The 115,343-nt window shown below is 73.9% G+C and carries 72 protein-coding genes and 2 pseudogenes (2 of these 74 cut by a window edge); 43 read left to right on the top strand and 31 right to left on the bottom strand.

Annotated features, from left to right (window positions below):
• On the top strand, positions 1-2,625 hold the 3' portion of the coding sequence (locus ACH4J0_RS02155) for an HAD-IC family P-type ATPase (RefSeq protein WP_396235761.1). The gene continues 1,878 nt to the left of window position 1, outside the view; the window shows 2,625 of its 4,503 coding nt (coding positions 1,879-4,503); its start codon lies off the left edge, out of view; the stop codon is at positions 2,623-2,625.
• 52 nt (positions 2,626-2,677) lie between these two features.
• Here the strand turns inward: ACH4J0_RS02155 and ACH4J0_RS02150 are convergent, their stop codons facing one another.
• The 4 genes from ACH4J0_RS02150 to ACH4J0_RS02135 all read right to left on the bottom strand — a co-directional run bounded on the left by ACH4J0_RS02150 (position 2,678) and on the right by ACH4J0_RS02135 (position 6,679).
• Positions 2,678-3,145, bottom strand: a complete 468-nt coding sequence (locus ACH4J0_RS02150; protein ID WP_396235760.1) for a hypothetical protein — start codon at positions 3,143-3,145, stop codon at positions 2,678-2,680.
• A gap of 130 nt (positions 3,146-3,275) precedes the next feature.
• Positions 3,276-5,819, bottom strand: coding sequence for a class IV lanthionine synthetase LanL (gene lanL / locus ACH4J0_RS02145; RefSeq protein ID WP_396235759.1), 2,544 nt, complete (start codon positions 5,817-5,819; stop codon positions 3,276-3,278).
• Between the two features lie 2 nt (positions 5,820-5,821).
• Entirely contained in the window at positions 5,822-5,989 is a 168-nt protein-coding gene (locus ACH4J0_RS02140; protein ID WP_396235758.1) for an SflA family class IV lanthipeptide, read from the bottom strand.
• A 198-nt stretch (positions 5,990-6,187) separates the two neighbouring features.
• Entirely contained in the window at positions 6,188-6,679 is a 492-nt protein-coding gene (locus ACH4J0_RS02135) for an Lrp/AsnC family transcriptional regulator (RefSeq protein ID WP_396235757.1), read from the bottom strand.
• Positions 6,680-6,879: 200 nt separating this feature from the next.
• Here ACH4J0_RS02135 and ACH4J0_RS02130 point away from each other — a divergent pair, with 200 nt between their 5' ends.
• Positions 6,880-8,541: a histidine decarboxylase gene (locus tag ACH4J0_RS02130; protein WP_396235756.1), complete on the top strand. Its 1,662-nt coding sequence runs from the start codon at positions 6,880-6,882 to the stop codon at positions 8,539-8,541.
• A gap of 7 nt (positions 8,542-8,548) precedes the next feature.
• Here ACH4J0_RS02130 and ACH4J0_RS02125 read toward each other — a convergent pair whose 3' ends face one another.
• The 3 genes from ACH4J0_RS02125 to ACH4J0_RS02115 all read right to left on the bottom strand — a co-directional run bounded on the left by ACH4J0_RS02125 (position 8,549) and on the right by ACH4J0_RS02115 (position 10,206).
• Positions 8,549-9,052, bottom strand: coding sequence for an LURP-one-related/scramblase family protein (locus ACH4J0_RS02125; RefSeq protein ID WP_396235755.1), 504 nt, complete (start codon positions 9,050-9,052; stop codon positions 8,549-8,551).
• A gap of 192 nt (positions 9,053-9,244) precedes the next feature.
• Positions 9,245-9,460, bottom strand: coding sequence for a hypothetical protein (locus ACH4J0_RS02120; RefSeq protein WP_396235754.1), 216 nt, complete (start codon positions 9,458-9,460; stop codon positions 9,245-9,247).
• Positions 9,461-9,528: 68 nt separating this feature from the next.
• Positions 9,529-10,206 carry a PAS domain-containing protein gene (locus ACH4J0_RS02115; RefSeq protein ID WP_396235753.1) on the bottom strand — a complete coding sequence of 226 codons (678 nt, stop codon included), beginning with the start codon at positions 10,204-10,206 and terminating at the stop codon, positions 9,529-9,531.
• A gap of 165 nt (positions 10,207-10,371) precedes the next feature.
• Between ACH4J0_RS02115 and ACH4J0_RS02110 the strand changes: the two genes are divergently transcribed.
• Positions 10,372-13,599, top strand: a complete 3,228-nt coding sequence (locus ACH4J0_RS02110) for a bifunctional cytochrome P450/NADPH--P450 reductase (protein ID WP_396235752.1) — start codon at positions 10,372-10,374, stop codon at positions 13,597-13,599.
• Between the two features lie 280 nt (positions 13,600-13,879).
• Here the strand turns inward: ACH4J0_RS02110 and ACH4J0_RS02105 are convergent, their stop codons facing one another.
• The 4 genes from ACH4J0_RS02105 to ACH4J0_RS02090 form a co-directional block, all read right to left on the bottom strand.
• Positions 13,880-15,238: an amidase family protein gene (locus ACH4J0_RS02105; protein ID WP_396235751.1), complete on the bottom strand. Its 1,359-nt coding sequence runs from the start codon at positions 15,236-15,238 to the stop codon at positions 13,880-13,882.
• Between the two features lie 206 nt (positions 15,239-15,444).
• Positions 15,445-15,903, bottom strand: a complete 459-nt coding sequence (locus ACH4J0_RS02100) for a hypothetical protein (RefSeq protein ID WP_396235750.1) — start codon at positions 15,901-15,903, stop codon at positions 15,445-15,447.
• A 353-nt stretch (positions 15,904-16,256) separates the two neighbouring features.
• Entirely contained in the window at positions 16,257-16,799 is a 543-nt protein-coding gene (locus tag ACH4J0_RS02095; protein WP_396235749.1) for a GNAT family N-acetyltransferase, read from the bottom strand.
• A 16-nt stretch (positions 16,800-16,815) separates the two neighbouring features.
• On the bottom strand, positions 16,816-17,514 hold the full coding sequence (locus ACH4J0_RS02090; RefSeq protein ID WP_396235748.1) for a hypothetical protein: 699 nt from the start codon (positions 17,512-17,514) through the stop codon (positions 16,816-16,818).
• A 284-nt stretch (positions 17,515-17,798) separates the two neighbouring features.
• On the opposite strand from ACH4J0_RS02090, the gene ACH4J0_RS02085 reads away from it, so the two are divergent.
• From ACH4J0_RS02085 to ACH4J0_RS02055, 7 genes are all read left to right on the top strand, one after another.
• Positions 17,799-18,845, top strand: coding sequence for an NAD(P)-dependent oxidoreductase (locus ACH4J0_RS02085; RefSeq protein ID WP_396235937.1), 1,047 nt, complete (start codon positions 17,799-17,801; stop codon positions 18,843-18,845).
• A gap of 158 nt (positions 18,846-19,003) precedes the next feature.
• Entirely contained in the window at positions 19,004-19,909 is a 906-nt protein-coding gene (locus tag ACH4J0_RS02080) for an oxidoreductase (RefSeq protein ID WP_396235747.1), read from the top strand.
• Positions 19,910-20,158: 249 nt separating this feature from the next.
• On the top strand, positions 20,159-21,337 hold the full coding sequence (locus tag ACH4J0_RS02075) for a macrolide family glycosyltransferase (protein WP_396235746.1): 1,179 nt from the start codon (positions 20,159-20,161) through the stop codon (positions 21,335-21,337).
• 282 nt (positions 21,338-21,619) lie between these two features.
• Complete coding sequence (locus ACH4J0_RS02070; protein ID WP_396235936.1) at positions 21,620-22,528, top strand: MGH1-like glycoside hydrolase domain-containing protein; 909 nt, start codon at positions 21,620-21,622, stop codon at positions 22,526-22,528.
• A gap of 41 nt (positions 22,529-22,569) precedes the next feature.
• Positions 22,570-23,268 (top strand): ribonuclease H, encoded by a 699-nt coding sequence (locus ACH4J0_RS02065; RefSeq protein WP_396235745.1) that lies wholly within the window; start codon positions 22,570-22,572, stop codon positions 23,266-23,268.
• 368 nt (positions 23,269-23,636) lie between these two features.
• Positions 23,637-24,425: a hypothetical protein gene (locus ACH4J0_RS02060; RefSeq protein WP_396235744.1), complete on the top strand. Its 789-nt coding sequence runs from the start codon at positions 23,637-23,639 to the stop codon at positions 24,423-24,425.
• Between the two features lie 171 nt (positions 24,426-24,596).
• A complete protein-coding gene (locus ACH4J0_RS02055) occupies positions 24,597-25,307 on the top strand; it encodes a hypothetical protein (protein WP_396235743.1) in 711 nt (236 codons plus the stop codon).
• Between the two features lie 153 nt (positions 25,308-25,460).
• Here ACH4J0_RS02055 and ACH4J0_RS02050 read toward each other — a convergent pair whose 3' ends face one another.
• Positions 25,461-26,735 (bottom strand): MFS transporter, encoded by a 1,275-nt coding sequence (locus ACH4J0_RS02050; protein ID WP_396235742.1) that lies wholly within the window; start codon positions 26,733-26,735, stop codon positions 25,461-25,463.
• A 70-nt stretch (positions 26,736-26,805) separates the two neighbouring features.
• Here ACH4J0_RS02050 and ACH4J0_RS02045 point away from each other — a divergent pair, with 70 nt between their 5' ends.
• Entirely contained in the window at positions 26,806-27,690 is an 885-nt protein-coding gene (locus ACH4J0_RS02045; protein WP_396235741.1) for a winged helix-turn-helix transcriptional regulator, read from the top strand.
• Between the two features lie 182 nt (positions 27,691-27,872).
• On the opposite strand, the gene ACH4J0_RS02040 is transcribed toward ACH4J0_RS02045, so the two are convergent.
• A complete protein-coding gene (locus ACH4J0_RS02040; RefSeq protein ID WP_396235740.1) occupies positions 27,873-28,562 on the bottom strand; it encodes a hypothetical protein in 690 nt (229 codons plus the stop codon).
• Positions 28,563-28,698: 136 nt separating this feature from the next.
• On the opposite strand from ACH4J0_RS02040, the gene ACH4J0_RS02035 reads away from it, so the two are divergent.
• Together ACH4J0_RS02035 and ACH4J0_RS02030 are read left to right on the top strand one after the other, a co-directional pair.
• Positions 28,699-29,133 carry a DUF3592 domain-containing protein gene (locus tag ACH4J0_RS02035; protein WP_396235739.1) on the top strand — a complete coding sequence of 145 codons (435 nt, stop codon included), beginning with the start codon at positions 28,699-28,701 and terminating at the stop codon, positions 29,131-29,133.
• A gap of 170 nt (positions 29,134-29,303) precedes the next feature.
• Positions 29,304-30,107, top strand: a complete 804-nt coding sequence (locus ACH4J0_RS02030) for a thioesterase family protein (RefSeq protein ID WP_396235738.1) — start codon at positions 29,304-29,306, stop codon at positions 30,105-30,107.
• Between the two features lie 76 nt (positions 30,108-30,183).
• On the opposite strand, the gene ACH4J0_RS02025 is transcribed toward ACH4J0_RS02030, so the two are convergent.
• The gene (locus tag ACH4J0_RS02025; RefSeq protein WP_396235737.1) at positions 30,184-31,509 is read right to left on the bottom strand and encodes a radical SAM protein; all 1,326 of its coding nucleotides are present in this window, start codon (positions 31,507-31,509) and stop codon (positions 30,184-30,186) included.
• Positions 31,510-32,040: 531 nt separating this feature from the next.
• Here ACH4J0_RS02025 and ACH4J0_RS02020 point away from each other — a divergent pair.
• Together ACH4J0_RS02020 and ACH4J0_RS02015 are read left to right on the top strand one after the other, a co-directional pair.
• Positions 32,041-33,384 carry a family 2 encapsulin nanocompartment cargo protein terpene cyclase gene (locus tag ACH4J0_RS02020; protein ID WP_396235736.1) on the top strand — a complete coding sequence of 448 codons (1,344 nt, stop codon included), beginning with the start codon at positions 32,041-32,043 and terminating at the stop codon, positions 33,382-33,384.
• Positions 33,385-33,448: 64 nt separating this feature from the next.
• Entirely contained in the window at positions 33,449-34,327 is an 879-nt protein-coding gene (locus tag ACH4J0_RS02015; protein WP_396235735.1) for a geranyl diphosphate 2-C-methyltransferase, read from the top strand.
• A 100-nt stretch (positions 34,328-34,427) separates the two neighbouring features.
• Here the strand turns inward: ACH4J0_RS02015 and ACH4J0_RS02010 are convergent, their stop codons facing one another.
• Positions 34,428-35,081 (bottom strand): dihydrofolate reductase family protein, encoded by a 654-nt coding sequence (locus ACH4J0_RS02010; protein WP_396235734.1) that lies wholly within the window; start codon positions 35,079-35,081, stop codon positions 34,428-34,430.
• Positions 35,082-35,369: 288 nt separating this feature from the next.
• Here ACH4J0_RS02010 and ACH4J0_RS02005 point away from each other — a divergent pair, with 288 nt between their 5' ends.
• From ACH4J0_RS02005 to ACH4J0_RS01975, 7 genes are all read left to right on the top strand, one after another.
• On the top strand, positions 35,370-36,455 hold the full coding sequence (locus ACH4J0_RS02005) for a phosphatidylinositol-specific phospholipase C domain-containing protein (RefSeq protein ID WP_396235733.1): 1,086 nt from the start codon (positions 35,370-35,372) through the stop codon (positions 36,453-36,455).
• A 198-nt stretch (positions 36,456-36,653) separates the two neighbouring features.
• Positions 36,654-37,052: a ribonuclease domain-containing protein gene (locus ACH4J0_RS02000; protein ID WP_396235732.1), complete on the top strand. Its 399-nt coding sequence runs from the start codon at positions 36,654-36,656 to the stop codon at positions 37,050-37,052.
• A 165-nt stretch (positions 37,053-37,217) separates the two neighbouring features.
• Complete coding sequence (locus ACH4J0_RS01995) at positions 37,218-37,568, top strand: 5-carboxymethyl-2-hydroxymuconate Delta-isomerase (RefSeq protein WP_396235731.1); 351 nt, start codon at positions 37,218-37,220, stop codon at positions 37,566-37,568.
• A gap of 554 nt (positions 37,569-38,122) precedes the next feature.
• Complete coding sequence (locus ACH4J0_RS01990; protein ID WP_396235935.1) at positions 38,123-38,932, top strand: SDR family oxidoreductase; 810 nt, start codon at positions 38,123-38,125, stop codon at positions 38,930-38,932.
• Positions 38,933-40,279 carry an NAD(P)/FAD-dependent oxidoreductase gene (locus ACH4J0_RS01985; protein WP_396235730.1) on the top strand — a complete coding sequence of 449 codons (1,347 nt, stop codon included), beginning with the start codon at positions 38,933-38,935 and terminating at the stop codon, positions 40,277-40,279.
• 83 nt (positions 40,280-40,362) lie between these two features.
• The gene (locus ACH4J0_RS01980) at positions 40,363-41,844 is read left to right on the top strand and encodes a cytochrome ubiquinol oxidase subunit I (protein WP_396235729.1); all 1,482 of its coding nucleotides are present in this window, start codon (positions 40,363-40,365) and stop codon (positions 41,842-41,844) included.
• Entirely contained in the window at positions 41,844-42,884 is a 1,041-nt protein-coding gene (locus tag ACH4J0_RS01975; protein ID WP_396235728.1) for a cytochrome d ubiquinol oxidase subunit II, read from the top strand. The genes ACH4J0_RS01980 and ACH4J0_RS01975 overlap by 1 nt, the downstream gene beginning before the upstream one ends.
• Positions 42,885-42,921: 37 nt before the next feature.
• Here ACH4J0_RS01975 and ACH4J0_RS01970 read toward each other — a convergent pair.
• Positions 42,922-43,317 (bottom strand): annotated as a pseudogene (locus ACH4J0_RS01970) (dehydrogenase); the annotation flags it as partial.
• Positions 43,318-43,708: 391 nt separating this feature from the next.
• Between ACH4J0_RS01970 and ACH4J0_RS01965 the strand changes: the two are divergent.
• A complete protein-coding gene (locus ACH4J0_RS01965) occupies positions 43,709-45,529 on the top strand; it encodes a glycoside hydrolase family 15 protein (RefSeq protein WP_396235727.1) in 1,821 nt (606 codons plus the stop codon).
• Between the two features lie 686 nt (positions 45,530-46,215).
• Here the strand turns inward: ACH4J0_RS01965 and ACH4J0_RS01960 are convergent.
• Complete coding sequence (locus tag ACH4J0_RS01960; protein ID WP_396235726.1) at positions 46,216-48,003, bottom strand: cation:proton antiporter; 1,788 nt, start codon at positions 48,001-48,003, stop codon at positions 46,216-46,218.
• A gap of 694 nt (positions 48,004-48,697) precedes the next feature.
• On the opposite strand from ACH4J0_RS01960, the gene ACH4J0_RS01955 reads away from it, so the two are divergent.
• Entirely contained in the window at positions 48,698-50,821 is a 2,124-nt protein-coding gene (locus ACH4J0_RS01955) for a SpoIIE family protein phosphatase (protein ID WP_396235725.1), read from the top strand.
• 43 nt (positions 50,822-50,864) lie between these two features.
• Here ACH4J0_RS01955 and ACH4J0_RS01950 read toward each other — a convergent pair.
• The 3 genes and pseudogenes from ACH4J0_RS01950 to ACH4J0_RS01940 all read right to left on the bottom strand — a co-directional run.
• Positions 50,865-51,092: pseudogene (locus ACH4J0_RS01950) on the bottom strand (FAD-dependent monooxygenase); the annotation flags it as partial.
• 153 nt (positions 51,093-51,245) lie between these two features.
• Complete coding sequence (locus ACH4J0_RS01945; protein WP_396235724.1) at positions 51,246-51,998, bottom strand: DUF72 domain-containing protein; 753 nt, start codon at positions 51,996-51,998, stop codon at positions 51,246-51,248.
• Between the two features lie 180 nt (positions 51,999-52,178).
• A complete protein-coding gene (locus ACH4J0_RS01940; RefSeq protein ID WP_396235723.1) occupies positions 52,179-54,176 on the bottom strand; it encodes an aldehyde dehydrogenase family protein in 1,998 nt (665 codons plus the stop codon).
• Between the two features lie 112 nt (positions 54,177-54,288).
• On the opposite strand from ACH4J0_RS01940, the gene ACH4J0_RS01935 reads away from it, so the two are divergent.
• Entirely contained in the window at positions 54,289-54,756 is a 468-nt protein-coding gene (locus ACH4J0_RS01935; RefSeq protein WP_396235722.1) for a MarR family winged helix-turn-helix transcriptional regulator, read from the top strand.
• A 129-nt stretch (positions 54,757-54,885) separates the two neighbouring features.
• The gene (locus tag ACH4J0_RS01930; RefSeq protein ID WP_396235721.1) at positions 54,886-55,962 is read left to right on the top strand and encodes an alpha/beta fold hydrolase; all 1,077 of its coding nucleotides are present in this window, start codon (positions 54,886-54,888) and stop codon (positions 55,960-55,962) included.
• Here ACH4J0_RS01930 and ACH4J0_RS01925 read toward each other — a convergent pair.
• From ACH4J0_RS01925 to ACH4J0_RS01905, 5 genes are read right to left on the bottom strand one after another with little or no spacing between them, the layout of a single operon-like run.
• Positions 55,952-57,244 (bottom strand): NAD(P)/FAD-dependent oxidoreductase, encoded by a 1,293-nt coding sequence (locus ACH4J0_RS01925; RefSeq protein WP_396235720.1) that lies wholly within the window; start codon positions 57,242-57,244, stop codon positions 55,952-55,954. The genes ACH4J0_RS01930 and ACH4J0_RS01925 overlap by 11 nt on opposite strands.
• Positions 57,241-58,032: an ABC transporter ATP-binding protein gene (locus tag ACH4J0_RS01920; protein WP_396235719.1), complete on the bottom strand. Its 792-nt coding sequence runs from the start codon at positions 58,030-58,032 to the stop codon at positions 57,241-57,243. The genes ACH4J0_RS01925 and ACH4J0_RS01920 overlap by 4 nt, the downstream gene beginning before the upstream one ends.
• Entirely contained in the window at positions 58,029-59,885 is a 1,857-nt protein-coding gene (locus tag ACH4J0_RS01915; RefSeq protein ID WP_396235718.1) for a dipeptide/oligopeptide/nickel ABC transporter permease/ATP-binding protein, read from the bottom strand. Before ACH4J0_RS01915 ends, ACH4J0_RS01920 begins: the two co-directional genes overlap by 4 nt.
• Position 59,886: 1 nt before the next feature.
• Positions 59,887-60,855 carry an ABC transporter permease gene (locus ACH4J0_RS01910; protein WP_396235717.1) on the bottom strand — a complete coding sequence of 323 codons (969 nt, stop codon included), beginning with the start codon at positions 60,853-60,855 and terminating at the stop codon, positions 59,887-59,889.
• A gap of 14 nt (positions 60,856-60,869) precedes the next feature.
• Complete coding sequence (locus ACH4J0_RS01905; RefSeq protein WP_396235716.1) at positions 60,870-62,453, bottom strand: ABC transporter substrate-binding protein; 1,584 nt, start codon at positions 62,451-62,453, stop codon at positions 60,870-60,872.
• 209 nt (positions 62,454-62,662) lie between these two features.
• On the opposite strand from ACH4J0_RS01905, the gene ACH4J0_RS01900 reads away from it, so the two are divergent.
• The 8 genes from ACH4J0_RS01900 (at position 62,663) to ACH4J0_RS01865 (ending at position 94,056) form a co-directional block, all read left to right on the top strand.
• On the top strand, positions 62,663-64,354 hold the full coding sequence (locus ACH4J0_RS01900; protein ID WP_396235715.1) for a DUF885 domain-containing protein: 1,692 nt from the start codon (positions 62,663-62,665) through the stop codon (positions 64,352-64,354).
• Positions 64,355-64,655: 301 nt separating this feature from the next.
• Entirely contained in the window at positions 64,656-65,012 is a 357-nt protein-coding gene (locus ACH4J0_RS01895) for a DUF5132 domain-containing protein (protein WP_396235714.1), read from the top strand.
• 230 nt (positions 65,013-65,242) lie between these two features.
• Positions 65,243-67,501 carry an ABC transporter ATP-binding protein gene (locus ACH4J0_RS01890; RefSeq protein ID WP_396235713.1) on the top strand — a complete coding sequence of 753 codons (2,259 nt, stop codon included), beginning with the start codon at positions 65,243-65,245 and terminating at the stop codon, positions 67,499-67,501.
• Positions 67,502-67,607: 106 nt separating this feature from the next.
• A complete protein-coding gene (locus ACH4J0_RS01885) occupies positions 67,608-91,595 on the top strand; it encodes a non-ribosomal peptide synthase/polyketide synthase (protein ID WP_396235712.1) in 23,988 nt (7,995 codons plus the stop codon).
• 3 nt (positions 91,596-91,598) lie between these two features.
• Positions 91,599-91,814 (top strand): MbtH family protein, encoded by a 216-nt coding sequence (locus tag ACH4J0_RS01880; RefSeq protein ID WP_396235711.1) that lies wholly within the window; start codon positions 91,599-91,601, stop codon positions 91,812-91,814.
• A gap of 5 nt (positions 91,815-91,819) precedes the next feature.
• Positions 91,820-93,067 (top strand): cytochrome P450, encoded by a 1,248-nt coding sequence (locus tag ACH4J0_RS01875; protein ID WP_396235710.1) that lies wholly within the window; start codon positions 91,820-91,822, stop codon positions 93,065-93,067.
• Positions 93,068-93,097: 30 nt separating this feature from the next.
• Positions 93,098-93,847, top strand: coding sequence for an SRPBCC domain-containing protein (locus tag ACH4J0_RS01870; protein WP_396235709.1), 750 nt, complete (start codon positions 93,098-93,100; stop codon positions 93,845-93,847).
• Between the two features lie 8 nt (positions 93,848-93,855).
• Positions 93,856-94,056, top strand: a complete 201-nt coding sequence (locus ACH4J0_RS01865; RefSeq protein WP_396235708.1) for a hypothetical protein — start codon at positions 93,856-93,858, stop codon at positions 94,054-94,056.
• Positions 94,057-94,151: 95 nt separating this feature from the next.
• On the opposite strand, the gene ACH4J0_RS01860 is transcribed toward ACH4J0_RS01865, so the two are convergent.
• Together ACH4J0_RS01860 and ACH4J0_RS01855 are read right to left on the bottom strand one after the other, a co-directional pair.
• Positions 94,152-94,706: a TauD/TfdA family dioxygenase gene (locus tag ACH4J0_RS01860; RefSeq protein ID WP_396235707.1), complete on the bottom strand. Its 555-nt coding sequence runs from the start codon at positions 94,704-94,706 to the stop codon at positions 94,152-94,154.
• A gap of 39 nt (positions 94,707-94,745) precedes the next feature.
• Positions 94,746-96,248, bottom strand: a complete 1,503-nt coding sequence (locus tag ACH4J0_RS01855) for an IucA/IucC family protein (RefSeq protein WP_396235706.1) — start codon at positions 96,246-96,248, stop codon at positions 94,746-94,748.
• A 48-nt stretch (positions 96,249-96,296) separates the two neighbouring features.
• Here ACH4J0_RS01855 and ACH4J0_RS01850 point away from each other — a divergent pair, with 48 nt between their 5' ends.
• Both ACH4J0_RS01850 and ACH4J0_RS01845 read left to right on the top strand, forming a co-directional pair.
• Positions 96,297-97,880, top strand: a complete 1,584-nt coding sequence (locus ACH4J0_RS01850; protein WP_396235705.1) for an IucA/IucC family protein — start codon at positions 96,297-96,299, stop codon at positions 97,878-97,880.
• A 293-nt stretch (positions 97,881-98,173) separates the two neighbouring features.
• Positions 98,174-100,714, top strand: coding sequence for a collagenase (locus ACH4J0_RS01845; RefSeq protein ID WP_396235704.1), 2,541 nt, complete (start codon positions 98,174-98,176; stop codon positions 100,712-100,714).
• A gap of 68 nt (positions 100,715-100,782) precedes the next feature.
• Here ACH4J0_RS01845 and ACH4J0_RS01840 read toward each other — a convergent pair whose 3' ends face one another.
• The 3 genes from ACH4J0_RS01840 to ACH4J0_RS01830 all read right to left on the bottom strand — a co-directional run bounded on the left by ACH4J0_RS01840 (position 100,783) and on the right by ACH4J0_RS01830 (position 106,757).
• Entirely contained in the window at positions 100,783-105,258 is a 4,476-nt protein-coding gene (locus ACH4J0_RS01840; RefSeq protein WP_396235703.1) for a hypothetical protein, read from the bottom strand.
• A 119-nt stretch (positions 105,259-105,377) separates the two neighbouring features.
• Positions 105,378-105,797: a hypothetical protein gene (locus tag ACH4J0_RS01835; protein WP_396235702.1), complete on the bottom strand. Its 420-nt coding sequence runs from the start codon at positions 105,795-105,797 to the stop codon at positions 105,378-105,380.
• A gap of 132 nt (positions 105,798-105,929) precedes the next feature.
• Complete coding sequence (locus ACH4J0_RS01830; protein ID WP_396235701.1) at positions 105,930-106,757, bottom strand: alpha/beta fold hydrolase; 828 nt, start codon at positions 106,755-106,757, stop codon at positions 105,930-105,932.
• Positions 106,758-106,944: 187 nt separating this feature from the next.
• On the opposite strand from ACH4J0_RS01830, the gene ACH4J0_RS01825 reads away from it, so the two are divergent.
• Positions 106,945-107,550 (top strand): YbaK/EbsC family protein, encoded by a 606-nt coding sequence (locus ACH4J0_RS01825; protein WP_396235700.1) that lies wholly within the window; start codon positions 106,945-106,947, stop codon positions 107,548-107,550.
• Between the two features lie 7 nt (positions 107,551-107,557).
• Here the strand turns inward: ACH4J0_RS01825 and ACH4J0_RS01820 are convergent, their stop codons facing one another.
• Entirely contained in the window at positions 107,558-108,412 is an 855-nt protein-coding gene (locus ACH4J0_RS01820; protein ID WP_396235699.1) for an erythropoiesis-stimulating protein, read from the bottom strand.
• A gap of 508 nt (positions 108,413-108,920) precedes the next feature.
• On the opposite strand from ACH4J0_RS01820, the gene ACH4J0_RS01815 reads away from it, so the two are divergent.
• From ACH4J0_RS01815 to ACH4J0_RS01790, 6 genes are all read left to right on the top strand, one after another.
• A complete protein-coding gene (locus ACH4J0_RS01815; RefSeq protein ID WP_396235698.1) occupies positions 108,921-110,462 on the top strand; it encodes a nitroreductase family protein in 1,542 nt (513 codons plus the stop codon).
• 77 nt (positions 110,463-110,539) lie between these two features.
• Complete coding sequence (locus ACH4J0_RS01810; protein ID WP_396235934.1) at positions 110,540-111,721, top strand: acyl-CoA dehydrogenase family protein; 1,182 nt, start codon at positions 110,540-110,542, stop codon at positions 111,719-111,721.
• Complete coding sequence (locus ACH4J0_RS01805; protein ID WP_396235697.1) at positions 111,714-113,180, top strand: class I adenylate-forming enzyme family protein; 1,467 nt, start codon at positions 111,714-111,716, stop codon at positions 113,178-113,180. Before ACH4J0_RS01810 ends, ACH4J0_RS01805 begins: the two co-directional genes overlap by 8 nt.
• Before the next feature lie 93 nt (positions 113,181-113,273).
• Entirely contained in the window at positions 113,274-113,564 is a 291-nt protein-coding gene (locus tag ACH4J0_RS01800; protein ID WP_396235696.1) for a hypothetical protein, read from the top strand.
• Positions 113,561-114,574, top strand: coding sequence for a hypothetical protein (locus ACH4J0_RS01795; protein WP_396235695.1), 1,014 nt, complete (start codon positions 113,561-113,563; stop codon positions 114,572-114,574). Before ACH4J0_RS01800 ends, ACH4J0_RS01795 begins: the two co-directional genes overlap by 4 nt.
• On the top strand, positions 114,571-115,343 hold the 5' portion of the coding sequence (locus ACH4J0_RS01790) for a 4-hydroxy-tetrahydrodipicolinate reductase (protein WP_396235694.1). The gene runs 10 nt beyond the window's last position; the window shows 773 of its 783 coding nt (coding positions 1-773); the start codon lies at positions 114,571-114,573; its stop codon lies beyond the right edge, outside the window. The genes ACH4J0_RS01795 and ACH4J0_RS01790 overlap by 4 nt, the downstream gene beginning before the upstream one ends.

The raw sequence follows: 115,343 nt of genomic DNA, 5'->3' as shown, positions 1-115,343 counted from the left end.
GTGAACGTGGCGACCGTCGCGGCCCTGGTCTCGGCCTGGCGGGCCGCCCTGCGGGTCGGCATCCGCAGCGCGCCCCATCCGCCGCCGCGCGTCCCCTGGCACGCGCTCGCGCCCAAGGAGGCTGTGGCCCGGCTCAAGGCCGTCCGCCGCCCGGCGCGTCCCGACGGGCCGTGGGTCCGGCAACTGTTCACCGCCTACCCGTCGCTGCGCCGGGCGGGCCGGCTGGTCGGCGCGGTGCGTGCGGAACTCGACGATCCCCTGACGCCGGTCCTGCTCGTCGGGGCGACCGCCTCCGCCCTGCTGGGATCGACCGTGGACGCGGCGTTGGTCGCCGGAGCCCTGACGATGAACGCGCTGATCGGTGCCTTCCAGCGGCTGCGGTCCGAACGTGCGCTGTCGGCACTCGAAGTGACGCAGCACCAGCAGGCCACCGTGGTCGACGGCGAGCGGACCCGGAGGATCGGCGCCGCCCAGCTGAGGCCCGGTCAGGTGATCGAGCTGAGCACCGGCGAGGTGGTGCCCGCCGACGCCCGGCTGATCGAACTGGACGAGCTCGAAGTGGACGAGTCCGCGCTGACCGGTGAGTCCCTCCCGGTCACGAAGCAGCTGGCCGCCACCCCCGAGGCGACGGTCGCCGACCGCCGCTGCATGGTCTTCGAGGGCACCACCGTGGTGGCCGGGCACGCCCGGGCCGCCGTCGTCGGCACCGGGGAGGACACCGAGGCCGGACGGGCCGCGCACCTCGCCGCCCGCACCCCACCCGCCGGGGGAGTCCAGGCCCGGCTGCGCGAACTGACCGACCGCAGCCTGCCGTTCACCCTGCTCGGCGGGGCCGCCGTCGCGGGTCTGGCGGTACTGCGCGGGCACCCGGTGCGCGAGGCCGTCCGGGGCGGGCTGGCCGTCGCGGTGGCCGCCGTGCCGGAGGGCCTGCCGCTGGTGGCCACGGTCGCCCAGCTGGCCGCCGCCCGCAGGCTCAGCAGCCAGGGCGTGCTGGTCCGCACCCCGCGCGCCCTGGAGGCGCTCGGCCGGATGGACACCGTCTGCTTCGACAAGACCGGCACCCTGACCGAGAACCGGCTGCGGGTGACCCGCGTCGCCATGGCCGACGGCGCCCGCTACCCGGCCGACGATCCCGCGGCCGTCACCGTCCTGCGGACGGCGGCCCGCGCCTGCCCGCCGGCCGACGACGGCAGGACCGTGCACGCCCACTCCACCGACGAGGCGGTGCTCGCCGCCGCGCCGGACGACTTCGGCTGGACCCCCGCCCAGACGCTGCCCTTCGAGGCCAGCCGCGGCTACGCCGCCGCCACCGGGACGGAGGAGGACGGCCGGGCCCTGCTGGTGGTGAAGGGCGCGCCCGAAGCCGTGCTGCCGGCCTGCGGTGGCGCCGGGGAGGACGGGGACGCGACCGTGGCGGCCCTGGGCGCGGACGGCCTGCGAGTCCTCGCCGTCGCGCTGCGACCGCTCGCCGACGGTGACGAGGAGGCGCTCGACCGGCCGTTGGAGGGCCTGGAGCTGGCGGGCTTCGTCGCGCTGGCCGACACCCCGCGCCCCGGATCCGCGGCGCTCATCGAGGGTCTGCGCCGGACCGGCGTGCGGCCCGTCATGCTCACCGGCGACCACCCGGCCACGGCCCGCGCGGTCGCCCTCGCCCTCGGCTGGCCCGAGGACCTGCCCCTGGCCACCGGCGACGAGCTGGCCGGCCTCGACCGCACCGGCCGCGTCCGAGTGCTCGGCGACTGCGACGTGGTCGCCCGGGTCGCCCCCGAGCAGAAGGTGCTGGTGGTCGAGGCACTTCGGGAATCGGGACGGGTGGTGGCGATGGTCGGGGACGGCGCCAACGACGCCGCCGCCATCCGCACCGCCGACATCGGGATCGGGATCGCCGCCCGCGGCTCGGCGGCCGCCCGCAACGCGGCCGACCTGGTGATCACCGACGACGAACTGACCGTGCTGACCGACGCGGTGGACGAGGGCCGGGCGCTGTGGCGCAGCGTCGCGGACGCGATCACCATCTTGATCGGCGGCAACGCCGGCGAGATCGGCTTCTCCCTGCTCGGCACCCTGCTGTCCGGACGCGCCCCGATGTCCACCCGGCAGATCCTGCTGGTCAACCTGCTCACCGACATGTTCCCGGCGATGGCCGTCGCGGTCACCCCGCGGGACGACCCGCCGGACGGGGAGACCACCCGGCGGGTGGGCACGGCCGCGCTGGACGCCCCGCTCGCCCGGCAGATCCGGCACCGCGGCCTGGTGACCGCCCTCGGCGCGACGACCGCCTGGCTCATCGGCAGCGCCACCCCCGGCTCGGCCCGGCGCACCAGCACGATGGCCCTGTGCGGCGTGGTCGGCGCCCAGCTGGCCCAGACCCTGACCGGGCGGGCCCGCAGCCCGCTGGTGCTGGCGACGGTGCTGGGCTCCGCGGCCGCGCTCGCGGTGATCGTGCAGACGCCGGGCGTCAGCCGGTTCTTCGGCTGCACCCCGCTCGGCCCGGTGGCCTGGGCGGGCGTGGCGGCCTCGGTCGTCGTGGCCGTGGCCGCGCCACCGCTGATCCCGCAGGTCGAGCGCCTCCTGGTGGTGGCGCTGGCCCGGGCGGTGGCGGCCGCCCGGGGCAAGAGGTCCTGACGGGCCCGAACGACCGGGTCGGACCGAGCGCGTCCGCGCCCGGTCGTGGCGCCTACCCGACCCCGGCGTCGGCGCACCCGAGCCGCAGTCGGACCGCCAGCTGCGGGCCCTGCTCCTCCCGGCCCTGCTCCTCCACCCGGCAGAGCGCGGCGAGCGCCCGCAGCATCGTCCCGACGTGCTCGGGCGCGCCGAGCAGTTCCGCCGTGGCCTCGCCGGTCAGGGCGGGCCGTCGCGGCGGCGGCGCAGCGGCGCTCTCAACGTCGAAGGACTGCGAGGCGCTCACCGCCGGGCCCGGTACGGGGATCGCCTCGGTGCCCTCGGGCCCGGCTTCGGCGACCGTCCAGGTGCCCTCCGGGGTCAGGGTGGGCGGTACGTCCCACACGTTGCCGATGCGCGTCCGGCCACGGCCGGTGTGCGTGGGGAAGGCCGCCTCCAGGGCGTCGAGGACGGCCTCCGAGACCTCCGGTGCGCCGTCCGTCAGGCGCACGAGGACATGGCCGGCGAGCAGGGGCAGGCCCATGGCTACCTCGCTTCCTCCGTGGGTCGCGTCCGATGACCGGGGACGCACGGCACGCCGCCGGGTCTTCCCATGACCCGAACATAGCGCCGCTGCCCGACGGCCGCCGCCAGGGGCGGCCTGGCCCCGTCCGTCAGCCGATCAGGCCGAGGCGCGGCCCACCCCGGTCGTGCAGCCGCCGCAGGAAGCCGAGTACCCCGGCGGACCCGCCGGCCCAGGTGGCGCTCGGCCGGGTGAGACCCGGGTCCGGAAACACCGGGCGGGCCGGGGAGCCGCCGCTGCGGCTGAGGATGACGGCCGCGACGGTGCCGGCGGCGTCCCAGAACTCCTCGGCGCCGGAGGAGCCGGGGGAGACCGAGGAGCCGTACGCGACGGCGGTGTCCACCAGGAAGTCGCCGACGCCGGCCAGCCCGCAGCACTGGCCGACCAGCGGCATCCGCGGCGCGAGCACGGCGCAGGTGCGGGCGGCCCGGCCGGCGAGGGCCAGGTACCCGGGTTCGCCCAGCCGGTCCGCGGCCCGGACGAGCACCGCGCCGACCCCGGCCAGTCCCCGGCACCAGGAGCCGTAGCGGCGGGTGGCCCCCCGGGCGGTGGCCCGGGTGAGGAGCTCCGGGGTGACGGCGGCGAGCCGCGCGCAGGCCTGCTCGGCCCGGCGCAGGTCGGCCGGATCGCCGGTCGAACTCCCGTACTCCAGCAGGAAGTAGGCGACCCCGGCGTCGCCGTGCGCCAGCCCCTCGCGCAGGGCGGCCCTGCCGACCGTGTCGGCGCCGGCGGGCGAGAGCCGGGCCCGGCCGGTGGCCAGCATCCGGGCGCACTCGGCGGCGACGGCGAGGTGCCGGTCACGGTCCGCCGGGGAGTGCCGGGCGAGCAACAGACGGCCGACGCCGATTCCGGCGACGCCCTCGATCAGGTCCGCCTCCGGCGGTCCGCCGTCGGGCCCCCGCGTCGGCAGGGCGTCGACCCCGCTGGGAGCCGCCCCGCCCGTGCCGATGCCGGCCTCGGCGAGGAACAGTTGGACGCCGGTACGGCCCGAGTAGAAGCCCGGTGACAGGCTGCGGGACTGGTCCGCCGTCCACCGAGCCAGCGCGTCGACGGCCTCGGACACCCCGGGCCGGTGGCGGTGGTGGAGGAGCTCCAGGCCCAGGCCCGCGCTCCCGCCGTAGACGTCGACCGGTGCCGGGACGGCCGCGCGTGCGGCGAGCACCGGGTCGGCGATCCGCCGGGCCTCGGCGGCGCAGTACGCGGTGGTGTGCTCGATGATCTCCCCGAGCAGGTCGGCGTCGACCCGCGGCCGCACGGGCTCCCGGGACTGCGCCGAGGGTTTCCCGGTGCGCAGCCGGTTCGCCCCGGCGGTCCGGACGGCCGGATCGGTGCTCGTCAACTCGGCTATCAGCTGGCGGAGTTGCCGGTTCTCCTCGCCGGGAAGCGCCCAGGCCAGCCCGGCCAGGGTGCGGTCCCGGTTGACGGCGGCGTCGGCGTCGACGACGACCGGGTCCAGGCCGGTGGCGGCGAAGCCGAGGGTCGCGCCCAGCGCGTAGTAGTCGTCGGCGGGCTCGGCCGGCTGCCCGACCGGGCGCCGCACCGGCTCGCTGTAGCCGGGCGTCGCGCCGTCCGGGGCGGCGCCGTCCAGTGCGCTGATCCCGAAGTCGACCAGCCGGCACCGGCCGTCGGCGTCGAGCGCCACGTTGTCGGGCTTCAGGTCGCGGACGACCACGTCCCGGCGGTGGATGCCGTCCAGGAGCCGGAGAAGCCGGGCGGCCAGCCCGGCGAGCCGGCCGGCGTCGTAGGGGCCGTGCTCCTGCACTTCCCGCCGCAGGTCGCGGTCGCCGCAGCTGCTCATCACCAGGTACTCGTCCGAGCGGTGCCGGAAGGAGTCGAGCGCCCGGGGCACCCCGGGGAGGCCGTCGAGCGCGGCGAGGACCGCCCGCTCGTTGCGCAGCCGGTCCCGGGCGTCCGCCCCGGACTCGTCCTCGGCCACGAAGGCCCGCGCCTGCTTGACCACCACCGGCAGCCCGGTGCTCAGGTCGACCGCCCGGTAGACGTTGCCCTGCGGCTTGCGCGCGATGCCGGTGGTGACCCGGTAGCGTCCGCCGCCGAGTCCGGGGGAGGCCCGTGCCCGGGCAGCCCGCGCCGTCCCGGCCGCCCGCTGCTCGAACGGGTCCTCGGCCCACGGCGGACAGCGGTAGGAACCGGCCGCCAGTCCGTCGAAGACCCGGCCGTCCGGGCCGACCATGACGGATTCCAGCCGCCCGCCGCGGCCGGTCCGGTAGTCGCCGGTGAAGGGCCCGTAGCGGTAGTGGACCGGCGCGTCCGGATCGACCCGCCGATCGCTCACCACCGGCGGCCCCTCGCGCCCGCGTAGCACCTCGACCAGCTCCTCCGCGAGCGCGACCACCGTGCCGGGCGCCGGATACACCGTGATCGCCTTCCCGACCAGAGCCGCGCCGCGCACCCCGGAATTGAGCTCCCGCAGGACCTCCGGACCGGTCGCCCACTTGGCGTGGCAGACGTACCGCAGCAGGACCGGCCGGACGAGCCCGGTCACGGCGGCCAACTCACCGGGCCGTGCCGAGACGTGCAGCTTCCAACCGTGTTCCACCGCCGGCATCCGCGGATCGTTCAGGTACGACCAGGTGTCATCGGACCACCCGTGGCGGCCGGCGGCGGAACCGGTCAACGTCAGGAGTTGAAGTCGCAGGCGAGCCGGGTGGTCGCCGTCACCCACGGGTCGGCCAGGCACGCCGTGGCCTCGCGGTCGGCGCGGTCGTCGTCCTCGAACACGATGGTCTCGTCATCGACCAGCAGCGGACCCGCGTCGCGGATCTCTTCGATCATGGTTCCGGGCATGGGAAACCTCCAGATCTCGTGGTGCCTCCGGCGATGGTGCGGGCCGCGCGCCCTGCAACTGACGAAGTGGGCCGGGATCCCGAACCACGAAGGTAGGGAGGAACGTTCCGCCTGACAAGGGGTCAGGACGCATCAACTCCACTTCGCGAGCACATTCGTGGAGGAACCGTAAACGCGCGGCTCCGACGCGGACCGCCCTCAGCCCCCCGGGGCGAGGTAACGACGGCCCGGTATCTGTTCGAAGATCAGGTTGGTGCGGGTCTGGGCCACCGCGGGGTGGGTGGTGAGGTGGTCCACGACGAAGTCGCGCAGTGCCTCGGGGCCGGCGACGCCGACGTGCAGCAGGTAGTCGTCCGATCCGGCCATGTGGAAGACGGCCAGCACGCCGGGCAGGTCGGGGGCGGTGCTGCGGAAGCTCTCGTTCTGCTCGCGGGTGTGGGCGCGCAGCCGTACCGAGATCATCGCCTGGAGCGGCAGCCCGATCGCGGCCGGGTCGAGTTCGGCCCGGAAACCGCGGATGATGCCGCGCTCCTGGAGCGCCCGGACGCGGGCCAGGCAGGTGGAGGGGGCGATGCCGACGGCGGCCGCGAGGGCGTTGTTCGGGAGGCGGGCGTTGTCGGCCAGGGCGCGGACGATCGCCCGGTCCACGTCGTCGAGCGGCGCCCGCCGGGCCTGCGGATTGTTCGGCATGCCTGCCAGGATTCCAGCCCGTTCCGCAGATCCGCAAACCTGGTGGGGTCTCGACCGAATGTTCTTCGGAGAGGCTTCCCCGGAGCGCCCGAAAGTTCCATCCTTACCGACGGTCCTCACCGACGGTTCTCGTCGACGTCGACGTCGACGAGAACCGTCGTCTCCCTCAGCACCCCTCAGCACCCCGGAGCGCCCCGCCCATGAGCCCGACCGCCTTCACCCTCACCGAGACCGCGACCGCCGTCGACCCCGGTCCGGAGCTGGACGGCGGTGACTTCACCCTCCCCGAGGGCGGCCTGGACGACGACCGGCGGCTGCGCGCCCTCGACGCCGTGGACGAGTACCTGACCCGCAAGCGCAAGCACCTGGTCGGCTACCAGGCCACCCAGGACATGCAGGGCACCGCGCTGGACCTCGCCCGGTTCATGCCGAACAACATCAACAACCTCGGCGACCCGTTCCAGAGCGGCGGCTACAAGCCCAACACCAAGGTCGTCGAGCGGGCCGTGCTCGACTACTACGCCAGGCTCTGGCACGCCGAGCGCCCGCACGACCCGGCCGACCCGGAGTCGTACTGGGGCTACATGCTGTCCATGGGCTCGACCGAGGGCAACATGTACGCCCTCTGGAACGCCCGGGACTACCTGAGCGGCAAGGCGCTGATCCAGCCGCCGGCCGCGCCCTTCGACGGGGTGCGCTACGTCAAGGCCGACCCCGACCGGCGGAACCCGAACGCCCACCACCCGGTGGCCTTCTACTCCGAGGACACCCACTACTCCTTCGCCAAGGCCGTCGCCGTCCTCGGCGTGGAGACCTTCCACGCCGTCGGCCTGGAGAAGTACGCCGACGAGTGCCCGCTGGTCGACCCGGTGACCGGCCTGCGCACCTGGCCCACCGAGGTGCCCTCCCGCCCGGGCCCGTCCGGCCTGTCCTGGGACGGCCCCGGCGAGATAGACGTCGACGCCCTCGCCGTGCTGGTCGAGTTCTTCGCCGCCAAGGGCCACCCGGTCTTCGTCAACCTCAACCTCGGCAGCACCTTCAAGGGCGCCCACGACGACGTCCGCGCGGTCTGCGAGCGCCTCCTGCCGATCTTCGAGCGGCACGGGCTGGTGCGGCGCGAGGTGGTCTACGGCAGCTGCCCGCAGACCGGCCGCCCGCTGGTGGACGTGCGCCGCGGCTTCTGGATCCACGTGGACGGCGCACTCGGCGCCGGCTACGCCCCGTTCCTGCGGCTGGCCGCCCAGGACCCCGACGCGTACGGCTGGACACCCGAGGCGGAGCTGCCCGAGTTCGACTTCGGCCTGCGGCTGCCCACCGCCGGCCACGGCGAGGTCGACATGGTCTCCTCGATCGCGATGAGCGGCCACAAGTGGGCCGGCGCGCCGTGGCCGTGCGGCATCTACATGACCAAGGTGAAGTACCAGATCTCCCCGCCGTCCCAGCCGGACTACATCGGAGCCCCGGACACCACCTTCGCCGGCTCGCGCAACGGCTTCTCCCCGCTGATCCTCTGGGACCACCTGTCCCGGTACTCCTACCGGGACCAGGTGGAGCGGATCCGCGAGGCCCAGGAGCTCGCCGCCTACCTGGAGCGGCGGCTGACCGCCATGGAGCGCGAACTCGGCGTCGAGCTCTGGCCGGCCCGGACCCCGGGCGCCGTCACCGTACGGTTCCGCAAGCCGAGCCCGGAGCTGGTCGCCAAGTGGTCGCTGTCCTCCCAGGACGTGCTGATGGTGCCCGGCGACGAGGCCACCCGGCGCAGCTACGTGCACGTCTTCGTGATGCCCTCGGTCGACCGGGCCAAGCTGGACGCCCTGCTGGCCGACCTCGCCGAGGACCCGGCGATCCTGGGCGCTTCCTAGGGGCGGGTCAGAGGTTGGTCAGCTGGTCGCCCTCGGCGTCCTGGAGCACGTGGTCGACGCAGACCGCGAGGATGACCAGGACCAGGGCGTCCTGCTGGCTCATCACGTCCACGGCGTAGGTGTCGCGGACGGTGAACCAGCGGCGGGACACGTGCGCCAGGGTGGTGCCCTCGTGGCGGATGTCGAACTCGCGGTCCCACAGGTTGCCGTTGATCCTCAGCTTGCGGCCGTCGCCGAGGCGGACCTTGAAGCGGTCGCCGAAGAGCTTGAACAGCTTCTTGCTGACCTTCGCGGTCGGCTGCCCCTCCTGCTTGATCAGCAGGGTGTGGTGGAACGTGAAGGCCATGCGGACGATGCTCGCGACATGCTCGCCGCGGGTGTCGACCAGGGCGAAGGTGCGGCGCAGCCGGAAGAACTTCCGGTTCACGCGGTAGAGCTTCTCCCGCTGCTCGGTCTCGATCCAGGCCTCCTCGTGGAAGGCGAACATGCGGTCGCGGACCAGGTAACGCACAGTGGTTCCCCCGTGGTGGACCCGCCGGCCCCCGTGGCGCGGCGCGGCCCAGAGCGTAGCGGCTGGTCAGCGCGGGGGAGGGGCGGGGGGCGGTGCTTTTACCGGTCCGCGACATTCCGACGGCCCGGCGGTGACACCGGGCCGTCTTCCGTGGGTCTCCTCGGGGCGCCTTCCCGGGGAGCCCCGGGGGTCCTAGGCGATGCCCTGCCCGTCGATGTCGGCCCCCCACTCGTCCTCGCCGGTGGCGCCGACGCAGTAGCCGCCACCCTGGACGGTGCCGCCGTTCTCCTGGCACTGCTCGGTGGTGACGTCGCTCGGCAGGGCCCGGGCCGGGGCGGAGCCGGCGAGGACGAGCACGGCGGTGATGGCGAAGGGGACGGCCAGACGGGCCAGCGATGAAATGATCATGTGCCTTACGACAGCACGTGTCCGGGACGGTGGCGAGCCGGACGCGTCCGTTCGCGGGCAACGGAGCGTCAGCGCGGGCCGACGGCCTCCGGGGGCCAGGTGCCGGCGGCGAGGACGCCGAGGGCGTAGGCGCGGGCGACCAGGGCGGTGCGGTTGGGCAGCTGCCAGCGGCGGGAGAGACGGGTGAGGTGGTAGTTGACGCCGTCCGTGGTGAGGCCGACCTCCTTGGCGATCCGGGCGGTGGTGGCGCCACGGGCGGCCGCGGTGAGGATGCGGGCCTCGATCGGGCTGACCTCGGCGCCCGGGCCGGGTGACGGCGGGACGGGCGGGGCGGCGGGCTCGGCGAGGGTACGCAGTGAGATCAGCAGGTTCGGGGTCTCCTCCGGGGAGTCGCTGATCAGCTCGACGGTCATCTCGCCCTGCCGCTCGCGGCCGTCGGCGGGCGTCCAGGAGACCCGGGCCGGGTACTGCGAGCGGCGGTGCAGGCGGACGGCCTCGGTGAGCGCCTGGAGGGTGGCGCGGTCATGGAGGGTGAAGAACTCCAGGATCCGCTGGTGGCGCAACTGCCCCGGCAGCCGGCCGAACTCGGCGGCCATCGCGCGGTTGACGATCAGGATCCGCCCGCCGTACTCGCAGACGGCGATGGGCAGGGGCACGTGGTCCATGAGCCGCAGGACACGGTTGCGCCAGATCACCGCCGGGTCCTGCCTGGTCACGGGTGCGGGGCGGCCCTCGATCGGTCGCATGCGTCGTTCTCCTCCTGCCGCACCGGGCCAAAACTGATGGGGCGTAGACAAGTCTCCGGACGGTGCGAGTACTACACAATCATGTAGTGATCACTGTCGGGCGGCGGTCCGGGGGGCCCAGAGTGGAGGAACCGAGAAGTTTTCCGCCGTGGGAGGGACCCACCGATGACCGACACCACGACCGAAGCCGTAGCCGGGGCCAGCACCAGGACCGCCACCGAGGGCCCGACCGTCCCCGCGGTGGACATCTCCGCGCTGCCGCCGGTCAGCGTTCCGGTGCTGCGGACCATGGAGCTGGCCAGAGAGCACGGCCCGGTCTTCGTCCAGCGCCTGCACGGCCGGGAGATCCTGGTGGTCAGCAGCCTGGAGCTGGTCGAGGAACTGGCCGACGAGGAGCGCTTCACCAAGGCGGTCGGCCCGGCGCTGGAGAACGTCCGCGAGTTCACCGGGGACGGCCTGTTCACCGCCTACAACGACGAGCCGAACTGGGCCAGGGCGCACGACATCCTGATGCCCGCCTTCGCGCTCGGCTCGATGCGCACCTACCACCCGGTGATGCTGAAGGTGGCCCGCCGGGTGATCGAGGCCTGGGACCGCCGCGCGGCCGCCGGGCTGACGGTGGACGTGCCCGGCGACATGACCCGGATGACCCTGGACACCATCGGACTGGCCGGATTCGGCTTCGACTTCGGCTCCTTCGAGCGGGACGAGCCCCACCCCTTCGTCGAGGCGATGGTGCGCTGCCTGGACTGGGCGATGACCCGGCTGACCCGCAACCCGGAAGTCGACCACAGCGAGCGCGACGCCGCCTTCCGCCGGGACGCCGACTACCTGGCCGGCGTGGTGGACGAGGTGATCGCCGCCCGGGCGGAGAACGGCGCCGAGGCCGGACCGGCCGAGGACCTGCTCGGCCTGATGCTCGGCGCGGTGCACCCGGTCGACGGCACCCGGCTGGACATCGAGAACATCCGCAACCAGGTGATCACCTTCCTGATCGCCGGCCACGAGACCACCTCGGGCGCGCTGTCCTTCGCGCTGCACTACCTGGCCAAGCACCCCTCCGAACTCCGCCGGGTCCAGGAGGAGGTGGATGCGCTCTGGGGCGACCAGGCCGACCCGGAGCCCTCGTACGAGGACGTCGGTCGGCTGCGCCACACCCGCCAGGTGCTCAACGAGGCGCTGCGGCTGTGGCCGACGGCACCGCAGTTCAGCCGGGAGGCGCGCGCGGAGACCCTGCTCGGCGGCCGGATCCCGGTCCGTCCGGGCACGCCGATCTTCGTCCTGACCCCGATGCTGCACCGCGACCCGGCCTGGGGCGACAACCCGGAGCTGTTCGACTCCTCCCGGTTCGACCCCGAGTGCGAGGCGGCCCGCTCGCCGCACGCCTTCAAGCCCTTCGGCACCGGCGAACGCGCTTGCATCGGGCGGCAGTTCGCGCTGCACGAGGCGACCATGCTGCTGGGCATGCTGGTCCACCGCTACCGGCTGATCGACCACGCCGACTACCGGCTGACCCTCAAGCAGACGCTCACCATCAAGCCCGACGGGTTCACCCTCGCCCTCGCCCCGCGCACCCCCGCACCGCTGGCCCGGCCCGTCCTGCCGGCCCAGTCGGTCCGGCCGGTGCGGGCCGAGGGCGCGGCCGAGCGCTCGGAGCGCCCCGGCCGGGTCCGCCAGGGCACCGGCCTGCTGCTCCTGCACGGCTCCAACTACGGAGCCTGCCGCGACTTCAGCCGCCAACTCGCCGAAGCCGCAGCCGAACTGGGCTGCGGCACCGAGACCGCCCCGCTGGACGCGTACGCCGACGGCCTGCCCACCGACCGCCCGGTGGTGATCACCGCCGCCTCGTACAACGGCCAACCGACCGACGACGCGGCCGAGTTCTTCCGCCGCCTGGCCGAGGCCCCGGACGGCGCGGCCGACGGGGTCGAGTACGCGGTGCTCGGCATCGGCGACCGCACCTACGCCGCCACCTACCAGCGCATCCCCACCCTGGTCGACGACCGGCTCGCCGCCCTCGGCGGTACCCGGCTGCTCGCCCGCGCCGAGGCCGACGCCTCCGGCGATCTGGCCGGCACGGTACGGGAGTTCACCGAGGCCCTCGGCGACCTCCTGCTGGCGCGCTACGGCGACGCCGAGGCCGCGGCCGTCCAGCGGGAGGAGGCCGGGTACACCGTGACCGAGCTGACCGGCGGACCGCTGCACGCGCTCGCCGCCCGGCACGGCATGAGCGAGCTGACCGTCACCGCCGTCGGCAGCCTGACCGATCCCGACTACCACCGGGTGAAGCGGCTCGTCCGCCTCGCGCTGCCCGCGGGCGCCGACTACCGGACCGCCGACCACCTGACCGTGCTCCCGGCCAACGACCCGGCCCTGGTCGAGCGAGCCGCCAAGCTGCTCGGCGCGGACCTCGACACGGTGCTCAGCATCGTCGCCCACCGCCGCACCGGCCTCGCCGTCGACCGCCCGCTGACCGTACGGGAACTGCTCACCCACCACGTCGAGTTGCAGGACCGCCCCACCGCCGAGCAGCGCGCCGCGCTGGCTGCGCTCAACCCCTGCCCGCCCGAGCAGGCCGCGCTGCGGGCGCTGCCCGCGGACGACCCGCGCACCCTGTTCGACCTGGTCGAGGACCACCCGGCCCTGCGGGAGTCGCTCAGCTGGCCGGTGCTGCTGGAACTGCTGCCGCCGATCCGGCCCCGGCACTACTCGATCTCCTCCTCGCCGGCCGGCGCCGCGCTCCCGGCCGGGGGCGTACGGGAGGTCGACCTGATGGTCTCCGTGCTCAGCGCCCCGGCCCGTTCGGGCCGGGGCACCTTCCGGGGCACCGGCTCCGGCTACCTCGCCCGGGTGGGCGTCGGCGACACCGTGCTGGCCCGGGTCCAGCCCTGCCGGGAGGCGTTCCGGATCGGCCACCGCACCCCGGTGATCATGATCGCGGCGGGGACCGGCCTGGCGCCCTTCCGCGGTGCCGTCGCCGACCGCCGGGCGCTGCTCGCCCCGACCACCGAGGGTGAGGGGCTCGCTCCTGCGCTGTTGTACTTCGGCTGCGACGCCCCGGAGGCGGACTACCTGCACCGGGCCGAGCTGGAGGAGGCCGAGCGGGCCGGCGCCGTCTCGATGCGGCCCGCCTTCAGCGAGCGGCCCCAGGACGGGCGGCGGTTCGTCCAGGACCGGATCGCGGCCGAGGCCTCGGAGGTCTGGGCGCTGCTGGAGGCCGGGGCCGAGGTGTACGTGTGCGGCGACGGTGCCCGGATGGCGCCCGGCGTGCGGGAGGCCTTCCGGGCGCTCTACCGGGAGCGCACGCCGGGGGCTGACGAGCAGCGGGCCCAGGACTGGCTGCAGGGACTGATCGAGGCCGGCCGCTACGTCGAGGACGTGTACGCGGGCTGAGGGCCGTCCACCGAAGCGCGGCCACCGAAGTGCGGCCGTTGAGGTGCGGCCGCTGAGGTGTGGCGACTGGAGAACGGCCGCCCGCCCGCTGCTCGACCGGGGCAGCGGGCGGGCGGTCGGCGCGTCAGTGGATGGTGACGTCGTACCTGTTGAGCGCCGGCTTCACCGGTTGGTAGAAGGCCGTGCCGCCCTCGGTGCCTATTCGGGACGAGCGTCCTGACCCGGTGTCGGTGGGGCGGCGAGGTTCGGATGACCGGGTGGGCCGTGCGGCTGATCCGCCTCAACCCGCCACGGCGGGTCGCAGCACGGCGTCGATCCGCGCGCCCACGGCCAGCAGCTCCCGGTCGGCCGTCCGGGGGCCGGTGAGCTGGAGGCCGACGGGGGCGGAGGCGGTGACGGGGAGGGGAAGCGTCAGCGAGGGCAGTCCCGCGGTGGCCGCGGGTGAGGTGTTGCGGATCAGGGTGTGGAAGGTCGGCACGTCCCGGCCGTTGAGGGGCAGCGAGTCCTCGTGCCGGTGGAGCGGCCGGGCGCACACCGGGACGCTGGGGCTCAGGATCGCGTCCAGGCCGTTCGCCGTGAACAGCCCGGTGTAGGCCGCCTGGAGGGCGCGGCGCTCCGCGAGGGCCCGGTGCAGGGCGGCGGGCCCCGGGTACCCGGGGCCGGTGGGCAGCGCGGTGGCCTTCAGGATCTCCCCGATGGCCGGGTCCCCGGCCGCGTCGAGGACCTCGGCGGGGGTGAGCCCGGTGCGGTGCTCGTCCAGGTAGCGGCCGAGGGCGGCGGCGAACTCGCCGAAGACGAGCGGGAACCCGATCCGGGCGTCGCACTCCGCCAGGTGGGCGGTGTCCACCGCGACCCACTGGGCCCCGGCCGCGGTGAGGCGGTCGACGGCCGCCTCCCAGGCGGTGCGGACCGGGCCCTCCAGGTCCTCGGTGAACACGTGCCGCGGCAGGCCCAGCCGGAGCGGGCGGCCCCGGTCCCCGGGCCGTGCGGTCTCCCCGGTGACGACGGCGTCCAGTGCCGTGAGACGGCCCAGGGTGCGGGCCATCAGCCCGGGGGTGTCCCGGGTGGCGGACAGCGGGGTGATCCCCGCCGAGGGGTAGCGCCCGGAGGTGGGACGCAGGCCGTAGACCCCGTTGAGCGCGGCCGGGATGGTGACGGAACCGCCGGTGTCGGTGCCGAGCCCGGCCTCCGCGACCCCCGCCGCCACCGCGGCGGCCGTACCGCCGCTGCTGCCTCCCGCGAACAGGGCCGGGTCGGCGGCGTTGCCGACGGCGCCGAAGGTGTGGTTGCACGAGGTCGCGCCCATGGAGAGCTCGTGCATGTTCGCCTTGCCGAGGACCACCGCTCCCGCCGGACGCAGCGCCGCGACGACGGGCGCGTCGGCGTCGGGGACGAAGCCGGTGAGCGCGGGAGTGCCCGCGGTGTTGGGCAGGCCCGCGACATGGATGTTGTCCTTGACGACGAGGCACCACGGCGCCGGCCCGCCGCCCCGGGCGTCACGGCGGGCCGCCTCCGCGAGTGCCCCCTCGGCGTCCAGCGTGATGAACGCGTTGAGGTGCTCGGCGGCCGCGGCCCGCTCCAGTGCCGCCGACACGACCTCGTGGGCGAGGCCCCGGCCCGTGGTCTCCGGCTCGGCCATGGGGGGCTCCTTCGTGCTGGTTCCGGTCCTGGGCCGGGACTCGTACGGTTGAGTCCGACCGGCCGCAGTGCCTTGCACGGTCGAGCGTGTGCCGACGAGCGCAGGGCCGGTCAAGCAGCCTATCCGGTCGAGACGTTGTGAGGCAGCACGTGTCGGATGCTCAACTGCCGTTCGCCGGTTACCGGCCCGTGCCGGACCGCCGCCCGCTACCCGTCACGGCGGAGCTCGGCGAAGCGTCCGCCGCCGAGGTCGGCAGGCTGGCCGCCCTCCATGCGCGGGTGCGGGGCGGAGGGGCCGCGCAGTGGGCCGAGCGGATCGGCCGGACGATCGCCAGGCGCCGGGCCGGGCCGGAAGTACCCGGTGGCCTCGAGTAGTCGACGGTAGAAGTAGCTCTCCGCCCACAGGAACGGCGCCTCGCCCCAGGGCCTGCCCCACACGCGGCCGCCCCGCTCCCGCCACCGGGCGGCGTCCGGGGTGTCCTCGCCCGGCGGCTCCAGCAGGCCGGTGGTCCTCTCCACGAGCAGCCGCTCGGCCGCGGCCCGCTCGGCCGGGCCGTACGGCAGCGCGTCGAGGACCCGCCGGATGAGCTCGGGGTGGCGCTCGTGGAAGACGGCCCAGGGGAAGGAACCGGGGACGTCACTGCGGATCACGGGTGCGTTCGGCACGGTGGCGCCTCTCACCGGGAGCTGGCGGCGGGCCGAGGTCCCGGTCGCCGCCGGCCGCAGCCGAGACTAGACGATCACCGGGGCAGGAGCGGGCGGAGGGAGGACGGAAGGAAAAAGTGTTATCCGCCCGCCCGCCGGGCGGTCTCCTGGGCGTGGGAGCGAACGCGTGAGGCCGCGCCAAGAGGGTGTGCGGCCGGCACGCGGGGTTCGAGATGGGGCGCTCCGCGCGGGGACGGTAGTCTCCGGTCGCGTTCGTTCCCACGGCGTCCGGCCGGATCGTCCCGTTCGTCCGGCGTCGCCCGGCGGTCCGCACGCATTCCCCCACGGCGGCGGACCGTCGGGCCCACGGCCCGTCAGCCGCGTCGGAGACGCCAGATCTGCTCCTCGCCGGTCTCGGCGGGGGCGAGCGCCTCGGCGGGGCGGCGTCGGTACTCGGTGAAGCCGAGCCGGGCCGGGACGGCGGCGCTGGCGAGGTTGGCCGGGTCGTGCACGATCTCGACGAAGTCCACGCCGGGGAGCCGGAAGGCCTGTTCGGCCAGCGCCCGGGCCGTGCGGGTGGCGATGCCGCGGCCGGTGGCGGCGGGATGCAGCCAGTAGCCGATCTCCCGGCCGTTCTCCTCGGTGTCCTCACGGCGGAACAGCCCGCAGGCGCCGACGATCGCACCGTCCAGCAGGATCGCGTAGGTGAAGTCCTTCCCGCTCTCCCACAGCTCCGCCCGTTCCGCCAGGAACGCGGCGGTCTTGGCCTCGCTGTGCTCGGCGACCCACGGCATCCACGGCCGCAGGTGCTCCAGCGACTCCTCGATGACCCGGAAGAACTCGGGGAAGTCCGCTTCGCCGCGGAAACGGCGCAGCGTCACCTCACCCAGGGCGATTTCCTGCTCTGCTGGCTCCATCCAGGGAGGATCTCCGCTACCCCGCCGCCTGCGCAACGGGATTGCGGCGCTTCCGCAGCAGGTGGACCAGGGCGCCGAGGCCGGCCGTGGCACCGGAGAGGACGAGCAGCGAGGCGTCGGCGGAGCCGACCATCGCGAGGTCGAACCGCGGGTTCTCGGCCTCCGCGGTGAACTCCGGGTCCACCAGGCCGTCCGGGTCCTCGGTGACGCTGACCTGCTCGCCCGCCGAGTCGCCGGAGCCGCAGCGGACGGACCGGATGCGGCCCGGGGCTTCGTCGTACCGTACGGAGCAGGTGTAGCTCGTGCCCTTGCCGTGGGTCACTTTGACGTCGGTGACGGTGCCCGGGTGGATCGTGCCGCGCATGGAGAGCACGGTGGACTGGGCGGTGTTCAGGCTCAGCAGCGGGACGGCGATCATCGGGGCGATCGTCAGGAGCAGTGCCACGACCCGCAGCGCCCCCGACTGGCACAGGCACGCCAGGGCGTAGATCAGCCCGATCGCCCCGGTGAGGACCATGGCCAGCGACGGGAGCAAGAACCACGCGCCGAACGCGCCGAGCGCCCCGCCGACCGGGAGCAGCACGGCGGCGGCCGGGATCCACAGGGCCGTCAGCAGCGGCCGTCGCGGCCACGGCGTGTCGTTCTTCCCGGCCTTCCCGGCGCGGCGTTCCCGGTGGCGCTGCTGCCCCGGCCGGGACGTCTCGTAGTGCGTCATGGCGGCAGATCCTGCCAGCTCGGACCGGGGACGGACGGGGCGGGGGCGGATCCTTTGCCGTGCCGGACGGCTTGTGGAGGCCGGCGGTAGGAGCGGTGGAAGTTTCCGATGTCGCCCGTCGCCGACGGCTGCGCCTTCTCCGCGCGCCCGACGCCCGACGGCGACGACGGGGTGCGTCGGCCGCAGCTGGGGATCGACCCGACCGGCGCCCACGAACTCCTCGATCCGGTCTCCGCGTTCCATGCCATGCTGATCCCGGCGGAGTGGAAGGGGGCGTGGAGCGGATGCGGGTCCTGCTGCTGGACGCGGCGCCGGGGGAGCTGCTCGATCGTGAGCTGGAACGCCTGGTCTCGCACGGGCTGGCCGTCACGCTGAACCTGCGGCGGGTGGAGGACCGGGCGGGGGTGGCGCACCGATGGGCGGACCGGGTCGAGTTCACCGACGTCGACCTGTTCGACGAGGAGGCGCTGATCGAGGAGGTGGGACGGGGCGGGCAGGGGTACCAAGCGCTCAAGTCCCGTGCCGGCGTCCCGCTGCGGGCCGCACTCCTCGCGGCGGCGACCGACCGTGCGCTGGCCCACCGCCTGCGCGTGATCGGACGGGCCGGGGCGGGCACCGACCACGTCGACCTGGCCGCCGCCGCCCGGCACGGGGTCGCCGTCACCCACACCCCGGGCTCCAACGCGAACGCCGTCGCGGAATTCGCCCTCGCCCAGCTGCTCGCCCTGACCCGCACCATCGCCCCGTACAACGATGCCGCGCACCAAGGCCGTTGGAGTGCGCCGACGGCCCCTGCGGTCGAACTGTCCGACCTCACCCTGGGCATCGTCGGGCTGGGGCGCATCGGTCTGGCGCTGGCGGAACGGGCCACGGCGCTGGGCATGACCGTCCAGGGCTACGCGCGGCGCCCCACCTACGCGCCGGTGCGCCGGGTCGGATCCCTCGACGCCCTGCTCGCCACCAGCGACGTGGTGTCGCTGCACCTCCCGCTCACCCCGGACACCGCAGGGCTGATCGGCCGGGCGGAACTCGCGCGGATGCGGCCCGGGGCGGTCCTGCTGAACACCTCCCGGGGCGGCATCGTCGACGAACAGGCCCTCGCCGACGCCCTGCGCGACCCGGCCCGGCCACCGGCCGCCGCGGCCGTCGACACCTTCGCCCACGAGCACGCCGCCTTCGCCTCACCGCTCCTCGGCCTGCCCAACGCCCTACTCACCCCGCACGTCGCCGGGATGACAAGGAGTGCCATGGCCGAGGCGGCACTGCGCTGCGCGGACCACGTCGCGGCCCTGCTCGCCGGCCGTCCGGACGGCATTCCGGTGGTGACCTGAGGACGCAGGAGCGCATCCACGGTAGGTCCAACGGCCGGGCGGACGAGGATCGTTCCCGCTGGGGATGTGACGTTCGGCCCAGCCCGTCGGCCTGTCGCCGGCACCCCTGACCGGCCCATACTCCAGAACCTCACGAACCAACGAGGCGGAGGAGCACGATGAGCGCAGCGGCGGCGGCAGGAACCTGGAAGCTCGGCGACCTGGAGGTGAACCGCATCGGGTACGGGGCGATGCGGCTGACCGGCAACGGCATGATGGGCAACTCCGACGGCACGCCGATCGACCGCGCCGCCGCAGTGCGGTTGCTGCACAGCGCGTTCGAGCAGGGCGTCAACCACGTCGACACGGCTTCGTTCTACTTCTCGCCCCGGCGCTCCGCGAACGAGCTGATCAACCGGGCCCTGGCGTCCTGGAACGACGACGTCGTCGTGGTGACCAAGGTCGGTCCATGGCGTGACCCCTCCGGTGAGTGGTACACGATGGCCCGTCCCGACCAGCTGCGCGGTCAGGTCGAGGAGAACCTGCGCCAGCTCGGCCGGGACCACCTGGACGTCGTGAACCTGCGCCGCAACGGCGTCGACATGGCGTCGATCGCCGAGCACTTCGGCGCCCTCGCCGAGCTGCGAGAGGCGGGCCTGGTCCGGCACCTCGGGCTCTCCAACGTCAGGCCGGAGCACGTCGCCGAGGCCCGGGCGATCGCGCCCGTCGTCTGCGTGCAGAACTCCTACGGCCTGGACTGGCGCCGCGCCGACGGGAGCGGAATCGTGGACCTGTGCCGGGAGCAGGGCACCGCCTTCGTCCCGTACTTCGCCATCGCCGGTCTGCGGCGGGAGGCGGCCGCCGTCCGGGAACGGGACGCGCGGGTCCACACGGTCGCCCGGGCCCACGGCGCGACACCCGCCCAGGTGCGGCTCGCCTGGACCCTCCACCGCGGCCCGCACGTGCTGGCCATCCCCGGCACCACCGATCCCGCCCACCTCGCCGAGAACATCGCCGCCGGCGCCCTCCGCCTCACCCAGGAGGAGCTGACCCTCCTCGACGGGCCGGGCGCCGCGGGCAGCTGAACGCCCGTCCAGCGCACCGGATCCTGCTCCGTGGGCCGTCAGGGCGGGGCCGCCCCGGCCTGACGCAACCGCGCGGCGACCTGACGCCCCGTCGCGCGTCGAGCGCGAATCGGTACGCCTGCGTCACGATCGGTCGGCTGTCCCCCATGTGGGCCGTCATGGTCGTGGCTCGCCGAAGTCCTTGATTGGCAAGAGCAGTTGGGCGGAATGTGATGGCGCTACGTCCGTGTTCCGGGCAGGGTGCCGGCTATGCCGAGGAAGAATCTGCTCTTCGTGACCCTGACCGGACACGGGCACATCAACCCGATGCTGCCGCTGGTCGAGGAACTCGTACGGCGCGGGCACCAGGTGGTGTACGCCACCGGCGCAGCGCATGCCGCCGCCGTCTCCGGTGCCGGTGCGCGCTGGTTGGAACTGCCGTCGCCGCCGCCGTTCACCCCGCCGGCGACGATCGGCCCGGCGGCCGTGGCCGGCTGGTTGCGTCACTACTTCGCGGCGCTGAGCGCGACGTACCCGGTGCTGCGGAAGCACTGTGCGTCGGAGGGGGCGGACGCGATCTGTTACGACACGACGAACTGGCCGGGCCGGATCGCCGCCCGGAGCCTCGGCATTCCAGGGGTGCAGTGCTTCCCCGACCTCGCCTCCAACGAGACGTACTCGCTGGACCGGCAGTTGACTGAGGGGATCGACGCCGACGATCCGGCGCTCGCCTCGCTCGCCGACGACTGCGCGGCCTTCGCCGCCGAGTACGGCGTCCCGCTCGGTCCCGACGACACCATGACGGTGACTGACGGGCTCAACCTGGTGTTCGTGCCCCGGGAGTTCCAGCCGGCCGTCGACAGCTTCGACGCCCGGTTCCACTTCCTCGGCCCGTCGATGGGATCGCGCGAGCAGGCCGAGCAGTGGTCGCCGCGCGATCCGGACGCGCCGCTGCTGTACGTGTCATCGGGCACCGTGGTCGACGGTCACCCGGACTTCTACCGTGCCTGCGTGGCGGCCGTGGCCGACCGGCCGTGGCAGGTGGCGCTGAGCACGGGCGGTGCGGCCCGCGCCGGGCTGGGCGCCGCCCCCGACCGGGTGGAGGTGCGGTCGCGGTTCCCGCAGCTGGCGGTGCTCCGCCGGGCCACCGCGTTCGTGTCCCACGCCGGGATGAACTCGGTGATGGAGGCGCTGACCTACGGGGTCGGCATCGTCGCCGTCCCCCGGACACCCGAGCAGGACGCCAATGCCGGGCGTCTGGTGGAACTCGGGCTGGGCGAGCGCCTGGACGACGCCGACACGGCGAACCCCGAGGCACTGAGGGTGGCGATCGACCGGGTCACCTCGGATCCGGCGGTGCGCGCCGATCTGGCGGAGATGCGCCGGGCCGTCCGGCGGGGTGGGGGAGCGGCCCGGGGCGCCGACCTGATCGAGGGTCACCTCCGGTAGCCGCCCACCGGGCGTCGACCGGAGGGCGACGTGCACGCGGGGGCAGCCGTTCGAGGATGCGTTCCACCCCGCTGGTGGCCGTGAGGTCGGGGAACTCCTGTTTGCCGGTGGGCGCGAAGCGGGCAGACCTGCTCGGCGGCGTGCTGAAGGGATGCCCACGAATGGACCGACCCACCCGCCTGCCCGCCACCGAGGAGCCCGCATGAACCCGCTGACCCGCCGCCACTTCCTCGCCGCCTCCGCGCTCGCCACGGCCGGCCCCCTGGCAGCCCCGGCGGGCGGATCCGGCACGACGCCGTCACCCCCTCGCTCAGCAACAAGTGGTTCAACGGCGCCTGGGCCTGGGACACGTGGAAACAGGCCGTCGGCACCGCCCTGTTCGCCCCCGGCCTCGCCGCCGACCAGATCCGGGCCATGTTCGACCACCAGATCCCCACCGACTCCCCGGACCGCCCGCAGGACGCCGGGATGATCCCCGACTGCGTCTTCTACAACGACCCGAGCACCGGGGGCGGCAACTGGAACGAACGCAACTCCAAACCCCCGCTGGCCGCCTGGGCGGTCTGGGAGGTCTACCGGCACAGCGGCGACCGCGCCTTCCTGCGCGAACTGCTCCCCAAGCTCACCGCCTACCAGGGCTGGTGGTACCGGACCCGGGACCACCTCGGTGAGGGCCTGTGCGAGTACGGCGCCACCGTCGACCCGGCCAACGCCGCCCCCGAGGACTGCCGCCAGGCGGCCGCCTGGGAGTCCGGCATGGACAACGCCCCGCGCTTCGACACCGCCGGCGTGGTCCCCAACCGGGACGCCCGGGGAACGCTGCTCGGCTGGTCGCTCACCCAGCGCTCCGTCGACCGCCGGTACGTACGCGCCCTGCTGCTCGACCCGGCGGAGTTCGGCACCTCGATGCCCTTCCTGACCGTCGCCCGCAGCTCGGCCTCCTTCGATCCGGCCGGCTACTGGCGCGGTCCGGCCTGGCTCGACCAGACCTACTTCGCGATCGAGGGCCTGCGCCGCCACGGCTGGACCCAGGACGCCCGCCAGGCCGTGGAGCGCCTGCTCGCCACCGCCGAGGGGCTCGGCTCCGACGGGCCGGTGCGGGAGAACTACGACCCGCTGACCGGCCGGGGCCGCAACTCCACCAACTTCAGCTGGGCCGCCGCGCTGCTGCTCCCGCTGCTGCGCCTGTGACCACTTTGGCGACCGGCCGCCTGACCAGGCATGATCGGGGCATGGTCGAACGAGTCATTGCAGCGTGTGACGGAGCAGCCAAGGGCAACCCGGGTCCGGCGGCCTGGGCCTACGTGGTGGCGGACGGCGCCGGGGTGCCCCAGCGCTGGGAGGCCGGGCCGCTCGGGCACAGCACCAACAACATCGGCGAGCTGACGGCGCTTCAGCAACTGCTGTCCGCCACCGACCCCGCCGTTCCGCTGGAGGTGCGGCTCGACAGCACCTACACCCGCGACTCGGTCACCAAGTGGCTCAAGGGCTGGAAGCGCAACGGCTGGAAGACGGCCGCGGGCAAGCCGGTGGCCAACCGTGAACTGATCCAGCGGATCGACGAACTCCTGGAGGGCCGGGACGTCACCTTCGTGTACGTCCCCGCCCACCAGGTCGACGGCGACCCGCTGAACGCCGTCGCCGACAAGGCCGCCAGCGACGCCGCCCGCACCCAGCAGGCCGCTGCCGGCACGGCCGCCGACCTGCCGGTGCCCGACCCGGCCGCGGCCGCGAAGGCGCCGAAGGCCCCCAGGGCGCGCAGCGCCGGTTCCGCCACCACGAGCACCGCCAAGCGCGGCGGTGGCTCCCGCACCCTGAACGCCCGCTTCTCAGGCACCTGCCCGTGCAGCCGCCCGTACGCCAAGGGCGACAAGATCACCAAGGTGGGCAGCAGCTGGGGCCACCCGGAGTGCGCCGCCGCCCACGCCTGAGCCACACGGTTTTTTGACCCCTCCTTTAGTCGATCGGGCCGAGAACACGACCCCCGCGGCCGGTTCTCGCCCCCGATCCGTCAACCGGCCCTGGCCGGCCACCCCTTGGACGACCCGGAGTCGGCCCCGCGTGCCGAGGGCCGCACCGACGGCGGCCGCGGGGAGGGTGGGGGAGGGGGTAGCGCCGGCTTCCCAAGCCGCCCCTGGACGCTCCGTGTGCCGACTCGGCCCCGCCGGGCCGCGACCCGGCGGGGCGCCGAGGACCACGGGGACGGGGGTGCTCGAAGTGTCATCACCACCTGCTAACCTCAGCCGATTTCCCGCCGCACCGAGTCGGCGGACACGACGGGGTAAGAGGTACAGAAGACATGGCATTCCTCCGGGCCAAGCAGAAGGCCCAGGTCATCGAGAAGCTCTCGCAGGTGGCGCCTCCGGGCGAGACCTTCATCGCCTGCGTGCACGCGGAGAGCGGGCCCAGCCCGTGGCTCGCCGCCGCGCTCGGTGAGATTCCGCTCGTCGGCCTGATCATCGTGCTGACCCGCAGGTACTACTTCCTGACGCTCACCAACAGCCACGTGGTGATCAACTCGGCCAACCGCTGGAACAACCGCCCCGGCGACGTCGTCGCGGCCTTCCCGCGGCACGCCTTCCCGGTCAACCGGGTCAAGCGGGCGAGCATCTGGAGCTCGATGTACATCCAGCTGCCGGGCAACAGCAGCCCGACGCGCCTGAACATCCACCGCATCTGGCGTGCCGAGATGGACCAGCTGAGCGCCGCCTTCCCGCCCGGGTCGATCGACCCGAGCTCGCAGCCGTTCGACACCCCGCAGGGCCAGGGCTACCCCATGCCGGGCCAGCCGATGCCGGGGCAGCCCATGCCGGGCCAGCCGATGCCCGGGCAGCCCGGGATCCCGCAGCAGCAGGGCTTCGGTGCGCCGCAGGGCCAGCCGTACCCGCCGCAGCAGCCCTACCCCGCCCCGCACGCTGCCCCGCAGGGTCAGCCGTACCCGGCGCCGCAGGCCTACCCGCCGGCCCAGCCGTACCCGCCGCAGCCGGGCGCCCAGGTGCCGCCGCAGGCCCAGCCGTACCCGCCGCAGGTCCCGAACGTGCCCTATCCGGGCCAGCCGGGCCAGCAGGGATACCCGGGCCAGCGCTGACCACGGTCCCGGCCCCGGCTCCCCAACCGGGGGGCCGGGGCCGACGCCTTCTCGATCACCTGCGGTGACCGTGCGGTGGTCGTACGTGGCCCCATCGGGCTCGGCGCGCTGGGAGCTGCGGACTCTGCCAGGCTGAGAGGGAAGCTACCTCGACCGAGGAGGCCCGCACCCATGTCAGCGCAGAAACCCGGGCCGTCCGGGAGGCGGGCCCGCGTTGCCGCGCTCCGGGCCGCGGAGGTCCGCCACGCGCGGGCCCGGAGGTGGCTGGTGGGCGGCCTGATCGGCCTGCTCGTGCTCGTCGTGATCGGCGGGATCGCCGTCGTGATCGCCACCAACCAGGACTCCACCGCGCCCAGCGGCGTACCGGCGCACCCGCGGACCACCGCCGAGGGCCGGACCACCCCGCCGCCCTGGGACGCACCCGCAGACGTCGCCGCGGCCGTGAAGGCCGCCGGCCTGCCGATGCTCGGCGCCGAGGGCACGGCCCTGCACATCCACACCCACCTCGACGTGTACGCCGACGGGCGGGCCGTGACGGTGCCCGCGCTGGTCGGCATCGACGAGAGCGCCCAGAAGATCAGCCCGCTGCACACCCACGACACCACCGGCGTCATCCACGTCGAGTCGCCGGTGAGCGCCGACTTCAGCCTGGGCCAGTTCCTGACCGAATGGCAGGTCTCCACCTCCGCCGACCACCTCGGCGGACTGCACACCGACGCCACCCACACCCTGACGACGTACGTCAACGGCAAGGCGGTGGCGGGAGACCCGGCGGCGATCCCGCTCAACGCCCACGACGAGATCGCCCTGGTCTACGGCACGGCCGCCGAGAACGCCGCCGTCACGGTGCCGAGCGGCTACAACTGGCCGGCCGGACTGTAGCGCGGCGCCGACGGTCCCCGTCGGACGGGCGCGTGGCGTCGGGTGATCCACCTCGCCGCTCGTCGGCGGTCGCCGACGGCGCCGCCGTCCTCGCACTCCCCGGTCCCCAGCCGCTCGGTCCGTCGCCGCGCCCGCCCGCGAACGCCTCGGGGTTCAGGCCAGCTCGCGCATCCGGCGGACCGGGCTGGCCAGCAGGATCGCCGGGCTCGCCACGCTGACGGTCGCGACCAGCAGCAGCGCGGTTCGCGGTCCCCAGGCCGCCGCGGCGGCGCCAGCGGCGAGGGCGCCGACCGGGATGGCGCCCCAGGAGACGAAACGGACCGTGGCCATCACCCGGGAGAGCAGTTCCGGCGGGGTCTGGGTCTGCCGGTGGGTGCGGGTCACGATGCTGGTGACCACGACCCCGGCCGAGAACCCGGCGTTGCCGAGGGCGAAGACCAGGGCGCCCCAGCCCGATCCGGCCGCCGGGAGCAGCAGGGCGAAGAGGGTGGAGACCACGGCCGCCCAGCGCAGCGCGGGGCCGCCGCCGAAGCGGGACACCAGGCGGGGCGTGGCGGCCGCGCCCAGCAGGCTGCCGAGGCCGCCGGTGGCCATCAGGGCGCCCACGGCGGCGGCCGGGGCGTCGAGGGTGCGGACCAGGAAGACCGGGGTGAGCGTCATCAGGCCGCCGCAGACGAAGTTCACGGCAGTGGCGTCGGCGACGCAGGGCCGGATCACCGGGTGCCGGGCGACGAACCGCCAGCCCTCGCGGATCTGCTCGCGCATCCCGGCGCCGCCGGTCGGCCGGGCGGCCGACTGCCCGGCCGGCGGGAGACTGCCGAGCAGCGCCGCCGAGGCCAGGTAGCTGACCGAGTCCAGCAGCATGGAGGCCGCGCCGCCGAAGAGCTGCACCAGCACGCCGCCCAGGGAGGGTCCGGCCAGGTCGGTGGCCGCGATGCTGCCGGAGACCAGGCTGTTGCGGGCGGTCAGCTGCTCCTTGGGTACGACGGTGGGCAGGAAGGTGGAGTTGCCGACGTCGAAGAGCACGCCGGCGAATCCGACCAGCAGCGCCACCACGACGAGTTGCGCCAGCCCCAGCACCCCGAGGGCGGCCGCCAGCGGGACGGAGGCGACGGCGCCCGCGCGGACCAGGTCCATCGCGACCTGGGTGCCGCGCAGCGGGAGGCGCTGGACCAGGACGCCGGCCGGCAGTCCGATCAGCAACCAGGCGACGTAGGCGGCGCCGGTGATCAGGCCGACCTCGAAGGCCGAGGCGTGCAGGGTGACGACCGCGATCAGCGGCAGCGCCACCGTGGTCACCTGGTCGCCGAGCCGACTCACCGTCGAGGCCGTCCAGTAGCGCCAGAAGGCCGCCGCCGCCCCGCCGCCTCGGCGTCGGCGGGGCCTTACCGCGTAAGTCGTTCCCGTCGTGCCCACCGTCTCCGTCACGTCCACCCCTTCGTCACCGGTCCGGGCGACCGAGTAAGTTCCCTTTGGGAACTCACTATAATGGTTGATCATGCGGCACACGGAAGCGGCTGACCCCGACTGCGCGATCTCCCAGGCCCTGGCGGTGGTCGGGGACACCTGGACCCTGCTCCTGATCAGGGACGTCGCCGGTGGCACCCACCAGTTCGACGCCCTGCAGAACGGACTCGGCATCAGTCGCAAGGTGCTCACCGAACGCCTCAAGGCGCTGGTCGCCGACGGCGTGCTGGAGAAGCGGCTCTACCACCCCCACCCGCCGCGCTACGAGTACCACCTGACGGACCGGGGCCGCGGCCTGCTGCCCGTACTGGTCGCCCTGCAGGACTGGGGCGGACGCTACGTCCTGGGCGACGGCACGCTCACCGGTACCAGCGCCCCCGACTCCGCCGAGACCCGCCGGGTGCTGGCACTCACCGGTCACCGGCTGCCCGTCCTCGAACTCGACGCCGCCTCCGGCGGACGCGCCGACCCGGTCGCCGCGGACCGCGCCTGGACGGTGCTCTACTGCTACCCGGGCGCCTACGCCCCGGGCGGCCTGGACTACCCGCCCGGCTGGGGAGAGGTCCCCGGCGCGCCCGGCTGCACCCTGGAGTCCTGCACCTACCGCGACCGGATGGGCGAGTTCGCCGCCCGCGACACCGCCGTCCACGGCGTCAGCACCCAACGCCCGGACCAGCTGGCGGCGTTCGGCGAACACGCGCGGATCCCGTTCCCGCTGCTCTCCGACGCCGGGCTCGAACTCGCGGCCGCCCTGCGGCTGCCCACCTTCCGCGCCGCCGGCGTCGAGCGCCTCAAGCGGCTCACCCTGGTCCTCGACGCCGACCGCACCGTCCGTGGCGCCCTCTACCCGGTCACCGACCCGGCGGGCTCGGTCGAGGACGCCCTCGCCCTGCTCGACGGCCTGCGGGGCGGGTGACGACGGGTGCGGCCCCGGCCCGGCCGGGGCGCATCCGCTCAACCGCTCCGCAGGCCGTCGAGCGGTCAGGCCGGCAGGCGGTGACGGACCGCGCGACCGCGGCCACCTGCCGGCGCTCCGATCACCGGCCACCGGCTCCGCGCGTTCGCGTCCCTCAGGGCACGGCGCGCGGAGCCCGGTGCCTACCGGCCGCCCCGCCCGCGCAGGGAGCGGCGCGCCGCACCGAAGGTGAGCGCGGCCCAGAGGACGGCCGCCGCGCCCGTGACGTAGACCCCGGCGCCGCGGAAGGACAGGTCGTCGTCCAGGGTGACCGGCGGCGCCCAGCCGTCCGGGTCGGCCAGCACGGTGGTGGTCCGGCCGACGGAGCCGCCCGAGCAGCCCGTGCCCCCGATGGTGCCGTGCGGCAGCGGTTGGCCGTCCTCGCGCCGGATGCCGCAGGTCCAGCTCACCTTGCCCATCCTGTCCTTGCCGCTGTGGGCCGAGGTGACCACGACCCGGGTGGCCACCCCGCGGTGGGCGATCAGCTGGGCGCGCAGGGCGGCCGTGGGGATCACCAGGAGCAGCACGCCGAGGAGGACGGCCGGCCAGATCACCCACCCCGTGCTGCGGATCATCATCAGGCCGACGACGGCCGCCATCAGCACCAGGACGGCGAGGACGGTGCCGGGGGCCTGGTAGTCCGGATCGGTGGCGAGCGCGAGCAGCCCGACGATCAGCAGCGGCGCGAGCAGCCCGACCAGGAGCGCCGTGCGGCGCACCGTGCGCGGCGCGAGCCGGACGTCCTTGCCGGGCCGCCGCCGGGCGGCCTTCGGCGGTCGGCTGACGCCCGCGGCGAGCGGTCTCTTCTGCTTCTTGTTCGGCCGCTTGGCCATGCTGCCCCCGTTTTCGGTGGTTCCGTTCGTGCTCGCGACAGTGTGACGCCAGCCCCGTAGCCGGGGAAGGGCGGGGTGCCGCCGTAGCCGCGGCGCCGGCTCGCCGTCTTCTCAACCTCTTTGCGCGCTGGGTACATTGATCCGCGTGTGGGTGGTGGACGGGTTCCTCCTGGTCGGGGCGACGATCCTGGCCGGCCTCTCCGCGGCGCTCGCCTCGGGGTGCCGCGCCGACCGGGCGCTGCGCCGCGAGGGCGTCTGCGTGGTCGGCCGGGTGCGGAAGGTGCGCCGGTACACCACCCCGGAGGGCCACGACCGCCACCGGGTGACCATCGAGTACGGCCTGCCGGACGGGCGGACGGTCGAGCTGGTGCGGCACGACGAGCGCCCCGAGGGCGGCCGGTACCAGGAGGGGGGCGAGGTGACCGTGCTGTACCACCCGTCCCGCCCCGGGCGCGGGTTGGCGGTCCATCCGGTGCGCCGGTGCCCGCCGCCGCCGGGACCGGTCGGGCTCGCGCTGCTGTCCTCGGCCTGTGCGGTGGGCGCGGCCGGCCTGGTCGTGCTGCTGTTCTGACACCCCGTCGGCGGTGCGGAGCGCGGGTGAGGGCGTGCGCGCGCCGGGGCGTGTGGGGCGCATCACAGCTCCCCGGGCCGTTCGGACTCCTACGATCGTGATCGCGGACGCCCGCCACGAGCCCGGCGCCCGCCCGTACCACCGCGATCCGGCCCGAGGAGAAGCGCACCTTGACCACCCCCACCGCCGCGCCCGACAGCTACTACCAGCGCACCGGCGAGCACGGCTACAAGCCGACCGGCCACGCGCAGGGCGCCTGGCACCCCGACGAGCAGCACTTCAGCCCGGTGGGCGGCCTGATCGCCCACGCGATCGACCGCCACCGGGCCGGCCGCCCCGGCGACGGCCTCGCCCTGGCCCGGATCAGCTTCGACATACTCGGCCTGATCGCCCTGGACGAGCTGGAGGTCACGGTGGAGACCCTCCGCCCCGGCCGCACCATCGAGTTGGTGGAGGCGGTGGCCTCGGTCGGCGGCCGGGCCGTGGTCCGGGCCCGGGCCTGGTTCCTGGCCGAGCAGGACACCTCCGCCGTCGCCGGCACCCACGACGAACGGCTGCCCGCGCCGGAGGAGTTCGAGCCGTGGGCGATGAACGAGCAGTGGGGCGGCGGTTACATCGCCTCGGTCGAGGTGCGCCGCCGCTCCACCGCCCCCGGCCGCGCCGCCGCCTGGCTGTCCACCCCGCTGGAACTCGTCGCGGGGGAGCCCAGCAGCCCGCACGCGGCCTTCATCGCCCTGGTCGACACCGCCAACGGCATCGCCGTCCGGGAGCAGCCCACCGCGTGGATGTTCCCCAACACCGATCTGACCATCCACTTCCACCGCCGCCCCGACGGCCGCTGGACCGGACTGGACACCAGCGTCAGCTTCGGCCCGTCCGGCCACGGCGTCACCAGCACGGTGCTGCACGACGTCCACGGCCCGGTCGGCCGGGCCGAGCAGATCCTCACCGTCCGCCCGATGCCCGGAAGTTGACCCCCGCCGACAGACCGGCGGCGCCACCCCTTGCCCCGGGGCGGCGCCGCCGCGGCGGGCGTCCGGCGGTACCGGCTCAGCCCGGCAGCGAGTCCATGAAGGAACTCACCGAGAACACCGCCTTGCCCGGCCCGGCCGGCCCGTAGCCGGGCGGGGAGGAGAGGCCGAACTCCTCCAGGGCGGCGCGGTAGGTCCGCAGCAGCCGGATGTGGTACTCCAGCGGCGCGCCCTGCGGATTGGCCTTGCCCAGCGGGGTGGTGGGCTCGGGGCACCAGGTGGTGAAGCGCGGCACCACGCCGTGGGACATGAAGAAGCGCAGCCCCTCCCGGGTGGAGGCGATCGCCTCGTCGACCGTGGTGAAGCCGAAGGGCTCGGCCATCTCCACGCCCGCCACGAAGTTGGGGATCACGTTCTCCGCGCCGAACACCTCGGTGGAGTCGAGGATCCGGCGGTGCCACTCGTCCCGGCCGACGTAGCGCTCCTTGCCGGGGCAGTAGAGCTCGAACAGCCGCTTGTCCCACACCTCGAAGTTGGGGTGGTAGATCTTCACGCCGTAGTCGTGGAAGCGCTGGACGTCGTCGCGCGGCAGGGCCTGGGCGACCACCTTGCCGATCCAGCGGTCGGGGAAGCGCTCCTCGATGGCCTTGGCGTACTGGCCGTAGAAGTCGGCCTCGTCCCTCCCGCCGACCTGTGAGGTGATCGCGCCACCGGTGAGGGTGTACGCCCGGGAGGAACGGGCGGTGTCGTGCCGGTCGATGATCTCCAGCGCCTCCAGCACCTCCTCGACCGGCTTGACTCCGGTGTACGGGCGGCCGGCGGCCTTGTGCTGGCGCCAGTTGTGGTTGATGTCGCAGTACTGGCACTCCTCCTTGGCGCCGAAGTACTGGCAGACCCGGAACACCGTGAGGTAGATCAGGTAGCCCCACTGGATGGTCGGGGCGACCTCCATCACCGACTTCCCGTTGGCCAGGGTGTGCCGGTAGTAGTCGGGCATGGGCGGCAGGCCGACGTCGGCGATCCGGGCGCCGTCCAGGTAGAGGCCGAGCGAGCCGTCCTCGCCCGGCCGGACCCGGTACGGCGAGTCCGGGTTCACCCGCACCGACACGACCGTGCGGCGCAGCCCGTACGGCCCGCCGGTCAGCACGACCTCCTCCGGCGGCCGGTTCAGCGCGGCGGCGCCGAGCTCGGGCAGGGTGCGGTGGTCGAAGGAGAAGATGAAGTACGACTTCGGCTTGACCTCGCCGCCCCCGTCGGCGCCGGTGCTGCCGCTGAGGGCGGAGTCGTCGAAGGCCATGCCGCCGCGCAGCAGGTCCTCCTTGATCACGGCCTCCCGGGGCACGTCGGGGAAGCGCTCCATGAGGTCCTCGACGACTGCGGTCCTGCTGCGGTCCTGGCTCTCCATGCGCTGCTCTTCCTTCCTGGCCCCGTTCCTCGCACGGCGCTGCCCCCATTCTTCTCCCCCTTACGCAGGTGGAACGGACAGGCCCGCCCGCCCGGTGGCAGGGGCCGGCCACCGGGCGGGAACGGTGGAGGCCGGCCGGGTCGGTCCGCGGCATGCGACGCCGCCGGAGGGACCGGGACACGGGGAGCCCACCGGGTTGACGCGGTGCCGTGGCACGGCGGGCCGACCGGTTCGGGAGCGCAGCGCCGAACGGCGGGGTGGGCCGATGCATGCCAGGGGCGCGTCCAAACGCGGTCAGCATGAACGTTCACCCTATCGGGTGTAGAAGATCGTCCGTGGCGATCCGGAACGGGCTCTCGCGCCTACGGTTGGGAAGCGAGCGAGACGGGGCCCGCGGAGTGGAGTTCCCCATCGCGAAGGGCGGTATGACGACCCGTCACACCATGCGATCCCTCTCAGAGGAGGCTCCATGCCCATGTGCACCAGAACGGCCGCCCCGGCCGGTCCCGCACCCGCCCCGGCGGTGGGCCCATGAGCTCCCCGGCGATCGAACGGATCCTCCGCGGGCCGACCGGACTGGGCACCTCCGGGCTGCAGTTGAGGCCGCAGGCCCCGGCGCCGGAGGCTGCCCGGCCGGCGGTTCAGGCACCGGAGGTCCCCGGCCCCGACGGTCCGGCTCCCGAGGCCGTGGCGACGGAGACGGCGGTGACCGAGACCACGGTGGTCGAGGTCGTGACGCCGGAGGCCGTCGCGGCCAGGACGGCGACACTCGGGGCGGCGCTCCCGGACGTCCAGGCGTCGTCCCTGCCCGTGCCCTCCCTCCCCGCCGCGCTGACGGCCGCTGCGCCGCGCGCACCCCAGGCCACCGGGGCGCCGGCCGGTGGGAAGCCGAAGCTCGGCGACCCGATCCCCGGCCTCTACCACCACCCGATCGCCGAGCCCGATCCGGTCCGGGTGGAGGCGCTCAGCGTGAAGCTCAAGGCCTGGGCGGTCGACGAGATCGAACTCTTCCCGCCGGAGTGGGAGAAGGACTTCGACGGGTTCTCCACCGGGCGCTACATGGTGGCCTGCCACCCCGACGCGCCCAGCATCGACCGCCTGATGCTCGCGGCCCGGCTGATGGTCGCCGAGAACGCGGTGGACGACTGCTACTGCGAGGACCTCGGCGGCTCGCCGATCGGCCTGGGCAGCCGCCTGCTGCTCGCCCACACCGCGCTGGACCCGCTGCACACCACCCCGGAGTACCACCCGGCCTGGGAGGCCTCGCTCTCCGAGGACGCGCCCCGGCGTTCCTACCGCTCGGCGATGAACTACTTCGTCCGTGCCTCCACGCCCTCCCAGGCGGACCGCTTCCGGCACGACATGGCGCGGCTGCACATGGGGTACCTGGCCGAGGCCGCGTGGGCCGAGACCGACCACGTCCCGGAGGTGTGGGAGTACCTGGCGATGCGCCAGTTCAACAACTTCCGCCCCTGCCCGACGATCACCGACACCGTGGGCGGCTACGAGCTGCCCGTCGAGCTGCACGCGCTGCCCGCCGTGCAGCGGGTGATCGCCCTGGCGGGCAACGCGACCACGATCGTCAACGACCTGTACTCGTACACCAAGGAGCTCTCCAGCCCCGGGCTCCACCTGAACCTCCCGGTGGTGATCTCCGAGCGCGAGGGCGTGTCGCGCAAGGAGGGCTACCTGAAGGCGGTCGAGGTGCACAACGACCTGATGCACGCCTTCGAGGCCGAGTCGGCCGCGCTGGCGCTCGCCTGCCCGGTGCCGACCCTGGTCCGGTTCCTGCGCGGGGTGGCCGCGTGGCTCGACGGCAACCACTACTGGCACCAGACCAACACCCACCGTTACAGCTTGCCCGACTTCTGGTGACCGCCAGGCCCGGAAGTCACCCATTTTCCGATAACCACCCGTGAGAATCCTGGAGCTGACCCCCATGTCCCTGACCGACGACATCACCACCCCTGGCAGCGTCATCCCCGGCCCGGCAACTCCCTACCAGGGCGACATCGCGCGCTACTGGGACCACGAGGCACGCCCGGTCAACCTGCGCCTGGGCGACGTCGACGGCCTCTACCACCACCACTACGGCATCGGCGAGATCGACCAGGCTGCGATCGGCGACCCGGCCGACAGCGAGCGCGAGAAGAAGGTCATCGCCGAGCTGCACCGCCTGGAGTCCGCCCAGGCCGACGTGCTGCTCGACCACCTCGGCGACATCAGGACCGATTCCACGCTGCTCGACGCGGGGTGCGGCCGCGGCGGCTCGATGGTCATGGCCCACCAGCGCTTCGGCTGCCGGGTCGAGGGCCTGACCCTCTCCACCCAGCAGGCCGACTTCGGCAACAAGCGCGCCGCCGAGCTGGGCATCGGCGCGTTCGTCCGCTCCCGGGTCGCCAACATGCTGGACATGCCCCTGGAGAACGGCTCGGTCGCGGGCTCCTGGAACAACGAGTCCAGCATGTACGTCGACCTGCACGACCTGTTCGCCGAGCACTCCCGGGTGCTGGCGGTCGGCGGCCGGTACGTGACCATCACCGGCTGCTGGAACCCGAAGTACGGTCAGCCGTCGAAGTGGGTCTCGCAGATCAACGCGCACTTCGAGTGCAACATCCACTCCCGTCGCGAGTACCTGCGGGCGATGGCCGACAACCGCCTGGTGCCGCAGGCCGTCATCGACCTGACCCCGGACACCCTGCCCTACTGGGAGCTGCGCAACACCACCTCGCTGGTCACCGGCATCGAGGAGGCGTTCATCGAGTCCTACAAGGACGGCTCCTTCCAGTACGTGCTGATCGCCGCCGACCGGGTCTGACCGGATGCCGGACAGACGGGCGGCCCCCCGCGCGGATGCTGGGAGGCCGCCCGTCCGTCGTCACGGGTGCCCGTCGGTCGTCACCGGTGCCCGTCGGCCGTCACGCCGTGCGGGGGCGGGTGAAGGTGAGGTGGGTGACGCCGCTCGGGCTGGCCACCACCTCGGTGTCGAAGCGCTGCTCCAGCCCTTCGAGCCCGGCCCAGAGCGACTCGCCCCGCCCGAGCACCACCGGCACCACGACCACGTGCAGGTGGTCGATCAGGTCGGCCTCCAGGAAGGCGCGGACGGTGCGCGGGCCACCGCCGATCCGGACGTCCTTGCCGCCGGCCGCCTCCCGGGCCTGCCGCAGGGCCTCCTCGGGGGTGGCGTCGATGAAGTGGAAGACCGTCCCGCCCTCCATCTCCAGGCTGGGTCGCGGGTGGTGGGTGAGCACGAAGACCGGTGTGTGGAACGGCGGGTTCGGCCCCCACCAGCCCTTCCACTCCTCGTCCTGCCAGGGCCCGCGCTGCGGGCCGAACTTGTTGCGGCCCATGATCTCCGCGCCGATGTCGTCGCCCCAGGTGCGGGCCATCGCGTCGTCCACCCCGGTGCCGCCGCTCCCCTGGCCGTGCATCCGCCGGAAGGTGCGGGTGCCGAAGAACCACCTGTGCAGCCGGTCGGTGGCGTGCCCGAAGGGACTCTCCAGGCTCTGGCCCTCGCCGGTGCCGTAGCCGTCGAGGGAGATCGAGAAGTTGTGGACCCGGACCAGGGACATGGTGCTGCCTCCACTGCTCTTCGCTGTCTGCGGCCGCAAGCGGCCGTCCGCCACTCCACCGCTTCCGGCCGTCCGCTCGCGGGCCACGCTAGCGTCCGGGTCGGACATCCTGACGTTCCGTCACCACAAGGGCGTGGCGACCGTCCGGGGGGAGGCCCGGGGTAGGGGTGGTGAAACCGTCACGCTATTGTCGTGCCTTCTTCACGAGGCGCACGCCCGGCCGGGCGATGCTGCCTCCGGCGGCGCGCACGGGCGGCCGCCACGACCGATCCCGGGGGGACGATTCCGATGACCGCACGCCGTATGACCTCAGGCCGCACCCTGGCCGGCCTCCTGGCCGCCGGTCTGCTCGCCGGCGCCGCCGTCCTGGTGCCGACCGCGGCCACGGCCGCCGCCGACACCGGCACCGGCGACCTGCCGTTCGGCTCGGCCACCACCGTCGGCCTGCACAACACCTACGACCCGGCCGCCTACCAGTACCTCGCCCAGAGCCTGGACACCGGCACCGGCATGATCGAGCTCGACCTCTGGACGGACGTCATCACCAAGGAGTGGAAGGTCAGCCACTCCAACCCGCTCGGCAACTCCAACAACTGCACCGCCGCCGCCACCCCGGACCAGCTCTACGGGGGCGGCACCAACAAGAACCTGGAGCACTGCCTCGACGACGTCCGGGTCTGGCTCGGCGCCCACCCGGGAGCCGGGCCGCTGGTGGTCAAGCTGGAGCTGAAGGGCGGGTTCGCGGCCAACATGGGGATGGGCCCGGACCAGCTCGACGCACTGATCGCCGCGCACCTCGGCGACGCGGTGCTGCGCCCGGCCGACCTGCTGGCCAAGCCCGGTGGCGGCTCGTACGCCACCGTCGACGAGGCGGTGCGGGCGGGCAACTGGCCGAGCCGCTCGGCCCTCGCCGGGCGGGTGCTGCTCTACGCGATCCCGGGGACGGTCGAGGAGAACAACCCCTTCGACACCCTGCACACCGACGTCGAGTACGGGCGGCACCTGCGCGACCTGGCCGCGGCCGGCCGGATCGGCCAGGCCCAGCTGTTCCCGGCCGTGCACGGCGCGGCGGCCGGCGACCCGCGCAGCAAGTACACCGGCGCGGACGCCGGGATCCGCCCCTGGTTCGTGGTCTTCGACGGCGACGCCGCCTCCTACCTCAACGGTGTCGACACCGCCTGGTACGACCGCTCGCACTACCTGGTGGTGATGACGGACGCCCAGAACGTCGCGCCGCAGATCAGCGCCACCGACCCGACCGTCGACCAGGCACGGGCCCGGACCGAGCAGCTGGCCCGGGCGCACGCCAGCATCGTGTCCAGCGACTGGCGCAAGCTCGCGGCGGTGCAGTCCCTGGTGCTGCCCCGCGGCTGACGCCTCCGGGGCCCGCTCCGACCCGGCTGCCGGCCACCGCCGATCATCGATGGCGGCCGGCAGCCGGTGGCCTGTCGGCCGGTGGTCGGTGGTCGGCGCTGGACGGGTCAAGTCATTGGCGGGTACGGGGAGTTGACCGGAGATGAAGACTCCGTACGGGGCTTCCGGGGAGCTCCGGGGCTCGCCATCCTGGTTGGCATGACCCGAACTCTACGCGCGTGGAAGTCCCGCGCCGTCGCCGTCGCCGTCCTCTCCCTGGCCACCCTCGCGCCCGTCGCCGTCGCCGTCGCCGCCGAGGCGCACGCCGCGGTGAGCGGCAAGGTGTGCGTCTCCGCCCTGCCGTCCCAGGCCCGGACGACCCTCGGACTGATCGCCAAGGGTGGGCCGTTCCCGTACCGCCAGGACGGGGTGGTGTTCACCAACAAGGAGGGCGTGCTGCCCTCCCAGCGGTCCGGCTACTACCACGAGTACACCGTGGTGACCCCCGGTGCGCCGACCCGCGGCACCCGCCGGATCGTCACCGGCCAGCGCTACCACGAGGACTACTACACCGGCGACCACTACGCGACCTTCCGCCTGATCGACTTCGGCTGCTGACGGCCCCCGCCGCCTTCCGGGCCCCGGCCGCCGGTACCCACCGCGTGCCGGGGCCCACTCCCGTACCGGGCCCCGAGCGGCCCGGCGGCCAGGCGCGGCAGCCGGGCGCGGTAGCCGGACGCGGTAGGGTCGGCGCTGCCCAGCCCGTTCGAGCCGGAGGAACCCGTGCCGCAGATCCTGGTCGACCACTCGGTTGAACTCGCCCTCGACCGGGCCGGACTGGCCGCCGAGCTGCACAAGGCGGTCACCGAGGCGATCGACACCACCGTGTCGGAGTGCAAGACCCTGTTCCGCCCGGCCCCGGACCACATCGTCGGCGACGGCACGAGCGGCGAGGCCGTGGTGCTGGTGGAGGTCAAGATCCTGGCCGGCCGGACCACCGCCCAGCGCGCCGAACTGACCGCCCGGGTACTGGAGGTGCTGGGCGCGCACGTCGCGGTCCCCGCCGCGATCGGCGTCCAGGTCACCGAACTCGACCGCGACACCTACCGCTTCGTCCACCACCCCGGCCGCTGACGGCGACGACTGACGGTCGCCGAACCGCCGCTGACCTCCCGAACGCCCGGCCCGCCGCCCCCGGCCTCGGCTACCGTCCGGGCGGCGACGGGGTGCATCGACGTGGTCCCGTAGACCCTCCGGAGTCAGCAGAAGGCCAGCATCGGACCCGGGAGTCCGAGCAGCCACGGCCACTGTGGACCTGCACCGCGGTACGGGAACGCTCTTCAAGGAGTGCGACCCCCCCGTGCCGCGGTGGCCCATGTGCCCGCACGCGTACACGATCCGCTGCTCCAGGCTCGCGTGGCCGAGGTCGACGGGGCTTGGCCTGTTCCGGTGACGTGGCCGGATGAAAAGCGTCTGGGTGGCGCGCCGGTCCATCTGGCGACCGCGCAAGGTGCTTCCGTTGGAATTCCGCGCTGCGGCGGCTCGGCTGCCAGCCCCGAGCGTGTCAGTCGGCCGAATGCTCCATGCCTGAATGCTCCATGCCCGTCATGCGCATGCCCATCGGCGGTACCCCCCGATCCGACGAAGGAGAGATCATGGTCACAGGAAATGCCGACGATTCCCGGGGGATGTCGTCCGCGCAGCTCCTCAGGGGGCAGAAGGCCCTGGTGACCGGTGCCAACTCAGGCATCGGCTTGGCGACCGCTCTCGCCTTGGGCCGGGCCGGAGCGGATGTCGTGGTCAACTACGTGGTCGGTGCGGACGAGGCCGAGAAGGTCGTCGAGCAGATCGAGGGCTTCGGGGTCCGTGCCTATGCCCATGAAGCCGACGTGTCCAACGAGGAGCAGGTGGTGGGCATGGTCGACCGGATGGTGAGGGACTTCGGCACCATCGACATCATGGTGGCCAATGCCGGCCTCCAGCGGGACGCGCCGGCAACGGAAATGACGCTCGCCCAATGGCAGAAAGTCATCGACGTCAACCTCACCGGACAGTTCCTGTGCGCACGGGCGGCCGCCATTGAGTTCATGCGGCGCGGGGTCGTCCCGGAGGTCTCACGGTCGGCCGGCAAGATCATCTGCATGAGCTCGGTCCACCAAATCGTGCCCTGGGCCGGTCACGTCAACTACGCCTCCTCCAAAGGCGGTGTGGGCATGCTGATGCAGACCCTCGCCCAGGAGTTGGCTCCGAAGCGCATCCGGGTGAACGCGGTCGCGCCCGGCGCGATCCGCACCCCCATCAACAAGGACGCCTGGGAGACCCCGCAGGCCGAGGCCGAACTGCTCAAGCTGATCCCGTACCGCCGTGTCGGCGACCCGGAGGACATCGCCAACGCCGTCGTCGCCGTCGCCTCCGATCTGCTCGACTACGTCGTCGGTACCACCCTGTACGTCGATGGCGGGATGACGCTCTTCCCCGGCTTCGCGACGGGCGGCTGAATGCTGATGGAGGACCACGTCACGCCCCGCCGGGTGGTGATCATCGGGGGCGGCTTCGCCGGCCTGTTCGCCGCCCGTGCCCTGCGACGCGCACCGGTCGCGGTCACCGTGGTCGACCGCCGGGCCCACCACTTGTTCCAGCCGCTGCTGTACCAGTGCGCGGCCGGGATCCTGTCGGAGGGCCAGATCGCGCAGCCGCTGCGTGCGGTCCTGCGCCGCCGCCCGAATGTGAGCTGCCTGCTCGCCGAGGCCATCGACGTGGACCCGCGTGCCAATGTCGTGTACGCGCGACGGCCCGACGGTGGCGCACTCGAGCTGCCCTACGACGATCTGATCGTCGCTGTCGGCATGCGCCAGTCCTACTTCGGACACGATGAGTTCGCCGAGCACGCGCCTGGTATGAAGACCCTGAAAGACGCCCTCGACATCCGCCGCAGGCTCTACCAGGCCTTCGAGATGGCCGAAACGGCCACCGATCCCGAGGAACGACGGCAGTGGCTCACCTTCGCACTCGTCGGAGGCGGGCCGACCGGTGTGGAACTCGCCGGACAGATCAGGGAGATCGCCGGTCACACCCTCGACCGGGAGTTCCGCACGATCGACTCCACCGAGGCCCGGGTGCTGCTCTTCGAGGGGTCCGACAAGGTGTTGCGCACCTTCGGCCCGCACCTCGCCGACCGTGCGGCCCGGACCCTGCGGCACCTCGGTGTGGAGATCCACCTGGGCACGGTGGTCACCGCCGTCGACGCGGACGGGCTGATCGTGAAGGACCGGAGCGGCGCGAGCACCCGGTTCCCGGCGCGTACGGTGCTGTGGACGGCTGGTGTCGAGGCGCCACCCATTGCCGCGGCGTTGGCCCGGGCCACCGGGGCGACCCAGGACCGGGCCGGCCGCATCGCGGTCCAGCCCGACCTGACCCTCGAGGCGTACCCGAACATCCGCGTCACGGGTGACGTCATGGACCTCAACCGGCTTCCCGGACTGGCCGAGGTCGCCATGCAGACGGGTGCGTACGCCGGCCGTGCCGTGCGCCATTCGGTCGAGGCGCGGAAGAAGCAGCCCAGGCCCTTCAGGTACGTGGACCTGGGAAGTGCCGCCTACATCTGCCGCGGGAAGGCCGTTGTGAAGATCGGCCGGATCCACCTGTCGGGCCTGGCGGGCTGGCTGGTCTGGCTCCTCGTCCATCTCGCCTTCCTCACCGGATTCCGCAGCAGGCTGGGCGCGGTGCTGAGCTGGGCCGTCACCTTCGCCTCGGGCTCGCGGCGCGAACGCGCCTTCGCGATGTCCGACCGGGATCCCTCCCCGGAGCCCCTCGCCGGTACGAGGGCACCCGCCACCTCAGCCTGACGTCGCCCGGCCGGTGCGGGCCGCCTGTTCCTCCGTGGTTCCTCCACAGCCCCCTGCGTGCAGGGAAGACAACCGAGGCGCACATGCTCAGCATCGCCGTCCATCTGGCGAACACACCTCCTCAACTCCTCCCGGCCCGTGAGCAGATGGCCTTCACCCTGGCGGCGCACATCCTGCTGGTGCCGTTCGGAGTCGCGCTGCCGTTCATCACGGTGCTGATGCACTACCGTGCGCTGCGGCGCAACGATCCCGTGGCCCTTCTCCTCGCTCGGCGGTGGTCCGCGGTGATGGCGGCGCAGTTCGCCATCGGCATCATCACCGGCACCGTACTGTCCATGGAGTTCGGCCTGCTGTGGCCGGGGATGATGGGGCGATGGGGCGACGTCTTCGGCCTCGGCTTCGGCGTGGAGGCTTGGGCGTTCTTCCTCGAGGCCGTCCTGATCGCGGTCTACCTCTACGGCTGGCGCCGGCTCAAGCCGTGGACGCACTGGTGGCTGGCCGTGCCGCTACCGCTGACCGCGGTGCTGGGGGCGTTCGGCATCATCGCGGCCAACTCCTGGATGAACACCCCCCAGGGCTTCACTCTGGACTCCCAGGGCAGACCCGTCGACGTCGATGTGCGACAGGCGATCTTCACGCCGATGTTCGGGCCCCAGTACTGGCACTTCGTGGTGGCGATGTTCATGACCGCCGGTTATGTGGTCGCCGGCGTGTACGCGGTCGGCTGGCTGCGCGGACGACGCGACCGCTATCACAAGCTCGGATTCACCCTCCCGTTCACCGTCGCGGCGGTTCTCACGCCCGTCCAGTTCTTCCTGGGTGACTCCGCCGCTCGCGCCGTCTTCCACAAGCAGCCGGTCAAGTTCTCCGCCATGGAGATCGTCTGGAACACCGACACGCACGTGCCCGAGTACGTGTTCGGGCGGCTGAACAGCGACGGGACCGTCTCCGAGGGCATCAGGATCCCCCAACTGGACTCCATCCTCGCCGGGTTCAGGCCCAGCACCCGGGTGACCGGCCTGACCGCCGTGCCGGCAGCCGACCGCCCCACGGCCACGCAGGCGACCATCGTGCACTGGGCCTTCGACATCATGGCCGGGATCGGCAGCGTGCTGATCCTGCTCGCACTCTGGTACGCCTGGATCTGGTGGCGGCACCGGGATCTGCCGCTGAACCGCTGGTTCTTCTCCTGCGCCGCGCTCGCGGGAGCCGCGTGCCTGGTCACGGTGGAGTGCGGGTGGATCACCACGGAGGTCGGCCGCCAACCCTGGATCGTCTACTTCAACATGCGCGTGTCAGAGGCCGTCACCTCCACCCGGGCGGCCGGAATCTGGACCATGCTCGGCATCGTCATCGTCGTCTACGCACTCGTGTTCGCGGCCTTCCTGGCGGTCGTCCTGAAGATGCGCACGCGCTGGCGCACCGCCGACGAGGGCACGGCGATGCGGGGGGCGCTCGATCCCGAGGCCGACACGCCGTACGGGCCCAGAAGGGAGCCGCTACCCGAGGAAGTCGGGGCAGCGCCCCGCGGCGGGTCCGGCACGACCTCCGGTGGCGCCCGGTGATGGCCGACCTCATCGCCTGGCTGCTGGTGGTCGCCATCGCCGCCTACGCCTGCGCCGGGGGCACCGACTACGGCGCGGGCTTCTGGGACCTGCTGGCCGGCGGCGCCGAGCGCGGCAAGAGGCCCCGCTGGCTGATCGACCACGCCATGGCACCGGTGTGGGAGGTCAACAACGTCTGGCTGGTCTTCGTCCTGGTCATCATGTGGACCGGCTTCCCCATGATGTTCCAGGCGGTCTTCGCCGCACTGTGGCTGCCGCTCGCCCTCGCAGCCATCGGTCAGGTGCTCCGCGGCGCCGGATTCGCCCTGCGCAAGCCGACCCGCCGACTGGCTCAACGGCGTGTCTACGGTGCGGCGTTCGCGATCTCGTCGCTTCTCACGCCTTTCTTCCTCGGCGCGGTGCTCGGCGGCATCGCCTCCGGACGGGTGGCGGTGGGCACCCCCGCCTCCGCGGACGCCTGGGCCAACCCGACCTCGCTCCTGGCGGGCCTGCTGGCCATCGCGGCCGCCGCCTTCCTCGGCGCGGTGTTCCTGTGTTCCGACGCCCGGAGGTTCGGGGCGGACGACCTCGTCGACTACTTCCGCCTGCGGGCGTGGCTCGCCTTCGCGGCTCTCGTCGTCCTGGCTCTCATCGCCCTGCCCGTGACCCGGGACGACGCACGGTACGTCTGGGACGGTCTCACCGGCGGCCTCGGACTGCTGATGTCGATCCTGGCCGCGGTCTGCGGCCTGGCCACGGTCCTGTTCCTGGTTCGCCGTTTCTACGGCTGGTCCCGCTACACGGCGGTGGCGACCATCGCGCTGGCCGTGCTGGCCTGGGGCTTCGCACAGCGTCCCTACCTACTGCCCACTTCGTTGACGGTGTCCCGGGCCGCAGGTGCCGCGCACAGCCTGCGGTGGCTGGGGATCGTGACGCTCATCGCGGTCGTGTTCGTCGGCCCGGCGCTGGTACTGGTCTACCGGCTCGACACGAAGGGCCGATTGGAAGAACTCACCGATGCCGACACCTCGGCTGCGGGAACGCCCGGGGACCACCTGTAGCGCGGTCCCGGGCACCTCACCTCGGTCAGCTCAGCCGCTCGATCGCCGAGCCGGCGGGGTCCGTGCCGAAGCGGACGGTGCCGGCCTGGTGCGCTGTGGCCCCGATGGGCATGCCCTTGTGCAGGTAGATGCTGTGCGACAGCAGGCGGTGTTCGTGCATCCCCAGGTGCCCGAGCATCTTCTCCAGTTTGTGCCGGAGACGCTTGAGCCCGGCGACGTTGTTCTTCTCGTCCAGCGCGAGACGGATGCCGTCGTCCTCGCCGAGGGTGACCCGGCTCTCGGCCAGCGGGAGGTCCTCCCCGCACAGCCAGAAGTCGACTGCGTGGTGCGCGAGCATCTCGAACGGCATGTCGGGGGAGACCGCGCCGGCCCAGCGTGGTGCCTCGCCGTGGATCTGGTCGGCGTCGGACTTGCCGAGCATCAGTGTGCCGCCGCCCGCGCCGGTGCCGATGACGATCACGTCGTAGTGCTGCTCGTCGGCCATGCGAAGATCCGTTCTGGAGAAGATCGGCCGGCCGGATCCAGCGCCTCCCGAAGGTCCCCGGTGGAGTGCCGTGCCGACCCGTCCCACCCCCTCGTGCTCCGTCTTCGTGCCTCGGGCGTCCCGGGCGGCGGCGACCGGGAAGGACGGCGCTGGAACGTGATCCCCTCGGAGGTGGGAACACGGTGCCTGCGTCCTGGCTCTCGGCCACGGCAGTGTGTGCCGGGGCTCACCCGCCGCACGTGACTGGTCGGGAGCCTGCCCCGCCCGCCTCACGATGGGCCGATCATCTACGAGTCGGATACGTTGTGACGGGGGACGCTCGTACCTCTGTGGAGCATTCATGGATCGCTACCCGCCTATCGCCGATCACGGGCTGGTCGGGAACCTCCAGACTGCCGCCCTCATCTCGTCGAAGGGTGTGCTGGACTGGTTCGCGGCCCCCCGCTTGGACTCGCCCAGCGTCTTCGCCGCTCTGCTGGACCATGACCGCGGCGGGTACTTCCGGCTGGCGGCGGTCGAGCACAACCCCACCTACCGGCAGCTGTACTACCCCGACACCGCCGTGCTGGTCACCCGCTTCATGTCGGAAGACGGCGTGGGCGAGGTGGTCGACTGGATGCCGCCCCACACCGGCACCGCACCAGCGGACCGCCACACCCTGATCCGGGTGATCCGCGCAGTTCGCGGCACCGTACGGTTCGCCCTGGACTGCTGCCCGCGCTTCGACTACGGGCGGGCCGCCCACGAGCTGACCGTCGACGGACAGGACGCCGCGTTCGACGCGCCCGGGGCCGTACTGCACCTCCGCGCCCTGTTCCCGCTCCACCGCAAGGGCGACGACGTCCACGGCACCGTCACGCTCCGGGCCGGCGAGTCCTCCGGAGCGGTGATCACTTTCTGCGCGCCCGGTGGTGACGCGCCGTCGGCGCCGACCGTCGACGGGCTCGAGGAGGACCTGTGGCGGGCGGTGGACTTCTGGCAGGACTGGGTCCGCAGGTCGACGTACCGCGGACGTTGGCCCGACATGGTGCGCCGCTCCGCCATCACGCTCAAGCTCCTGACCTACGCCCCGACCGGCGCGCTGGTGGCTGCTGCCACGATGGGACTGCCGGAGCAGGTCGGAGGCGAACGCAACTGGGACTACCGGTTCACCTGGGTCCGTGACGCCTCCCTCTCCGTGCGCGCCCTGCTCGACATCGGGCTCACCGAGGAGGCGCAGGCGTTCACCGGCTGGCTCGTCGAACGCCTGCACGAACGGCTCGGCAGTCCGGGCGAGCGCCTGCAGATCATGTACCGGGTGGACGGTGACGCGCAGTTGTCCGAGGAGATCCTCGAACATTTCGAGGGCTACCGCGGCTCCTATCCCGTGCGTGCCGGGAACGCGGCCATGGACCAGCTGCAGCTGGACATCTACGGAGAGGCCTTCTACGCCCTGGCGGAAGCCCGGGCGGTCGGCGTCCAGGCGGGTTATGACAGCTGGAAGGCGGCCGCACGCACGCTGGACTGGCTCTGTGACAACTGGGACCGGGCGGACGAGGGCATCTGGGAGACCCGGGGTGGGCGCAAGAGCTTCATATACAGCCGCGTCATGACCTGGGCCGCCTTCGACCAGGGCCTGCGTCTGGCCGCGGAGTTCAGCCGCCCCGCCGACGTCGTCCGCTGGCGTGAGACGCGCGACGCGGTTCTGGAGCAGGTGATGACGCAGGGCTGGAGCGAGAAGGAGCAGGCCCTCGTCCAGCACTACGACGAGGACGTCCTGGACGCGTCCCTGCTGCTGATCCCCCGTGTCGGCATGCTGGCTCCGAAGGATCCGCGGTGGCTGTCGACCCTGGACGCGATCGACCGCAAGCTGGTCTCGGACAGCCTGGTCTACCGGTACGACCCGGCCGCCTCACCCGACGGCCTGCGCGGGTCGGAGGGTACTTTCAGCCTCTGCTCCTTCCTGTACGTCGACGCCCTCGCCCGCGCCGGGCGGCTGCGTCAAGCACGGTACGCGTTCGAGAAGATGCTCACCTACGCCAACCACGTCGGGCTGTTCGCCGAGGAGATCGGGCCGACCGGCGAGCCACTGGGCAACTTCCCGCAGGCGTTCACCCACCTAGCGCTGATCATGGCCGCCTGCTCGCTCGACGACGCCCTGGACCAGGAGGTCCGGCGCTGAGCCGGGTGCCTGCGCGCCACCGGAAGGACGAGACCATGGACGGCTCCCTGCCCGGCGCCGGGGGTCCGCGGCTGGGCCGGGCCGCCTTCGAGGAACTTCGCCGACGTGTGACCGGCCTGGCGCCACCGGGGCGGCCCATGCGCGGCGCACTGGAGTTCATCACGGCAGCGCACGTCCTCGCCGCTGCGGCAGAGGTGCGGACCGGACGCCACGTGAGCCTGGCGGCGCCTGTGGCGACGGACCGCGTGCCGGGGAATCCGGACCCCGCCCGGCACCCCATGACCGGCGCCACCGCGGGCCGGATGCACGGCCGGGGACTGGAATTCGCCCGGGACCGGGTCGAGATGAACGTGCACGGCGATGTCGACAGCCACCTCGACGCCCTGTGCCACGTCGTGTACGACGGCACCCTGTACGGGGGCGTGTCCGCCGCCACGCTGACCGAAACCGGGGCCGGTGCGCTGTCGGTCACCGCGGCCGAGAGCGAGATCGTGGGCAGGGGCGTCCTGCTCGACTACCTGCAGTTCGAGGAACTGGTACCGCTGTGCGCGGCCGAGGGGCGCTGGTCGTTCCTGAGTGTGGTCGCCCCGCCCGGTGAGCTCGGGCGGACTCACCAGCCGCACGTGGATCAGGTCCATCGGAGTGCTCTCTGCTCAAGGTCCGGGCGGATCGGCCGCGCCCACGGTTCACCCCTCCGCCCGGCACCCCGCAGCGGAACGCTCCGGCGCCGGACGCAGCAACACCTCGACGTCCCCGGGCCTCGGGTCCGGGACCTGGCGGCGGGTCACCGGAGCCAGCGATCCGTCGGTCCTGATCCGGAACAGCAGCCGGGATCCCTCGGGAACCGCCGCGTCGGCAGGTCCGGCCGTGATCGTCGCCCCGGCCGCGTGCCGCCGGACGAGCTCGGCCCTGCTCAGTGCGGGGTCGAAGAGGACATCCCCACCGGTGAACGGGGCGACCGCGCCGCGGCTGCCCGCGGCCGGTCCGGTGCGGTAGACGCGGGCCGGCGAGCCGCCCCGCACGATCGTGGCCGCCAGGGCGTTGAAGTCGTCCTCGTCGGTGAGCAGCAGGACCGCCGTGATCCCTGCCAGCTCGGCCCCCTCTCCCGCCGCGGCGGCGAGCAGCTCGCCCGGCGCAAGCTCCAGACCGGCCCGCTGGATCCGGTGGCGCTCCTCTTCGGCGCCCGCCCACATCAGGACGTCGATGCCGGCGTGGGCGAAGGCCCTGCCGAGGTCGACCGCCCAGGGGGTGCCGCCCACCAGCAGCGGTCGGGAACGGGCAGCTCTGCGCACCCGGAGCCGACTCGCCACCGGTGTCGCGGTGAACGCGTAAAGCACGACGGTGCCCACGATGACGAGGAAGGTGATCGGCAGGATCTTGTCCGCTCCGGTCACCCCCTCGTGGGCGAGGGAGGCCGAGAAGGTCGAGGCGGTCGACGCGGCGACGATGCCGCGCGGGTCCATCCAGCCGATGAAGGCCCGCTCACCGCGGGGCAGGTCGGTGCGCAGCGTGGACACTGCGGCCACGACGGGGCGCACGACGACAACGAGGAGAGCGATGAAGCCCAGCGTGGGCAGGACCAGGTGACGGAGCGAGGCCGGAGTGATCGAGGCGGAGATGGAGACGAACAGGACCCCGAGGATCAGCTGGACCAGGTTCTCGAAGAACGGGCTGCGGGCCGGGAGATCCAGATCGCGCATGTTCCCCACGCTGACGCCCATGACGACGGCCGCCAGCAGGCCCGAGTCGTCCCGGACCGCGTCGCACACGGCCGCGACTCCCACCAGCACCGCCAGCTGCGCCGAGGTGCCGAGGAGCTCGGGGAGCCGCAGTCTGCCCAGCAGCAGCCAGAGGGCCAGCGAGCCGATGACGCCTCCGGCCAGACCCGTTCCGATGCTGGTCAGCAACGAGGCTGCCTGGTGCGCGGGCCCGCTCCGGGTGCTCGCGCTGACGGCGTGGAAGACGAGAGCGCCCAGGATCCCGCCCACCGGGTCGATCAGCGAGCCCTCCCAGACCAGGATGCGCTGGAGTCGTTCCACGGGCCGCACGAACCCCAGCAGCGGGCCGACGACCGTAGGGCCGGAGACGACCAGGATCGCTCCCAGCATGACCGCGCTACGGTGCGGCAGTCCGAAGCACAGCTCGGCGAAGGCGAGGCCGGCCCCCCAGGTGATGGGCACCCCCAACCAGAGCAGCCGCATCACGACGCGCCGGGTGTGACCCTGAAGCCGTCCCAGGTCGAGTCCGGTGCCGGCGTCGTAGAGGATCACCGCCACGGCCAGCGAGACCAGGGGTGTGAACGCGGGCCCGATCAGGCGTACCGGGTCCACCACGCCGGTCAGGGCGCCGGTCACGAAGCCGGCAGGCAGCAGCAGCACCAGCGCCGGGATGCGCAGACGGTCGGCCAGCACCTGGCAGCCGACGGCGAGCACCAGCGTCAGACCGAGGCCCAACAGGATCTGCTCCTGGGTCACCTTCGCCCCCGCCCGGCCGGTGAGCGGTGCGGCAGAGCCGCCCGGTTCGAATCGGCGCCCGCCGCCTGGATGTCGGAGAAGCCGGACAGCAACCGAGCAGACCGCGCACCCGGGAGAGAACTCGGCTCCCGTGCGAGCCTCGCCCACCGGGCGCAGCGGCCGACGGAGCCGCGGCCGACCGGAAGGGGGGCGAGGACTCCGAGTAGCAGTGCCGCCGAACGGAGCACCCCTGTCAGCAGGAGTTCGGAGCTCATCGGAGCGTCATTCGGATCCGGAAGGGTCTCCGAGTTGATCACTTCCGGAGGCTATCGGCTCTCCCCGCTTCCCAGCGGAGCCACGCCGACGCCCCGGTCCGCCGACGGCGGGGCGGACGGGGCGGTCCCGGCGCAAGCCGAGATCGTCGAGCACCTGAGGACCGCGTGGTCGACAGGGTGCGGTGGTGCCCTCCTCGACGAACTGATCGACGGCCTGGACCACGCGGACATCCGGTGGGGCCGCGAACCACGGACGGCCGGAACACCGGGCACGCGAGCGGGTGCCGGTGGCTCTGCGTGACCATTTCGGGCTGGCGACCGAGGGTCCGCCGGCGGGCGGCGGCTGCTTGACTGGCGGCTTCGGGCCGGGGCGGGAGGATGGAGTGAACCGACGCCGTCGTCGCACCCCGGGGTGGGCGTCGGCGGGAGGAGGTGGCCGGATGGAGACCGGGCAGGCGACTCCGTCGGGTGCCGCCCAGCAGGGCCGCGATCCCGCGATGGAGCCGAGTGGGCTGCTGGACGTACTGGGCGTCGCCGCGGTGGTACTGAACGCGCAGGGGCGGATCGTGCTGTGGAGCCCGCAGGCCGAGGACCTGTTCGGCTACCGGGCGGCCGAGGCCCTCGGGCGTCCCGCCGCCCAGGTGCTGGTCGACGAGCAGCACCTGGAGCTGGTGCTGTCGCTGTTCGCAAAGGTGATGGCCGGTGGCGGGGCGTGGGCCGGGGTCTTCCCGGTGCGGCACAAGGACGGATCCACGCTGCTGGCCGAGTTCCGCAACATGCGCCTGGAGGACGAGAACGGCCAGTACTACGCGCTCGGCCTGGCCACCGACCAGGCCACGCTGCGCCGCCTGGAACGGGACCTCGCGCTGTCCCTGCGCCTGGTGGAGCAGTCCCCGATCGGCCTCTCGGTGATGGACACCGACCTGCGCTACGTCCTGATCAACCCGGCGCTGGAGCGCGTCAACGGCCTGCCGGCCACCGAGTGCCTGGGCCGCACCGTTCGTGAGGCGCTGCCCTTCCTGGACGTCGACGCGATCGAGGCGGCGATGCGGCAGGTGCTGGCCACCGGAACCCCGCTGCTGGACCAGTTCACCACGGGCCGCACCCACGCCGACCCGGGGAGCGAACATGCCTGGTCCGCCTCCTTCTACCGCCTGGAGGACCCCGCCCACCGCGTGATCGGCGTCGCCGTCACGGTCATCGACGTCACCGAGCAACACCGGGCCTCCACCGCCGCGGCCGCGGCCCGCCGACGCCTCACCGTGGTCGCCGAGGCCTCCGAACGCATCGGCACCACCCTCGACCTCGAAACCACCACCCGCGAACTCGCCGACGTCCTCGTCCCGGAGTTCGCCGACATCGCCGCGGTCGACATCCTGGAAGGCGTCCTCACCGACAGCCTGCCCCCGACCGGCACGGACGACCCGGTCCTGATCCGGGCCCTCGCCGTCAAAGCCGCCTACCCCACACCCGCCGCCGACGCCGCCGACCCCGTCGGCCAGATCGCCCGCTACGACGCCACCCGCCTGATCACCCGCTGCGTCCGCACCGGCCGCCCCATCCTGCTGGCCCACGTCACCGACGGGGACCTGCCGCGCATCGCCCGCGACGACCGAGCCGCCGAACTGCTGAGGCAGGCCCGGGTCCACTCCTACCTGGCCGTACCGCTGCGTGCCCGGGGCCAGGTCCTGGGCGCTCTCGACCTCAAGCGCGCCCGCAACGACCAGCCCTTCGACCACGACGACCTGGTACTCGCCGGTGAACTCGCGGCCCGTGCCGCCGTCGCCATCGACAACGCCCGCTGGTACCAGCGCCAGCGCCACGCCGCCCTCGCCCTCCAGCGTCACCTGCTGCCCGGCCCGCCCCCGCAACCACCCGGGCTGGAAGTCGCCTACCGCTACCAGCCGACGGCGAGCGTCGGCGAGGTCGGCGGCGATTGGTTCGACGTCATCCCCTTGGGTGACGACATGACGGCTCTGGTGGTCGGGGACGTCATGGGCAGCGGCATCAACGCCGCCGCCACCATGGGTCAACTCCGCACCGCCGCAAGGACCCTGGCCGGTCTCGGCCTGGCGCCCGCCGCCGTCCTCAGCCATCTCGACCGGATCGCCGCCGACCTCGGCGAGTCCATCGCCACCTGCGTCTACGCCGTGCACGACCCCCGTCGGCGCCGTGGTCGCATCGCCAGCGCCGGCCACCTGCCCCCGGTCCACACCCGCCCTGGGCGTCCGCCGGTGCTCCTCGAACTACCCACCGGCGCACCCCTCGGCGTCGGCGGCGTCGCCTTCCGGGACTCCGTCCTCGACCTCGCGGTCGACGACGAACTCGTCCTCTACACGGACGGGTTGGTGGAGACCCGCGACCACGACATCGACACCCGCCTCGCGGCCCTCACCGACCTGCTGGGCCGGCCCCGCCGTTCGCCGGAGGAGACCTGCGACCTCCTCCTCGGCGGCCTGCACCACCAGAGCGGACACGACGACATCGCCCTGCTCGTCGCCCGCGCCAGGGCCCTGCCGCGCGCGGACGCGAATGCGCGTACGCGCGGCACACCCGGTACGTGACGGACGCGCAAGTCAGCCTCTGACACCGCCCGCGGTTCGAGTCCGCGACTTTCTGGCCGGCATGCCAGGGCAGGGTGCTGTGGATCTCGATGGGCAGGAGCGGCAGGCCGGCGGCCTGGCGGAGGTGGGCGATGATGCGCTCGGGAGGGAAGTCCTGGGCGCGCTCCCCGCGGTCGGGGCGGTAAGGGACCTGGAAGATCCACCTGTGCTCCCCGTCCACGGGCAGCAGCGCGCCCTGGGCCTGGGAGCCTTCCGGGTAGCAGACGGTGAAGCGGCGGCCGCGGCGACGGCTCGGGCGAGGTCAGGCCCGGCAGTGAACAGCACGTTGAGGTTGTGGAAGAGCGCTCCCCGTCCGGAGCAGCCGATGCCTGGGCGCTGCCTCGCCCCTCGGACGACCACTCGGCTGCGGATCACCGTCGGCTTCCTACGGGGTCCGGGTCACGGTACGGCCCGCCCGCGCGGCGGCGGCCGCGAACGCGCTCGCGTCGAGCACCGCCGCACCGCCCGGGTCGTTGTTGAAGTACACGTAGACCTCGGCCGAGTCCGCCCAGCCGTCGGCGATCCGGCCCACCCAGCCGGCCAGTGCCTGCCGCCCGTACCGGGGCCAGGGCCGGGCCCGACCGGCGTGGCAGCGCAGATAGCCCCACTCGCAGGTCCGCCACAGCGGGGTGACCGGGCGTGACCCCCGATCCGCCCAGCACAGGGCGGCGGCCCGGTCGGTCAGCACCGCACGGATCTCCGGCGTCCACCAGGACGGGTGCCTCGGCTCGACGGCGACCCGCACGCCCGCCGGGAAGGCGGCCAGACAGCGGTCCAGCAGCTCGGCGTCCGCGCGCAGCGTGGGCGGCAGCTGGAGCAGCACCGGGCCGAGCCGCTCCCCGAGCCCCCGCGCCGCCGTGAGCAGCCGCTGGACCGGCTCGGCCGGCTCGTGCAGGCGCTTGATGTGGGTGAGGTAGCGGCTGGCCTTCACCGCGAACACGAAACCCTCCGGGGTCCGGGCGCGCCAGTCGGCGAAGGTGTCCGCCGAGGGCAAGCGGTAGAAGGCGGCATTGCTCTCCACCGTGGCGAACCGCTCGGCGTACTCCTCCAGCCAGCGCCGCTTGGGTGTCCCCTCCCGGTAGAGCCCGCCGCGCCAGTCGTCGTACTGCCAACCCGAGGTACCGACGATCAACGACATGCTTCCAGGAAACACCCGTCTGCCGGGCGAAGGCGTCCGCCCCGTCCTCCGGGCCCGCGGCCTGGTCGGACCGCCGCCGAGGGTCCGAAGCCCGGTCGGCTGACCGCGCGTGGTGGCGGCGGCCAGTCGGCCGGGCCGGCCGTCCTGGTCCCAGTGGCCCTGGTCCCGGCGGTCCTGGTCTCAGCCGAGCGGCTTGTCGAGGACCGCCTTGGCGTGGCTGAAGGTGTCGATGGAGTACTCGCCGTGGTAGCGGCCCATGCCGCTCTCGCCGACCCCGCCGAACGGCAGCTCGGGGACCGCCAGGTGCGACACGGGCAGGCCGAAGACGAGCGCACCGGATGAGGTCTCCTCGGCCAGCCGCTGCTTGGTGCGGTCGGAGCCGGTGAAGGCGTACAGGGCGAGCGGCTTGTCGCGCTCGTTGATGAAGTCGATCGCCGCGTCGAGGTCGGGCACGGTGATGATCGGCAGGATCGGTCCGAAGATCTCCTCCCGCATCACCGGAGCCGCGGGCGGGACATCGGCGAGCACCGTGGGTGCGAGGTAGCGGGTCGTGCGGTCGTGGTCGCCGCCGGTGACGACCCGCCCCTCGGAGAGCAGGGCGGTGAGCCGGTCGAAGTGGCGCTCGTTGACGATCCTCCCGTACTCGGGGTCGCCGGCCGGGTCGTCGCCGTGGGCCGCGCGGACGGCGGCGGCCAGTTCGGCTTCGAGTGCGGCGGCGGTGTCGCCGACGGCCAGCACGTAGTCGGGGGCGACGCAGGTCTGGCCGGCGTTGAGGAACTTGCCCCGGGCGATCCGCTGCGCGGTCACGGCCAGGTCGACGCCGGGCTCGACCACGACGGGGCTCTTGCCGCCGAGTTCGAGGGTGACCGGGGTGAGGTGCTCGGCGGCGGCCGCCATGACGATCCGCCCCACCGCGCCGTTGCCGGTGTAGAAGATGTGGTCGAAGCGCTGCTCCAGCAGCGCGGTGGTCTCCGGGACGGCGCCCTCCACCACGGCGACCGCCTGCCGGTCGAGGTAGCGGGGCAGCAGGCGGGCGATGGCCGCCGAGGTCGCCGGGGCCAGCTCGCTGGGCTTGACCACGGCGGTGTTGCCTGCCGCCAGGGCGCCCACCAGCGGTGCCAGGGCCAGCTGCAGCGGGTAGTTCCACGGGGCGACGATCAGCACCACGCCGAGCGGGTCGCGGACCACCCGGGCCTCGGCCGGGAGGAAGGCGTCGGGTACGGCGGCCGGCTTGGGGTGCAGCCACTCCTCCAGGTGGCGCACCGTGTGATCGAGCTCGTTGAGGGTGAAGGCCACCTCGGTGCGGTACGCCTCGGCGGCGCCCTTGCCCAGGTCGGCCTTGAGGGCGGCCAGGAACGCCTCCGACTGCTCGGTGAGCAGCGCGCGCAGCGCGCCCAGCTGGTCGAGGCGCCAGGCGAGCGGCTTGGTGCGCCCGGACCGGAAGGTGGCGCGCAGCCGCTTGACGACGGTGCCGGCGTCGGTGGCGAGGGCCTCGACGAGCCGGTGGGCCAGCTCAGCGGAGGAGGCCGGGTTCTGCCCGGTGTACAGGTTGCGGTCGATGACGGTGTGCGGGGTGAACGGGGCGGCTTCGGCGAAGTCGGCGCCCAGTTCGACCAGACGGTCCTGGACCAGCCACTTGGCCCGGTCGGCCAGGCCGACCGCGGTCTCCTCGGCGTTGGTGAAGGCGGTCATCCGGTAGCCGGCGAAGGGCCAGCTGCCGTCCTCGCGGTGCGCGGCGAGCAGCGCGGCGGGTGCGTGGCAGACCACGCCGAGCGGCCGGCCCGAGTCGAGGGCGCGGGTGAGGATCCGGCCGGACGCCTCGTTGACCGCGAGGTCCTCCATGGGGCCGTGGCCGCCGGGGTAGAAGACCAGGTCGTAGGCGTCCGGGTCGATCTCCTCCAGCGTGGCGGGGCTGGTGAGCGAGTCCCGGACGGAGTCGAGGTACGCGGCGATGGCGTCGGCCCGCTCCTGGCCGCCGTTGGCCGCGGCGGTCAGGCTGCCGCGGTCGACGGTGGCCGCGACACCGCCGGGCGTGGCGATGGTGATCTCGTAGCCGGCTTCGCGGAAGACGCGGTGCGGCTCGGCGAGCTCCTCGGCCCAGTAGCCGGTCGGGTGGGTGGTGCCGTCGGCGAGGGTCCAGTGGGTGGCGCCGGTGACGACGAAGAGGGCGGAGGTCATGGTGGTGCTCCAGGATGAGTTGAGGGCTTCGATGGTTGACGACCTCAAGTAACGCAACGACGGTAGACCTCGAAGGTTGAGGATGTCAACCAATCCCGCCTACACTCGATCCATGACCAGCGTCACCCCGCCCACCGCGCCCACGTCCATCGAGCTGATGGACCAGCTGGCCCGGGCCGCGGCCGCGTACTACCGGAGCTTCGCCACCGTGGCGGCGGCCCGCGGCCTCACCCTGATGCAGGGCAAGATGCTGAGCGTGCTCCGGCGTCCGATGCCCATGCGGACCCTCGCCGACCTGCTCGCCTGCGACGCCTCCAACGTCACCGGCATCGTCGACCGGCTGGAGGCGCACGGCCTGGTCCGCCGAGAGGTCGATCCCGCTGACCGGCGGATCAAGAGGGTGACCCTGACGGAGGAGGGTGAGCGGACCGTCCACCAGATCCGCGCCGAGCTGCTGGCCAGCCTGAGCGGGCTGGACGACCTGGGCGAGCACGACCGGCGCACCTTCCAGCGCCTGCTGAGCGGGCTCTTCCCCGCCGGCGCCGACCAGCCGGACCTGCCGGTCCCTCCAGCCGGCTGATGGACATCGGGTGACTCCACGCCTCTGATCACGTGCGGTGCGTTTTCGGGCGACGGTCCCGCGTCGGGGCGGACGGGCGGGGGAAGAAGACCCGCAGGGATCGGTTTCGAGTGCCTTCGCGGAGGACCGATGCGCCGGAACGGACGGGACTCCTTGTTCGCGCTGCTCAGCCGGGACTGGTCGGGTGTTCCGGTCGCCGCGCTGATGGTGGGCGCGGGTGGGGGGCTGGTCGGGGCGGGGGCGCCCTGGGCGGTGGCACTCGGTGTTCTGGTGACGGCTGCCGGTGTGCTGCTGGGGGCGGGAGCACTGCGGCACCTGGTGCTGGTGGCCCGGGAGGCGCGGGTGAATCCGCCGCCGGGGCGGCTGGTGGACGTGGGGGGCCACCGGATGCACGTCCTGGGCGAGGGCGACGCCCGGGGTGGGCCGACGGTGGTCTGGATGCCCGGCGGGCACGCCCCGGGTGAGGAGTTCCGGGACCTGCACAGGATGCTGTCGGCCCGGACCCGGTCGGTGCTGGTCGACCGCCCGGGGACGGGCTGGAGCGATGTCGGGCCCTTCCCGCGGACGACGGCCGTCGAGGCGGAGGAGCTGTCGGCAGCGCTGGAGGCGGCGGGGGAGCGGCCCCCCTTCGTGTTCGTCGGGCACTCCTTCGGCGGATTGCTGGTCGCGAACGTGGCCAGGCGCCGGCCGGATCTGGTGGCCGGGCTGGTGCTGCTGGATCCGACGCCTCCGGAGGTCATCGCGTTCGCGCCGCGCAACCGGCAGCTCCCGGGGATGCGTCGCGGCTTCCTGCTGACGGCAGTGCGGCAGTTGTTCGGGGCCCACAGCGGCCGGGGCGGGCGCACCGGGTACCTGTGCGCCGCCGCGTCGGCCTTCGAGGAGCTCACGCCGTCCGGCCTGGCGGAGGTGGGCTGGGAGACCGTGGTGTACGACGGGGATCTCGGAGACCTGCCGTTGGTGCTGGTGATACCGCGGGACCTCATCGGCGGTGAGGCGGTGCTGGCGGGCGCCCGGGACGCGGCGGAGGCCGAGCGGATCAGCCGGTTCTACCTCCGGGCCCGGGTGCGGTACCTGGCGGCGTCTACGGCCTCCCGTCTGGTGCACGCGCCGGAGGGGACGGGCCACGACTTCCCCCACGAGGCGCCCGGGTTCGTGGTCGGCGTGGTCGGGGACCTGGTGCGGGAGCTGCGGGTGATCACCCCATGACCGTCCGTGCGGCGCCCGGCCGGACCGGGCGGCGGCGGGAGAAGGACCCCAGGTCCACGACGTTGCCGGTGTGCTCGCAGCGGTGGCGGACCGGGTCGCCGTCGTGGTCGTGGCCGGCCTCGACCAGGTCGACCAGGGCCGCCAGGTAGCGGCCGACCAGCGGGGCGTTCTTGAACTGGTTGCCGCTGGTGCCCATGGCGACGTAGTAGCCGGCCAGTGCGGTGCGGTCGTAGATCGGGGTCCAGTCGTCCGCGACGTCGTACACCCCGGCGGTTCCGAGGGGCCGGTTGGGCACCCCGATCGCGGGGAAGCGGCGGGCCGCCCTGGTCACCTGGGCCCGGAAGCGTCGGGTGGTGGGGCGGGGGTCGGCGGCGTCCGGGTCGTCGATCCACTCGGGCGGGTCGCAGCCCGGCTGGGTGCCGCCGATCAGGAGGTGGCCGCCGGGGGCCGTCCGCAGGTAGGTGCCGAGGTCGAGGTCGGCGACGACGGGCGCGTACCCGCTCGGCGCGGGGACCTGGTGGACCTCCTCGCGCAACGGGCGCACGCCGACGGTGAAGTCGCTGCCGACGCCCGCCAGCCGGTTGAGGCCGCCGGACCACGGACCGGCGGCGTTGACCACGACCGGTGCGGCGATCCGGCCTCCGTCGGCCAGGCGGACGCCCGCCACCCGGCCCGCGTGCCGGTCGACGGTGACCACGGCCCGGTGGAACAGGAAGCGGGCGCCCAGCTCGCCGGCCGCGTCGGCGAGGTTCTGGGCGGCGAGCTGCGGGTCGTCGACGAACCCGGCGTCCGGGGTGAACAGCGCGCCGAGCTCGCCGGTCGGCCCGGCGAAGAAGGCCTCGTCGTCCACCCGCTTCGGCGGCCAGTACCGCCCGGGGTCGATCCCGGGCAGGTGCCGGCGCAGCGCGGCGGCGTCCCACCGCTCGTACGGGACGCCGGCGCGGTCGAACAGGGCGGTGACGTCGGCGGGGTCGGCCGCGGGGGAGTCGAGCAGCACGGCGCCGGTGCGGTGGAAGGCCGCGAGCGGGCGGCGGCCGGTGAGCCGCAGGTGCTCGGGCCACGACCTCCAGAGGTGCTGGGACTCCCAGGCCGTGGCGACGCCGTCGAAGGTGGAGTAGTTGAACCGGACGATCGCGCTGGAGGCACTGGTGGAGCCGTGGCCGGGCGCGCCCGCCTTGTCCACGACGACCACCCGGCGTCCGGTGCGGGCGAGTTCGAGGGCGACGGCGGAACCGATCACCCCGGCTCCGACCACCACCGCGTCCGGCGGGGGTGCGGTCATGGCGGGTCCTCCTCGGGCGGGCGGGTGCGCAGGCGCGGCACGGAGTCGAGCAGCGCTCTGGTGTACGGGTGCTGCGGGGCGCGTAGCAGGGTGCGGGTGGCGGCGGTCTCGACGATCCGGCCGTGCCGCATGACGGCCACCGTGTCGGAGACGTGGCAGACCGCGGGCAGGTTGTGGCCGATGAACAGCATCGACAGGCCCAGCCGCTGCTGGAGTTCGCGGATCGTGTTGAGCAAGGCCGCCTGCACCGAGACGTCGAGGGCCGAGGTGATCTCGTCGGCGATCAGCAGGCCCGGGCCGACGGCCAGGGCGCGGGCGACGGCGACCCGCTGGCGCTGGCCGCCGGAGAGCTGCCGCGGCAGCCGGTCCGCGTACCGGGGGTCCAGGCCGACGAGGCCGAGGAGTTCGGTGACGCGCTCGCCACGGGCCGGGCGGTCGAGCCGGTGGAAGGCGGTGGCCGCCTCGACCAGGGTCTGGCGGACCGTCATCCGGGGGTCGAGCGCGGTGTCCGGATCCTGGAGGACGACCTGCACCAGGCGGCCGAGCCGGCGCCGGTCGCGGACGGTACGGACCCGGACCTCCCGGCCGTCCACCAGGACCCGGCCCCCGTGCACCGGGGCGAGGCCGACGACCGCGCGGGCCAGGCTGGACTTGCCCGACCCGGACTCGCCGACCAGCCCGAGCGTGCTGCCGGACGGGACGTCCAGCGAGACGCCGTCCACGGCGGTGACCGGGCCGCGCGGGCCGTGGTGTCGGACGGTGAGGTCACGCAGCCGGAGGGCGGTCATGACGGGACCGCCGCGACGGTGACCGGCGCCGGGTTCCAGCAGGCGACCCGGTGCACCGCGTCGAGGCCGTCCAGCGGCGGGGCCTGCTCGGCGCAGCGGTCCAGGCGGCGCGGGCAGCGGGGTTCGAAGGGGCAGCCGGGGGCGGGCGTGAGCGGGTCGGGCGGTGCGCCCTCCACCGCCGGCAGTGGCCGGTCCCGGTCCGCGGCGAGGTCGGGCACCGAGGCGACCAGGGCCCGGGTGTAGGGGTGCCGGGCGCCGGTGGTGAGGCGGTCGGCGGGCAGGGTCTCGACCAGGGCGCCCGCGTACATCACCAGGACGCGTTCGCAGAACTCGCCGACGAGCGCGATGTCGTGGCTGATGAACAGGATCGCGGCGGAGGTCTCCCGCCGGATCTCGGACAGCAGTCGGGTGATCTGCCGCTGCACGGTGACGTCGAGTGCGGTGGTCGGCTCGTCGGCGATGATCAGCCCGGGCCGCACCATCAGCCCGGCGGCGATCATGACCCGCTGACGCTGGCCGCCGGAGAGCTGGTGGGGGCGCGAGCGCAGCAGCGAGGGGGGAAGGGCGACCCGGCGCAGTGCCTCGGCGGCCTGCGCGGCGGCCTGGGCGCGGCTCGCGCCGCGGTGGGCCCGGACGGCCTCGGTGAGCTGGGTGGCGATCCGCAGGGACGGGTTGAGTGCGGAGGCCGGGTTCTGGAAGACCATCGCCAGGCCGGTCGCGAGGTGGCGGTCGCGCTGGGCGGGCGTCAGGGTGGCGAGGTCGGCGCCGAGCAGGCGCAGGGTGCGCCGGGAGGCCCGGGCCCGCTCGGGCAGCAGGTCGGCGATGGCGAGCGCGGTGAGCGACTTGCCCGAGCCGGACTCGCCGACCAGTCCGACGATCTCGGCTGGCCGCAGTGCGAGGCTCACCCCGCGGACCGGCCGGACCGGCCCGTCCGGAGTGGGGAGTTCGACGCTGAGGTCCTCGACCTGGAGCACCAGGCCGTCCTCGGCCGGCCCGCTCGGCGCGGGCGGCCGGGCGGGCGTGCGGACCGCCGGGCCGCGCCGGGCGGCGTGGCCGGCCAGGACCTCGCCGAGCAGTTGGAAGGCCAGGGCGGCGTAGAGGATCGCCAGGCCCGGGGCGAGCGCGGGCAGCGGTTCGGCGTAGATCCGCTCCAGACCCTGGTTGAGCAGCTGCCCCCAGTCGTAGCCGGGCGGCTGGACGCCCAGACCGAGGAAGCTCAGCCCGGAGAGCGCGACCAGGGCCGTGCCCGCGGCGGTGGTGGCGGCCAGCAGCAGCGGCTCGGCGATGTTGGGCAGGACGTGCCGCCACAGCAGCCGGTGCCGGCGCAGGCCGAGGACCCGGGCCGCGGCCAGGTGGTCGGTGCCGGCGACCGCGGCGGCGAGCGTCTGGGCGAGCCGGGCGAAGCCGGGGACGCCCGCGACGGCGAGGGCCAGCACGGCCCCGCCGGTGCCCGCGCCGAACACGACCGCGAGGACGAGCGCGACCAGCAGCGCGGGGAAGGCCAGCAGCAGGCTGATCAGCGAGCTGAGCAGCCGCCGGCTCCGGCGGCCGACGACGGCGGTGGCCGAGCCGAGCAGCACGCCGCCGGTGGCACCGAGCAGGGTGGCGGCCAGTGCGGGCAGCAGGGAGGGCCGGGTGGCGGTCAGGACCCGGGCGAGCACGTCCCGGCCGAGGTCGTCGGTGCCGAACGGGTGGGCCGCGGACGGGCCCCGCAGCACCGCCGAGGGGTCGGGGCGGTCGGCCGCGGTGCCCCACAGCAGCGGGGCGGCCAGCGCGAGCACGACCAGTGAGACCAGCATGACCGCCGAGATCCAGGCCATCGGCGAGCGGAGGTACCCGCGGGGAATGGACATCTCAGCTCTCCCGGATCACCGAACGGGGGTCCAGCACCGCCAGCAGCACGTCGACCAGGAGGCCGGAGAGCAGCACGGCGGTGCCCAGCACCAGCACCATCGCCTGGATCACCGGGTAGTCCTGGGCCACCACGGACTGGGCCATCGCCGATCCGATGCCGGGCCAGGCGAACACCTTCTCGACCAGTACGGTGCCGGCGATCATGGCGGGCAGCAGGCTCCCGGCCACGGTGAGCGCGGCGGTGGCCGTGTTGGGCGCCGCGTGCCGCAGGTAGCGGCGGGCCGGGGACAGCCGTTTGCTCCGGGCGGTGCGCAGGTAGTCCTCGCCCAGCACCCTGAGGGCCTCGACCCGGACGATGCGCAGCAGCACGGCCGTCGGCGCGAGGGCGAGTGCCAGGACCGGCAGGACGAAGGACTCGGCGCCCGCCGCGCCGGCCACCGGCAGCAGCTGGAGACCGACGGCCAGCAGGGCGGTGAGCCCGGCGGCCAGGACGAAGTCCGGCACCCCGGCCAGACCGGCGGTGACCACGGTGAACGCGAGCTCGCTGCGAGGGTGCCGGCCGTCGCGGGTGCGGACGGCGGCGAGCAGGCCGCCGGGCAGGGCGACGGCGAGGGTGAGCAGGAAGGCCAGGCCGGCGATCTCCAGGGTGGCGGGCAACCGGGTGCGGACCAGCTCCGCGACCGGTGTACCGGTGACCAGGGAAGTGCCGAGGTCGCCGTGCACCAGGCCGTCGAGGTAGTGCCGGTACTGGGCCGGGAAGGGCGCGTCCAGGCCGAGTTGGTGCCGGCGGGCGGCCACCAGGTCGGGGGCGGCGTCGACGCCGAGGGCGGCGCGGACCGGGTCGCCGGGGACGAGCCGGACCATCGCGAAGGAGGCGGTGAGCACGACCGCGAGGGAGACCAGCAGCCGGGCGGTGCGGCGGGCCAGGAAGGCCGTCCACGGGTTTCGCAGCAGGCGGGGTGCGGACACCGCGGGCTCCCGGTTCACCGGTGCAGCCGGATGCTGGTGGGGACGAGCCCGCCGCCGAAGGTGGTGGCGAAGGTGGCGCGGTAGCCGTACACGGTGCTCCGGCCGTCGGCGATCGGCAGGGCGTCGGCCGAGCGCAGCAGGGCGGCGGCGGCCCGGTTCCAGGTGCCGCAGCCGGTGGTGTCGGGTTCCCGGAGCGCCTGGGCGACCAGGGCGTCGTACGCGGGGTTGGTGACGGCCGCGAAGTTGAGACCCCGCGCGGGGGTCGGGCCGGAGAAGAAGGGGATGAAGCCGACCGGCAGGGCGAAGCCGGGGGTGCTGCCGACCACGACGTCGAAGTCGGCGGTCTGGTACATGGCGTTGACGAGGGCGGGCAGGCTCTCGGTGACCAGTTCGACGTCCGCGCCGAGTTCCGTCCAGGTCCGCGCCATCAGCTCGGCGGTGGGTGGGAGGGTCGGGCCGAGATCCGGACTGGTGATCAGGCGCAGCCGGAGCGGGTGGCCGTCCTTGCCGAGCGGGCCACCGTCGCCACGGGTCTGGCCGGCGGCGCGCAGGGCATCCGCCGCGTCCCGGGTGGGCAGGTTGGCGGTGGCGAGGTCAGCGTGGCAGACGGCCCCCTCGGCGCCGAAGTCGGTGGCGGGCCGGCCGGTGCCGCCGACGGCGACGTTGGCGAGGCCCTGGCGGTCGAGCGCGGCCACCAGGGCTCGGCGCACCGCCGGGTCGGCGAGGGCCCGGCCGGGGCGCTGGTTGAAGAAGGTCAGCCCGACCACGGTCGGCACGTCGGCGGTGGTGAGGCCGTGTCCGTCGAGCCGGGAGCGGTCGGGCCCGTTCACGCTCGCGATGTCGACGCCGCCGGTGAGCAGCAGGTTCGCGGTGGTCGACGCCTGGGGCACCACCGAGAGGACGATCCGGGCCGGCAGGCCCGGCTCCGCGGTGGTCGCCCCGGCCGGGCCCCACGTGTAACCGGCGCGGACGGTGAACTCGTAGGGCCCGCCCGGGTGGTAGCGGGTGAGCACGTACGGGCCGGTGCCCCGGGTGGTGCGCTCCAGCGCCTCGGGCCGGTCGAGGCCGGCCGGGCAGACGATCGGCAGCAGCCCGAGGGTGCGGGTGAGGAACGGGAAGGGCGCGGCGGTGGTGGCCGACACGGTGCCGGCGCCGTCGTCGGCGCTCGCGGTGAACGCGACGTTCGGCAGGACGGTCCGGGCTCCGGCGAGCTGGTGGGCCGGGTCACCCGCGTAGGTGAGCGCCCGGGCCACCGCGGATGCGGTGAGCGGGGTGCCGTCGGAGCAGCTGATTCCGGGGCGGAGGGTGAAGGTGGCCGTGGTGGTGGTGGCCTGCCAGGCGGAGGCCAGGCCGGAGACCACGGTGCCGTCGGGGGCGAGGTTGACCAGCGAGTCGTAGGCGTAGCGGGACTGACTGGCCCCGAAGGCCGAGTACGGGTCGAAGCTCGGCGTCTCGCTGGACTCGGCGATCCGGACCGTCCCGTGCTCCACCAGAGGCGTGGTGGTGGAGGAGGTGGCGACGCCGCCGCAGCCGGTCAGCGCGAGGGACGCGGCGGTGAGGGCGGCCGCCAGGGCGACCGGCGGGGTGCGTCGGGACATGGCGTCATGGTGCCACCGGGTCTTGGCCGTGGCGAGTCAACTCACCTGGTCGGCAAGCGCGTTCGAAGGGCCGGATCGCCCTGTCGGCCCGGCCGGGAGCGGTGGCGGCGGCCGGGCGGGGCGATCATGATTCACCCTTTCGAGGGGTGTCACGGTCCGCGCGTCCTGGACCGGGCCGCCCGGCGGTCGGTCGTCGCCAGGATGGTGGCATGAGGACGAACGAACCGGGCCGGGCGATCGGCCGTCTGGCGGACCGCTACTGGGAGTTCCTGCTGGCGCGTGACCCGATGCTGAGGGTCCGCCAGGGGCTTCCGGTCGAGACGCTGCCGAGCGCGTCGCTCGCCGAAGCCGAGGAGCGCGCGCGCTTCGCCGAGGGGGTGCTCGCCGAGGTGCGGGCGCTCGACGGCGCGGAGTTGCCCGGTGCCGACGCCGATACCGCCGCCTTCCTGGTCGGACTGGCCGAGGAGGAGCTGCGCGCACACCGCCACTACTGGCTGACGTCCGCTGCCACGCCGTACCGGCTGTTCCCGCTGTCGCTGTACACCGACGCGGTGCTGCGCGCCTTCCGCTTCACCGGACCGCCGGACGTCGAGCGGTACTTGGCGCTGGTGCGGGAGCTGGCCGGGGTGGTCGGCTCGATCTGCGACAAGTGCGTGGGGCAGGCGGTGCGCGGGTTCCGGGTGCCGTCCCCGGCGCTGGCCGGAGCCCGCGCCGCCGTCAACGGCCTGCGGGAGTCGGTGGCCCGGAGGGTCGAGGTGGGGGACGACCGGCTCGGCGCCCTCGGGCCGGCCGGGCGCGGGCAGCTCCGGGACGGCGTGGGGCGGTTGGTGGAGAGCGAGTTGGCGCCGGCGTTCGACCGGCTGCTCGCCGTCCTCGACGCCCCGGCCCATGTGCGCGGGGCGCCGCAGGAGGTCGGCTGGGCGCGGTACGAGGGCGGCGAGGAGGCCTACCGGGACTTCGTCCGGACCCACACCGGCGGCGACACCGCGCCCGAGCGCCTGCACCAGCTCGGCCGGGAGCAGTGCGGCGAACTGGCCGAGCGGATGCGGGAGGTGCGCGCGGCCCTCGGATTCCACGGCTCCGAGGCCGAGTTCCACGAGCGGCTGCGGATCGAGCCCCGGCTGTACGCCCGGACCCCCGACGAGGTCGAGGCCCGCTACCGGGGCCACCTCGACCGGCTGGCGCCGGTGTTGCCGCGCTGGTTCGCGGTGCTGCCGCAGGCGCCGTACGGGCTGGCCCGGCTGGACCCGGCGCTGGAGCCGGGGATGACCTTCGGGTACTACGAGGCGCCGACCGCGGCCGAGCCGGTGGGGCGCTACCGCTACAACGGCGCCGACCTGGAGCGGCGTTCCCTGCTCGGCTCGGCCTCGCTGATCTACCACGAGCTCGCGCCGGGCCACCACTTCCACCTCGCCCGCCAGGCCGAGAACCGCGCCCTGCCGCGACTGCGCCGCGAGGTGGCCGAGTCCGGCGCGTACAACGAGGGCTGGGCCGAGTACGCGGCCGGCCTCGGCTGGGAGATGGGCCTCTACGAGGACCCGTGGGACGCCTACGGGCGGCTAGCCCAGGAGCGCTTCACCGCGCAGCGCCTCGTCGTCGACACCGGGCTCAACCTAGGAACGATGAGCCTGGAGCAGGCGCGGGAGTTCATGCGCGCCAACTCCACCGAGGCGGACGGCCAGATCGCCTCGGACCTGCTGCGCTACTCGACGGATCTGCCCGGACAGGCGCTCTCCTACCGGGCCGGCTTCCTGGAGTTCGGCCGGCTGCGGGCCGAGGCGCAGGCGCGGCTGGGGGCCGGGTTCGAGGTGCGGGCCTTCCACGAGGCGGTGCTGGGGGGCGGGGCGTTGCCGTTCCAGGGGCTGCGGCGGAGGGTGGTGCGGGAACTCGGCATTCATTGATATCGACAATCAGGAAATCGCATCACGCGGCGTCCGGGGTGTGCTGCAATTCCAGGTCGCGCGAGAAGGTCATGAACACTCGCACGAGTGAACCTCCCGGGAGGCGTTTGGATCCGGCGGACATGGTTCGAGTACGGTGGCCGCGAGATCGGGCGGCGCGTGCCGGTGTCCGGGAATTCGATTCGGTAAGTGAATCCCGGATTCCGAGGTGGAATGCTTCCGTCCGCCCGCTGCGCTCTGCTCCGATGTGCGAAGTGCCCGGGTTCCCTGTCATACGTATGCGTAGAGAGGATGGAGCATCATGCCGCCCGTAGTACCGCCCTTCCTGGTCGGCCTCATCGTCGCCCCCCTGGCCAAGCGTCTGCTGAAGCCGCTGGTGCGCGGAGTCGTCAAGACGTCCGTCGGCATCGCGATGGAGGTGAAGAAGGCGGCTCACGAGGCCGGGGAGAACATCCACGACCTCGCCGCCGAAGTGGCCGCCGACATGGTGGCCGCCCAGATCGCCTCCGGCGACGCGGGAAGCCGCTCCGGTGACGGCCAGCACGCCACCGGAAACGGCGCCTCCAGTGGCGCCAAGGACGAGGCCGCCGACCGCACCGAAGGGGACGCGAGGGCCGCAAAGATCCGCGCGGCCGCCGGCGCCGGCAAGGCGAACTGACGGCCCGTCCGGAACCACGGCCGCCGCCGGGCGCGCAATGCCGATCGACTTCGGCGCAATGCGCCCGGCGGCGGCCGACCGGAGGCCGTTCGGCCGCAGTGATTCGCCGTTCAGAATTCCCCGCTCCGTCGCCGTGATCCGTCCTGTCGTGACGGTTCTTCGTGACCTCTGTAAATCAGGTGATCGTACACATGCCATCGCTACTGGGTGCCGCGGCCGGAATCCGCTCAGTGGAATTGGACGCGAGCCCGCGCTCGGTCATTCCGGGCCGCCAGCGCTGGGACGTCAAGCTGGTGCTCGGACGGCCCCGGACGGCCGAGGCCCTCGCCGCCGCGCTGCGCCGCATTCCCGGGATCACCGCGGCACAGGCCAATCCGGTCACCGGCGGGGTGCTCGTCCGGCACGATGCGCGGGTGCGCGCCGCGGACGTCGGCCGGATCGTCCGCCGAGCCGTCGCCCTGGTCGCGCAGGACCCGACCGGAGCGGCACGCCCGGCACCGGCCCGGCCGGTCGCCGCCCCGGCCCCGCGGACGGACCGGGGCGTGGTGGTGCGACCGGTGCTCGCCGTCGGCGGCGGGGTCGCGGCCGGGATCGCCCTGATCCGCGGGTCGGCGCTGAGCCGGCAGCTGGTGGCGGTGGGCGGGGTGGCCGCCGCGACCGGGGCCGTCCTCCGGAAGGCCTGGCACCGAACGGTCGACGCGACCCCGGACCGCGCGGAGGAGGATGCCGGACGCCACCCCCTGCGGGAGATCGTCGGCCCGCACCGGCGGCGGCTCCACCGGGCCGGTGCGCTCTCGGTCGCCTGCCAGATCTCGGAGATGGCGCTCGGTACCTTCCTCGGCTGGACCGGGCTGGTCCTCATCAAGGGCGAGGCCGCGCCGTTGGCCCGCCTCGGCCTCACCACGGCTTCGGCCCAACTCTGGGGCCTGGCAGGACTGGTGGCCGCCTCCTGCGCCGCCGTCGCGGGCCTCTCGTACGCCTCGAACCTCCAGTGGCGCCGGCTCGGCCAGGACATCGAGCACGACTGGCGCAGCCGCACCTACCGGCACGTCCAGCACCTCGAACTGGGGCACCTGGAGGGCGAGCGAACCAGCCGGTTGGCCGGCGCGCTCACCGATGACGTCGGCCAACTGGGCGCCTTCTTCGCCGGCCCGGCCAACGACGTGCTCCAGCTCGGCACCAGCCTGGCCCTCCTGGTGCCGGCCTTCCTGCTGCTGGCCCCGCAGATCGCCTGGATCGCCTTCCTGCCGATCCCGGTCATCGCCTGGCTGTCGCTGCGCCACCAGGACAAGGCCGCGGCCGACTACGCCGTCACCGGCGAGCGCCGGGCCAGGCTGGGCAGCCAGGTGATCAACTCGCTGGAAGCCGGCGCCACCGTCAAGAGCTTCTGCACCGAGGACTACGAGGCCGGACGCGTCGAGGAGCTGAGCCAGGCGGTCCGGGAGAGCAGCCGGAAGACCGACCGGAGCACGGTCCGCCACGCCGAGACCGTCCGGGCCTGCACCACCGCATCGATGGCCGGCACCCTGCTGATCGGCGGCCGGTCGGTGCTCAAGGGCACCCTGCGCTTCGAGGTGTTCAGCCCGCTGATCGGGCTGCCCCAGATGCTGCTGATGCGGATGAGCCGGCTCGGCGGCATCGTCGACCAGTACCAGCGCACCCTGGCCTCCTACGACCGGGTCCAGCGGCTGCGCGTCCTGCCCGCCGAGGCCGACGGCAGCGACGGGACGCTCGACCCCGCCGAGGTGCGGGGCGAGATCGTCCTCGACGGGGTCACCTTCGCCTACCCCGGCCGGCCGGCGGCACTGGAGGACCTCTCGCTGACCATCCCGGCCGGGCAGGTGACCGCGTTGGTGGGCGCCACCGGCTCCGGGAAGACGACGATCGCCAGACTGCTGATGCGCTTCCAGGACGCGGAGTCCGGCAGCGTGCTGCTCGACGGGCAGGACGTCCGGGACCTGCGGCGGCACGACCTGCGCCACGCCGTCGGCTTCGTCGCCCAGGACCCGTTCCTCTTCGACGGCAGCATCGCCGACAACATCCGCTACGGCAGCTTCGGAGCCCCGGACGAGGCCGTGGTCCAGGCCGCCACCATGGCCGAGGCGCACACCTTCATCGCGACCCTGCCGGACGGCTACGACACCCTGATCGGAGAGCGCGGCGCCGCGCTCTCCGGCGGCCAGCGGCAGCGGATCGCCCTGGCGCGCGCGATCCTCAAGGACCCGCCGGTCGTCATCCTCGACGAGGCCACCTCCGCCGTGGACAACGAGACCGAAGCCGCCATCCAGCGCACGCTCCGGGTCTTCGCGACCGACCGGACGATGGTCGTCATCGCCCACCGGCTCTCCACGGTCCGCCACGCCGACCGGATCTACGTCCTGGACAAGGGGGGCGTCGTCGCCGAACAGGGCACCCACGACGAACTCCTCGCCCAGCACGGACTCTACGCATCCCTCTGGCAGCTCCAGGCCGGCGAACTCGCCGCCTGACCGCAGCGGCCGCGCCCGCCCGCCGGCCGACCGCGTGACGACACCGCGGTCGGCGCGGGCCGCGTGGCCTGCCACCACGCCTGCCCACACTCCCGGAGGTACCCCCATGTCCCGTCGCGACGGTGACGCCCTTCCCCTGACCGCGGCCCAGCGCGAGATCTGGCTCGCCGAGCAGCGCTCCCGGACGCCGATCCCGGGCTACCGCGTCGGCGAGTGCCTGGAGATCCACGGCCCGGTGGACCGGGGGCTCTTCGAGACCGCGCTGCGCCGGGTCGTCGACGAGGTCGACGCCCTGCACGTGACCTTCGTCGACGACGGCGAGGGCCCGCGCCAGGTCCTCCGGGAGAGCTGGGACTGGGCTCCGGCGTACCTCGACCTGAGCGGGGAGCCCGACCCCCGGGCGGCGGCCGTGGAGTGGATGGAACGGGACCTGCTGCGCCCGCTGGACCTCGCCCGCGACCCGCTGTTCGGCCATGCGCTGGTCAAGGCGTCGCCGACGCGGTACCTCTGGTACCTGAACTACCACCACGTGGTGCTGGACGCGATCAGCAGCTCCATGCTCCGCCAGCGGGTCGGCGACGTGTACTCGGCGCTCGCCGAGGGCGGCGCCGTGCCGCCCTGCCCGTTCGGCTCGCTGCGGGACCTGGTCGACAGCGACGCCGCCTACCGCGCGTCCGCCGACTTCGCCGCCGACCGGGCCCACTGGACCGAGCGCTTCGCCGACCTGCCCGCTCCGACCCGGCTCGGCGCCCCCTCCGCGACCGACCCGCACCGCGCCCTCCGGCTGGCCGGGGAGCGGGCACTGCGGCGGCCGGACGCCCTGCGGGCGGCGGCGGGACGTGCCGGCGTCCGGTGGTCGCGGCTGGTGGTCGCGGCGACGGCGCTCTACGCCCACCGGCTGACCGGCAACCCGGACGTGGTCCTCGCGCTGCCCGTCACCGCCCGTCGGGGCGCCGACCGCGACCTGACGGCCGTGCCGGGCACGATGTCCAACGTGGTGCCGCTGCGGCTGACGGTGCGGCCGGACATGCCGTGGCGCGAACTCGTGGCCCAGGCGGCGCGCGAGGTCGAGACGGCCGTCGCGCACGAGCGCTACCGCAGCGAGGACCTGCTGCGGGACCTCGGCGCTCCCGGCGGCATCGGCACGGCGTTCCCGCTGATCGTCAACATCATGGCCTTCAACTCGCGGCCGAGCTTCGCCGGGCACCCGGCCTCCGTGCACCACTTCGTGTCCGGCTCGACCACCGACCTCGCCGTCTGGGTCTTCGACTACCGCGACGGCAACCCGCCGCTGCTCCGGCTGCACGGCTCGCCGGAGGCGTACGGCGACGACGACCTCGCCGCCCACCAGCAGCGGCTGCTGGGCCTGCTGGACACCCTCGCGGACTTCGACCAGGACGAGCCGGTGGGCCGGATCGACCTGCTCACCGCCGAGGAGCACCGCGAGCTGGCGCAGCTCGGCACGGGGCCGGTGGCGGAGGTTCCGGCCGCGAGCCTGCCGGAGCTGTTCCGGGAACACGTGCGGGCGACCCCGGACCTGGTCGCGCTGGTCTGCGGGGACGTCTCGCTGACGTACGCGCAGCTGGACGTGCGGGCCAACCGGCTGGCGCACGCCCTGATCGCCCGGGGAGCGGGGCCGGAGCGGCCGGTGGCGGTGGCCCTGCCACGGTCCGCCGAGCTGGTGGTGGCGATCCTCGCGGTGCTGAAGACCGGCGCGGCGTACGTCCCGGTCGACCCGGAGTACCCGGCCGCCCGGATCGCCCACCTGCTCGACGACGCCCGCCCGGTGCTGGTGGTCACGGACTCCCGGAGCGACGGGCGGCTGCCCGCAGCGCCGCCCGTCGAACGGCTGGTGCTCGACGCCCCGGAGACGGCCGCCCTGCTGGCGGACCGCCCGGCGGCCGACCCGGGGGTCGCCGTAGACCCGGGCCACCCGGCGTACGTCATCCACACCTCCGGCTCCACCGGACGGCCCAAGGGTGTGCTGCCGACCCACGGCGGCCTGCTCAACCTGCTCGCCCACCTCCGGCAGGTGCACCTCCCGCCGCCGGGGCACGGGCGGCGGCACCGGGTGGCCCTGACCACCTCGGTGTCCTTCGACGCCTCGTGGAACCAGCTGCTCGCCCTCTTCGCGGGCCACGAGCTGCACGTCCTGGACCACGCGACCTGGACCGACCCGGACGCCTTCGTCGGCCACGCGGCGCGCTGCCGACTGGACTACGTCGAAGCGACCCCGTCCTACCTGCGGGTGCTGGTCGCCCACGGGCTCCTGAGCGGCCCGCAGGGGCCCCCGGCGCTGGTCGCGGCGGGCGGCGAGGCGGTCCCGGAGCAGCTGTGGGGACAGCTGCGGGCGGCCGGGGGGGCGTCCTGCCTCAACCTCTACGGGCCGTCCGAGTGCACCGTCAACCCGGTGATCGCGTCCGTGGGTTCGAGTCCGGTCCCGGTCATCGGCCGGCCCGCCACCAACGTCCGGCTGTACGTGCTCGACGGTGCCCTGCGCCGGCTGCCGGCCGGTGCGCCGGGCGAGCTGTACATCGCCGGAAGGTGCCTCGCCCGCGGCTATCTGAACCGACCGGCGCCGACGGCGGGGCGGTTCGTGGCGGACCCGTTCGGTCCGGCCGGTTCGCGGATGTACCGCACCGGCGACCTGGTGCGGTGGGGCACGGACGGGAACCTGGAGTTCCTCGGCCGCACGGACGACCAGGTGAAGATCCGCGGCTTCCGGGTGGAGCCCGGTGAGATCGAGGCCGTCCTCGCCGGGCACCCGCAGGTCGCCCGGGCCGCCGTCGTGGTGCGCACCGAGGAGGAGCCCCGCCTGGTCGCGTACGCGGTTCCCGAGCCGGGCGCCACGGTGACCGGCAGCGTCCTTCGCGACCACCTGCGCGAACGACTGCCCCAGCACATGGTGCCGTCGGCGTACGTGCTGCTGGACGCGCTGCCGCTGACCCCGAACGGCAAGCTCGACCGGCAGGCCCTCCCGGAACCCGACCGGCGGCCCACGGGACCCGGCCGCGCTCCGCGCACCGCGACCGAGCACCTGCTCGCCGGACTGTTCGCCGAGGTGCTCGGTGCTCCCCGGGTCGGCGCCGACGACGACTTCTTCGACCTCGGCGGGCACTCGCTGCTGGCCACCCGGCTGGTCGCCCGGGCCCGGTCGGTGCTGGGAGTCGAACTGAGGCTGCGCGACCTCTTCGACGCGCCGACGGTGGCGGAGCTGGCGGCGGCGGTGGACGTCGCGGGTCGTGCGCGTCCGGCGCTGGAGCGGCGCGAGCGGCCGCGGACCGTCCCGCTGTCCTTCGCACAGCGCCGGTTGTGGTTCCTGCACCGCATGGAGGGCCCGAGCGCCACCTACAACATCCCGCTGGCCCTGCGGCTGTCCGGGACCCTCGACCATCGGGCCCTGGAGACCGCCCTGGGGGACCTGGTCGAGCGGCACGAGAGCCTGCGCACCGTCTTCCCGACGGTCGACGGCGTGCCGTGCCAGCGGGTGCTGGACCCGGAGGAGGCCCGGCCGCGGCTGCGGGTCACCGAACTCGGCGAGCGCGACCTGCCGGACCGGCTCGCGCGGGCGGCCCGGTACGGCTTCCGACTGGCCGGGGAACCGCCGCTGCACGCCGAGCTCTTCCGGCTGGCCGACGAGGAGCACGTGCTGCTGCTGGTGGTGCACCACATCGCCGGCGACGGCTGGTCGACGGGCCCGCTCTCGCGGGACCTGACGACCGCCTACGCGGCACGCGCCGAGGGCTCGAAGCCGGAATGGTCACCCCTGCCGGTCCAGTACGCCGACTACGCCCTCTGGCAGCGGGAACTGCTCGGCGACGGCTCGGACCCGGACAGCCTGCTGAGCGGCCAACTCGCCTACTGGAAGAAGCGGTTGGCCGACCTCCCGGAGCAGGTCGAGCTGCCCTTCGACCGGCCCAGGCCGACCGCGATGTCCTACCGGGGCGCCCACCTGCCGGTGCGGATCGACGCCGGACTGCACCAGGGACTGCGGGCTCTCGCCCGCGACGGCGGCGCCAGCCTGTTCATGGTGCTCCAGGCCGGGCTGGCCGCCCTGCTGGGCAAGCTCGGCGCCGGCACCGACGTCCCGATCGGCACCCCGATCGCCGGACGCACCGACGAGGCCCTGGACGAGCTGGTCGGATTCTTCGTCAACACCCTGGTGCTGCGCACCGACCTCTCCGGTGACCCGTCGTTCACCGAACTGCTCGGCCGGGTGCGCGCCGGCGCGCTCGCCGCGTACGCGCACCAGGACGTGCCGTTCGAGCACCTGGTGGAGGCGCTCAACCCGACCCGGACGCTGGCGCACCACCCTCTGTTCCAGACCATGCTCGCCCTGCAGAACGCGCCGCTCGGCACCTTCGACCTGCCGGGGCTGCGGGTGGCGACCGACCTGGTCCACACCGGGACGGCCAAGTGCGACCTGACCTTCGTCCTGGCCGAACAGCCCGGCGCGGACGGGTTGTCGGGCGTGGTGGAGTACAGCACCGACCTGTTCGACGAGCCCACGGTGGCGGTGATCGTCGACCGGTGGCTCCGGCTGTTGCGCGCCTTCGTCGCCGACCCCGGCCGGCGGATCGGCCGGGTGGACGTGCTGTCCGCCGACGAACTCGGTGCGCTGCTCCCGGCCGACAAGGGCTGGACGGAGGAGGCACCGGAGAGCAGCCTGACCGCGCTGTTCGAGCGGCAGGTGCGGGCCGACCCGGCCGCCGTCGCCCTCACGGACCGCGAAGTCACCCTGACGTACGGCGAGTTGAACGCCCGCGCCAACCGCCTCGCGCACGCCCTGACCGACCGGGGCATCGGCCCGGAGCACCTGGTGGCACTGGCCCTGCCGCGCTCGGCCGAACTGGTCGTGGCGGTGCTCGCGGTGCTCAAGGCCGGCGCCGCGTACGTGCCGGTGGACCCGGCGTACCCGGCCGCCCGGATCGCCTACCTGCTCCACGACACCCGGCCCGCCCTGCTCGTGACCACGAGCCGCACGGGCGACCTGCCGGGCGCGGACGGGGTGAGCAGGCTGCTGCTGGACACCGCCGACCTGGACGGACTGCCGGACACGGACCCGGGGACCGCCGTCGACCCCGGCCACGCCGCCTACGTCATCCACACCTCCGGCTCCACCGGCGAGCCCAAGGGCGTGGTGGTCCCGCACGGCAACGTGGTGCGCCTGTTCGACACCACCCGGGAGCTGTTCGGCTTCACCGCCGACGACGTCTGGACGCTCTTCCACTCCTACGCCTTCGACTTCTCGGTGTGGGAGCTGTGGGGTGCGCTGCTGCACGGCGGCCGGCTGGTGGTCGTGGACCACGACACCAGCCGCACGCCCGGCCGGTTCCTGGAACTCCTCGCCCGCGAGCGCGTGACGGTGCTCAACCAGACGCCGTCCGCCTTCTACCAGCTGATGCAGGCGGACGCCGAGGCCCCGGAGACCGGCCGTGAACTCGCCCTGCGCACCGTGGTGTTCGGCGGCGAGGCGCTGGAGCACGCCCGGCTGGCGAGCTGGTACCGGCGCCACCCGGAGGACGCGCCCCGGCTGGTCAACATGTACGGCATCACCGAGACCACCGTGCACGTCACCCACGCGGCACTCGGCGCCTCCGACACCGCCGCCGGGCAGATCGGCACGGCCCTTGCGGACCTGCGGACGTACGTGCTCGACGGCGGCCTGAGGCCAGTGGCCCCCGGCGTGCCCGGCGAGCTGTACGTCGCGGGCCCCGGCCTGGCGCGCGGCTACCTGAACCGGCCCGGCCTGACCGCCGGACGGTTCGTGGCGGACCCGTTCGGACCGCCGGGATCGCGGATGTACCGCAGCGGCGACGTGGTGCGCCGAGCCGAGGACGGCAGCCTGCGCTACGTCGGCCGGGCCGACCAGCAGGTCAAGGTGCGCGGGTTCCGGATCGAGCTCGGCGAGATCGAGGCGGCGCTGGCCGCGCACACCGGCGTCGCCCAGATCGCCGTCCTGGCCCGGCAGGACCGGGCGGACGACACCCGGCTGGTCGCGTACCTGGTGCCCGCCGCCGGAGCTGCGCCGAGCACGGCCGACCTGCGCGGACACCTGGCCGACCGGCTGCCGGAGCACATGGTGCCGTCGGCGTTCGTGCAGCTCGACGCGCTGCCGCTGACCGCCAACGGCAAGCTGGACCAGCGGGCGCTTCCCGAGCCCGAGCTCACCCCCGCCGGCACCGGCCGCGCGCCGCGCACCCCGCAGGAGCAGATCCTCTGCGAACTGTTCGCCGAGGTCCTCCGTGTGGCGTCGGTCGGCGTCGAGGACGGCTTCTTCGACCTCGGCGGCCACTCCCTGCTGGCCACCCGCCTCGCCGCCCGGATCCGCGCGACGCTCGGCGTGGAGATGCCGTTGCGCACCCTGTTCGAGTCGCCGACCCCGGCCGGTCTGGCCGCCGCAATGGTGGCCGCTGGACCGGCGCAGGCCGCCCTGGTACGGCGCGAGCGCCCCGAGGTGATCCCGCTGTCGTTCGCACAGCGGCGGCTGTGGTTCCTGCACCAGCTGGAGGGCGCCAGCGCGAACTACAACATCCCGTTGGCCTGGCGGCTGTCCGGTCCCCTCGACCGGCAGGCGCTGCACGCGGCCCTGACGGACACGGTGGCCCGGCACGAGGCACTGCGGACGGTGTTCCCCGTGGTGGACGGCGTGCCGTACCAGCGGGTGCTGGACCTCGCGGCGGCCCGCCCCGGGCTGGCCGTGCGCCGGACCACCGAGACCGAGCTGTCCGCCGCCCTGGCGGCGGCGCAGGCCCACCGCTTCGACCTAGAGGCCGAACTCCCACTGCACGCCGAACTGTTCGAGCTGGCGGCGGACGAGCACGTGCTGCTGGTGGTGCTCCACCACATCGCCGGCGACGGCTGGTCGCTCGGCCCGCTGGCCGCCGACCTCACCGAGGCCTACGCGGCCCGCTGCCGCGGCGACGAGCCGCGGAGGGAGCCGCTCGCCGTGCAGTACGCCGACTACACCCTGTGGCAGCACGAGCTGCTCGGCGAGGCCACCGACGACGACAGTCCGTTCGCCCGCCAGGCGGCCTACTGGAAGCGGCAGTTGGCCGGTCTGCCGGAGCAGATCCGGCTTCCCGTCGACCGGCCCCGGCCGGCGGTCGCCTCCCACCGGGGCGGTTCCGTGCGCGCTGAGCTGGACGCGGAACTGCACCACGGGCTGCGCGAACTCGCCCGCACCAGCGGCACCAGTCTGTTCATGGTGCTGCAGGCCGGTCTCGCGGCGCTGCTGAGCAGGCTCGGCGCGGGTGAGGACATCCCGGTCGGCAGCCTCACCGCCGGGCGCACCGACGCGGCCGTGGACGACCTGGTCGGCTTCTTCGTCAACACCCTGGTGCTGCGCACCGACACCTCGGGCGACCCGACCTTCGCCGAGCTGCTAGGGAGGGTCCGGGACACCGCACTGGCCGGCTACGCGCACCAGGACCTTCCGTTCGAGTACCTGGTCGAGTCCCTCAACCCGTCCCGGTCGCTCTCCCACCACCCGCTGTTCCAGGTCATGCTGGTGCTGCAGAACAACGCCCGGGCCGAGTTCGCCCCGCCCGGCCTGCGGGTCGCCGAGGTGGAGCTGACCACGACCTCGTCCAAGTTCGACCTGGTCTTCTCGTTGGCCGAGTTGCTCGCCGAGGACGGCTCCCCGGCCGGGATCGACGTGTTCGTCCAGTTCGCGAGCGACCTGTACGACCCGGCCACGGTCGAGACGATGGTGGCTCGCCTGGTCCGGCTGCTGACCGCGGCCGTCGCCGACCCGCAGCGGCGGCTCGGCCGCCTCGACCCGCTGTCAGCCGAGGAGCGCCGGGAACTGCTCGCCTTCCGTGAGGAGTCGGCACTACCGGCACCTGCCGCGAGCGTGCCCGCACTGTTCCGGGCCCGGGCCCAGCAGCAGCCCGAGGCGGTGGCCGTGGTGAGCGGGGACGTCACCCTGACGTACGGCGAGTTGGATGCCCGGGCCAGTCGGCTGGCGCATGCCCTGATCGCACGGGGGGCGGGACCGGAGCGGCTGGTGGCGCTGGCCCTGCCGCGCTCCCCGGAGCTGGTCGTCGCCATCCTGGCGGTGCACAAGGCCGGGGCCGCGTACCTGCCGATCGACCCAGGCTACCCGGCGGCGCGGATCGCGTACCTGCTCGACGACGCCCGGCCGACGCTGCTGGTCACCACCGCGGCCCTGGAGGCGGCCCTGCCGGACGCGGATGGCCTCGACCGGCTGCTGCTCGACACCGGAGCCGAGGCGGCCGGGCTGCCGGACGGCGATGACCCCGGGGTACAGGTCGTGCCCGGGAACGCGGCGTACGTGATCTACACCTCGGGTTCGACCGGCCGGCCCAAGGGCGTGGTGGTGAGCCACGAGGGCTTGCCCGCAATGGTGGCCGAGCAGGTCGAGCGGCTCGGCATCGGTGTCGGCAGCCGGGTGCTCCAGTTCGCCTCTCCGAGCTTCGACGCCTCGGTGTGGGACCTGTTCGGGGCCCTGCTCACCGGTGCCGCTCTGGTGCTGGCGCCCGTGACCGAGCCGGTCGCCGCGCTGACCGATCCGAGCCTTGCGCTCACCCATGCCCTCGTGCCGCCGTCCGTGCCGGCGGTGCTGTCGCCGGACGACGTGGCCGTGCCGACACTGCTGGTGGGCGGTGAGGCGTGCGGGCCCGAGCTGGTGGCGCGTTGGGCGCCGGGCCGGCGTCTGATCAACTCCTACGGCCCGACGGAGACGACGGTGACCGCGACGATGAGCGAGCCGCTGTCGCGGGGGCCGGGTGTGCCGCCGATCGGCCGTCCCATCGGCGGGTTCCGGACGTACGTGCTGGACCAGCGGCTGTGCCTGGTGCCGCCGGGCGTGACCGGGGAGCTGTACATCGCGGGCCCGGGGCTCGCGCGTGGTTACCTGAACCGGCCGGGTCTGACCGCCGGGCGGTTCGTGCCCTGCCCGTTCGGGCCGGCGGGCGCGCGGATGTACCGCACCGGTGACTTGGTGCACCGACGTGCGGACGGGCAGCTGGAATACGTCGGCCGTGCCGACGACCAGGTGAAGGTGCGCGGCTTCCGGATCGAACTCGGTGAGATCGAGACGGCGCTGGCCGAACACCCGTTTGTCGGCCAGGTGGCGGTGACCGCCCGGAAGGACCGGGCCGAGGACACGCGCTTGATCGCCTACGTGGTGCCCGCCCCCGGGGCGGATGTCCAGCCGGACGAGCTGCGCGCCCACCTCCGTGAGCGGCTGCCGGAGTACATGATGCCCGCCGCTTTCGTCTCCCTCGACGCCCTGCCTCTGAACGCCAACGGCAAGCTCGACCGGCGCGCCCTGCCCGAGCCGGGCGTCACCGCAACGCGGACCGGCCGGGCACCGCACACCCCCCAGGAGCAGGTCCTCGCCGAGTTGTTCGCCGAGGTGTTGGGCGTGGCCGGGGTCGGTGTCGACGACGACTTCTTCGACCTGGGCGGTCACTCCCTGCTGGCCACCCGGCTGGTCGCCCGGGTCAGGACCACCCTGGGGGTGGAGCTCGCGCTACACACCCTGTTCCGCAACCCGACCGTGGCCGGGCTGGCCGTCGGGCTGGGCGGCGCGGACCGCGCCCGGCCCGCCCTGGGACGGGCGGAGCGGCCCGAGCTGGTGCCGCTGTCGTCCGCCCAGCGGCGGCTGTGGTTCCTGCGCCAGCTGGAGGGCGCCGCTTCGGTCTACAACATGCCGCTCGCCTGGCGGCTCTACGGGCCGCTGGACCTGGCGGCCCTGGACGCGGCGCTGGGCGATCTCGTCGACCGACACGAGACCCTGCGGACGGTCTTCCCGGTGGTCGACGGCGTGCCGTACCAGCGGGTGCTCGCGGCCGGCGAGGTGCGGCCGGAGCTGAAGGTGTCCCCGGCCGACGAGACGGCCCTGACCGCGCTGCTGACCGCGGCCGCGGCGCGCGGCTTCGACCTCGCGGCCGAACCGCCGCTGCGCGCCGAGGTGTTCGAGCTCTCCGCGGACGAGCACGTACTGCTGCTGGTGATGCACCACATCGCGGGCGACGGCTGGTCGCTGGGCCCGCTGGCCGCCGACCTGGCCACCGCGTACGCGGCGCGCCTGCGCGGCGAGGAACCGCAGTGGGCGCCGCTACCGGTGCAGTACGCCGACTACACCCTGTGGCAACGCCGCTTGCTCGGCGACGCGGCCGACCCGGACAGCCTGTTCGCCCGTCAGGTGGCTTACTGGACCCGGACGCTGGCGGACCTGCCGGAGCAGATCCGGCTCCCCGCCGACCGCCACCGCCCCGCGGTCCCCTCCTACTCCGGCGGCCACCTCGCGGTCGAGCTGGACGCCGAACTGCACGCCGGGCTGGTCCGGCTGGGCCGGGAGCACGGCGCCAGCGTGTACATGGTGCTTCAGGCCGCCCTGGCGGCGCTGCTGGACAAGCTCGGTGCGGGTACGGACATCCCGGTCGGCAGCCTGATCGCGGGCCGGACCGACCAGGCGCTGGACGACCTCGTCGGGTTCTTCGTCAACACCCTGGTGCTCCGCACGGACACGAGCGGCGACCCGTCCTTCGCCGAGCTGCTGGGCCGGGTCCGGGAGGGAGCGCTCGGGGCGTACGCGCACCAGGACCTGCCGTTCGAGCACGTCGTCGAGGCACTCAACCCGTCCCGGTCACTCGCCCGGCAGCCGCTGTTCCAGGTGCTGCTGGCGCTGCAGAACGTGCCCCGTACCGAGTTCGCGCTGAGCGGCCTGGCCGCCGAGATCGTCCTGGTGCGGACGCCGACGGCGATGTTCGACCTCGGCTTCCACCTGCTGGAGCGCGGCGGCACCGGCGGGCCGGCCGAGGGCATCGTCGGGCGGGTCGAGTACAGCACGGACCTGTTCGACCCCGCCACGGTGGAGGTCCTGGTCACGCGCTGGCTGCGGCTGCTGGCGGCCGTGGTCGCCGAGCCGGACCGGCCGCTGAGCCGGATCGACGTCCTCACCGCCGAGGAGCGGCACGAGCTGCTGGTCGTGCGCAACGACACCGCGCGTGCGGTTCCGGCCGGGAGCCTGGCGGCCCTGTTCGAGGCGCAGGTCCGGGCGACCCCGCTGGCCGAGGCGGTGGTGTTCGAGGCCGACGAGCAGGTGTCCCGCGTGCTGACGTACCGCGAGCTGAACCGCCGGGCCAACCGCCTGGCCCACGCGCTGATCGCGCGCGGCGTGGGCCCGGAGCAGGTCGTCGCCCTGCGGCTGCCGCGCTCCGCCGAGCTGGTGGTCGCCGTCCTCGCGGTGCTCAAGACGGGCGCGGCGTACCTGCCGATCGACCCGGACTACCCGGCCGCCCGCATCGCGTACATGCTGGAGGACGCGCGCCCGGCCGTGGTGCTCGACGACCTCGCGGACGTCACGCCGTCCGAGGATCAGCCGGAGCGCGATCCGGTCGTCCCCGTGGATGCCCGGCACCCGGCCTACGTGATCTACACCTCCGGCTCCACCGGCCGTCCCAAGGCCGTCGTGATGCCCGCCGCCGGGCTGCTGAACCTGCTGGAGTGGCACCACGGGGCCGTCGGCGGCGGACCCGGCACGCGCACCGCGCAGTTCACCGCGATCAGTTTCGACGTCTCGGTGCAGGAGGTGCTGTCCGCGCTGCTGTACGGCAAGACGCTGGTGGTGCCGACCGAGGAGCAGCGCCGCAGCGCCGAGCTGTTCGCCCGCTGGCTGGACCGCCACCGGGTCGCCGAGCTGTTCGCGCCCAACCTGGTGGTCGAGGCGCTGGCCGAGGCCGCCGAGGAGGCCGGGCTCGAACTGCCGGCCCTGCGGCTGGTCGCCCAGGCCGGCGAGGCGATGCGCCTGAGCGGAGGGGTGCGCCGCTTCCAGTCCCGTCGGCCGGGGCGGGTGCTGCACAACCACTACGGGCCCGCCGAGACCCATGTGATCACCGCCTACCCGCTGCCGGCCGACCCGGCGGACTGCCCGCTCCCGGTGCCGATCGGCCGTCCGATCGCCAACTGCCGGGCGTACGTCCTGGATTCCGCCCTGCGGCCGGTCGCCCCGGGGGTGCTGGGTGAGCTGTACCTGGCCGGGGCGGGTCTGGCCCGCGGCTACCTGAACCGGTCCGGGCTCACGGCCGGGCGCTTCGTCGCGGACCCGTACGGGCCGGCGGGCGCGCGGATGTACCGGACCGGGGACCTGGTGCGCTGGCGCGCTTCGGGGTCCCCCCGGCCGGAGGCCGGGGGAGGCGAGCTGGAGTTCGCCGGACGGGTGGACCACCAGGTGAAGGTGCGCGGCTTCCGGATCGAACCGGGCGAGATCGAGGCCGAGCTGACCGCGCACCCGGGCGTCGCCCAGGTCGCGGTGCTCGCCCGCGAGGACCGGCCGGGCGAGACCCGGATCGTCGCGTACGTCGTGCCCCTGGCCGGGAGCGGGGCGACCGCGGCGGCGCTGACGTCGTACCTGCGCGACCGGGTGCCGGACCACCTGGTGCCGTCCGCGTTCGTGCTGCTCGACGCGCTGCCGCTGACGCCGAACGGGAAGCTGGACCGGGCGGCGCTGCCCGCGCCCGGGGCAGCGGACACGGCCACGAGCCGGGCGCCGCGCACGCCGCAGGAGCAGATCCTGTGCGAGCTGTTCGCCGAGGTGCTGGGCCTCGCGCGGGTCGGGGTCGACGAGGACTTCTTCGCGCTGGGCGGGCACTCCCTGCTCGCCACCCGGCTGGTCTCGCGGGTCCGGGCGACCCTCGGGGTCGAGCTGGAGCTGCGCAGCCTGTTCCGGACCCCGACGCCCGCCGCACTGGCGGCCGGGCTGCACGAAGCCGGTACCGCACGGCAGGCCCTGGGGCCCCGGCCCCGCCGCGACCCGATGCCGCTGTCGTTCGCCCAGCGCCGGCTCTGGTTCCTCCAGCAGTTCGGGGCGCCGAGCGCCACCTACCACATGCCGCTGGCCCTGCGGCTGTCCGGCGACCTCGACCGGGCCGCGCTGGGCGCCGCGCTCGCGGACGTGGTGGCCCGCCACGAGACCCTGCGCACAGTGTTCCCGCACGACGGCGGAGTCCCGTACCAGCGGGTGCTGGACGCCACCGGGACGGCCGTCCCGCTGACCGTACGCGCGGCCGGTGAGGCCGAACTGCCCGCCCTGCTGCGCGAGGCGGCGGTGCGCGGCTTCGACCTGACCTCGGAAGTACCGCTGAGGGCCGAGCTGTTCGCACTCGCGCCGGACGAGCACGTGTTGCTGCTGGTGATGCACCACATCGCCGGTGACGGCTGGTCCATGGGCCCGCTGGCCCGTGACGTGGCCACCGCCTACACCAGCCGGCAGGGCGGCGGGGCGCCGGCCTGGCCGCCGCTGCCGGTGACGTACGGCGACTACACCCTGTGGCAGCACGAGATCCTCGGCGACGAGAACGACGCGGACAGCGTGTTCAGCCGTCAGGTCGCCTACTGGACGCGGACGCTGGCCGGGCTGCCGGAGCACCTGCAGCTGCCCGCCGACCGGCCGCGCCCGGCCACCATGTCGTACCGCGGCGAGCTGCTGGAAGTCCGGATGGGCGCCGAACTCCACGCCGCTTTGGCGGAGTTGGCGCGGCGCTCGGGCGCGACCCTGTTCATGGTGCTGCAGGCCGCGCTCGCCGCCCTCTACACGCGGCTGGGCGCGGGCACGGACATCGCGATCGGGAGTCCGATCGCGGGGCGCACCGACGAGGCGCTGGACGAGCTGGTCGGGTTCTTCGTGAACACGCTGGTGCTGCGCACCGACACCAGCGGTGATCCGAGTTTCGCCGAGCTGCTGGGGCGGGTGCGGGAGACGGCGCTGTCGGCGTACGCGCACCAGGACGTGCCGTTCGAGCACCTGGTGGAGGCGCTGAACCCCTCCCGCTCGCTGTCCCACCACCCGCTGTACCAGACCGGGCTGGTCGTGCAGAACGCGCCGGGAGGTGACTTCGAGCTGCCGGGGCTGAAGGTCTCCGGGGTGACCGTGCTCACCGGGACCGCGCGGCTCGACCTGACCTTCGGGTTCGCGGAGGAGCACGGGCCCGACGGCGCGCCGGCCGGGCTCAGCGGTGCGGTCGAGTACAGCACCGACCTGTTCGACCGTTCGACGGTCGAGGCCCTGGTGGCCCGGTGGCTGCGGCTGCTGACCGAGGTCGCCGCCGCGCCGGACCGGCCGATCGGCGGGATCGACCTGCTGTCCGCCGGGGAGCGGCGCGAGCTGCTGCCCGCCGTCGAGGGCGGGACCGCCGGGGCGAGCCTTCCGGAGCTGTTCGCGGCACAGGTGGCGGCGACGCCGGACGCGGTCGCGCTGGTGTGCGGGGACGTTGAGCTGACGTACCGTCAACTCAACGCCAGGGCGAACCGGTTCGCGCACTCGTTGACCGCGCGCGGGGTGGGTCCGGAGCAGACCGTGGCCGTGGCGTTGCCACGTTCGGTGGAGTCCGTGGTGGCGGTTCTGGGCGTGCTCAAGGCCGGGGCGGCGTACCTGCCGGTGGATCCGGCGTACCCGGAGGCGCGGATCGCGTTCATGCTGGCGGACGCCCGGCCGGTGCTGGTGGTCGACGACCCGGTGGCGGTGGCCGACGGGGGCCGGCCGGAGACGGACCCCGAGCTGGTGCCCGAGGTCCGGCATCCGGCCTACGTGATCTACACCTCCGGGTCGACCGGCCGCCCCAAGGGCGTCGTGGTCAGCCACTGCGGGGTGTCGGGCCTGGTGGCGGCGCAGGTCGAACGGCTCGGCGTGGCGACGGGCGGCCGGGTGCTCCAGTTCGCCTCGCCCAGCTTCGACGCGTCCTTCTGGGACCTGTGCAGCGCCCTGCTCACCGGCGCCGCCCTCGTCCTGGCCCCGGCCGACGCTCCGCTGGAGGCCCTGGCCGACCGACGGCTGGACGTCACCCATGTGACGCTGCCGCCCTCGGCCCTGGCCGCCCTGGACGGTGCCGAGCTCACGGCCGGCACCCTGGTGGTGGCGGGGGAGGCGTGCCCGCCGGAGCTGGTGGCCCGCTGGGCGCCCGGGCGCCGGATGATCAACGCGTACGGTCCGACCGAGACCACGGTGTGCGCGACCATGAGCGATCCGCTGTCCCCGGGCTCCGGAGTGCCGCCGATCGGCCGACCGGTCGCGGGCTTCCGGGCGTACGTCCTGGACGAGCGGCTGCGCATCGTCCCCCCGGGCGTGGCAGGGGAGTTGTTCGTGGCGGGAGCGGGCCTGGCGCGCGGCTACCTGAACCGGCCGGGCCTGACGGCGGGGCGGTTCGTGGCCTGCCCGTTCGGACCGGCGGGTGCGCGGATGTACCGCACCGGTGACGTGGTGCGGCGCAGGGCCGACGGTGAGCTGGAGTACGTCGGCCGCGCCGACGACCAGGTGAAGGTGCGCGGCTTCCGCGTGGAACTCGGCGAGGTCGAAGCGGCCCTGGCCGAGCACCCAGCCGTCGCCCGGGCCGCCGTCCTCGCCCAGGGCGACCGGCTGATCGGTTACGCGGCGGCCCGTCCCGGCACGGCGGTCCGGTCGGCGGAGCTCGCGGCGCACCTGCGCGAGCGGCTGCCGGACTACCTGGTGCCGTCGGCGGTGGTCGTGCTGGACGTGCTGCCGCTGACGCCCAGCGGGAAGCTGGACCGGGCGGCGCTGCCCGCGCTCGAGGCGGCGGCCACGGCGGTCGGCCGGGCGCCGCGCACCCCGCAGGAGCAGATCCTGTGCGGCCTGTTCGCGGAGGTGCTCGGCCTGCCGCGGGTCGGCGTCGATGACGACTTCTTCGACCTGGGCGGGCACTCCCTGCTCGCCACCCGACTGGCCGCGCGGGTGCGCTCGGTGCTCGGCGTGGAACTGGGGCTGCGCGCACTGTTCCAGGCGCCCACCGTGGCAGGCCTGGTCGGGGCACTGGCCGGAGCCGGCCGCGCCCGCCCGGCGCTGACCGTGTACGAGCGGCCGGAGGCGGTGCCGCTCTCCTTCGCCCAGCGCCGCCTGTGGTTCCTGCACCGGATGGACGGCAGCGCCGCCACCTACCACATCCCGCTGGCACTCCAGCTGACCGGCACGCTCGACCGGGCGGCGCTGGACGAGGCACTGGCCGACGTGGTGGCCCGGCACGAGAGCCTGCGCACCGTGTTCCCCGAGGTCGACGGCGTCCCGTGCCAGCGGGTCCTGGACCCGGCCGAGGCCCGGCCCCGGGTCCGGCCGGCCGAGGTGTCGCGGAGCGAACTGCCACAGCGGCTCGCCGAGTGCGCCCGGCAGCCGTTCGACCTGGCGGCGGAACCGCCGCTGCGGGCCGAGCTGTTCGCACTCGCGCCGGACGAGCACGTGCTGCTGCTGGTGATGCACCACATCGCCGGTGACGGCTGGTCCACCGGCCCGCTGGCCCGGGACCTGGCCGAGGCGTACGCGGCCCGCTGCGAGGGTCGGGCGGCGACCCGGCCAGCCCTGCCGGTGCAGTACGCCGACTACACGCTGTGGCAGCGCGAGCTGCTCGGCGACGCCACCGACCCGCAGAGCCGGTTCACCGAGCAGCTCGACTACTGGAAGCGACAGCTGTCCGACCTGCCGGAGTTGCTCCACCTGCCCGTCGACCGGCCCCGGCCGGCCGTCGCCGGCTGGCGCGGGGACCACATCGGCCTGGAACTCGGCGCCGAACTGCACGTCGCCCTCTCGGAGTTGGCCAGGAGCACCGGGACGAGTCTGTTCATGGTGCTGCAGGCGGCCTTGGCGGCGCTGTACACCCGGCTGGGTGCGGGCACGGACATCCCGATCGGGAGTCCGATCGCGGGGCGCACCGACGAGGCGCTGGACGAGCTGGTCGGGTTCTTCGTGAACACGCTGGTGCTGCGCACCGACACCAGCGGTGATCCGAGCTTCGTCGAACTCCTGGGCCGGGTGCGGGAGACGGCGCTGTCGGCGTACGCGCACCAGGACGTGCCGTTCGAGCACCTGGTGGAGGTGCTGAACCCGTCCCGCTCGCTGTCGCACCACCCGCTGTTCCAGACCGTCCTGGCGGTGCAGAACGCGCCGATGGGCCGGTTCTCGCTGCCCGGGCTGGACGTCGCGACCTACGCGGTGGCCACCGGAACCGCCAAGTTCGACCTCGGAGTGAGCCTGGCCGAGCAGTTCGGTCCGGACGGGAGCCCGACCGGGATCGTCGGCGCGGTCGAGTACGCCACCGACCTGTTCGACCGGGCGACCGTCGCCGCCCTGATCCGGCGCTGGACGCTCCTGCTGGAGGCCGTCACCGCCGACCCGGAGCAGCCGATCGGCGGGATCGACCTGCTCGACGCCGACGAGCGGCACCGGCTGTTGGAACGGGGCAACGCGACCGCCCGCGAGGTGGGCACCGTCCCGGTGCCGCAGGCCTTCGAGGCGCAGGTGGTGGCGACTCCGGACGCGGTCGCCCTGGTCCGTGGCGACACGGAACTGACGTACCGTCAACTCAATGCGTCGGCGAACCGGTTCGCGCACGCGCTGATCGCGCGCGGGGTGGGGCCGGAGCAGCTGGTGGCGGTGGCCCTGCCCCGTTCGGTGGAAGCCGTGGTGGCGCTCCTCGGCGTGCTGAAGGCCGGGGCGGCGTACCTGCCGGTGGACCCGGCGTACCCGCAGTCGCGGATCGACTACATGCTGGCGGACGCCCGTCCGGCGCTGCTGGTCGACGACCCCGCGATGGTCGTCGAGGATGACCGGCCGGACACCGATCCGAAGGTCGCGCTGGACGTCCGGCACCCCGCCTACGTGATCTACACCTCGGGCTCCACCGGCCGTCCCAAGGGCGTCGTGGTCGCCCACGGCGGTGTGGCGAGCCTGGTCGCCGGGCAGATCGAGGGCTTCGCGATCGATCCCGCCAGCCGGGTGCTCCAGTTCGCCTCGCCCAGCTTCGACGCCTCGGTGTCCGAGATCTACACCGCCCTGCTGCGCGGTGCGGCCCTGGTGCTGCCCCCGGCGTCGGATCCGGTCGCCGCGCTGACCGACCCGGGCCTCGCGGTCACCCATGTGACCGTGCCGCCGTCCGTCGTCGCGGCCCTGCCCGAGGACTCGGTGGCGGTGCCGAACCTGATCGTGGCGGGGGAGGCCTGCCCGCCGGAGCTGGTCGCCCGCTGGGCGCCGGGGCGCCGGATGGTCAACGCCTACGGCCCGACCGAGACCACGGTGTGCGCGACGATGAGCGACCCGCTCACGCCCGGCTCGGGCGTGCCGCCGATCGGCCGGCCGATCACCAACGCCCGGGTGTACGTGCTGGACGAGCGGCTGCGGCCGGTGCCGCCCGGCGTGCCCGGCGAGCTGTACGTCGCGGGCGCGGGCCTGGCCCGCGGCTACCTGAACCGGCCGGGCCTGACCGCCGCGCGGTTCGTGGCCTGCCCGTTCGACCCCCCGGGTGCCCGGATGTACCGCACCGGCGACGTGGTCCGATTCCGCGCCGACGGTCAGCTGGAGTACGTCGGCCGCGCCGACGACCAGCTGAAGGTGCGCGGGTTCCGGGTCGAGCCCGGCGAGGTCGAGGCCGCGCTGGCCGAGCACCCAGCCGTCGCCCAGGCCGCCGTCCTCGCCCAGGACGACCGGTTGATCGGCTACGTCGTGCCGCGCCAGGACGGCGTCCGGGACGACGGCCTGGAGGCGGACCACGTCGGCGAGTGGCAGGACATCTACGACGCCCTGCCCATCACCCCCGAGGAGAGCGCCTTCGGTCAGAACTTCGTCGGATGGAACAGCAGTTACGACGCCGGTCCGATCCCGCTGGAGCAGATGCGGGAGTGGCGGGACGCCACCGTGGCCCGCATCCTGGCGCTGCGCCCGCGCCGGGTGCTGGAGGTCGGCGTCGGCACCGGCCTGCTGCTCTCGCAGGTCGCGCCGCACTGCGCGACCTACTGGGCGACCGACTTCTCCGCCACCGCGATCGACGCGCTGGCCGCGCAGGTGGCGGGCGAGGAGCGGCTCGCCGGACGCGTGGTGCTGCAGACCCGCCCGGCGCACGACACCGAGGGACTGCCGGCCGGAGAGTTCGACACCATCGTGATCAACTCGGTGGTGCAGTACTTCCCGTCCGCCGACTACCTCGCGGACGTGGTCGGGAAGCTGATGCGGCTGCTCGCCCCCGGCGGCGCGCTGTTCATCGGCGACGTCCGCAACCTGCGGCTGCTGCGCCCGCTGGCCACGGCCGTCCGGCTGCACCGGGCCGGCGACGGCGGTGACCTCGCGGCGGTGCGCCGCGCGGTCGAGCAGTCCGTACGGGTCGAGAAGGAACTCCTGGTGGACCCGGACTTCTTCGCCGCCCTGCGGGAGCACGGCACGGACGTCGGTGCGGTGGTGGTGGAGGTCAAGCGCGGCCGCCACCACAACGAACTGAGCCGCTACCGGTACGACGTGACGCTGCACAAGCCGCCGGTCGCCCCGGCGGATCCGGGCCGTTGCGTCGAGCTGGCGTGGGGACGGCAGGTCTCGGACCTGGCCGAGCTGCGCGCGCTGCTCGCCGCGCCGGCCGCCGAGCTGCTGCGGGTCACCGGTGTGCCGAACCGCCGTGTGCTGCGCGAGGCCGCCCTGGCGCGGGCGGTGCAGGAAGGGGACCGTTCGCTCGCCGAGCTGCTGGAGCGGCTGCACGCGCCGCAGGAGGGCGAACTCCCCGACCAGGAGGAGAGTGGATGCCCCGACCCGGAGGACTTCCACGCGCTGGGGCTGGAGTTCGACCGCCGGGTGGGCGTCACCTGGTCGACCACCGCGGCCGACGCCGTGGACGTCGTCTTCGCCGACCCGCGGGCACTCGACGGCTCCCCGGTCGAGGCGTACCGACCCACCGGGACCGCCGGCAGGCCGCTGTCCTCGCTGACGAACCGCCCGACCGGCAGTCGGGGCACCGGTGCCCTCATCGGCGAACTCCGCGACTGGCTGCGCGGGCGACTGCCCGACTACCTGGTCCCGTCGGCGTTCGTGGCGCTGGAGGCCCTGCCGCTGACGGCCAGCGGCAAGCTCGACCGCCGCGCCCTGCCCGCCCCCGACCTCGGCCCGGCCGCGGCCGGGCGGGCGCCGCGCACCCCGCAGGAGCAACTCCTCGCCGAGCTGTTCGCCGAGGTGCTCGGGCTGGCCCGGGTCGGGGTCGAGGACAGCTTCTTCGACCTGGGCGGGCACTCGCTGCTGGCGACCCGGCTGGCCTCCAGGGTTCGGGCGACCCTCGGCGCGGAGCTGGAGGTCCGTACCCTCTTCGAGACCCCGACCGTGGCCGCACTGGCGGCCCGCCTGGACGGCTCCGGCACGGCGCGGCCCGCGCTCACCGCCGGGCCCCGCCCCGACCGGGTGCCGCTGTCCTTCGCCCAGCGCCGCCTGTGGTTCCTGCACCGGATGGACGGGCCGAGCGCCACCTACAACATGCCGCTGGCGCTGAGCCTGACCGGCGAGCTGGACCGCCCGGCCCTGCACGCCGCCCTCGCGGACGTGGTCGCCCGGCACGAGAGCCTGCGGACCGTGTTCCGTGAGACGGACGGCGTGCCGTACCAGGTCGTGCTGAGCGCAGCGCAGGCGCACCCCGCACTGCCGGTGGTCGAGCTCGACGAGAGCGCACTGGCCGAGCGGCTGGCCGAGTCGGCCGGGCGCGGCTTCGACCTGGCGGCGGAGCCGCCGGTCCGGGCGGAGCTCTACGCGCTCGCCCCGGACCGGCACGCGCTGCTGGTCGTGGTGCACCACATCGCCGCCGACGGCTGGTCGATGGGCCCGCTCGCCGGTGACCTGGCCGCGGCCTACGCGGCCCGCCGCCGGGGCGAGGAACCGCAGTGGACCCCGCTGCCGGTGCAGTACGCCGACTACTCGCGGTGGCAGCGCGACCTGCTCGGCGACGCCGCCGACCCGGAGAGCCTGTTCGCTCGGCAACTCGCCTACTGGAAGGAAGAGTTGACGGGCGTACCGCAGCAGCTCCAGCTGCCTACGGACCGCCCCCGCCCGCCGGTGGCCTCCCAGCGGGGCGGCCGGGTCGCGGTCCGGCTGGACGCCGAACTGCACCAAGCCCTGCGGGGTCTGGCCGCCGCGCGCGGCGCCAGCATGTTCATGGTGCTCCAGGCGGGCCTGGCCGCCCTCCTCACCCGGCTCGGCGCCGGTACGGACATCCCGATCGGCAGCCCGATCGCCGGGCGGACCGACCAGGCGCTGGACGAGCTCGTCGGCTTCTTCGTCAACACCCTGGTGCTGCGCACCGACACCGGCGGCGACCCCGGCTTCGCCGAGCTGCTCGGCCGGGTGCGGCAGAAGGCGCTCACCGCGTACGACCACCAGGACGTGCCGTTCGAGTACCTGGTCGAGGTGGTCAACCCGGCGCGGTCGCTGGCCCACCACCCGCTGTTCCAGATCATGCTGGCCCTGCAGAACGCGCCGCTGGGCGAGTTCGCACTGCCGGGGCTGGAGACCGGCCATCTGGAGGCGCCGACCGGGACGTCACGGGTCGACCTGACCTTCAGCCTGGCCGAACGGTTCCGCCCGGACGGCGGCCCAGACGGTCTGGTCGGCGCGGTGGAGTACGCCACCGACCTGTTCGACCCGGCCTCCGTGGAGCAGCTGTTCGCCCGCTGGGCACGGCTGCTGCGGGCGGCGGTCGCCGACCCGGACCGGCCGATCGGCCGGATCGACCTCATGTCCGACGCGGAACGCCACCGGTTGCTGCACGGCTTCAACGACACGGCGGCCGAGCTGCCCGATGCCGCGGTGCTGGAGCTGTTCGCCCGCCGGGTGCGGGCCACCCCCGACGCGGTGGCGGTCGTGGCGGGCGGCACCGAGCTGACCTACCGGGAGCTCGACCTGCGCTCCAACCGGCTCGCCCGGGCACTGGTCCGCCAGGGCGTCCGGCCGGAGACACCGGTCGCGGTGCTGCTGGAGCGCTCGGCGGACCTGGTCGTGGCGATCCTGGCGATCGTCAAGGCCGGCGGCGCCTACGTGCCGCTGGACTCGCGCTTCCCCTCCTCCCGGATCGAGCTGATCCTGCGGGAGAGCGGTGCCGCGCTGGTGCTCACCCAGGAGGTGCTGGCCGCGCTGGTGCAGTCAGAGCCCGACCCGTCCGAGTTCGAAGTGCCCTGCGATCCGGCGCAGTTGGCGTACATCATGTACACCTCCGGCTCGACCGGGCGACCGAAGGGCGTGGCCGTCACCCACCGCGACGTGGTGGGGCACGCGCTCACCCCCGAGTGGCGCGGCGGCGGGCACGAGCGGGTGCTGATGCACTCCCCGACGGCCTTCGACCTCTCGACCTACGAGCTGTGGGTGCCGCTGCTGGGCGGCGGCCGCATCGTGGTCGCACCGCCCGAGCAGCTCGACCTGGACCTGCTCCAGCACACGGTCACCACGCACGGGGTGACCGGACTGTGGCTGACCGCCGGCCTGTTCCGGCTGGTCGCCGAGGAGCGCCCGGGCCTGCTGGCCGGGGTGCGCGAGGTGTGGACCGGCGGTGACGTGGTCTCCCCGGCTGCCGTCGCCCGGGTGCGGGCCGCCTGCCCGGGCATCGAGGTGGTCAACGGCTACGGACCCACCGAGGCCACGACCCTCGCCACCTGCCACCCGGTGCGCAGCCTCCCCGAGCACGCCGCGACCGTGCCGATCGGCGGGCCGATGGCGAACATGCGCGCCTACGTGCTCGACGACCGGCTGCGGCCGGTGCCGACGGGCGCGGTCGGCGAGCTGTACCTCGCGGGGACGGGCGTGGCCCGCGGCTACCACGGCCGACCCGGCCTGACGGCGGAGCGCTTCACCGCCGACCCGTACGGGCCGGCCGGGAGCCGGATGTACCGCACCGGCGACCTGGCCTGGTGGCGGGCCGACGGCACGCTGGAGTTCGCCGGACGCGCCGACCACCAGGTCAAGCTGCGCGGCCTGCGGATCGAGCCCGGCGAGATCGAGGCGGTCCTGGCGGGCTGCCCGGGCGTCGCCCAGGCGGCCGTGGTCGCCCGCGAGGACCGGCCGGGCGACAAGCGGCTGGTCGCCTACCTGGTGCCCGCCCCCGAGGGCGCGCCCGAGTCGGCTGAGCTGTCCGGCCGGCTGCGCCGCGAACTGCCCGACTACATGGTGCCGGCGGCGTTCGTCGCCGTGGACTCGCTGCCGCTGACCGTCAACGGCAAGCTCGACCGGGCCGCCCTGCCCGCCCCCGACTACGGTGCGACGGGCACCGGGCGCGGTCCCCGGACGCCGCAGGAGCAGCTGCTGTGCGGCCTGTTCGCCGAGGTCCTCGGCCGGGAGCAGGTGAGCATCGACGACGGCTTCTTCGACCTGGGCGGGCACTCGCTGCTGGCCGCCCGGCTGGCCTCCCGGGTCCGTGAGACGCTCGGCCTGGAGCTGGGACTGCGCATGCTGTTCGAGGCACCGACCGTGGCCGGGCTGACCGAGCGGCTGGTCATGGACGATCCCGACGACGCCTTGGACGTGGTGCTGCCGCTGCGGTCGACCGGGACCGGTACACCGCTGTTCTGCATCCACCCCGGCGGCGGCATCAGCTGGTCGTACAGCGGACTGCTGAACCACGTCGGCCCGCAGCACCCGGTCTACGCGCTCCAGGCGCGCGGCCTCGGCCGACCCGAGCCCCTGCCGACGTCCGTCGAGGAGATGGCGGCCGACTACGCCGACCAGATCCGGAAGATCCAGCCGGAGGGCCCGTACCTGCTGCTCGGCTGGTCCGCCGGCGGGCTGATCGCCCACGCGCTGGCCTGCGAGCTGCAGGCGCGCGGCGAGCGGACCGCGCTGCTGGCGATCCTCGACGCGTACCCGGTGAAGGACGTGCGGTTCGAGGTGGCCCCGGTGCCCACCGTGCGGGACGTGCTCGTCGGGGTGCTCGACGTCGACCCGGACGAGCTGGGCGACCGGGAGATCACCTACGCGGAGGTCGCCGAGGTGCTGAACCGGCGGGGCAGCGCGCTGGCCGGTCTGAACGAGCGGCAGGTCGAGGTGATCGTCGACATCATGATCAACAATGCCAAGCTGGCGGTCGACTTCGTCCCCGGCAGGTACGACGGGGACCTGCTGCTGTTCAACTCCACGATCGAGCGGGCCGAGGACGACGCCGGGCCCGGGACCTGGCGGCCCTACGTCTCCGGCCGGATCGAGTCGCACGAGATCACCACCCGGCACGACCGGATGACCCAAGCCGGCTCGCTGGCCCAGATCGGACCGATCCTGGCCGCCAGGCTCGCCGAGGCCACGGGCGACCGCTGTGGCACCGCCCCTACCCATCAGGAGGACTGACCCATGACCAACCCCTTCGACGACCAGGACGGCACCTTCCTCGTGCTCGTCAACGAGGAGAACCAGCACTCGCTGTGGCCGCAGTTCGCGGACGTCCCCGACGGCTGGACCGTCGCCCACGGCCCCGACACCCACGCCGCCTGCCTGGAGTACGTCGAGACCTCCTGGACCGACATGCGGCCCAAGAGCCTCGCCGACGCCATGGACGCCCAGCGGTAGCCGACGTGACCTCCACCGACACCAGGGAACGGGCCCGCGGCACCGCGGGCCCCGTCCTGCCCCACGACCCCGCCGCGGACCTGCTCACCCCAGAGGCCCGGCGGGACCCGTACCCGTTCTACGCCCGGATGCGGCGCGAGAGCCCGGTCCACCACAGCGCCCAGGGCATCTGGTACCTCACCCGGTACGCCGACGTCGAAGCCGCCCTGGGCGACCTGCGGCTGTCCAACGACCGGGACCGGATGACCCGCGCCTACGTCGCGCTGGGGGGCGACCTGAAGGCCCTCAGCCGGCTCACCGACCGGCTCGGCCGGGTGATGACCAACACCGACCCGCCGGACCACGCCCGGCTGCGCAGGCTGGCCAACCGCGCCTTCACCGCCCGGCGCGTCGAAGCCCTGCGTGACGGCGTCCAGCGGATCGTCGACCGGCTCATCGACGAGGCGGTCCAGGCCGGCCCGGCCATGGACCTGATCGAGGCGGTGGCCTCCCCGCTGCCGCTGTCGGTGGTCTGCGAACTCTTCGGCATCCCGCCGGAGGACCGCCCGCAGGTCGAGACCTGGTTCCGCCGCTTCGGCCGGCTGAGCGAGGACATCGACAGGTCCGAGGAGGCGATCGGACAGTACGAGGAGTACCTCGCCGGACTCGTCCGCCGGCGCCGGGCCGACCCGGGCGACGACCTGATCAGCGCCCTGGTCGCCACCCAGGAGCGGGACGACCGGCTCACCGACTCCGAACTGCTGTCCACCTGCTTCGTCCTCATCACCGCGGGCGACGAGACCACCACCCACCTGATCGGCAACGGCGTGCTCGCCCTGCTGCGCCACCCCGACCAGCTCGCCCGGCTGCGCGCGGACCCGGGGCTGATCCGCGGCGCCGTCGAGGAACTCGCCCGCTACGACACGGTGACCCAGGCGATCGTCCGGGTCGTCGCGGAGGACCTGGAGATCGGCGGGCGGACGCTGCGCGAGGGCGAGCTGGCGTACCTGTTCCTCGGTGCGACCAACCGTGACCCGGAGCGCTTCGAGGACCCCGACCGGCTCGACCTGACCCGCGCCGACAACCGGCACCTGAGCTTCGGCCACGGTCCGCACTTCTGCCTCGGCGGCCCGCTGGCCAAACTCCAGGCCGAGGTCGCCGTCGGCACGCTGGTCCGCAGGCTGCCCGGGCTGCGGCTCGCCGAAGGGGCCGCCCTCGAATGGCGGCCCAACCCGCTGCAACGGCGGCTCAGCGCCCTCCCCCTCACCTACTGACAACCGAACGACCACGAAGGAGCACCGACCATGGCCCGAGAGTTCGAGGTCCGCCGGGAGCAGGACCTGCCCGCCACGCCCGAACAGGTCTGGGAGGCGGTCGCCACCGGCGCCGGCAACCTCGGCTGGCTGTACCCGATGGAGGTCGAACCGCGCGTCGGCGGCAAGGCGACCCGGGGTGACTCCACCGTCGTGGCGTGGGAGCCGCCGCGGCACTTCGCCGTCCGGGCGACCCTGGACGGCGGGTTCTCCAACACGCTCAGCTACCACATCGAGCCGGCCGACGGCGGAACGAGCCACCTGCGGATGGGAATCCACTGGGTGCACACGGGTGTCGTCGACGACGCCTGGAGGTGGGACGACAAGTCGGACGCGGCGGAGAAGCACGTCGACTTCTACCAGCACGCCCTCGCCGAGTACCTGCGGCACTTCGCCGGCCGCCCCGCCGTCTACGTCAGGGCCCAGCGCCCCGAACCCACCGCCGAACCGGCCGACTTCGCCGCCCTGCGCCGGCGCCTCGGCCTCGCCGACGACGCGGCCGTCGGCGACCGGCTCCCGATCCACCTCCCCGGTGCGGACGGCGGCCCCGAGGAGGTCGTCGTGGACTGGCTCAGCCGCGACTTCGTCGGCCTGCGCGGCCCCGAAGCCCTGTACCGGTTCTTCAACGGCAGCACCTGGAACGTGCCGATCTGGCTGGGCCACCACCTGTTCGCCGCGGACGCGGACGAGGAGCAGGCCACCAAGGCCTGGACCGCCTGGCTCAACGACACCCAAGCCTAGGACCCCCGATGGAAGCCTCCACCGAAACACTGCTCTACGCCGCCGAACTCGTCGAGGAGAACGGCACCTACACCCTCGTCGTCCGGGACGTACGACGGGGCACCGTCCAGACCACGCCGGTCCCCGGAACCATGGTCGACAAGCTCCCCGTCTTCCTGTCGGCGCTCGCCGCCAAGCTCCACCCGCGGCCCGCGCGCGGACGCTGGTAGGCCGCCCCGGATGCCGGCCCGGCGATGCCGCGCCCGGGCCGGCCGGGAGCATCCGGGGAGGTGGTTCGGGCGCGGTTCTGTCCTCGGCCGGCGCGTCAGTCCGCCCACACGCGGGCGAGGCAGCGGTGGGCGGACGGGGCGGGTGGGTCGGTGAAGGCGGTGCGGCCGTGCAGGACGACGGTGTTGTCCAGCCAGAGGAGGTCCCCCGGGCGCAGGGGGATGTGGAGGACGGTGTGCGGATCGGACAGGATCCGGTCGACGGCGTCGAGGGCCGCGTGGTCGTCGGAGGGCAGGGGCACGCCCGCCCCCTGGTGGGCGCGTTCGATCCCGCGCCGGTTGTAGTGCCCGCGCAGCTCGGCGCCGTGGCGCTGGAAGACGGGGCGGAGCCGGTCGAGGCCGGTCCCTCGGCCGAAGTGGAAGTCCTGGTAGAGGCGGGGTAGGGCCCAGGGCTCGTCGGTGAGCAGCCGGTTGTGTACGGTGTGGCCGCTGGCGAGTAGCGTCTCAGGCCGTCGCGCAGGCGCCGGGCGACGCGCACGGCCAGCTCCGCCAGTGCCGGCGCCGGGTGTTCCCGCGGGCCGTCCAGTGCGCGCGAGCAGGCGGGTGGCAGGGGGATCAGCCAGTCCGACTCGCTGAGGGCCGGGCCGTTCCATGCCGTGGATGCTTCGACGGGGACGGGCTGGGTCAACTGCTCACCTTTCCGGGTTGCCTGGTGACGGGTTGGGGAGGAGTGCCCACCGGTCGCCCGCCGGCGAAAGCCGCATCAGCGTCAGTGCCTTGACCGGCAGTTCCTCCGTCCGCAGCGCCAGCAGGTCGGGCGTCGGGGGGAGATCGCGGGTGGCGGCTCCGAGGAGGGCGCCCAGCTCCGCGGTGCTCCCGGCGAGGGGGCCCAGGGCGCCCGTGACGAGACAGCTGAGCACTTTGCGGCGCAGGACGACGGGGTCGTCGTCGAGGAGTCGGCCGCTGATCGACGGCGCCGGGAAGCCGCGTCGGGCCAGCCGGGCGGGGCTGATGCGGATGTCGGCGAGGTCCCGGTAGACGAGCCGCCGGGGCCGCCCCTGCCGGTCGACCACCGCGAGGAGGTTCTGCCCGTGGGCTTCCAGGGCCACCCCCAGGTCGAGCAGTTCCAGGCAGACACCGAGGGCCAGCCGTGCGAACTCGGTGATCCTCGCCAGCTGTTCGCGCGGGCCGTGGGAGGCGAGGTGTCCGGACAGCTCGGCGACGGGTACCACCTGTTCGTCCGTCCCGGCGTAGGCGTACGGCGATTCGCGCAGGACCGCCGCCAGCTCCGGCGTGCCGGCCCCGGCCGCCGCCAGGGTCCGCGCGATGTGCAGTCGGCCGCCCAAACGGTCCGCGACCCGCGCGGCCAGCTCGGAGGTGGCCAGCGCGTGGTCCACCGAATAGGGCGAGATGTCCCGGACCTGGGACGTGAGGCGGGCACTCAACGCCGTCTTCACGTGGACCCGGCGGTCGAGGGCGAGCGTCCGCAGGGACAGCAGCGGATGGGCGGGCGGCCCGGGCACCACCGGCCGGCTGCCGAGGACGTGCTCGGCCTGCCAGGGGTGCACCGGCAGCAGCACGGTGTCCCCCTCCAGCCACTGCGCGGGCCACGCGCCCCGCACCGTCGCTCCCGTCACGGGCGCGAGCCGCAGGCCGACCACCGGCCGGTGCTCGGGCGCGTAGGCCAGTTGCTCGGCGGCCGAGAAACCGGGCCGGGAGCGGCAGGTGGGGTGGTACGGGTGGCCCTCCGGTGATCGCTGCTCCCACTCCCAGGGTTCCGTCGGCGGCCCGGCCGGGGGAGGGGTCGTCCGGGACAGCGCCAAGGAGGCGACGCTGTGGTCGAGTTCGGCGGCGAACGGCGCGCCGCCGGGTGCGCGCAGCGCCGTCATCAGCGCGGCCGGATGGTCGTACGGGACGCCGTCCAGCTCCACGACGGCGACCGCCGTTCCCGTCGCCCACGGGTCCGACGGCGGGCCGTGCAGTCTCCGGCCGTCGGTGAGCCGAAGGGAGAGCCCGTCACTTCGGCGGGCGCGGGCCGCGATCCAGGGCAGCGGTTCGTGGACCAGCGCGCGCCACAGCCGAGCCAGTACCGCCGCCCGGGCCGCCGGCAGGGCCGCGAGGTAGGCGGACGTCAACTCCGGGCGAACGCCGCCCAGTTCCTCGGCGATCTCGCGTTCGGCGGGTGTGTCGCACACCTCGATGTTCTACCGCGGGCGAACGCCCGCCACACATACTGCTCAGCGATGAACACTTTCGCCCGCGAAGCCGATGCACTGGCCATGGCACCCCTGCTCAACTGCCTGCTGAGGGAAGCCGCCCTGCCGGCCGAGGAACCGGCCGGGGCAACAGGCGATGGGCCGGCCGGGGGAGCGGCCGGTGAACCGGCCGCCGGTCGCGCGGTCCACCGCCTGCGTGCCACCGGCCGGCTGCTGCGCGTGGGCACCGGCGACCACCTGTCCGGTGCACCCGAACTCTGGACCGGCACGACCTGGCGACCCGTGCGTCACAGCGGCCTCGTCCACCTCGCCGCCCAGGAGATGCGCGCCGTCACCGGACTCACCAACGCCGCCCTGGCCGCCGAGATGACCGCCGGCCGTGAGATCGTCGAGGCCCTCCTCGCCGCCCGCTCCCGGGCCGTCCCGCCCGACAGCCTGTGGCTGCGCTCCGAACAGGCCCTGGTCATGGGCCATCCGTACCACCCGGCGCCCAAGGCCCGCAGCGGCGGTGGCCCGCCCGGTTCCTGGCTGCGCTACGCGCCGGAGACGCACGCCCGCTTCCCGCTCGTCCTGCTGGGCGTGCGCGAGGACGTGGTGGTCGACGACGGCGACACCCGCGCCCTGGACACCCTGGGCCGGGCCCCCGACGGCTACCGGCTGCTGCCCGTCCACCCCTGGCAGCTCGATCTCACCCGTCATCTGCCGGCGGTCCGCGCCGCCTTCGCCGAGGGCCGCCTCGTCCACCTGGGCCACACGCCCTGGGACGCGCGAGCCACCGCCTCGGTGCGCACGGTCCACGTCCCCGGCGGCGCGGAGCGCCCCGGAGCGTCCGGGGACCTCTTCCTGAAGTTCAGCCTGGAGGTGCAGATCACCAACGACGTCCGGCGGATCCGCCGCCACGAGCTGCGGCACGTGCGCCGCACCGACCCGCTGGTCAGCACGGCGTTCCGCGCCATGGACGGTCCCGCGGCGTGGCTGAGCGAACGCGGGCACCGCACGGTGCGCGGCCTGGAGGAGACCTTCCCCGTCCTCGTCCGCGACGGCCTGGACGACCACCTGCTCCCCGGCGCCACCGCCCTGCTGGCCGCGGCCCTCACCGAGGGGTTCGACGGCAACCCGCTCGACCGCCTCACCGACCCGCTGCCGTGGTGGTCGGCCTACCTTGACCGTGTGGTCCCGCCCGTGCTGGAGGCCTACGCCCGCCACGGGATCGCCGTCGAGTGCCACCTCCAGAACACGCTGATCGCCGTCGGCCCGGCCGGACTGCCCGTCCAGGCCCTCTTCCGCGACGCCGAGGGCGCCAGGGCGATCCCGGCGACCCCCCGGGAGGCGGCCCGGCAGCGCCTGGTCTACTGCCTCGTCGTCAACAACCTGACGGGGATCGCGAGCGCCCTCCTGCGGCGCTTCCCCGGCGCCGCCGAGGCCCTGTGGCCGCTGGCACGGCAGGCGGTCCAACGGTGCGACAAGGAGCTCGGCGTCGGCGCGGCCGAGACCTTGCTCGCCGCGGCAACGGTCCCGTGCAAGGCCAACCTGCTGTCCCGCTGGATCGACGCGGACGGCACCGAGCCCCGCTACGTCCCCGTCCCCAACCCGCTGGTCGTCCACCCCTGAAGGAGCCCTGCCCGGTGAAGGAGCCCTGCCCGGTCACCCGACGTGGTCGAGGAAGTCGGGCACCCGGCGGGTGACCCGCGTCGCCGCGTGCTCGTCGCACGACTGACACCGGCGGACGCCCGTTGCGGGGGAGGCGCGACCGCCGACCCTCCGCAGTCGATCGGTCGATGCAATTTCAAAGTGATATGTCACACCCTATTGATTGGGATGGGTTGTCCATGACACCGTGCCAGGCGACGCCTCCACGGCACGTACGTGAGGCGCACCCCCACCCCCCCCCACAAGGAGTGACGATGCGTCACCGACTCCGGCTACCCCGGGCACTGGCCGTGCTCGCCGCCGCAAGTACCGCGATCGCCGGCTTCGCCGCCGCCCCGAGCTTCGCCGCCCCCACGGCGCAGACCGGTCAGCAGGCGAGCCCGGCCCCCCACCCCGCGCACCTCGGCGGCATAGCCCCCACCGGCACCGCCTTCGGTCTCGACACCCATGCGGAAACCCAGGCGGGCCGGCTCGCGCCCGCGCAACTCCCGCCCCGCTCCCCGCAGTCGGCCGCGCCGCAGGCGCCGACGCCCGAGCTCGCGAAGGCCCCGGCCCGAGCAGGGGCGGCCCGGGCCACGGCCGAAACCTCCTGCACCCCGGCCGACTTCAGCGGCCGGACCGGCTCGGACCTGGTCGGCTACGTCCAGGGCTCGACCGTCGACTGCATCAGCTCGCTGTTCCACCTCACCGGCGGCGACGCCAACGGGGTGTTCAGGCAGAGCCAGATGCTCGCGGTGGCCGACGGCCTGCGCAGCGCCGCGGCGTCGTACACCGGCGACAACTCGACCGGCATCTACCAGCTGGTGTACTTCCTCCAGGCCGGCTACTACGTGCAGTACTACCACCCGGCCGACGTCGGCACCTACGACGCGAGCCTGACCGCCGCCGTGCAGGCCGCGCTCGACGCCCTGGTGGCAGGCCCGCACTTCCTGGACGTCAACGACGGCAACGGCCAGGTCGAGGGCCAGGCGATGATCCTCACCGACAGCGCCAACCTCCAGGCCCACTACCTCGGCACCTACCAGAAGGTGCTGAACGCGTACAACAGCTCCTGGGACTCGTCCTGGTACATGGTGAACTTCGCGAACAGCGTGTACACCCCGGTCTTCCGCGGCCACCAGAACGCCGACTACGTCGCGGCCGTCACCGCCGACCCGAGCCTGATCAACACCCTCGACAGCTTCGCGCTGAACCACAAGGGCATGCTCGGCGGCAACAACTCCTTCCTGGACTCCAACGCCGGTCTGGAGACGGCCCGTTTCATCGAGCACCCGGCGCTGGTGAACACCGTCCGGCCGCTGGTCAAGGGCCTGATGGACGTCTCGCAGATCACCGGCCCCACCGCGCCGCTCTGGGTCGGCGTCGCCGGCATGGCCGCCTTCTACGACAAGGCGAACTGCTCGTACTACGGCGTCTGCGACCTGCCGGCGCAGCTCAAGGCCGCCGCCCTGCCGGTCAGCCACACCTGCGACTCCACCCACAGCATCCTGGCGCAGAGCCTGACCGCCGCCGACCTGTCCGCCGTCTGCGCCAGCCTGCAGAAGCAGGACCCGTTCTTCCACAACCTGGTCAAGGACGACGGTCCGATCGCCGGCCAGTACGAGAACTCGCTGCAGATGGTGGTCTTCGCCTCCCCGCAGGACTACCAGACCTACGCGGGCGGAATCTACGGCGTCAGCACCAACAACGGCGGCATCACGCTGATCGGCGACCCGACCGCCCCGGCCAACCAGCCGATCTCGCTGACCTACCAGAACGGCAACGACGGTTTCACCGCGGGCATCTGGAACCTCAACCACGAGTACACCCACGCCCTCGACGGCCGCCTCGACATGAAGGGCGACTTCACCCAGCAGATCGCCGTGCCGGACGTCTGGTGGATCGAAGGCGTCGCGGAGTACGTGTCCTACAGCTACCGGAACGTCACCGACACCGGTGCGGTGGCCGAGGCGGCCAAGCACACCTACGCGCTGAGCACGCTGTTCCAGAACACCTACGACAACAGCGACACCACCCGCACCTACCCGTGGGGCTACCTGGCGGTCCGTTTCATGGTCGAGAAGCACCCGGACGTCATCCAGAACATGCTGGGCCACTTCCGGACCGGCGACTACACCGGCGGCTACGCGGTCTACAACTCGATCGGCACCGCGTACGACGCCGAGTTCAGCACCTGGCTGGACGCCTGTGCCGCCGGTGCCTGCGCCGTGGGCGGGGCCCCGACCGCAGCCTTCAGCGCCGTCCCGTCCGGCCTGAACGTCCAGTTCACCGACCGGTCGACCGAGTCCGGCGGCGGCAGCATCGCCTCCTGGGCCTGGAGCTTCGGTGACGGCGCCACCTCCACCGCCCAGAGCCCCGCACACAGCTACACCGCGGCGGGCAGCTACGACGTCAGCCTCACGGTGACCGACGGCAACGGGAAGACCGACAGCATCACCCAGTCCGTCACGGTCGGCACCCTCGCCGGCTGCACCGCCGCCGACTCCCGCGTGATGGACAAGAACTGCTCCCGCACCAACCAGTCCGCGACCGCCGGCAACCTGGACTACTACTACATCTACCTGCCGGCCGGCACCACCACCCTGAAGGTCGACAGCTCCGGCGGCACGGGCACCGCGTACCTGCTCTACAACCCCGACACCTGGGCCACGCCGAACGCCTACACCAACGGATCGACCACCTACGGCACCACCGACCAGAGCCTGACCGTCACCAACACCACGGCGGGCTACCGCTACATCAGCCTCTACGCCCAGACCGACTTCAGCGGCGTGACCGTCACCACCCAGTACTGAGCCCGACCCACGCGCGGCGGCCCGGAGCACACCGCTCCGGGCCGCCGCCCGTCGTCCCGGGACACGCCCTAACAGGTCTGCTGGTAGCCCAGATCGGGGGCGTAGGCACTCCAGTCCTGGGCGGAGAGTCCTCCGCCCGCCCGGGTGCAGGCCAGCGCGTGGGCGTGGTTGCGCAGTTCGTCGAGTGCGCCGAGGTCGTTGACGTTGACGATCTTGTCCTCGGCACCGGACAGGAGGGTCTTCCCGTCCGGGGTGACCGCGACCGCGGTGATCGCGCCGGTGCGGGTGCTGGTCCCGCCGAGGTCATGGGGCTGGACGGGGTCGGTGACGTCCCAGACGACCACCGTCCGGTCGTTGCTCCCGGACACGAGGGTGTGGTCGTCGGGACTGAAGGCCAGCGTCCGCACCCCGCTGTAGTGCCCGGTCAGGGGCTGGCCGAGGCGGTGCGCTTCGGCCGGTCTGCTGGTGTCCCAGAGCATGACGGTGGCGTCCAGGCTGCCGGTCGCGAGGGTCCGTCCGTCGGGACTGAACGCCAGCGCGACCACCCAGTTGGTGTGGCCGTCGAGTTGGCGCAGCTGCTGCGGATGGGCCGGATCCTCGGTGTTCCAGAGGATCACCGTCCCGTCCCAGCCGCCGGTGGCCATCGTGCGCCCGTCGGGGGTGAAGGCCACGGCGGCGACGGTGTTGCGATGGCCGGTGAGAGGCCGCCCGACCGGCCGGGGGCGGGCGGGTTCGGAGGTGTCCCAGAGCTGCGCCGTGCCGTCCCCGCCGACGGTGCCGAGGAGGTGTCCCACCGGGGAGAAGGCGAGGGCCTGGACCCCGCCGGTGTTGGCGGTGAACTGGCTCAGCTGCCGGGGGTGGTGCGGATCGGAGGTGTCCCAGAGGAGCACGGTGGTGTCGAGGCTCCCAGCGGCCAGCAGGTGTCCGTCCGGGCTGAAGGCCATGGAGTCCACCGAGCCCGACTGCCCGGTCAGGGCGGGGGAGATCCTGCTCGGGTTCCGCCGGTCGCCGAGGTCCCAGAGCACGGTCGAGCCCTCGCTGCCGCCCGTGGCCAGCGTCCGGCCGTCCGGGCTGACCGCCAGCGAGCTCACCGTGTCGGTGCGGCCGCCGAGGCGGGCGAGCAGCGGGGTCCTGGCGCCGCCCTTGGAGTCCCAGAGGATCACGGTGCCGTCCGTGCTGCCGGTCGCGAGCAGAACGGGCCTGTTGCCCTGCTGGTCCGGCTGGGAGCTGAAGGCTGCCGCGAGCGACCAGCCGGTGCGGCCCAGGGTGGTACCCCCGATCTGACGGGGGTTCGCGGGGTCGGTGGTGTCCCAGGTGCTGGTGGTGTGGTCGCTCTCGGCGACGTCGATCCGGGCGGTGCCGACGATCAGGGCTCGCACCGGGGTGTTCCGGGCCGGGAGTTGGCCCAGCTGCCGGGGAGCGGCCGGGTCCTCGACGTTCCACAGCAGCACCTGGCCGAAGCCGTCGCCGGTGGCCAGGGCGTGCCCGTCGGGGGTGAAGCCGAGTGCGGTGACATCGTCGCTGCGGCCCTTGACCGGGCCGCCGAGTGCCCGGGGGGCCTTCGGGTCGCCCACGTCCCAGAGCAGGACGGCCGTGTCCGCTCCGCCGGCCGCCAGGACCCGGCCGTCGGGCCGGAAGGCGAGCGAGTCGACCGTGCCGGTGTGTCCGGTCAGCGGTTTGCCGAGCGGCTGCGCCTGGTCGGGTCGCTGCACGTCCCACAGCCAGACGGCGCCGTCACCGCCACCGGCGGCCAGGGTGCGTCCGTCCGGAGCGAAGGCGAGGCAGGCGACCCCGTTCGGTCCGGAGAGCGGGCCGCCGAGCGGACGGAGACGGCCCGGCACGCTGACGTCCCACAGCAGGACACGGTTGTCCGCGCCGCCGACGGCCATGGTGTGCCCGTCCGGACTGAAGGCGACCGCGTAGAGCCCGTTCGGGCTGGCGGTCAGCGGCTCGCCCAGCCGGGTGGGGTGATCCGGATCGCCGGTGTTCCAGAGGGTCAGGGTGCCGTCCTCGGCCGCGGCCGCCAGGAGCCGACCGCCGGGGGCGAACGCCAGACCGACGACCGTGCCGCGCGGACCGGTCAGAGTGCCGCTGTAGGGCGTGAGCAGGGTACTGAGCAGGTTGGCGGTGCTCTGCGGGGTGTGGTGCAGGGAGTCGGCCGCGATGCCCAGACGCAGGGCCAGCTGCGGGGAGTTGCCCCGGGCGGTGTCCGCCTGGCTGAGCAGTGCCAGCGCGGTGGCCTCGCGCTGGCGCTGCTGCGCCTGCTGCTGCCCCTTCAGGGCGAGGCCGGCGGCGATCAGTGAGACCACCAGCAGCAGCGCCAGCACCCCGGTGATGCCGGTCCGGATGCGCCGTCGCCGCTGGTCCGCACGCACGCTCGCGGTGAGGAACTCCTCGGTGAGCCGTGCCGTCCCGCCGCTCTGCCCTCGTGCATCCCGTCCCTGTCCCCGTCCCCGTCCCCGTCCGCGTGCGCCGGTCGGCTTCCCGCCCTCCGGCGCGCTGTGCAGCCGCCGGGCGAGTTCGAGCGCGGCACCCCGGTACAGCACTCCGGTGTCCCGCCCGGCGCGCTCCCACTCCTCCGCGGCCTCCAGCAGCTTCTGCTGGACCAGCAGGTCGGCCCGACCGCTCTCGATCCAGCCGCGCAGCCGCCGCCAGGCCCGCAGCAGCGCCTCGTGGGTGATCTGCGCGGTGTCCCCGTCCAGGGTGATCAGGCGGGCGCGGGCGAGTGCGTCGCGCGCGGTGTCGATCGCGGCGGCCTCGCCCGGCGGGCGCTCGGCCCGCAGCCCCGCGAGGTCGACGCGGCGCCGGGTGTCCTCGGTGGACTCGCCGATGCGGACCATCCGGAGCAGCATCAGCCGGGCGGCCTCCCGGGCGTCCGGGTCCAGCGCCTCGTAGGTGAGGTCCGCGTGCCGGGTGAGCGCCTCCCAGATGCCGCCGGTGGCGCTGTACCCGGCGAGGGTCAGGGTCCTCCCGGCCCGGCGGCCCCAGGTGAGCCAGAGCGCGTACGCGAGCAGCGGCAGGGTGCCCCCGGAGAAGTCGCCGCCGGAGAGGCTGCCGCCCACCCGCAGGTCGCGCAGCAGGGTGTCCGCGAGGCCGGCTTCCAGGGTGAGACCCGCCAGTTGGGCGGGCTTCTCGATCGCTTCGCGCAGCTGCTCGGGCGTCATCGGCTCGACCGTGACCTGCCGCTCCTTGAGCGCGTCGACCAGTTCCGGGTAGGCCATGCAGGCGGCGTAGAAGTCCGCCCGGATGCCGAGCACCACGATCGCCGGGGGTGTGGCGCCCCCACCGGCTTCCTCCGATCCGGCGGGTGGCCGGCCCGCCGCGGAGCACAGCGCCGCCACGAACGCGCGCCGCTCCGCCTCGTCCTGGCAGGCCGTGAACAGCTCCTCGAACTGGTCCACCACCAGGAGCAGCCGCCCTCCGGGGACTTCACGTCCGCCGCCCAGCCGGTGCAGGGCGCGGCGCACCAGCGGTGCGGCCCCGGCCGGATCGGTGCGGAGCCCGTCCAGCACCGTGGCCCGGGGCAGGGCCGCCGGTTCCGCCAGCAGACCGGCCAGGGCGTCCAGGGGGTGTTCGCCGGGGGTGAGGACCAACTGCGGCCAGGTCCCGGCCCCGGGGATGCGCAGTTCCCCGCGTTTGACCGCGGGCAGCAGGCCGGCCCGCAGCAGCGAGGACTTCCCCGCGCCGGAGAGCCCCACCAGGGCGATCGGCCCTCCCGTGCTCGACCATCCCGCCAGCTTGCCGAGCACCTCGCCGGTCAGCTCGCCGCGGCCGAAGAAGTACCGGGCGTCGTCCGCCGTGAACGGTTCCAGCCCCGGATAGGGGCAGACCGGCTCGTCCACCCGGCCGGTGGCCGCCGGGCCGCCGCCCGTGAGGACGGCCGCGGGCGGAGCCGCCGCCGGGTTGGCCGCGAGCACCAGGTCCCCGGCGCGGCCGCTGAGCTGTCGCTCCGGCGCGGGCAGTCCGAGCAGCGGCAGGACACGGCGCAGGTGGCGGTAGCCGGCCTCCAGGGTCAGCTCCGGCGGCCCGCCCGGCTCGCCCTCCCGCAGGTAGCGCAGGAGCTCTCCGGTGAACGCCGTGTACGGCTCGTCCGGGAGGCTGAGCGCCTGTTCGTCCCGCGAGGCCGAGGCGAGCAGGTAGGTGCCGCCGAGCGCCGCGAGCGCGAACCCGTCGCTGGCCGCGGTGCCGAACGAGCCGCGGGCGCGCCCGGCGAAGCAGCAGTCCAGCACCACGATGATCGACCCCGCCCGGCAGTTGCTGAACGCCTCCCGCAGGGCCTGGTACGGCAGGGCCTTGAACGCCAGACCTTCGGCCATGTCGTCGGTGGCGGCGGTCGCGAGGTACAACTCGTTGCCGGGGCTGACCAGTCCGTGGCCCACGAAGTAGACCAGCAGGACGTCCTCGGCCTCGCGGGCCGCCGCCACCACGGCGTTGCCGAACTCGATCGGGTCGCGTGGGTCGATCAGCGGGGGAAGGAGGTTCTCCGGCCGCAGACCGCAGTTCTCCACCAGGACCCGGCCGACCTCGCGGACGGTGGCCGCCACCGCGGGCACGTTCGGCAGCCGCGAACCCCGGGCGTGCCGCCCGGTTCCGACCAACAGCGCCCGCGCTCCCGGTGAGGCGAGCGCTCCGCCCGGCAGCGCGCCACCGGGAGCGCCCGACGTCACTGCGCCGCCCGCTCGCCACCGGCGCCGGGGTCGGTGTGCTCGATGCCCTGCTCGAGCGAGGACGAGAACTCGGCCGCCAGCTGCCGCACCTGGGGCGCCTCCAGACCGCTGACGTGAGTGGCGCTGAACTCGGTCACCGTGCCGTCGGGCCGGGTCACCTTCACCGACACGTTGCCCCGCTGCCGTCGGATCCAGGAGATCAGCACGCTCGCCACCGCGGTCGCCACGCCACCGGGACCGAGTGCCACGGTCAACGTGTCCAGCACGGCTCCCAGCGTCCCCGGCGCCGGCGCCGCCTCCTCCAGCCGCACCCGGCCGCGCAGTCGGTCCTCCTCCAGGAGCCACTGCCGCAGCGACCGCACGTCGTCGGCCGAGTTGCCGCCTTCGATCCTGACCAGTAACCGATCACCCATCATGGACCCCAACTTCCCTCACCCGCGCCGGCATCGGCATCCTGTCACTCACCTCTCGGCTCCGAGAGGTGAACGAGGATACTGCCGACTCCGGATGCCCGCGGTGGGCCCGGGACGTGCGGGCTGGCGGCGAGGTCAGCTCCGGAGGAAGCCGAGGAGGTCCCGGTTGAACCGTTCCTTCTCGCCGGGGACGTTGGCGATGCCGTGGCCGGCGCCCTCGTAGACCTCGAGGACGGCGCCGGGGACGAGCTGCGCGGTCTTGCGGCCGGTGGCGTCGATCGGCACGATCTGGTCGTCGTCGCCGTGGACGACCAGGGTGGGGACGTCGAACTTCCCGAGGTCCTCGGTGAAGTCCGTCTGCGCGAACGCGGTCACGCAGTCCACGCCCGCCTTGATGCTCTGCTGCATGGCCAGGAGCCAGTAGGCGTCCAGGTTGCCCTGGGTGACGCCGTTCCCGGGGCGGTTGGCGCCGAAGAAGGCGGGAGCGAAGTCCTTCCAGAACTGCGAGCGTTCGTTGAGGATGCCGCCCCGGATGCTGTCGAAGACCTCGGCCGGCACGCCCTCGGGGTTCCTGTCGGTCCTGAGCATCAGGGGCGGGATGGCCGACAGCAGGAGCGCCCCGGAGATCCGCTCGGTGCCGTGGCGTCCGATGTAGCGGGCGAGTTCGCCGCCGCCCATGGAGTGGCCCACCAGGGTGACGTCCCGCAGGTCGAGCGCGGTGATCAGGTCGTCGAGGTCGTCGGCGAAGGTGTCGAAGTCGTAACCGGTCCAGGGCTGGGCGGAGCGTCCGTGCCCCCGGCGGTCGTGGGCGATGCCGCGGAAGCCGTGGTCCGCGACGAGCTTCATCTGGTCCTCCCAGGCGTCCGCGTTCAGCGGCCAGCCGTGGATGAAGACGACCGGGCGTCCGCTGCCCCAGTCCTTGTGGAAGATCTCGACACCGTCGCGCGTCGTCACAGTGGGCATGGCGTGCTTCTCCTCGTCGGGGTGGGCGGGCGGTCATCCGGGACGGCGTCCTGCGGGCGCGGCCGCGGTCGACGGGGACAGCCTGGCGTCGCCGCCCGGGACCCCACGGGAGGTTCCACCGAACGCGGCGTGTCGTCCCGGTCGGGTTCGGTGGCCGCGGGCGGCGGGGCTTCGCTAGGGTGCTCGCATGAGCGACCAAGTGACGCCTCCCTTCGGGAAGTTTCCGACCGTCCGCCCGGCACGTGACGTCCGGGACGAGCTCGCCCCGCCGGTGGCCGAGGCCCTGGGCGGGTGGGACGCGCCGGAGGCGGCCGGGACGGTGCTGTACGTGGACACGGATCCGGAGAAGGCGGACACCGCGGTGTTCTGCGAGACCTACGACGCGCCGCTGGAGTACTCCGCGAACTGCGTGGTGGTCTCCGCCAGGCGGGGAGGGGAGGTCACGATGGCCGCGTGCGTCGTCCTGGCCACCACCCGGCTGGACGTGAACCAGGCGGTCCGCAAGCACCTCGGGGCGCGCAAGGCGTCGTTCGCCCCGATGGACGCCGCGGTCGAGGCGACCGGCATGGAGTACGGGGGCATCACGCCGGTGGGCCTTCCGGGCGGGTGGCCGCTGCTGATCGACGAGGCGGTGGCCGCCGCGCCGCACGTCCTGGTCGGCAGTGGGCGCCGCCGAGGGAAGCTGATCCTGCCGGGTCGGGCGCTGGCCTCGCTGCCGGGTGCCGAGGTCGTCCCGGGCCTGGCCGTCGCCGTGCCGGCGCCCGCCACGGAGCCCACCACCGTGGAGGCCTGAACAGGCGTCAGGAGCAGCCGTCGCGGGAGCGCGGCGGGATGAGCCAGCCGCGGGCCTGGGCGGCCATGCCCGCGCTGAACCGGCCGGTGGCGTCGAGCTGTTCGAAGAGCTCCCGGACGATGCGCCGCATGGTCCGGGAGGAGACGCCGATCTCACGGGCGATCGCCTCGTCCTTGTACCCGAGCTGCATGAGCCGCAGGACCTGGTACTGGCGCGCGGTGGGGCCCTGCCGGGAGGGCGGGGCGGTCTCGACCGGGCGGGCCTCCTGCCAGCAGAACTCGAAGGTCTGCACGAAGAGGCTGACCAGGTCGGGATTGCGGACCACCACCAGGGCCGGTTCGGCGCCGTCGCCGCTGCTCGGCGGCGGGACGAAGGCCAGGTTGGCGTCCAGCGTGATCAGCCGGTAGGGGAGGGTCGCGGAGATGCGGATCCGGCCGCCGGCCTTGCGCAGCGCCTTCAGGTGGGCCCGGCCGCGCGGGACGCGGAGCATGGACTCGCTGTGGATGGTCCGGATGGACACGCCCCGGCCCAGCACCTCCTCGTCCCGGCGCCGGCCGGCCACCAGCAGCGGCGCCGCCGGCGGCGCGCCGGGGTGCATGCTCAGCACCTCGCCCCGCACGGTGATGGTGGCGTCCTCCAGGAGTTGACGCACGCTCGCCTCGCCGCGGAAGACCTCCACCCCGTGGCCGCCCAGGCGGTCCAGGTGGGCGGGGATCGCCGCGGTGTGGACCTCGGCGAGTTCACGATCCAACTCATCGACTCTGCAAGCGAGTTCGCTGATGGCCTGGCGGGCCGAGCCGAGGATCCGGCCCATCTGGGCCTCGGGTAACGACGGCTCGTGCCGGTCGGACTCAACCTGCATGTGCGCCCCCAGGTCTGCTCGACATCCCCGCAGCGGCCGCCGGCCGGTGCGCGGCCCCCGCACGGGGCGCGCACGGTCAGTCGTGCCGCGTGCACGAACGGCAACCATGCTGCGTCATGGTCCCCATCTCGAACAACCCCGCATCTCAGCAGCCGGACGGGATCGCACTGTGGCCTGCGTCACACCGCGGAACCGGTCCGCACGGGTGCGCCGATGGCCGGTCGGGGCCATGGCCGGACTGAGCCATCGGCGTTCGCTGGACAGCCTCGGCGGTCGGCTGATTGGTTGGCAAATGGCCGCTGAGTGATCGGCACCGTCCCGGAACACGAGACGGGCCGTGGCGTTCAGCGACGGGTCGGGGGTTCTTCCACGGCTGTTCTCCGATGCGCCGTGCCGCGATCCGGCAGGTCAGCGTCGGCCGGGTGCCCCACCCGAGCGCCGACCCGAGCTGGGGCCGATCCCGTTGTGCGAGGCGCCGCACCACCGATCCGAGAACGCGGGAGGACCTATGGGCGTCGAAGAGTTGACCAATCCGCTGCTGGCCGGGTTCTGGAACGAGACGCGCCTGCGATCAAGTCTGGAGACGATCTCCCCGGCCGCCGATCGCCCGGAGCCGGGGATGAGCATCCAGTGGACGCGGATCGCCGAGGTCCTCGGACTGGGCTACGGCGAGCGTTCGGGTGCGGTGATCACCAAGGGGAAGACCCTGATGCGGGCCCGGACCACGCCGTCCGCCGGGGCGCTCTACCCTTTCGAGGTGCTGGTGGCCTTCCAGGACGGCCACCACTACGCGCTCTACCACTACGGCGCGGCCGGCTGCAGCCTGCGCCGGCTGGCCGCCGTCGGCCGCCCCGAGCTGGCCGACCTCCTGAGCGCCGCACCACCGTCCGGTGCGCCGACGACAGCCGCGGACGGCACCGCCGAACTGCCCGCCGCGGTGGTGGCCGTGGTGGCCCGGCCCTGGCACGCGATGCGCAAGTACGGCCGGCGCGGCTACCTCTACACCCACCTGGACAGCGCCCACGCCGCCACCAACATCGCACTGGCCGCCGCCGACGCCGGTTTCGCCCCCGAGGTCCGGCTGCGCTTCGACCGTCGCGCCCTCTCCCGGCTGTTCGGCCTGGAGAACCTGTGCCGGGAACCCCAGGCCCTGGTCACCCTGACCTCCCCCGCGCAGGGCCGTCCGGCCGGGACCGGCGGCCGGACGGCCAACCCCTTCGCCGTACCGATCTGGTGGCACGACGGCGGACGCGGCCTGGAGCAGCCCGACGGCCCCGAACGCGAGGCCTGGGACCTGGTCAGCCCGGTCAGCACCTACCACCAACCCCGCGCCCTGCCGGTGCAGTTCGGTACCACCGCGTCGGTCCGTCCGGCCGGCCCCCGTCACGACTCGACCGCCCCGGTGGCGCTGGCGGGCCGGGACGGCACCGCCGCCCCCGACGATTTCGGCCGGGTCGTGCTCAGCCGGCAGTCCGCCAAGGGCTTCCTGGCGAAGCCGATCGAGGCCGACGCGCTCGGACGCGCGCTGGCCGCCGTCCGAGGCGGCATCGCCGTCGACTGCGCGGACGGCCCGCTGGCCGGCCTGCGGCTGCTGGCGCGCAACGTCGACGGCCTCGCCCCGGGCGCGTACGAGTACGACCCGGCCGGCCACCGGCTGTTGCCGGTCGGCGGCGAGGGCGGGTCGGAGGAGGCGGTGGTCGCGGCCTGCATGAACCAGGGCGTCGCGGCCGGCTGCGCCGCGCTGGTGGCGCTGCACGCGCCGGTGCGCCAACTCCTCGGCGAACGCGGCCAGCAGGGCCTGGCCGAACTCCACTTCCACGCGGCGAGCGCCGCCCAGCGGCTGTGCCTGGGGGCGGCCGCGCAGCACGTCGGCATCACCTGCCTCGGCGGGTTCGACGCCGGCCGGATCGCCGGACTGGCGCTGCTGGCGGACGAGGAGGAGGTCATCTACGTCATCGCGGTCGGCATCGCCGACGAGAACGCCGTCAAGTGGGACCGGGCGCCGATCGCCTACAGCCACGGACGGGACCCGCGGCGGCCGGCCGGCTGACCGCGGAACCGACGAGACCCGCAGCCGACCCGGCCTCGGAGCCGAGGCTCGACCAGAGGGAGCAGTGTGTGGTTTCCATGCTGAGCAATGGCATCCTGTCCGAGCAACTGACCGATGGACACCGGGACTTGCAGGACCGGGCGGCGGGCCACTTCACCCCGCAGTGGCTCGACAAGTGGCGTACCGCGCCCGACGGGCACCTGCGCCGGGAGACCTGGCAGGACCTCGCGGCGAACGGCTTCCTGGGCGTGTCGCTACCGCGCGAACTCGGCGGCCAGGGCCTGGGCCTGCTCGGCGCGCTGGTCCTCGGGGAGGCGCTGGCCGGCGCCCGGGACGGCGGCATCGCCCTCGCGATGCACGTGCAGAACGAGATCGCCTGCGAGTGGCTGGTGTCCGCCCGGGACCAGGCGCTGCGTGACCGCTACCTCCACGGGCTGATCGCCGGGGAGCTGGTGGCCTGCCAGTGCGACACCGACCCGTCTCCGGAGGAGCCCACCACGGCGACCACCGAGGGCGACCGGATCGTCCTCCACGGCCGGAAGAAGTTCGTCATCAACGGCGCCACCGCCGACCTGTGCTTCGTCAGCGCCGTCCTGGACGGCGCGCCCGCGATCATCGCGGTGGAGAAGTCCACTCCGGGTGTGCGGGTCACCGAGGTGTACGACAAGCTCGGCACCCGCAGCGTCGACTCCGCCCTGGTGGAGTTCGACGGCGTCCGGGTCGCCTCCGCCCAGGTGGTCTCGCGCAGCGGCATCAGCCAGCTGATGCGCTGGAACCGGGTGATGTCCCGGATGCGCCTGCTGATCGCCGCCGACGCCTTCTTCACCCACCGCGCGCTGCTGGAGCACATCACCGGGTACGTGCGCGGGCGCAGCCTCGGCGGCCGCCCGCTCGGCGCCTGGCCGGTCAACGCCCACGCGCTGGCCCGGGCCCGCGCCCACCAGGAGCTGATGGAGGCGGGCATCGCCGACGCCTACCTGCGGGTGACCGCCGGTGGCAGCACGGTGCCCGAGATCGCCGAACTCAAGTGGTTCTGCGTGGAGAAGGCCAACGAACTGGCCGCGCTCGCCACCGACCTGGAGGGCGGTGCGGGCTACATGTGGGACAGCCCGTCCCTGCGCGCCCACGCCCAGCTGCGCGGATTCCGGATGTCCGGCGGCAGCCAGACCACCATGCTGACCATCGCCAACCACAGCATGGCCTGCCGGGCCGAACTCGAACTCGCGCCCGCCGGAGCGGACGGAGCCCGCCGTGGCTGACGGGCAGCGGCTCGGCGCCGCGTTCCTCGCCGCCTGCGCCGAGCACGGGGATCGGCGGGCCGTCGTCGCGGGCGGCGAGGAGCTGACCTACGCCCGGTTCGCCGCCCTGGTGCGGGAACGCGCCCGCACCCTGGACGCGCTGCTCGGGCCGGAGGTGGTCAACGTCGGCCTGCACGCCGCCAACAGCACCGACTACCTGGTCGCGTACTACGCCCTGCTGGTGGCCGGCCGGCTGCCGTTTCTGATCGACGCGACCTTCGGCGCCACCGAACTGGAGGGCATCCGGGCTGGCTGCGGCGTCCCGGCCTTCCTGTTCGACGGCACCGAGCCGTTCCCGCTCGGCGGCGAGGCCCGGGCCGTCCCGGACAGCGCGCTGACCCTGGCCGTACTGCGGGCCCCGGTCGACGCCCCCGAGCCCCGGGAGTCCACCGCCACCTGCCGGTTCACCTCCGGCACCACCGGCGCCCCCAAGTGCCTGGAGTTCACCGCGGACGCGGTGATCGCCGCCGCGAGGACCTGGGCGGCCGGCACCGGCCTCGGCCCCGGCGACCGGGTGCTGTGCCTGGCCGGCTTCACCAACGGGCTGGCGTTCAACACCTCGCTGCTGCCGGTCTTCACGGTCGGCGCCGAACTCCACCTCTACCAGGGCCTGCCCACCTCCGGCGGCATCTCCCGGGCCGTCGCCCGCGCCGCCGCGACCCGGCTGGTGGCCTTCCCGCTGGCCTACCGGCTGCTCGCCGCCGCACCCCGGGCGGACGTCGACGCGTTCGCCACCGTCAGCCGGGCCGTCTCAGCGGCCGCCGTCCTCGACCCCGAGGTCCGGCGCGGGTTCGAGTCCCGGTACGGCGTGCGGATCGCCGACTACTACGGCATCGCCGAGACCGGCCCGTGCACCTACGAACGCGAACCCGACCGCTCCGAAGGCCTCGGCACCGCACTGCCCGGGGTGTCCGTCAGGGCCGTGGAACTGCCCACCGGCGAGACCGAGGTGCGGGTCCGCACCGCGTCGATGGCGGCCGGCTACCTGAACGCCCCCGGCGCCCTCGCCGAACGGCTCGACCCCGACGGCTACTACCGCACCGGCGACCTCGGCCACCTGGTCGACGGCCGGCTGTTCGTCACCGGCCGGCTCGGCGGACCGATCAACCTGGCCGGCCGGAAGATCGACCCGGCCGAGATCGAACGCACCCTGCTCGCCCTCGACGGCGTCACGGACGCCGCCGTGTTCGCCGACACCGACGCCAACGGCGAGAGCGTCCTGCACGCCGCACTGGCCGGCACCGGACGGATCGGCCGCACCGAGGTCGTCGACGCCTGCCGCGCCCGCCTCGCACCGTTCAAGGTGCCCGGACGGGTGACGGTCCTCCCCGCCATCCCGCGATCGACCGTCGGCAAGGCCCGGATGACCGAACTGCGCCGCCTGGTCCAGGAGATCCGCGCCGCCGACGAAACCCCTTAGCAACCGGAGGAGCGCCATGAGTGAACGGAGTGAGCGAATCATCGGAAGGTGCGCGTTGTGCGAAGCGCTCGCCGAGCGGAGCGAGGTGGGCGCATGAGTACTGCCAACGAGGCGGCCCGCACCGACACGGAGCTCCGCGAGGAGATCGAACTGCTCGTCGAGACCGCCACCGGACGGGTCGTCACCGTCGCCGACCTGCGCGCCGCCGACGGCGAACTCGACCGGGCGGGCGTCAACTCCATCGGCTACATCAACCTGATGGAGGTGCTGGAACAGCGCTACGACGCCGTGATCGACCCGGAGGCCGACCCCGAGCACCTGCACTCCGTCGACTCGATCGTCCGGTTCGTCCGGGCCCGGCTCGCCGAGGGAGGCCGCGCATGACCGTCGCCGCCGACCGGGCCCTCGCCGCCCTGCACGGGCTGCTGACCCGCCGCGGACTCGACCTGCCGCCGGCTGCCGACCCCGGAACCGGAGTCGACCAGGCCCTGCACGAGGCCCTGGACCGGATCTGGGAAGCCCGGTCCTTCGCCGTGGCCGCCGCACTCACCGAGCAGGTCCACGGCGTCCTGCCGCTGCTCGACGCGTTCGACGCCACCGCCCCGCTGCTCGACGACGTCCGTGCGGGCCACGTCACGGCCTCGCTCGGCCTGTTCACCCCCAACGCCCTGCTCAGCCTCACCACCCCCGCCGTCCGGGCCGACCGGGACGGCTCCCGGACGCTTCTGCACGGCCGCTACCGGTACGCCACCCAGGATGCCGAGGTGTCCGTGGTCCCGGTCCGGCTGGACGGCGGCACCAGGCTGGCGCTGCTCCCGCACGACGCGGCCGGCGTACGGCTGTACGGGGCCGGCCGAGCCGCCGGCTGGGGGTGGGCCGAACTCGACGGCGCCCCCGCCGCCGCACTGTCCCGCCCGGTCGGCTGGGCGCCCGGCGGAGAGCTGACGGTGGCCCTCGACGCGTACGCCTGGGCGTTCGGCCGCCGCGCCCTCGCCTGGCCCGCCCGGGTCGTCGCCGACCTGCGCCGGGCGCTGGCCCGGGTCGGCGAGGGCGTCGAGGCGCTGTCCACCTCCCAGTACCTGGCCCACGAACTCAGCAAGCTGGAGATCGAGATCTCACTGGCCTCGGTCGCCGCCCGGTTCGGGGCGGGGTTCAAGGCGGAGGAACCCGGTGGCCAGGCGGCCCTCGCCACCCTGCTGAGCTGCGTCGACCTGATCCAACGGACCGCCCGGACCGCCGAGGACCTGGCCACCGAACTCGGCCTCGAACACGCCCCGGCGGACGCCGCCGACTGGCCCGACGCCGCGCTCCAGGCCTACTTCGGCGGCCGGCGCGTCGTCGAGAACGAACTCGCCCGCCGGATGGGCCTGGTCCCGGAGGCGGTCGGCCCATGACCGTCCCCGTCCCCGTCCCCGTCGCCGTCTGCGGCCTGACCGGCCGGATGGCGGGCGTCGTCCGACAGGCCGTCCTGGACGCCCCCGACCTCGCGCTGTCCGCCCGGCTCAGCCTCCGCCCCCCGACGCCCGGCCCGGCCGAGGCGCACCCGTCCGGGCCGCCGCTGCACCCGCCCGGGCCGGTGGTGCACCGCCTCGCCGACCTCACCGACCCGGACCCGGTGATCGTCGACTTCACCGCCGAGGAGGCCACCGCCGAGCTGCTCGACCAGGCCCGCAGCGTGCCCTGCGCGCTGGTCATCGGCACCAGCGGCCTCGGCGACCGGCACCAGCGGCTGCTGGCGGAGGTCGGCCGGAGCCGCGCCGTCGTGGTCGCCGCCAACTACAGCCTCGCCCTGCTGGCCGTCACCCGGTTCGTCGAGGACCTCGCCGCCCAGTCCGACGACAGCTGGAACGCGGGCGTCGGCGACCTGCACTTCGCCGGCAAGCGAGACCGCCCCAGCAGCACCGCCCGCCACCTCGCCGCAGCCTGGCAGGGCGCCCGCGGCCCCGGTGCCCCCGCCCCCGAAGTCACCTCCTTCCGCCTCGGTGACGCGCTCAGCGAGCACCGGGTGGTCGCGGCGGGCAGCGGCGAGCACGTCGAGGTCCTGCACCGGATGGCCGACCGTCGCGCCTTCCTGCCCGGCGTGCTGCGCGCGATCAGGTACGCGGCCGCCGCCGGCCCGGGCGTGCGCAGCCTGGCTGACGTGGTGCGCGAACCCGCTCCGGT

This window comes from Kitasatospora sp. NPDC017646, from assembly GCF_044329365.1.
Classification (GTDB): Bacteria; Actinomycetota; Actinomycetes; order Streptomycetales; family Streptomycetaceae; genus Kitasatospora.
This window is presented reverse-complemented; position numbering and strand designations above follow the sequence as displayed.

Coding starts and splice junctions, on each gene's coding strand:
- ACH4J0_RS02110 (WP_396235752.1), top strand. CDS start 10,372: ATGACCGACACCACGACCGAAGCCGTAGCCGGGGCCAGCACCAGGACC.
- ACH4J0_RS02085 (WP_396235937.1), top strand. CDS start 17,799: ATGCGGGTCCTGCTGCTGGACGCGGCGCCGGGGGAGCTGCTCGATCGT.
- ACH4J0_RS01895 (WP_396235714.1), top strand. CDS start 64,656: ATGCCGCCCGTAGTACCGCCCTTCCTGGTCGGCCTCATCGTCGCCCCC.
- ACH4J0_RS01830 (WP_396235701.1), bottom strand. CDS start 106,757: ATGCCCACTGTGACGACGCGCGACGGTGTCGAGATCTTCCACAAGGAC.
- ACH4J0_RS01915 (WP_396235718.1), bottom strand. CDS start 59,885: ATGTCCATTCCCCGCGGGTACCTCCGCTCGCCGATGGCCTGGATCTCG.
- ACH4J0_RS01850 (WP_396235705.1), top strand. CDS start 96,297: ATGAACACTTTCGCCCGCGAAGCCGATGCACTGGCCATGGCACCCCTG.
- ACH4J0_RS02010 (WP_396235734.1), bottom strand. CDS start 35,081: ATGTCCCTGGTCCGGGTCCACAACTTCTCGATCTCCCTCGACGGCTAC.
- ACH4J0_RS02065 (WP_396235745.1), top strand. CDS start 22,570: ATGGTCGAACGAGTCATTGCAGCGTGTGACGGAGCAGCCAAGGGCAAC.
- ACH4J0_RS01835 (WP_396235702.1), bottom strand. CDS start 105,797: ATGATGGGTGATCGGTTACTGGTCAGGATCGAAGGCGGCAACTCGGCC.
- ACH4J0_RS01905 (WP_396235716.1), bottom strand. CDS start 62,453: ATGTCCCGACGCACCCCGCCGGTCGCCCTGGCGGCCGCCCTCACCGCC.
- ACH4J0_RS02025 (WP_396235737.1), bottom strand. CDS start 31,509: ATGGAGAGCCAGGACCGCAGCAGGACCGCAGTCGTCGAGGACCTCATG.
- ACH4J0_RS02150 (WP_396235760.1), bottom strand. CDS start 3,145: ATGGGCCTGCCCCTGCTCGCCGGCCATGTCCTCGTGCGCCTGACGGAC.
- ACH4J0_RS01945 (WP_396235724.1), bottom strand. CDS start 51,998: ATGTCGTTGATCGTCGGTACCTCGGGTTGGCAGTACGACGACTGGCGC.
- ACH4J0_RS02015 (WP_396235735.1), top strand. CDS start 33,449: ATGTCCCTGACCGACGACATCACCACCCCTGGCAGCGTCATCCCCGGC.
- ACH4J0_RS01935 (WP_396235722.1), top strand. CDS start 54,289: ATGACCAGCGTCACCCCGCCCACCGCGCCCACGTCCATCGAGCTGATG.
- ACH4J0_RS02130 (WP_396235756.1), top strand. CDS start 6,880: ATGAGCCCGACCGCCTTCACCCTCACCGAGACCGCGACCGCCGTCGAC.
- ACH4J0_RS01885 (WP_396235712.1), top strand. CDS start 67,608: ATGTCCCGTCGCGACGGTGACGCCCTTCCCCTGACCGCGGCCCAGCGC.
- ACH4J0_RS01820 (WP_396235699.1), bottom strand. CDS start 108,412: ATGCAGGTTGAGTCCGACCGGCACGAGCCGTCGTTACCCGAGGCCCAG.
- ACH4J0_RS02005 (WP_396235733.1), top strand. CDS start 35,370: ATGACCGCACGCCGTATGACCTCAGGCCGCACCCTGGCCGGCCTCCTG.
- ACH4J0_RS01965 (WP_396235727.1), top strand. CDS start 43,709: ATGGATCGCTACCCGCCTATCGCCGATCACGGGCTGGTCGGGAACCTC.
- ACH4J0_RS02140 (WP_396235758.1), bottom strand. CDS start 5,989: ATGCCCGGAACCATGATCGAAGAGATCCGCGACGCGGGTCCGCTGCTG.
- ACH4J0_RS01985 (WP_396235730.1), top strand. CDS start 38,933: ATGCTGATGGAGGACCACGTCACGCCCCGCCGGGTGGTGATCATCGGG.
- ACH4J0_RS01795 (WP_396235695.1), top strand. CDS start 113,561: ATGACCGTCGCCGCCGACCGGGCCCTCGCCGCCCTGCACGGGCTGCTG.
- ACH4J0_RS01930 (WP_396235721.1), top strand. CDS start 54,886: ATGCGCCGGAACGGACGGGACTCCTTGTTCGCGCTGCTCAGCCGGGAC.
- ACH4J0_RS01980 (WP_396235729.1), top strand. CDS start 40,363: ATGCTCAGCATCGCCGTCCATCTGGCGAACACACCTCCTCAACTCCTC.
- ACH4J0_RS02045 (WP_396235741.1), top strand. CDS start 26,806: ATGCGGCACACGGAAGCGGCTGACCCCGACTGCGCGATCTCCCAGGCC.
- ACH4J0_RS01865 (WP_396235708.1), top strand. CDS start 93,856: ATGGAAGCCTCCACCGAAACACTGCTCTACGCCGCCGAACTCGTCGAG.
- ACH4J0_RS01860 (WP_396235707.1), bottom strand. CDS start 94,706: ATGGAACGGCCCGGCCCTCAGCGAGTCGGACTGGCTGATCCCCCTGCC.
- ACH4J0_RS01825 (WP_396235700.1), top strand. CDS start 106,945: ATGAGCGACCAAGTGACGCCTCCCTTCGGGAAGTTTCCGACCGTCCGC.
- ACH4J0_RS02055 (WP_396235743.1), top strand. CDS start 24,597: ATGTCAGCGCAGAAACCCGGGCCGTCCGGGAGGCGGGCCCGCGTTGCC.
- ACH4J0_RS01815 (WP_396235698.1), top strand. CDS start 108,921: ATGGGCGTCGAAGAGTTGACCAATCCGCTGCTGGCCGGGTTCTGGAAC.
- ACH4J0_RS02115 (WP_396235753.1), bottom strand. CDS start 10,206: ATGCGACCGATCGAGGGCCGCCCCGCACCCGTGACCAGGCAGGACCCG.
- ACH4J0_RS02135 (WP_396235757.1), bottom strand. CDS start 6,679: ATGCCGAACAATCCGCAGGCCCGGCGGGCGCCGCTCGACGACGTGGAC.
- ACH4J0_RS01955 (WP_396235725.1), top strand. CDS start 48,698: ATGGAGACCGGGCAGGCGACTCCGTCGGGTGCCGCCCAGCAGGGCCGC.
- ACH4J0_RS02090 (WP_396235748.1), bottom strand. CDS start 17,514: ATGACGCACTACGAGACGTCCCGGCCGGGGCAGCAGCGCCACCGGGAA.
- ACH4J0_RS01845 (WP_396235704.1), top strand. CDS start 98,174: ATGCGTCACCGACTCCGGCTACCCCGGGCACTGGCCGTGCTCGCCGCC.
- ACH4J0_RS01975 (WP_396235728.1), top strand. CDS start 41,844: ATGGCCGACCTCATCGCCTGGCTGCTGGTGGTCGCCATCGCCGCCTAC.
- ACH4J0_RS02060 (WP_396235744.1), top strand. CDS start 23,637: ATGGCATTCCTCCGGGCCAAGCAGAAGGCCCAGGTCATCGAGAAGCTC.
- ACH4J0_RS02095 (WP_396235749.1), bottom strand. CDS start 16,799: ATGGAGCCAGCAGAGCAGGAAATCGCCCTGGGTGAGGTGACGCTGCGC.
- ACH4J0_RS01880 (WP_396235711.1), top strand. CDS start 91,599: ATGACCAACCCCTTCGACGACCAGGACGGCACCTTCCTCGTGCTCGTC.
- ACH4J0_RS01800 (WP_396235696.1), top strand. CDS start 113,274: ATGAGTACTGCCAACGAGGCGGCCCGCACCGACACGGAGCTCCGCGAG.
- ACH4J0_RS01810 (WP_396235934.1), top strand. CDS start 110,540: ATGCTGAGCAATGGCATCCTGTCCGAGCAACTGACCGATGGACACCGG.
- ACH4J0_RS02000 (WP_396235732.1), top strand. CDS start 36,654: ATGACCCGAACTCTACGCGCGTGGAAGTCCCGCGCCGTCGCCGTCGCC.
- ACH4J0_RS01900 (WP_396235715.1), top strand. CDS start 62,663: ATGAGGACGAACGAACCGGGCCGGGCGATCGGCCGTCTGGCGGACCGC.
- ACH4J0_RS01940 (WP_396235723.1), bottom strand. CDS start 54,176: ATGACCTCCGCCCTCTTCGTCGTCACCGGCGCCACCCACTGGACCCTC.
- ACH4J0_RS02075 (WP_396235746.1), top strand. CDS start 20,159: ATGCCGAGGAAGAATCTGCTCTTCGTGACCCTGACCGGACACGGGCAC.
- ACH4J0_RS01870 (WP_396235709.1), top strand. CDS start 93,098: ATGGCCCGAGAGTTCGAGGTCCGCCGGGAGCAGGACCTGCCCGCCACG.
- ACH4J0_RS02020 (WP_396235736.1), top strand. CDS start 32,041: ATGAGCTCCCCGGCGATCGAACGGATCCTCCGCGGGCCGACCGGACTG.
- ACH4J0_RS01925 (WP_396235720.1), bottom strand. CDS start 57,244: ATGACCGCACCCCCGCCGGACGCGGTGGTGGTCGGAGCCGGGGTGATC.
- ACH4J0_RS01990 (WP_396235935.1), top strand. CDS start 38,123: ATGTCGTCCGCGCAGCTCCTCAGGGGGCAGAAGGCCCTGGTGACCGGT.
- ACH4J0_RS02120 (WP_396235754.1), bottom strand. CDS start 9,460: ATGATCATTTCATCGCTGGCCCGTCTGGCCGTCCCCTTCGCCATCACC.
- ACH4J0_RS02040 (WP_396235740.1), bottom strand. CDS start 28,562: ATGGCCAAGCGGCCGAACAAGAAGCAGAAGAGACCGCTCGCCGCGGGC.
- ACH4J0_RS02105 (WP_396235751.1), bottom strand. CDS start 15,238: ATGGCCGAGCCGGAGACCACGGGCCGGGGCCTCGCCCACGAGGTCGTG.
- ACH4J0_RS02080 (WP_396235747.1), top strand. CDS start 19,004: ATGAGCGCAGCGGCGGCGGCAGGAACCTGGAAGCTCGGCGACCTGGAG.
- ACH4J0_RS01920 (WP_396235719.1), bottom strand. CDS start 58,032: ATGACCGCCCTCCGGCTGCGTGACCTCACCGTCCGACACCACGGCCCG.